Source organism: Corynebacterium sp. 51B (assembly GCF_008930785.1).
In the GTDB taxonomy this organism is placed as follows: Bacteria; Actinomycetota; Actinomycetes; order Mycobacteriales; family Mycobacteriaceae; genus Corynebacterium; species Corynebacterium megadyptis.
In genome coordinates this window covers 230,686-345,027 of the sequence record NZ_PQMK01000001.1, presented here as the reverse complement: position 1 = coordinate 345,027, position 114,342 = coordinate 230,686, and the positions used below count along the sequence as shown (strand labels likewise).

At 63.2% G+C, this 114,342-nt stretch carries 101 protein-coding genes, 7 tRNA genes and 2 pseudogenes (2 of these 110 cut by a window edge); 67 read left to right on the top strand and 43 right to left on the bottom strand.

What is annotated here, in order from left to right; all coding sequences use genetic code 11:
• From GBB14_RS01525 to GBB14_RS01515, 3 genes are all read left to right on the top strand, one after another.
• Positions 1–195: the 3' portion of a CinA family protein gene (locus tag GBB14_RS01525; RefSeq protein WP_151528581.1), read on the top strand. Its footprint begins 306 nt before the window's first position; the window shows 195 of its 501 coding nt (coding positions 307–501); the start codon falls outside the window, past its left edge; it ends in the stop codon at positions 193–195.
• Positions 196–292: 97 nt separating this feature from the next.
• Positions 293–652 (top strand): helix-turn-helix domain-containing protein, encoded by a 360-nt coding sequence (locus GBB14_RS01520; RefSeq protein WP_151528582.1) that lies wholly within the window; start codon positions 293–295, stop codon positions 650–652.
• 181 nt (positions 653–833) lie between these two features.
• Positions 834–1,667, top strand: coding sequence for a PspA/IM30 family protein (locus GBB14_RS01515; RefSeq protein ID WP_151528583.1), 834 nt, complete (start codon positions 834–836; stop codon positions 1,665–1,667).
• A gap of 147 nt (positions 1,668–1,814) precedes the next feature.
• On the opposite strand, the gene GBB14_RS01510 is transcribed toward GBB14_RS01515, so the two are convergent.
• The 3 genes from GBB14_RS01510 to GBB14_RS01500 are packed head-to-tail and all read right to left on the bottom strand — an operon-like array spanning position 1,815 to position 3,720.
• Positions 1,815–2,426, bottom strand: coding sequence for an energy-coupling factor transporter transmembrane protein EcfT (locus GBB14_RS01510; RefSeq protein WP_151528584.1), 612 nt, complete (start codon positions 2,424–2,426; stop codon positions 1,815–1,817).
• Positions 2,427–2,430: 4 nt separating this feature from the next.
• Positions 2,431–3,117 (bottom strand): energy-coupling factor ABC transporter ATP-binding protein, encoded by a 687-nt coding sequence (locus GBB14_RS01505; protein ID WP_151528585.1) that lies wholly within the window; start codon positions 3,115–3,117, stop codon positions 2,431–2,433.
• On the bottom strand, positions 3,118–3,720 hold the full coding sequence (locus GBB14_RS01500; protein WP_151528586.1) for a biotin transporter BioY: 603 nt from the start codon (positions 3,718–3,720) through the stop codon (positions 3,118–3,120).
• A gap of 265 nt (positions 3,721–3,985) precedes the next feature.
• Between GBB14_RS01500 and GBB14_RS01495 the strand changes: the two genes are divergently transcribed.
• The 5 genes from GBB14_RS01495 (at position 3,986) to GBB14_RS01475 (ending at position 8,712) form a co-directional block, all read left to right on the top strand.
• On the top strand, positions 3,986–4,195 hold the full coding sequence (locus tag GBB14_RS01495; protein ID WP_151528587.1) for a DUF3046 domain-containing protein: 210 nt from the start codon (positions 3,986–3,988) through the stop codon (positions 4,193–4,195).
• 267 nt (positions 4,196–4,462) lie between these two features.
• Positions 4,463–5,596 carry a recombinase RecA gene (recA, locus tag GBB14_RS01490; RefSeq protein WP_151528588.1) on the top strand — a complete coding sequence of 378 codons (1,134 nt, stop codon included), beginning with the start codon at positions 4,463–4,465 and terminating at the stop codon, positions 5,594–5,596.
• Positions 5,596–6,207: a regulatory protein RecX gene (locus GBB14_RS01485; RefSeq protein WP_151528589.1), complete on the top strand. Its 612-nt coding sequence runs from the start codon at positions 5,596–5,598 to the stop codon at positions 6,205–6,207. Before recA ends, GBB14_RS01485 begins: the two co-directional genes overlap by 1 nt.
• Before the next feature lie 187 nt (positions 6,208–6,394).
• Complete coding sequence (gene miaB / locus GBB14_RS01480; protein ID WP_225976573.1) at positions 6,395–7,882, top strand: tRNA (N6-isopentenyl adenosine(37)-C2)-methylthiotransferase MiaB; 1,488 nt, start codon at positions 6,395–6,397, stop codon at positions 7,880–7,882.
• Positions 7,883–8,022: 140 nt separating this feature from the next.
• Positions 8,023–8,712, top strand: coding sequence for a hypothetical protein (locus GBB14_RS01475; protein ID WP_151528591.1), 690 nt, complete (start codon positions 8,023–8,025; stop codon positions 8,710–8,712).
• Here GBB14_RS01475 and GBB14_RS01470 read toward each other — a convergent pair.
• A complete protein-coding gene (locus tag GBB14_RS01470; protein ID WP_151528592.1) occupies positions 8,709–9,926 on the bottom strand; it encodes a hypothetical protein in 1,218 nt (405 codons plus the stop codon). The two genes, GBB14_RS01475 and GBB14_RS01470, sit on opposite strands and share 4 nt — an antisense overlap.
• 133 nt (positions 9,927–10,059) lie before the next feature.
• Positions 10,060–11,424: a DUF349 domain-containing protein gene (locus tag GBB14_RS01465; protein ID WP_151528593.1), complete on the bottom strand. Its 1,365-nt coding sequence runs from the start codon at positions 11,422–11,424 to the stop codon at positions 10,060–10,062.
• Positions 11,425–11,595: 171 nt separating this feature from the next.
• On the opposite strand from GBB14_RS01465, the gene GBB14_RS01460 reads away from it, so the two are divergent.
• The gene (locus tag GBB14_RS01460) at positions 11,596–12,219 is read left to right on the top strand and encodes a hypothetical protein (protein WP_151528594.1); all 624 of its coding nucleotides are present in this window, start codon (positions 11,596–11,598) and stop codon (positions 12,217–12,219) included.
• Complete coding sequence (gene miaA / locus GBB14_RS01455) at positions 12,216–13,160, top strand: tRNA (adenosine(37)-N6)-dimethylallyltransferase MiaA (protein ID WP_151528595.1); 945 nt, start codon at positions 12,216–12,218, stop codon at positions 13,158–13,160. The genes GBB14_RS01460 and miaA overlap by 4 nt, the downstream gene beginning before the upstream one ends.
• Before the next feature lie 3 nt (positions 13,161–13,163).
• Here miaA and GBB14_RS01450 read toward each other — a convergent pair whose 3' ends face one another.
• Complete coding sequence (locus tag GBB14_RS01450; protein WP_151528596.1) at positions 13,164–13,676, bottom strand: hypothetical protein; 513 nt, start codon at positions 13,674–13,676, stop codon at positions 13,164–13,166.
• 118 nt (positions 13,677–13,794) lie between these two features.
• On the bottom strand, positions 13,795–14,553 hold the full coding sequence (locus tag GBB14_RS01445; RefSeq protein WP_151528597.1) for a hypothetical protein: 759 nt from the start codon (positions 14,551–14,553) through the stop codon (positions 13,795–13,797).
• 337 nt (positions 14,554–14,890) lie between these two features.
• On the opposite strand from GBB14_RS01445, the gene GBB14_RS01440 reads away from it, so the two are divergent.
• The 5 genes from GBB14_RS01440 to GBB14_RS01420 all read left to right on the top strand — a co-directional run bounded on the left by GBB14_RS01440 (position 14,891) and on the right by GBB14_RS01420 (position 20,896).
• Complete coding sequence (locus tag GBB14_RS01440) at positions 14,891–15,124, top strand: ferrous iron transport protein A (RefSeq protein ID WP_151528598.1); 234 nt, start codon at positions 14,891–14,893, stop codon at positions 15,122–15,124.
• Between the two features lie 223 nt (positions 15,125–15,347).
• Positions 15,348–17,228, top strand: a complete 1,881-nt coding sequence (gene feoB / locus GBB14_RS01435; RefSeq protein WP_192796102.1) for a ferrous iron transport protein B — start codon at positions 15,348–15,350, stop codon at positions 17,226–17,228.
• 176 nt (positions 17,229–17,404) lie between these two features.
• Positions 17,405–17,743, top strand: a complete 339-nt coding sequence (locus GBB14_RS01430) for a hypothetical protein (RefSeq protein ID WP_151528600.1) — start codon at positions 17,405–17,407, stop codon at positions 17,741–17,743.
• Between the two features lie 114 nt (positions 17,744–17,857).
• The gene (gene hflX, locus GBB14_RS01425; RefSeq protein ID WP_151528601.1) at positions 17,858–19,396 is read left to right on the top strand and encodes a GTPase HflX; all 1,539 of its coding nucleotides are present in this window, start codon (positions 17,858–17,860) and stop codon (positions 19,394–19,396) included.
• A gap of 210 nt (positions 19,397–19,606) precedes the next feature.
• A complete protein-coding gene (locus GBB14_RS01420; RefSeq protein ID WP_151528858.1) occupies positions 19,607–20,896 on the top strand; it encodes a uracil-xanthine permease family protein in 1,290 nt (429 codons plus the stop codon).
• Positions 20,897–20,973: 77 nt separating this feature from the next.
• Here GBB14_RS01420 and GBB14_RS01415 read toward each other — a convergent pair whose 3' ends face one another.
• The 4 genes from GBB14_RS01415 to GBB14_RS01400 form a co-directional block, all read right to left on the bottom strand.
• Positions 20,974–21,240, bottom strand: coding sequence for an HPr family phosphocarrier protein (locus tag GBB14_RS01415; protein WP_151528602.1), 267 nt, complete (start codon positions 21,238–21,240; stop codon positions 20,974–20,976).
• A 136-nt stretch (positions 21,241–21,376) separates the two neighbouring features.
• Complete coding sequence (locus GBB14_RS01410) at positions 21,377–23,446, bottom strand: fructose-specific PTS transporter subunit EIIC (protein ID WP_151528603.1); 2,070 nt, start codon at positions 23,444–23,446, stop codon at positions 21,377–21,379.
• Positions 23,447–23,477: 31 nt separating this feature from the next.
• Positions 23,478–24,440: a 1-phosphofructokinase family hexose kinase gene (locus GBB14_RS01405; protein ID WP_151528604.1), complete on the bottom strand. Its 963-nt coding sequence runs from the start codon at positions 24,438–24,440 to the stop codon at positions 23,478–23,480.
• Positions 24,437–25,216, bottom strand: a complete 780-nt coding sequence (locus tag GBB14_RS01400) for a DeoR/GlpR family DNA-binding transcription regulator (RefSeq protein ID WP_151528605.1) — start codon at positions 25,214–25,216, stop codon at positions 24,437–24,439. Before GBB14_RS01400 ends, GBB14_RS01405 begins: the two co-directional genes overlap by 4 nt.
• A 488-nt stretch (positions 25,217–25,704) precedes the next feature.
• On the opposite strand from GBB14_RS01400, the gene ptsP reads away from it, so the two are divergent.
• Complete coding sequence (gene ptsP / locus GBB14_RS01395) at positions 25,705–27,396, top strand: phosphoenolpyruvate--protein phosphotransferase (RefSeq protein ID WP_151528606.1); 1,692 nt, start codon at positions 25,705–25,707, stop codon at positions 27,394–27,396.
• Positions 27,397–27,493: 97 nt separating this feature from the next.
• On the opposite strand, the gene GBB14_RS01390 is transcribed toward ptsP, so the two are convergent.
• From GBB14_RS01390 to lexA, 3 genes are all read right to left on the bottom strand, one after another.
• Complete coding sequence (locus GBB14_RS01390; RefSeq protein ID WP_151528607.1) at positions 27,494–28,465, bottom strand: 1-phosphofructokinase family hexose kinase; 972 nt, start codon at positions 28,463–28,465, stop codon at positions 27,494–27,496.
• Positions 28,462–29,241: a DeoR/GlpR family DNA-binding transcription regulator gene (locus GBB14_RS01385; RefSeq protein WP_151528608.1), complete on the bottom strand. Its 780-nt coding sequence runs from the start codon at positions 29,239–29,241 to the stop codon at positions 28,462–28,464. The genes GBB14_RS01390 and GBB14_RS01385 overlap by 4 nt, the downstream gene beginning before the upstream one ends.
• Positions 29,242–29,831: 590 nt before the next feature.
• On the bottom strand, positions 29,832–30,530 hold the full coding sequence (gene lexA, locus GBB14_RS01380) for a transcriptional repressor LexA (RefSeq protein WP_151528609.1): 699 nt from the start codon (positions 30,528–30,530) through the stop codon (positions 29,832–29,834).
• 633 nt (positions 30,531–31,163) lie between these two features.
• Here lexA and GBB14_RS10555 point away from each other — a divergent pair.
• Both GBB14_RS10555 and nrdR read left to right on the top strand, forming a co-directional pair.
• Complete coding sequence (locus GBB14_RS10555; RefSeq protein ID WP_192796083.1) at positions 31,164–31,301, top strand: hypothetical protein; 138 nt, start codon at positions 31,164–31,166, stop codon at positions 31,299–31,301.
• A gap of 178 nt (positions 31,302–31,479) precedes the next feature.
• Complete coding sequence (gene nrdR / locus GBB14_RS01375; RefSeq protein ID WP_151528610.1) at positions 31,480–31,944, top strand: transcriptional regulator NrdR; 465 nt, start codon at positions 31,480–31,482, stop codon at positions 31,942–31,944.
• Positions 31,945–31,984: 40 nt separating this feature from the next.
• Here nrdR and hrpA read toward each other — a convergent pair whose 3' ends face one another.
• Together hrpA and GBB14_RS01365 are read right to left on the bottom strand one after the other, a co-directional pair.
• Positions 31,985–35,959, bottom strand: coding sequence for an ATP-dependent RNA helicase HrpA (gene hrpA / locus GBB14_RS01370; RefSeq protein ID WP_151528611.1), 3,975 nt, complete (start codon positions 35,957–35,959; stop codon positions 31,985–31,987).
• A 63-nt stretch (positions 35,960–36,022) separates the two neighbouring features.
• A complete protein-coding gene (locus tag GBB14_RS01365; protein ID WP_151528612.1) occupies positions 36,023–36,994 on the bottom strand; it encodes a LysR substrate-binding domain-containing protein in 972 nt (323 codons plus the stop codon).
• A gap of 374 nt (positions 36,995–37,368) precedes the next feature.
• Here GBB14_RS01365 and GBB14_RS01360 point away from each other — a divergent pair, with 374 nt between their 5' ends.
• Entirely contained in the window at positions 37,369–37,965 is a 597-nt protein-coding gene (locus GBB14_RS01360; protein ID WP_018020408.1) for a peroxiredoxin, read from the top strand.
• 3 nt (positions 37,966–37,968) lie between these two features.
• A complete protein-coding gene (locus GBB14_RS01355) occupies positions 37,969–38,493 on the top strand; it encodes a carboxymuconolactone decarboxylase family protein (RefSeq protein ID WP_151528613.1) in 525 nt (174 codons plus the stop codon).
• A gap of 136 nt (positions 38,494–38,629) precedes the next feature.
• On the opposite strand, the gene GBB14_RS01350 is transcribed toward GBB14_RS01355, so the two are convergent.
• Positions 38,630–41,173: an RNA helicase gene (locus tag GBB14_RS01350; protein WP_151528614.1), complete on the bottom strand. Its 2,544-nt coding sequence runs from the start codon at positions 41,171–41,173 to the stop codon at positions 38,630–38,632.
• Positions 41,174–41,262: 89 nt separating this feature from the next.
• Positions 41,263–42,450, bottom strand: coding sequence for a PAC2 family protein (locus GBB14_RS01345; RefSeq protein ID WP_151528615.1), 1,188 nt, complete (start codon positions 42,448–42,450; stop codon positions 41,263–41,265).
• Positions 42,451–42,813: 363 nt separating this feature from the next.
• Between GBB14_RS01345 and GBB14_RS01340 the strand changes: the two genes are divergently transcribed.
• A complete protein-coding gene (locus GBB14_RS01340) occupies positions 42,814–43,896 on the top strand; it encodes a DUF4192 family protein (RefSeq protein ID WP_151528616.1) in 1,083 nt (360 codons plus the stop codon).
• A 141-nt stretch (positions 43,897–44,037) separates the two neighbouring features.
• On the opposite strand, the gene galE is transcribed toward GBB14_RS01340, so the two are convergent.
• The 6 genes from galE to GBB14_RS01310 form a co-directional block, all read right to left on the bottom strand.
• On the bottom strand, positions 44,038–45,021 hold the full coding sequence (galE, locus tag GBB14_RS01335; protein ID WP_151528617.1) for a UDP-glucose 4-epimerase GalE: 984 nt from the start codon (positions 45,019–45,021) through the stop codon (positions 44,038–44,040).
• A 161-nt stretch (positions 45,022–45,182) separates the two neighbouring features.
• Positions 45,183–45,863, bottom strand: coding sequence for a metal-dependent transcriptional regulator (locus tag GBB14_RS01330; RefSeq protein ID WP_151528618.1), 681 nt, complete (start codon positions 45,861–45,863; stop codon positions 45,183–45,185).
• A 170-nt stretch (positions 45,864–46,033) separates the two neighbouring features.
• Positions 46,034–47,026 carry a sigma-70 family RNA polymerase sigma factor gene (locus GBB14_RS01325; RefSeq protein WP_151528619.1) on the bottom strand — a complete coding sequence of 331 codons (993 nt, stop codon included), beginning with the start codon at positions 47,024–47,026 and terminating at the stop codon, positions 46,034–46,036.
• A gap of 142 nt (positions 47,027–47,168) precedes the next feature.
• A complete protein-coding gene (gene dtd, locus GBB14_RS01320) occupies positions 47,169–47,609 on the bottom strand; it encodes a D-aminoacyl-tRNA deacylase (RefSeq protein ID WP_151528620.1) in 441 nt (146 codons plus the stop codon).
• Positions 47,610–47,646: 37 nt separating this feature from the next.
• Complete coding sequence (locus GBB14_RS01315; RefSeq protein WP_151528621.1) at positions 47,647–49,158, bottom strand: methyltransferase; 1,512 nt, start codon at positions 49,156–49,158, stop codon at positions 47,647–47,649.
• A 15-nt stretch (positions 49,159–49,173) separates the two neighbouring features.
• Positions 49,174–49,650 (bottom strand): DUF3099 domain-containing protein, encoded by a 477-nt coding sequence (locus tag GBB14_RS01310; protein ID WP_151528622.1) that lies wholly within the window; start codon positions 49,648–49,650, stop codon positions 49,174–49,176.
• 72 nt (positions 49,651–49,722) lie between these two features.
• Between GBB14_RS01310 and GBB14_RS01305 the strand changes: the two genes are divergently transcribed.
• From GBB14_RS01305 to GBB14_RS01290, 5 genes and pseudogenes are all read left to right on the top strand, one after another.
• Complete coding sequence (locus GBB14_RS01305; RefSeq protein ID WP_151528623.1) at positions 49,723–49,962, top strand: DUF3039 domain-containing protein; 240 nt, start codon at positions 49,723–49,725, stop codon at positions 49,960–49,962.
• Positions 49,959–51,384 (top strand): annotated as a pseudogene (locus GBB14_RS01300) (DEAD/DEAH box helicase); the annotation flags it as partial. The gene GBB14_RS01305 and the pseudogene GBB14_RS01300, both read left to right, overlap by 4 nt.
• 125 nt (positions 51,385–51,509) lie before the next feature.
• Positions 51,510–51,683: pseudogene (locus GBB14_RS10790) on the top strand (ATP-dependent helicase); the annotation flags it as partial.
• 177 nt (positions 51,684–51,860) lie between these two features.
• Entirely contained in the window at positions 51,861–52,472 is a 612-nt protein-coding gene (locus GBB14_RS01295) for a hypothetical protein (protein WP_151528625.1), read from the top strand.
• A gap of 92 nt (positions 52,473–52,564) precedes the next feature.
• Positions 52,565–54,070: a DUF418 domain-containing protein gene (locus GBB14_RS01290; RefSeq protein WP_151528626.1), complete on the top strand. Its 1,506-nt coding sequence runs from the start codon at positions 52,565–52,567 to the stop codon at positions 54,068–54,070.
• Positions 54,071–54,152: 82 nt separating this feature from the next.
• On the opposite strand, the gene GBB14_RS01285 is transcribed toward GBB14_RS01290, so the two are convergent.
• Together GBB14_RS01285 and ppgK are read right to left on the bottom strand one after the other, a co-directional pair.
• Positions 54,153–55,799 (bottom strand): RNA polymerase sigma factor, encoded by a 1,647-nt coding sequence (locus GBB14_RS01285; RefSeq protein ID WP_225976572.1) that lies wholly within the window; start codon positions 55,797–55,799, stop codon positions 54,153–54,155.
• A gap of 332 nt (positions 55,800–56,131) precedes the next feature.
• Complete coding sequence (ppgK, locus tag GBB14_RS01280) at positions 56,132–56,884, bottom strand: polyphosphate--glucose phosphotransferase (protein ID WP_151528627.1); 753 nt, start codon at positions 56,882–56,884, stop codon at positions 56,132–56,134.
• Between the two features lie 192 nt (positions 56,885–57,076).
• Between ppgK and GBB14_RS01275 the strand changes: the two genes are divergently transcribed.
• Complete coding sequence (locus GBB14_RS01275) at positions 57,077–57,934, top strand: inositol monophosphatase family protein (protein WP_151528628.1); 858 nt, start codon at positions 57,077–57,079, stop codon at positions 57,932–57,934.
• A gap of 201 nt (positions 57,935–58,135) precedes the next feature.
• Positions 58,136–58,432 (top strand): DUF4193 domain-containing protein, encoded by a 297-nt coding sequence (locus GBB14_RS01270; RefSeq protein ID WP_151528629.1) that lies wholly within the window; start codon positions 58,136–58,138, stop codon positions 58,430–58,432.
• 113 nt (positions 58,433–58,545) lie between these two features.
• Here the strand turns inward: GBB14_RS01270 and GBB14_RS01265 are convergent, their stop codons facing one another.
• Positions 58,546–59,124: a DUF3093 domain-containing protein gene (locus GBB14_RS01265; protein ID WP_151528630.1), complete on the bottom strand. Its 579-nt coding sequence runs from the start codon at positions 59,122–59,124 to the stop codon at positions 58,546–58,548.
• A 170-nt stretch (positions 59,125–59,294) separates the two neighbouring features.
• Here GBB14_RS01265 and dut point away from each other — a divergent pair, with 170 nt between their 5' ends.
• The 5 genes from dut (at position 59,295) to GBB14_RS01240 (ending at position 65,040) form a co-directional block, all read left to right on the top strand.
• Positions 59,295–59,735 carry a dUTP diphosphatase gene (dut, locus tag GBB14_RS01260; protein WP_370451574.1) on the top strand — a complete coding sequence of 147 codons (441 nt, stop codon included), beginning with the start codon at positions 59,295–59,297 and terminating at the stop codon, positions 59,733–59,735.
• Positions 59,736–59,803: 68 nt separating this feature from the next.
• A complete protein-coding gene (locus tag GBB14_RS01255) occupies positions 59,804–60,718 on the top strand; it encodes a DUF3710 domain-containing protein (protein ID WP_151528631.1) in 915 nt (304 codons plus the stop codon).
• Between the two features lie 18 nt (positions 60,719–60,736).
• A complete protein-coding gene (locus tag GBB14_RS01250) occupies positions 60,737–61,954 on the top strand; it encodes a class I SAM-dependent RNA methyltransferase (protein WP_225976571.1) in 1,218 nt (405 codons plus the stop codon).
• A gap of 226 nt (positions 61,955–62,180) precedes the next feature.
• Positions 62,181–64,139, top strand: a complete 1,959-nt coding sequence (gene dxs, locus GBB14_RS01245) for a 1-deoxy-D-xylulose-5-phosphate synthase (protein ID WP_151528632.1) — start codon at positions 62,181–62,183, stop codon at positions 64,137–64,139.
• A 58-nt stretch (positions 64,140–64,197) separates the two neighbouring features.
• A complete protein-coding gene (locus GBB14_RS01240; protein ID WP_192796082.1) occupies positions 64,198–65,040 on the top strand; it encodes a formate/nitrite transporter family protein in 843 nt (280 codons plus the stop codon).
• 16 nt (positions 65,041–65,056) lie between these two features.
• On the opposite strand, the gene GBB14_RS01235 is transcribed toward GBB14_RS01240, so the two are convergent.
• Together GBB14_RS01235 and GBB14_RS01230 are read right to left on the bottom strand one after the other, a co-directional pair.
• A complete protein-coding gene (locus tag GBB14_RS01235; protein WP_192796081.1) occupies positions 65,057–66,283 on the bottom strand; it encodes an HRDC domain-containing protein in 1,227 nt (408 codons plus the stop codon).
• Positions 66,284–66,366: 83 nt separating this feature from the next.
• Positions 66,367–66,984, bottom strand: coding sequence for a DUF3000 domain-containing protein (locus tag GBB14_RS01230; protein ID WP_192795872.1), 618 nt, complete (start codon positions 66,982–66,984; stop codon positions 66,367–66,369).
• Positions 66,985–67,273: 289 nt separating this feature from the next.
• Here GBB14_RS01230 and hemQ point away from each other — a divergent pair, with 289 nt between their 5' ends.
• Entirely contained in the window at positions 67,274–67,978 is a 705-nt protein-coding gene (hemQ, locus tag GBB14_RS01225; protein WP_151528636.1) for a hydrogen peroxide-dependent heme synthase, read from the top strand.
• Between the two features lie 100 nt (positions 67,979–68,078).
• Here hemQ and msrB read toward each other — a convergent pair whose 3' ends face one another.
• The 9 genes from msrB to GBB14_RS01180 form a co-directional block, all read right to left on the bottom strand.
• Positions 68,079–68,489, bottom strand: a complete 411-nt coding sequence (gene msrB, locus GBB14_RS01220) for a peptide-methionine (R)-S-oxide reductase MsrB (RefSeq protein ID WP_151528637.1) — start codon at positions 68,487–68,489, stop codon at positions 68,079–68,081.
• Positions 68,486–69,793: a glycosyltransferase family 87 protein gene (locus GBB14_RS01215; RefSeq protein WP_151528638.1), complete on the bottom strand. Its 1,308-nt coding sequence runs from the start codon at positions 69,791–69,793 to the stop codon at positions 68,486–68,488. Before GBB14_RS01215 ends, msrB begins: the two co-directional genes overlap by 4 nt.
• A 91-nt stretch (positions 69,794–69,884) precedes the next feature.
• Entirely contained in the window at positions 69,885–70,592 is a 708-nt protein-coding gene (locus GBB14_RS01210) for a pyrimidine reductase family protein (protein ID WP_192796080.1), read from the bottom strand.
• Positions 70,593–70,663: 71 nt separating this feature from the next.
• Positions 70,664–70,736, bottom strand: a tRNA-Gly gene (locus GBB14_RS01205).
• A 37-nt stretch (positions 70,737–70,773) separates the two neighbouring features.
• Positions 70,774–70,845, bottom strand: a tRNA-Val gene (locus GBB14_RS01200).
• Positions 70,846–70,850: 5 nt separating this feature from the next.
• Positions 70,851–70,924, bottom strand: a tRNA-Cys gene (locus GBB14_RS01195).
• Between the two features lie 71 nt (positions 70,925–70,995).
• A tRNA-Gly gene (locus GBB14_RS01190) sits at positions 70,996–71,068 on the bottom strand.
• Positions 71,069–71,105: 37 nt separating this feature from the next.
• Positions 71,106–71,177 (bottom strand) — tRNA-Val (locus GBB14_RS01185).
• A gap of 56 nt (positions 71,178–71,233) precedes the next feature.
• A tRNA-Gly gene (locus GBB14_RS01180) sits at positions 71,234–71,306 on the bottom strand.
• Between the two features lie 448 nt (positions 71,307–71,754).
• On the opposite strand from GBB14_RS01180, the gene GBB14_RS01175 reads away from it, so the two are divergent.
• The 22 genes from GBB14_RS01175 to GBB14_RS01070 all read left to right on the top strand — a co-directional run bounded on the left by GBB14_RS01175 (position 71,755) and on the right by GBB14_RS01070 (position 94,864).
• Positions 71,755–71,826: transfer RNA gene (locus tag GBB14_RS01175), tRNA-Val, on the top strand.
• A gap of 415 nt (positions 71,827–72,241) precedes the next feature.
• On the top strand, positions 72,242–72,838 hold the full coding sequence (locus GBB14_RS01170) for a copper resistance CopC family protein (RefSeq protein ID WP_151528640.1): 597 nt from the start codon (positions 72,242–72,244) through the stop codon (positions 72,836–72,838).
• 2 nt (positions 72,839–72,840) lie between these two features.
• Complete coding sequence (locus tag GBB14_RS01165) at positions 72,841–73,482, top strand: copper chaperone PCu(A)C (RefSeq protein WP_151528641.1); 642 nt, start codon at positions 72,841–72,843, stop codon at positions 73,480–73,482.
• Between the two features lie 369 nt (positions 73,483–73,851).
• Entirely contained in the window at positions 73,852–75,141 is a 1,290-nt protein-coding gene (locus tag GBB14_RS01160; RefSeq protein WP_151528642.1) for a Dyp-type peroxidase, read from the top strand.
• A 201-nt stretch (positions 75,142–75,342) separates the two neighbouring features.
• Positions 75,343–77,409, top strand: coding sequence for a threonine--tRNA ligase (gene thrS / locus GBB14_RS01155; RefSeq protein ID WP_151528643.1), 2,067 nt, complete (start codon positions 75,343–75,345; stop codon positions 77,407–77,409).
• Positions 77,393–77,983, top strand: coding sequence for an HIT domain-containing protein (locus GBB14_RS01150; RefSeq protein ID WP_192796079.1), 591 nt, complete (start codon positions 77,393–77,395; stop codon positions 77,981–77,983). The genes thrS and GBB14_RS01150 overlap by 17 nt, the downstream gene beginning before the upstream one ends.
• On the top strand, positions 77,976–78,629 hold the full coding sequence (pgsA, locus tag GBB14_RS01145; RefSeq protein WP_151528644.1) for a phosphatidylinositol phosphate synthase: 654 nt from the start codon (positions 77,976–77,978) through the stop codon (positions 78,627–78,629). Before GBB14_RS01150 ends, pgsA begins: the two co-directional genes overlap by 8 nt.
• A 98-nt stretch (positions 78,630–78,727) precedes the next feature.
• On the top strand, positions 78,728–79,711 hold the full coding sequence (locus GBB14_RS01140; protein ID WP_151528645.1) for a phosphatidylinositol mannoside acyltransferase: 984 nt from the start codon (positions 78,728–78,730) through the stop codon (positions 79,709–79,711).
• Positions 79,711–80,835 carry a glycosyltransferase family 4 protein gene (locus GBB14_RS01135; RefSeq protein WP_151528646.1) on the top strand — a complete coding sequence of 375 codons (1,125 nt, stop codon included), beginning with the start codon at positions 79,711–79,713 and terminating at the stop codon, positions 80,833–80,835. The genes GBB14_RS01140 and GBB14_RS01135 overlap by 1 nt, the downstream gene beginning before the upstream one ends.
• Positions 80,836–80,845: 10 nt before the next feature.
• Entirely contained in the window at positions 80,846–81,358 is a 513-nt protein-coding gene (locus GBB14_RS01130; protein ID WP_151528647.1) for a hypothetical protein, read from the top strand.
• A 53-nt stretch (positions 81,359–81,411) separates the two neighbouring features.
• Positions 81,412–82,290 (top strand): pyridoxal 5'-phosphate synthase lyase subunit PdxS, encoded by an 879-nt coding sequence (gene pdxS / locus GBB14_RS01125; protein ID WP_151528648.1) that lies wholly within the window; start codon positions 81,412–81,414, stop codon positions 82,288–82,290.
• A gap of 23 nt (positions 82,291–82,313) precedes the next feature.
• Complete coding sequence (locus GBB14_RS01120; RefSeq protein WP_151528649.1) at positions 82,314–83,177, top strand: acyl-CoA thioesterase II; 864 nt, start codon at positions 82,314–82,316, stop codon at positions 83,175–83,177.
• A gap of 33 nt (positions 83,178–83,210) precedes the next feature.
• Positions 83,211–83,963 carry a YebC/PmpR family DNA-binding transcriptional regulator gene (locus GBB14_RS01115; protein ID WP_151528650.1) on the top strand — a complete coding sequence of 251 codons (753 nt, stop codon included), beginning with the start codon at positions 83,211–83,213 and terminating at the stop codon, positions 83,961–83,963.
• 181 nt (positions 83,964–84,144) lie between these two features.
• Complete coding sequence (gene ruvC / locus GBB14_RS01110; protein WP_151528863.1) at positions 84,145–84,681, top strand: crossover junction endodeoxyribonuclease RuvC; 537 nt, start codon at positions 84,145–84,147, stop codon at positions 84,679–84,681.
• Positions 84,678–85,283, top strand: a complete 606-nt coding sequence (gene ruvA / locus GBB14_RS01105) for a Holliday junction branch migration protein RuvA (RefSeq protein ID WP_151528651.1) — start codon at positions 84,678–84,680, stop codon at positions 85,281–85,283. The genes ruvC and ruvA overlap by 4 nt, the downstream gene beginning before the upstream one ends.
• Before the next feature lie 33 nt (positions 85,284–85,316).
• Positions 85,317–86,384, top strand: a complete 1,068-nt coding sequence (ruvB, locus tag GBB14_RS01100; protein WP_151528652.1) for a Holliday junction branch migration DNA helicase RuvB — start codon at positions 85,317–85,319, stop codon at positions 86,382–86,384.
• Between the two features lie 75 nt (positions 86,385–86,459).
• Complete coding sequence (gene yajC / locus GBB14_RS01095; protein WP_151528653.1) at positions 86,460–86,909, top strand: preprotein translocase subunit YajC; 450 nt, start codon at positions 86,460–86,462, stop codon at positions 86,907–86,909.
• A gap of 192 nt (positions 86,910–87,101) precedes the next feature.
• Positions 87,102–89,009 (top strand): protein translocase subunit SecD, encoded by a 1,908-nt coding sequence (gene secD, locus GBB14_RS01090; protein ID WP_225976570.1) that lies wholly within the window; start codon positions 87,102–87,104, stop codon positions 89,007–89,009.
• 2 nt (positions 89,010–89,011) lie between these two features.
• Complete coding sequence (gene secF, locus GBB14_RS01085) at positions 89,012–90,118, top strand: protein translocase subunit SecF (RefSeq protein ID WP_151528655.1); 1,107 nt, start codon at positions 89,012–89,014, stop codon at positions 90,116–90,118.
• A gap of 121 nt (positions 90,119–90,239) precedes the next feature.
• The gene (locus GBB14_RS01080) at positions 90,240–91,832 is read left to right on the top strand and encodes an ABC transporter substrate-binding protein (protein WP_192796078.1); all 1,593 of its coding nucleotides are present in this window, start codon (positions 90,240–90,242) and stop codon (positions 91,830–91,832) included.
• A gap of 177 nt (positions 91,833–92,009) precedes the next feature.
• Positions 92,010–92,555: an adenine phosphoribosyltransferase gene (locus tag GBB14_RS01075; protein ID WP_151528657.1), complete on the top strand. Its 546-nt coding sequence runs from the start codon at positions 92,010–92,012 to the stop codon at positions 92,553–92,555.
• Between the two features lie 23 nt (positions 92,556–92,578).
• The gene (locus GBB14_RS01070) at positions 92,579–94,864 is read left to right on the top strand and encodes a bifunctional (p)ppGpp synthetase/guanosine-3',5'-bis(diphosphate) 3'-pyrophosphohydrolase (RefSeq protein ID WP_151528658.1); all 2,286 of its coding nucleotides are present in this window, start codon (positions 92,579–92,581) and stop codon (positions 94,862–94,864) included.
• A 126-nt stretch (positions 94,865–94,990) separates the two neighbouring features.
• On the opposite strand, the gene GBB14_RS01065 is transcribed toward GBB14_RS01070, so the two are convergent.
• Positions 94,991–95,845, bottom strand: coding sequence for a peptidylprolyl isomerase (locus GBB14_RS01065; protein ID WP_151528659.1), 855 nt, complete (start codon positions 95,843–95,845; stop codon positions 94,991–94,993).
• A 109-nt stretch (positions 95,846–95,954) separates the two neighbouring features.
• Between GBB14_RS01065 and GBB14_RS01060 the strand changes: the two genes are divergently transcribed.
• Positions 95,955–96,584: an MBL fold metallo-hydrolase gene (locus GBB14_RS01060; RefSeq protein ID WP_151528660.1), complete on the top strand. Its 630-nt coding sequence runs from the start codon at positions 95,955–95,957 to the stop codon at positions 96,582–96,584.
• A 6-nt stretch (positions 96,585–96,590) separates the two neighbouring features.
• A complete protein-coding gene (gene hisS, locus GBB14_RS01055; RefSeq protein WP_151528661.1) occupies positions 96,591–97,877 on the top strand; it encodes a histidine--tRNA ligase in 1,287 nt (428 codons plus the stop codon).
• Positions 97,878–97,985: 108 nt separating this feature from the next.
• Here the strand turns inward: hisS and GBB14_RS01050 are convergent, their stop codons facing one another.
• The 4 genes from GBB14_RS01050 to GBB14_RS01035 all read right to left on the bottom strand — a co-directional run bounded on the left by GBB14_RS01050 (position 97,986) and on the right by GBB14_RS01035 (position 101,912).
• A complete protein-coding gene (locus tag GBB14_RS01050) occupies positions 97,986–99,380 on the bottom strand; it encodes an L-serine ammonia-lyase (protein ID WP_151528662.1) in 1,395 nt (464 codons plus the stop codon).
• 157 nt (positions 99,381–99,537) lie between these two features.
• On the bottom strand, positions 99,538–100,095 hold the full coding sequence (locus GBB14_RS01045) for a CE1759 family FMN reductase (RefSeq protein ID WP_151528663.1): 558 nt from the start codon (positions 100,093–100,095) through the stop codon (positions 99,538–99,540).
• A 101-nt stretch (positions 100,096–100,196) separates the two neighbouring features.
• On the bottom strand, positions 100,197–100,985 hold the full coding sequence (locus tag GBB14_RS01040) for a CBS domain-containing protein (RefSeq protein WP_151528664.1): 789 nt from the start codon (positions 100,983–100,985) through the stop codon (positions 100,197–100,199).
• Between the two features lie 51 nt (positions 100,986–101,036).
• The gene (locus tag GBB14_RS01035) at positions 101,037–101,912 is read right to left on the bottom strand and encodes a neutral zinc metallopeptidase (RefSeq protein ID WP_151528665.1); all 876 of its coding nucleotides are present in this window, start codon (positions 101,910–101,912) and stop codon (positions 101,037–101,039) included.
• Positions 101,913–102,100: 188 nt separating this feature from the next.
• On the opposite strand from GBB14_RS01035, the gene aspS reads away from it, so the two are divergent.
• The 9 genes from aspS to aroC form a co-directional block, all read left to right on the top strand.
• The gene (gene aspS, locus GBB14_RS01030) at positions 102,101–103,894 is read left to right on the top strand and encodes an aspartate--tRNA ligase (protein ID WP_151528666.1); all 1,794 of its coding nucleotides are present in this window, start codon (positions 102,101–102,103) and stop codon (positions 103,892–103,894) included.
• A 368-nt stretch (positions 103,895–104,262) separates the two neighbouring features.
• Positions 104,263–105,543, top strand: a complete 1,281-nt coding sequence (locus tag GBB14_RS01025; protein ID WP_151528667.1) for a phosphotransferase family protein — start codon at positions 104,263–104,265, stop codon at positions 105,541–105,543.
• Between the two features lie 17 nt (positions 105,544–105,560).
• Positions 105,561–106,937, top strand: a complete 1,377-nt coding sequence (locus GBB14_RS01020) for a replication-associated recombination protein A (protein WP_151528668.1) — start codon at positions 105,561–105,563, stop codon at positions 106,935–106,937.
• Between the two features lie 55 nt (positions 106,938–106,992).
• Positions 106,993–109,656: an alanine--tRNA ligase gene (gene alaS, locus GBB14_RS01015; protein WP_151530473.1), complete on the top strand. Its 2,664-nt coding sequence runs from the start codon at positions 106,993–106,995 to the stop codon at positions 109,654–109,656.
• A gap of 283 nt (positions 109,657–109,939) precedes the next feature.
• The gene (gene ruvX / locus GBB14_RS01010) at positions 109,940–110,458 is read left to right on the top strand and encodes a Holliday junction resolvase RuvX (protein ID WP_151528670.1); all 519 of its coding nucleotides are present in this window, start codon (positions 109,940–109,942) and stop codon (positions 110,456–110,458) included.
• 61 nt (positions 110,459–110,519) lie between these two features.
• A complete protein-coding gene (gene mltG, locus GBB14_RS01005; RefSeq protein ID WP_151528864.1) occupies positions 110,520–111,719 on the top strand; it encodes an endolytic transglycosylase MltG in 1,200 nt (399 codons plus the stop codon).
• A gap of 210 nt (positions 111,720–111,929) precedes the next feature.
• A complete protein-coding gene (locus GBB14_RS01000) occupies positions 111,930–112,778 on the top strand; it encodes a shikimate dehydrogenase (RefSeq protein WP_151528671.1) in 849 nt (282 codons plus the stop codon).
• A 67-nt stretch (positions 112,779–112,845) separates the two neighbouring features.
• The gene (locus tag GBB14_RS00995) at positions 112,846–113,307 is read left to right on the top strand and encodes a prepilin peptidase (protein WP_192796075.1); all 462 of its coding nucleotides are present in this window, start codon (positions 112,846–112,848) and stop codon (positions 113,305–113,307) included.
• Positions 113,308–113,372: 65 nt separating this feature from the next.
• On the top strand, positions 113,373–114,342 hold the 5' portion of the coding sequence (gene aroC / locus GBB14_RS00990) for a chorismate synthase (protein ID WP_151528673.1). It continues 233 nt past the right edge of the window; only the first 970 of its 1,203 coding nucleotides appear in the window; its start codon is at positions 113,373–113,375; its stop codon lies off the right edge, out of view.

Genomic DNA, 114,342 nt, shown 5'->3' with positions numbered 1-114,342 from the left:
GTGGCCGGCCCAGAGCGCCAAGATGGGCATCCCGTCGGGGAAGTATGGATGGCCGTAGCCAGCGGCGAGCGCGCCGTGCGGGTGCGCCGGATGTCGCCGCCGCGTCACCATAGCAGGCAGGGGATTCGCGCGCAGGCGGTGGCCGAGGCGATCGACTTGGGCCGCGAGCATATCGACGCTATGCCGCTGGGGTGAACGAGAAGCAACTACAGTGGGTGCACAACCACCACCGCGTGCCGCGCCGATGAGGGCGCGGGGAACAAAAGGTGTCCACGAGACGTTAGAAGAAGTGATGGCAACTTACACAGCTCTTTTAGATCAGCCGCTCGGCGCCCCTCGGGTGCGCCCCGACTCGGCAGACGCGGAGACCATGGCATCCTCGCGTCCCGAGGAGCCGCTATTGCGCGAGGCTCTTGGGGCAGCCTTGCGGTCCTTCCGCGCCGATAAGGGCATTACCCTCCGCGAGCTCGCAGAGGCCTCCAGTGTCTCCCCAGGCTATCTCTCTGAATTGGAGCGAGGCCGCAAGGAGGTCTCCTCCGAGCTACTGGCCGCGGTCTGTTATGCACTCGATACCCGTGTCGCGGATGTGCTCATCGAGGCCGCTGGCTCAATGGCAGTGGAGTCTGCGCAGGCGGACTTGGCGAAAGTGTAAGACCGTCCCCCTGCGCCTAGAGTGATCGCCGAGCTGGTTAGGCTCGGCGGCACGTGCTAGGTGCGACACCGATGAATGCTGTGGTGCGTAGTGCTGTGCGTGCGCGCCAGTTCGATACCTGCTGACGTACAATCAGCGCAGGAATACACATTGTGGCAAGAAAGGCTGACGAGAAAGCGTTATGGCTAATCCCTTTACTAAGGCATGGAAGTACTTGATGGCGCTGTTCGACTCGAAGATCGAGGAGAACGCGGATCCGAAGATTCAGATTCAGCAGGCCATTGAGGAAGCCCAGCGTCAGCACCAGGAGCTCTCGCAGCAGGCTGCCAACGTGATCGGCAACCAGCGCCAGTTGGAGATGCAGCTCAACCGCCGTCTCTCCGAGATCGAGAAGCTCCAGGGCAATACCCGCCAGGCACTGAAGCTGGCCGATCAGGCCCGCGCCGAGGGCAATGAGGCCAAGGCCTCGGAGTACGAGAACGCCGCCGAGGCTTTCGCCGCCCAGCTGGTCACCGCTGAGCAGTCTGTGGAGGACACCAAGAAGCTGCACGATCAAGCTCTGCAGCAGGCCACCCAGGCCAAGAAGGCCGTGGAGCGTAACTCCATGGTGCTGCAGCAGAAGGTCGCCGAGCGCACCAAGCTGCTCTCGCAGCTCGAGCAGGCCAAGATGCAGGAGAAGGTCACCGAGTCCCTGGAGTCCATGAACTCCGTGGCTGCTGGCGGCAACACCCCGAACTTGGATCAGGTGCGCGAGAAGATCGAGCGCCGCTACTCCAATGCACTGGGCCGCGCCGAGCTGGCAGAAAATAGCGTCCAAGGCCGCATGGCCGAGGTCGAAGCAGCCGGCGTGCAGATGGCGGGCCACTCCCGTCTGGAGCAGATCCGCTCCGAGATGCGTGGGGATGCTCTCGAGTCCGGTTCTCCCCAGCAGTCCATCGAGTCGCCTCGCCCCTCCTCGAACTCGGTGAGCAACGACGCCATCCAGCAGCGCATGCGAGAAATCCGCGGCGAATAACTCCTCGTCCCGTGCCCGCCCTCGCGGCAGCGAGAGATGCGCGCAGGGCGCGCACAAGGCATACGGGGGTTGCTAAGCCCCAAGCATTAACGCTGGTCCACACACCGGAATGTGTGCGGGCCAGCGTTTGTGCGTCTACGGAAAGAATTAATCGCCTACCCCGCGCGCCCATAGAGCATCGGCGATGGCGCGGGCGCGGCGGATAGAACGAATAGCCATGGGGGTGCCTAGGGCGGTAAGGGAGAAATCAACCCCGCGCGCCTTTCTGGCATCCAGTACCTCGTTCACTGCGTTGAGCTGCAGCGGGATCAGTCGGATGGTCAGCGAGATGGCCAGGCTGATGGTCTCTACCGGCACACCCCAGCGGGCGGTGGGGGCGAGCATGGACTCCAGCGAGTGCATCATCTCGGCAATGGTCGTGGTGAGGGTGAGCAGCACTGCGGCTGCGATGGAGGCGAAGAGCAGGAGAACCAGCGTGATGGCGTCGATAAGCGTGTTCTGCCACCACTGAAAGCCGCCGAGAAGGAGCAAGAGCGGCAGCGTCGGCCATAATTGATTCCACGCGATGCGCGCGGGGATGCGGGCAAGCAGATAGCCGGCGGCGACCAGCGCGAGGGCGATAGCGGCGCGGGTGGGGGAGGAGACCACCACCGCGGCGGCGATCACGAAGCCGATGAGGCCGCAGAATTTCACGGCCGCCGGCAGCCGATGCATGGGGGTGTGGCCGGGAACGTAGATGCTGAGCGGGACCGAACGCATGGGCTTAGCCCTCGATCATGGCGCGCTCGTAGTGGGCGATAACCTCTGCCGGCGGGCCATCTTCGCGGATGGTGTGGTTATCGATCCACAGCACGCGGTCGAAGTCTCGGATGAAGCCGAGATCGTGGGTGACCACGATGACCTGCTGGCTCAGCTCGGCGATAATGTGGCGCAGCTGCTCGCGATTGCGCAGATCCAAGAGGGTGGTGGGCTCATCGGCGATGAGCACCTCCGGCTGCATCACCAGCACCGCAGCCAAGGCCAGAAGCTGCTTCTGCCCGCCGGAGAGCGTATGCGGGGAGTGCTCACGATAGGCGCTCAGTCCGAAACGCTCCATGACCTCCTCGACGCGGGCATCCCGCTCGGTTGAGCTGAGCTTGAGGCGTTTGAGGGAGAAGCGAATATCGTCTTCCACGCGGGGCATCACGATCTGGTTCTCGGCGTCGGTGAAAACAAAACCGACTTTCCGACGCACCTTCTTGCCGTGTCTGGCCACCTCCAGCCCATCGACACTCACCGAGCCGCTGGTGGGCTCGCCGAGGCCGTTGATCAGCCGGATGAAGCTGGATTTGCCGCCGCCATTGGCGCCGATGATACCGATGCGCTGCTCCTTAAGCTCCACCGAGATTGGATCGAGCACCCGATCACCATCAAAGCTGATGCTGGCGGAGGAAAAGACGATGCGCGGCATCTAGATCGTGGTGTGGGAGGGCTCGCGGCGGCGCTTCTCCTCGGCCATGATGTCGGGGAACGCGGAGTGCACGCCGACGGCGATGGCGGCAGCGGCGGCGAACTTCAGCGCATCCAAGGGCAGGAAGGTGCCGTGGATGACGATGGCTTCACCGAAGCCCATATCGCCGCGCAGCCACAGACCGATGGCGCCGAGCAGGTACTGGGCGAGCAGACCCACGAAGGCACCGAAGCTCACCGCGATCACCAGGTTGCTCTTGTTGCGCGGCCGCGCCTTATAGGCGATGACACCGGCGATGAATGCGCTGCAGAGATAGCCGAAGAGATAGCCGATCGTCGGCCCCGCCAGCGCCGCCAGAGTGGAACGACCGCCCGCCAGCACCGGCAGCCCCAGCATGCCGATCAGTAGGAACAGCCCCGCAGTGTAGAAACCGCGACGCCCACCCAATACGAGGCCCGCGAGCACCACGATCGCGTTCTGCAACACGATGGGCACGCCGGCGGCACCGGGAATAGTGACGAACGCGAAAACGATGATCAACGCGGTGAATACCGCGATATAGGAGATATCGCGCACTGTGGAGCGGGAGGGAGAGGCGGCCATAAGTGGGAAATCCTTAACAATGACAATAGGGAGCGGATCTCAGCGGGCACGGCACGCCACGACCACCTGCAGCAGGCGGCAGCGACTTAGTGTCACCTGAGAAGAAACAAAACGTGTGTCTTACTGTAGTCGTTGACAGCGCCTATGAACATGGGGGTCGGAGAACTCCCTCGCGCTTATCGACGCCGCCCTCGGTGGCTCGGCAGCGCGCGGGACTGGATGGGGCGCTGTAGGCGAGAACACCGAGCGGGTTACGATGGGCGCTATGCGCGAAACACAATTCCTGAAGCTCGTGACCGACGAGTTCGGGCAACAGTACGGTCAGTGGATCGTGCGTTCCCATGTGCTCAGCCGCTGGGGGCAGACGGCCGCCGAGCTCATGGAGGGACAGGGCACGGATCTGCGTGATATCTGGTGGCATCTCTGTGCGGATTTTGATGTCCCAGCCGAACGGCAATTGGGTGTGGATGACTAGCGCGCCGAGAAGGGTTGTACTGGGATAACGAAAGTTGCATTAGAACATGTGTGCCCGTAATCTGTTCGATAGTGTCGCACGCGGGCGCTAGTGTGATCCTCGAGCGCGCCGCCCAGCGCGCAGCCAGAGGGCACTCGCGTGCCGGAACCGCTGCAGGAGCCGGAGACGTCTATAGAAGGTATCGGTGGCTCAAGCCCTCCGGTAGCGTGGCGCCAGACGGCGCATCGATTAAAGAACAACCAAGCGATAGCAGGAGACAACACAACAATGGCAGCACGCAAGACCAAGTCGAAGACCCCCAAGGGTGCGTCGAATGATAAGGCCAAGGCCCTCGAATCGGCCATGGCGCTGATTGAGAAGGACTTTGGCAAGGGCTCAATTATGCGCCTGGGTGATGAGAATCGCCCGCCGATTAGCGCGATTTCTTCGGGCAATACCGCTATCGATATTGCGTTGGGTATTGGCGGCTTCCCGCGCGGGCGCATTGTGGAGATCTACGGTCCGGAGTCCTCCGGTAAGACCACGGTGGCTTTGCACGCGGTAGCCGAGGCGCAGCGCGCCGGCGGTATCGCCGCCTTTATCGATGCCGAGCACGCCCTTGATCCGGACTATGCCCGCAAGCTGGGCGTGGATACCGATCAGCTGCTGGTATCCCAGCCCGATACCGGCGAACAGGCCCTCGAGATCGCCGATATGCTGGTGCGTTCCGGTGCTATCGACATCATTGTTGTGGACTCGGTGGCCGCGCTGACCCCGAAGGCCGAGATCGAAGGCGATATGGGCGATAGCCACGTCGGTCTGCAGGCGCGACTGATGAGCCAGGCGCTGCGTAAGCTCACCGGCGCCCTCTACAGCGCGGGCACTACCGCGATCTTCATTAACCAGCTGCGCGAGAAGATCGGCGTGATGTTCGGCTCGCCGGAAACCACCACGGGTGGTAAGGCCTTGAAGTTCTACTCCTCGGTACGCTGCGATGTGCGCCGCATCCAGACCCTGAAGGATGGCCAGGATGCGGTGGGTAACCGCACCAAGCTGAAGGTGGTGAAGAACAAGGTATCGCCGCCGTTCAAGGTGGCCGAGTTCGACATCATCTACGGCGAAGGCATCTCCCGTGAGGGCTCGATCATTGATCTCGCCGTGGAAAATGGCATCGTGAAGAAATCCGGCTCGTGGTTTACCTACGATGGCGATCAGCTCGGCCAGGGCCGAGAAAAGGTGCGCCTGCACTTGAAGGACACCCCAGAGCTGGCCAATGAGATCGAGGACAAGATCCTGCGCAAGCTCAAGGTGGGCAAATACGCCAATCTCGAGGACGATGACGCGCTCACCGACGATCCGGTGGACATGGTGCCCAATGTGGACTTCGATGATGTCGATCTGGGAGACGACTCTGAGGAGTAATGACACAGCACAGCGCCGAGGCCTGGGAAGAGAAGAACGCTAAGCTGCGGGCGCTCGCCGATGCCCTCGAACGCTATGAGCGCGAGGGCAACCCTGGGCTCTTCGACGAGCACGCGGAAGAGGAGCGCCAGACCGTGCGCGCCAAGGCGCTCGTTCTGCTCAATCACCGCATGCGTTCGGAACACGAGATGCGGACCCGGCTGCTCGGCTATGACTACCCACCCGAGGTCGTGGACGCGGTTATCGACGATCTCATCTCCCAACGCCTTATCGACGATGCCCTCTTCGCCTCGGAATGGGTGCGGCAGCGCCACCGCAAGGGCAAAAGCCGCGCAGTACTGGACCGCGAACTCCGAGATAAGGGAATCAGCGCCGATACCCGCGCCGAGGCGCTGCAGCAGGTCGACGACAGCGATGAACGCAGCGTCGCCCAGGCCGTGGCGGAAAAGAAAGCCCGTTCTATTGCGCGGCCGCCCGCCGACTTCGCGGAAAGAAATAAGTACTTGCGCCGCATCGTCGGCGCCCTCGCTCGCCGAGGCTTCACCCAACACATGAGCATGGGTATCGCGATCGCCGCCCTCGACGCGAGGATCGCAGAACTCGAAGACTAAGGCCTCATGGCTGTGGCGCCGGCCTGCGGGGGCGTCCATCTACTCGCTATAGCAGGGCTGCTGCTGGAGTGGTCTATCTTTGAGGCCATCGGCCCTCGATTGCTGCATTATGTTGGCTCGACCCAGATCGTTAGAATGACTACCCGTGTCTCACCCCCAGAATCAGCACAGTGTAAAAACCAGCCTTGTGTCCGACTCCGCCCGCAGCTATGAGGTCCGTACCTTCGGCTGCCAGATGAACGTGCACGACTCGGAGCGTCTCTCCGGTCTGCTCGAAGACTCCGGATACGTGCCGGCGGAAGAAGGCGCCACCCCGGATCTCGTGGTGTTTAATACGTGTGCCGTGCGCGATAACGCCGACCAGCGCCTCTATGGCACCCTCGGCAATCTGCGGTCGGTGAAGGATAAGCACCCGGGCATGCAGATCGCCGTGGGCGGCTGCTTGGCGCAAAAGGACAAGGACACCGTGGTGTCCAAAGCGCCGTGGGTGGATGTGGTGTTCGGCACCCACAATATTGGTTCGCTGCCCACGCTTCTGGAGCGCTCCCGCCACAATCGCCACGCCGAGGTCGAGATCGTCGACGCCCTCGAACAATTCCCCTCGGTCTTGCCGGCGAAGCGCGAATCTGCCTATGCCGGCTGGGTGAGTGTGTCGGTGGGCTGCAATAACACCTGTACCTTCTGCATCGTTCCCAGCCTCCGCGGAAAGGAACAGGACCGGCGTCCCGGCGATATCCTGTCCGAGGTGCAGGCCTTGGTGGACCAGGGCGTGTCCGAGGTGACCCTGCTGGGGCAAAACGTCAATGCCTATGGCGTGAACTTCGTCGACCCCGATCTCGAGCGCGATCGCAGCGCCTTTTCCAAGCTGCTGCGCGCCTGCGGTGAGATCGAGGGACTGGAACGGCTGCGTTTTACCAGCCCCCACCCGGCAGAGTTCACCAGCGATGTTATCGACGCCATGGCCGAGACCCCCACGGTGTGCCCGCAGCTGCACATGCCGCTGCAGTCCGGCTCCGATGAGGTGCTGAAGAAGATGCGCCGCAGCTACCGCACCAGCAAGTTCCTGCGCATCCTCGATGAGGTACGGGAGAAGATCCCGCACGCCGCCATCACCACCGACATCATTGTCGGCTTCCCCGGTGAAACCGAGGAAGACTTCCAAGCCACCCTCGACGTGGTAGAGAAGTCCCGCTTCTCCAGCGCCTATACCTTCCAGTACTCGCCGCGACCGAGCACACCCGCCGCGGAGATGGCCAATCAGATCCCCAAGGAGATTGTCCAAGACCGCTATGAGCGGCTGCTGGCAGTGCAAGAGCGCATTAGCGAAGAGGAAAACGCCGCCTTCCATGGCCGCGAGGTAGAGCTGCTGGTGCAGGCCGGCGGTGGCAGGAAGAACAGCGCCACCAAGCGCGTCTCGGGCCGAGCCCGCGATGGCCGCCTGGTGCACTTCAACCCCATTGACGCACAGGGTGAGGATATGGCAGAACAGATCCGCCCAGGTGATGTGGTGACGGTGACCGTCACGGACTCCGCCCCGCACTTCCTCCTCGCCGATGGTGGCGTGCTGAGTCACCGCCGCACCAAGGCGGGGGACATGTCCGAGGCGGGGAAGCGGCCCACGACCGAGCCAGTGGGGGTGGGCCTCGGCCTGCCGGGTATCCGCCCCTCGTCCTAGGGCTTGAGGCGACTCTCGCCTACAATATGTGGGGAGTGCGCACCCGCAACACGCTGCGCCCTCCGTTCTAGTATCTGCAGGCCACACCACGTGGTCGCGCACCTGGATGGAATCGACTACACAGTGGAGATGAACCCCTAGTGGATAAAGCGAACACCCCCGCCGAGAAGAAGCTACTCTCGGCCGATGATCTCGCCGGCCTCGAGAAGCAGGCAGCGAAAAAGGTGGACATGGGCTCCACGTGGATCAGCCTGATCGCTGTTTTCGTGCTGTTTCTCATCACCTTGATCCTTCCCTTCACTGGCAAAGCCAATGGCTTCGACATTCTGATGATGAATGATAAGGCCCTCGAATTTGGTGCCACCCCGCTCGAACGCCTCTTTGTGATTTTGGGGCTGGTGTCGATGGTGGTGGTGAATCTCGTGGTGGTGGCGTCGCGAAGCATGCTGCTGACCTACATCAACTGGGTATTCGCCGGCATTACGGGCACTGCGGCGATGTTCATGATTTGGATGGGGCAGACCCGGTTGCGCGCCGAGGGCTCCTCGGGCACCGAGTTCGGTGCCGCTCTAAGCGGAATCGTGGCCATCGCATTCTTGCTGATCATGACGGGATTGATCTTCCGCCGCAGCGAAGAACAGCTCGATATTGAAGATGCCCGCCGCGAAGCCGGCTCGGATGATCCCGTGGCCGACGCCCAGCGTGAGGCAAGCGTGGGGCGGCGCTTCTCCCGCTATGAGGACAGCCCGCTATTCGTCGATGATCGCCGCAAGAAGGCCTCGGAGCGCCACCGCCCCCGCAACACTGACGCCACCGACGCTGAGGACTAAGCGCTCAGCGCGCGACGACGCTGATAGGCCGAGGCCCGACTAATCGGGTGGAAGCCCAACGCCGTATTCACCGCCAGCATCGGCTTATTAGACACCTCCACCGAGGTATAGACCCGCGCTAGCCGCGGGTCTTTCGCATGTAACGCCTCCAGGAGTTCCTGCTTCACCAGCAGCCCCGCCCCACACCCGCGGACCGAGCGCGCCGTGACGGTGACGTTCTGCTCGGCCACATCCTCGCGGGAGCCGGTGGCCTGGGCGATTACGCTTAAGGCCAGCACGGTGCTCGTCTCGCCCTCGCCGCTCAGGAGCAGACCGAAGTGGGTGCGGGTGCCATTTTCCTGGGCAAGGCGGGTGATGGCATCCAAGCGGCCACGGTCCCAGCGCTCGTTTTCGCCCACGAAGTCGCGCCGCGGCGCATCGCTATCCGCCAGAGCATAAAGCTCAGTGATCTGCTGTCGCATATGGCTGGGTAGTTCATCGCAGAAGTACTCGAAGCGCACCTGCGCGTCGTTGCCATCCTGAGCCACCGCGGTGTGCAGCCGCTCCCAGCTCGCCGCGGTGGGCGCGGTGACGGGCAAGGGCACAAAGCCTTGGACGGTGTGCAGCACCGGGAAGAACCCAGCGTCCTGCAGGAGCTGCGCATAGGGGAGCTCAGCGGGGGCCTGATCATCGCCGGTATCCACGATGGGTTGTTCGAGCCAAGTGGTGAGCAGAGTGCGTTCGGCACGTGCGGCGAAGACCCGCGCCAGCTCGAGTGCGTAGTAATAGCGCTGACGCTGCTGCTCACTCATTTCTTCGCCAGGCAGGACGAGTTCCTCGACATCGGCGATGAGCTCGACGGTGGCGGCACAGCCGTCCTCGAGCAGTGGCAGGGAGACGATGATGCCATAGCTAAAATCCACCACCTCATCCACGGCGCGGGCAGCGGCCGCGCCCGCTTCCGCCGCGGCTGTGGGTAGGGCGACGCTGTTATCCAGCGCACGAGCGGGGCTGAGCTGCAGATCGTGATCGGCGCTGAGCAGCAGGATGGTGCTGCGCGCATCGGGGGCGGGGATGAGACAGGAACACAGCCGCTCCACGGAGAGGGAACGATCCGCGGTGCCGGCGAGCATCTGCGCCCGGAAACCGTCGCTGAGAGCGAGGGTTTTGAGATTGGTATTGATCGCGTCGGTGCGCGGCAAGGCGGTGATGGGGGAGAAGTGATAGACAGTCATCGTCCACCCAGCTTAAACGGTGGGCCTGCACCTGCTGCACGGTGGCCACCCGCGCCAAAGAGACCACCACCCACGAAACGGCCGAAGTGGGGTGTCTCGTGGGTGGTGGGGTGAAGAAGCGCCGTGTAAGGGCTTAGAGGTTGTCCACTGCCTGGGTGGCGGCGTCGGCCCATTCCTGCCATTGGGCGGCCTGGGCGCGGTATTTCTCGGCGTCCTTGGTCTTGCCGGCATTCTCGGCCTCGGCGGCTTGGTTATTGAATTCTTCCACGCGGTCGAGGAATTGCTGGGCGCGGGCCTGCACCTCGGGGTCGGTGCGACGCCACTGCTCGTCCGCGGCGCGTGCCACCTTGTCCTCGAGCTGCTTGATCTTGGAGTCGTACTCGCGGATCTTCGCCCGCGGCACATAGCCGATAGCCTCCCACTTCTCCTGCAGCTCGTGCAGCTTCGCGCGGGCGGCCTCGAGGTCCTTTTCCGGGGTGATCAGCGGGGTGTATTCCGCGATCAGCGCATCCTTGGCCTCGGCATTGGCTTGAAACTCCTTGTCCCGCTGCTCGTTGAGGGCATTGCGGGCCTGGAAGAAGTGATCCTGGGCGGCCTTGAAGGAGGCCCACAGGGCATTATCCACCTCGCGCGGGGCGCGGCCGGCGGCCTTCCACTGCTTCATCAGCTCGCGGAACTCCCCAGCGGTGGCGTTCCAGTCGGTCGAGTCCTTGAGCTCTTCGGCCTTGGCCACCAGCGCCTCTTTGGTGCGGCGGGCGGCGGCGCGGTTGCGGTCGAGTTCCGCGAAGTGCGAACCGCGGCGGCGGTTGAAGCTATCGCGGGCCTTGGAGTAGCGCTTCCACAGCGCATCATCGGTGGCGCGATCAATACCGCGGATGGTTTTCCACTCATCCAAGATGGCGCGCAGGCGATCCCCAGCGGCCTTCCACTCGGTGGAGTCCGCGGCGATGCTCTCGGCCTCGGCGGCGAGCTCCTCCTTGCGGGCGATGGCCCGGGCACGGCGCTCGGCCTTGCGCTGTTTGGCTTCCTCGCCGGCCTCCACGGACTCGTTCATGATCTCCGCGAGGCGATCATCGAGATTGTCCACATCGCCGATCACGGTGGCCTCGGGCAGCGATTCCCGGAGCGCGGCCGCAGAGGTACGAATATTGGCGGCGTCATCGGGATGTGCCTTGAGGCGGGCCTCGAGAAGCTCGACTTCGGTGGCGAGATCAGCGAAGCGTTGTGCGTAGTGGGCCAAACCGGCCTCGGGGGAGCCGGCCTGCCACGAGCCGATCACGCGCTCACCGGCCTTGGTGATGAGCACGACGGTGCCGTCCTCGTCGATGCGGCCGAAGCGGGACGGATCCGACTTCGGGATATGCACAGCATGCGGTGCCGCCGGCCGTGCTACTGCGCTGGGGCGCGGCGCGGGCGTGGCTCCCGGCATGGCTCCGGGGGTGACGCCGGGGCGGGGGCCCGGACGCGGACCTGGTGTGGGGCTCGGGGGAGTAGTCATGGCGTGAGGAATCCTTATAGTCTGTAACGCTGCCGCGCGGCACGGCTGCCAATAAACACGAACTGACAAAAACCCTAGCACCTCTGCTGGGGGCACGTAGGGGAGAACCCTAGGTGGTGGCACCTATGGTTTAAGCTAAATTTCCGAGGAAAAATCAGTCAAGGTCTGGAGTTGTCTGTGCGGCACATCGTGGTCATCCCCTCCTCCCCAGCATTGATCGAGGGGGTCTCTCCCCATGATGAGGGATCAGCGCGCCTGCGCCAGGCGGCCCGCAGCATCCTGAGCACGCGCGCCGCCGCTGTCGATAGCATCGCGGTGATGCGCTCCGCCGCCCCGGAATGCCGCACCGAGCTCACCGGTTCGCTCAGCGCCTGGGCGCCTGGGGTGGAGCTGCCGCGCGCCCAGGACGGGCACCTCTTGGGCGAGATCATCGCCCGCCTCCTGCTGGGGGAGCAAGAACAGAAGATCACCGCCTGTGCCGAGGAGATAGAGGCGCTTGTCGACGCCGAGCTGGTGATTGTGCTCGCCGATGGCCCCGTGACATTAACCGAGCGGGCCCCCGGTGGCTTCCACCCCGCGGCCGAGGATGCCCAGAGCTGCGTGCGTCAGCTGCTTCGCGGCGATGCCCCCGAGCAGTGTCACTACTCTGCTCTCTCTGAGGCTGGGGTGCTCGACCCACAGCCCTGGATGGAGTTGTGGACGCTGCGTGAGCAGGCCACGGCGCAGCAGCTACTCGCAGAAGACACCACCGGCGGGGTAGGCCGCTTCGTGGCGCAGTGGGAGATGGCGGCATGAGCCAGTGCACCCCCCTCGCTATTGTCGGCCCCACCGCCTCCGGCAAGTCGAGTCTCGGTATCGCCCTGGCCCAGCAGCTCGGCGGCGAGGTGGTCAATATCGACTCCATGCAGCTCTACCGCGGAATGGATATCGGAACCGCCAAGCTCAGCCCAGCAGAGCGCGGCGGAATCACCCATCACCTGCTCGATATCTGGGATGTCACCCACACCGCCTCGGTGGCCGAATACGGCGAGATCGCGCGCGGGGTGGTGGAGAATCTCCGGAGTTCCGGAACAGTCCCGGTCTTGGTGGGTGGCTCCATGATGTATGTGCAATCGGTGGTGGACCAGTGGGAGTTTCCGCCCACCGACCCACAGGTGCGGGCCCGCTATATGGCGCTGCAAGAAGAGATCGGCCCTGCCGGCATGCATGAGCGGCTGCGCGCTGTGGATCCCGCGGCAGCGGAGATTATCGAGGAGAATGACCCGCGGCGCAATGTACGTGCCCTTGAAGTCATCGAGCTGACCGGCAAGCCCTATGCCGCCTCCCAGCCGCCGAAGGACACTCCGCCGCGGTGGGGCACGCATCTTCTGGGGCTCGCGGTAGATATGGACTGGCTGGGCCCGCGTATCGAGCAGCGCACCCGCGAGATGTTTGACCAGGGCTTCATTGAGGAGGTCCGCAGCCTCCGCGAGCGCGGGCTTATAGCCGGCTCGACGGCCGGGCGGGCAATCGGCTACGCCCAGGTATTAGCGCATCTGCGCGGAGAGATCACTGCCGAGCAGGCCTATGAGGACACGGTGCGCGCCACCCGCCGTTATGTGCGGCGCCAGCGCTCCTGGTTTAAACGCGATCCGCGCATCACCTGGATTGACGCCGCGGACAACCCGCTCGAGCAGGCGCGAGCACAGCTGCGCCGGTGGGGCTATAGCGACGGCGCAGACTCGGCGGGGGAATAAGGACTAGCTGTAGTCGTGGCCAAGGCGGAGCGCGGCGCGCCGGGCGCTTTGATAGCGCTCCTCGAGGGCGGCGGCACGACGATCGGTGATAGCCAGCAAAGACTCCAATTGCGGGATCGTATCGTGGGTTTCCAGCTTGGAGTTCAGGCGATTAAGGAAGCGCTTGGCCGTGGAGTACTCGTGGTGGAACTCCTCAATATCCGGATCAGTGCAATCGGGATCGGCCAGCGCCGGCCGCTGCAAGGTGCGATCGGCAATGGAATCGGTGTCCGTGCCGGTGAGGAAGCGCTCGTATTCGCTGATGGTGTCTTGAATATCCTCCGCGGAATAGCGGATGGAGGAGACCACGGCGGCGGTTTCCTTGCTATCGGGGCGATTGCGCAGGGTGTACCACACCACGCCGGAGACGAGCAGCACCAAAATGATGCCTTCGAAGCGCAGGAAGACGATGAGGGCGACACAACACACCAGCAGTATGTAGTGGGTCCAGTCGAGGGACGGCCAATGGTTTCGCACTGCGCTCCTTTCTGTTCTCGCGGCTCTGTTCTCGCGGCGGCGAGTAGCTCACTCGATGATGGGGTCATGGGGGCAACGAGTCATGCTCGGGATTTGTTCCCCGCCTCCGCCCAGCCGGTTAGTGGCTGCCGCAGCCTCCCGAGCCACAACCGCAGCCGCCGCCGGAGCCGCAGCCGCCGCCACTGGGGGCGAGGATGGATGCGGTCAGGGACACCCGGCCGGCAATCACCGTGCCCGGGGCGGGCAGATCAGAATCGGCGGGCAGGCACAGATCCATCGGGAAGGGAGAGGAGACGCGCACATAAATGAAGCGCTGCCCAGTCAAGGCATTGGTGCGGTACTCCGAGTGGGAGACCTGGAAGGCGATCTGGGCGGCGGAGTCGGGTGGGGTCGAGCCATCCCCAGCGGCGATCACCTCGGCGCCGTGGGAGAGGACCGTGCCGAGCTTCAGCCCGGTGCTGGAGGCGATATAGCTATCGGGGTCGCTAAACCCAGCCAAAGAAATACCCAGAGCGGTAATCGATAGCTCCTGGAAACGCTGCTGGCCGTCCTCGACGAGCAGCGGTCCTTGGGCGATATTGGCGGTAAGGGTGGTGATGGTCTCGTCGTGATCGTCGAGCACCTCGATCTGGCCGAGTACGTCGTTGACCATGGTGACATGTCCGCGCGCCACGAGCGGGGAGAGGAAACCCGCATAGGTAGAGAAGGGCTCGGCGGCCAGAATGTTGATCTGGGCGCCGGAGGCGTCGGTGAACTGCACAAGCTGGCCATCGCCGACTTCGCCGGTGACGGCGAGCTGGTTGGAGGAGATAGCAGCCTCTACTGCGTCCTGCCACTCGGGGAAGTCCATGCCGATACTTTTAAGGTCACTGGTCATGAGACTCATGGTAGGCAAGGAAACAACGAGATAAAAATACAGCCCACGATATTTTCCCTAGATAATCCGTGGATTTCTGTGGTAATAACCACAGCTCGGTATGACCTGCGTTTTCCTCTCGGAGGGCGGGGGCACCCACGGGTTCGCGCGCGGCAGTGGAAAACTGCGGGAGGGGTGTGAGGGTCGCGACAGCGCGCATCGATTGTGGTCCATCAATGCTGGGTAGGTGAGGCATTACTCACTGAGAGTATTCTCATACGTGGCCAGCATAGCCTTAGCTTGTCGCGCGGCGTTAGGATTAGATAGTTCACCCTTTGAAACTGATAAGAGGTCATCCATGATTGCAATTCTCGCCGAGATGGAAAAAGGTCAGCGCGGCCGCCTCGATGGCATCGATCACGATAACGTCAGCCCCGAGTGCTACCGCCGGTTTTCCCAGCTCGGATTCCGTGAAGGCTGCTCGATTGAGATCACTCACCACACTGCCGGCGGCGGCGTCGTTGTTCGCGTCGGCTCCTCCCGCTATGCGCTTGATGCCCATACCGCGCGAGCAATGCGTCTGCAGGTCTAATACGCCCAGCCTTAGCTGATAACTGCGTTGTCGCCCCCGTGCCTGCGCCACCGTGCGTGGCCGTACACGATGTGGCGCCGCATCATCCTGAGCTCCGCCAGAGCATATCCCCGACGGAGTGTTCCGTTCGCCCCATAATTTGAAGAAAAGAGGCCAGCCCGTGGCTTCACCATCGTCTTGTCACTGCTCTACCCACGGCGTCGCCGCCCCCGAGGGAACCCCTGTGGTGGCCCTCGTCGGATCCCCCAACGCCGGCAAGTCCACCCTGCTCAACGCCCTCACCGGCACCAAGGCCCGCACCGGTAACTGGCCGGGTACCACGGTAGAAACCTCGCGTGTGCTGTGGAAGCACAATGGACATACCTTCGATCTCATCGATTTCCCCGGTGCCTATTCCTTGGATCCCGTCAGCCCCGATGAGCAACTCACCGCCGATGTGCTCATCGACGGCCCCGATGAGGAGAAGCCCGACTGCGTGATCGCGGTCGTGGATGCCTCCAACTTGGCCCGCAGTTTGTACATGATCTCCCAGCTGGCCGAGCAGCCCCTGCGGGTTGTGGTGGCCCTGAGTAAAAACGATATGGCTGCCGCCAAGGGCGTGCCGGTGGATGCCCGCGCCCTGTCCGCGGCACTGGGCATGCCGGTAATCGACGTGGACCCACGGCGCATGAAGAATGTTGAGGCCCTGCCACAGGCGGTGGAATTGGAGCTCAACACGCCGAAGACCCAGCGTCGACAAGCGCCCGCGGATGAGTTCGACGCCGCCGATGAACGCTTCGCCTATATTGACGCGGCCGTCCAGGCGGCGGTGAATAATGAGGGCGAGCACGGCCCCAGCATGTCCGAGAGGATCGACGCCGTGGCGCTGAACCGCTGGGCGGGGCTCCTGGTGTTCCTCGGAGTGATGTGGCTGGTATTCCAGATCACCACCACCGTGGCGGTACCGCTGCAAGACGCCCTCGATAACCTATTCAGCGGCCCGGTGAGCGATGGCGCTCGATCCCTGCTCGGCGCGGTGGGGCTGGGCGGGGGAGTGATCGAGGCCCTGCTGGTCGATGGCATCATTGCCGGCGTGGGCATGGTGCTCACCTTCGCCCCGCTGATGGCGTTGATGTTTATCTGCTTGGCCGTGTTGGAAGACTCCGGTTATATGGCCCGTGCGGCTGTGGTGACCGATCGCGTGATGCGCACCATCGGCCTGCCCGGCACCGCCTTCATCCCACTGATCGTGGGCTATGGCTGCAATGTTCCGGCCATCTCGGCGACGCGCGTGCTGCCCAACCCGCGCCAGCGGCTGCTCACCGCGCTGCTGATTCCTTTCACCTCCTGCTCGGCGCGCCTGACGGTGTATGTGATGCTCGCGGCGACCTTCTTCCCGCAGCACGCAGGAACCACGGTTTTTGCCATGTACCTCATCTCAATCGTGCTGATTGTCTGCACCGGTTTATTGATGCGCGGCACCCTGTGGCGCAATATGCCCTCGGATCCGCTGGTGATCGATCTGCCGGACTATCAGGTGCCTCGGCTGCGGCTGACCCTGGCCTCCGCCTGGGTGCGGCTGCGCGGCTTCTTGCACACCGCCGGTACGATTATCGTCGCCACCGTCACCGTCGTGTTCCTACTGCAATCCATCCCCGTCACCGACGAGTACTCCTTCGCCGATGAGAACCTCAGCCCCCGCGAAAGCGTCTACGGCCAAGTCTCCGAGACGATCGCGCCTATATTCGAGCCGGCCGGTTTCGGCTCCTGGTCCATCACCGGCACGCTGATTACCGGTTTCGTGGCCAAGGAGGCCGTGATCGCCTCGTGGGCGCAAACCTATGCGCTCGACGATGTCACCGATGACACCCCCACAGAGCAGGCCTCCTCGCCGCTGGCTAAGGCCGTCCGCGCCGATTTTGAGCAGACCTCCGGCGGCCATACTCTCGCCGCAGTCTGGGCGTTTATGATCTTCATCCTCGCCTATACCCCGTGCGTGGCCACGCTGGCCGCACAGCGCAGAGAAATCGGTTTGAAGTGGACCGTGGTGGGCATCTGCTTCCAGCTGCTGACCGCGTGGGTACTGGCTGTTGCCGTATTCCAGGTACTCAGGCTCATCCTCTAAACCCACTGCCCAGCTACGGCCCCTATCCACCATCGCCGCGCCTGCACGATGCGTATGAACGCGCACCTTGTGGCCAGCACCATTCGCTACGAGGCGGGCGGCGCGGCACTATCTCGGCCCCGCGATACCTCGCCCGGCCAGTCCTTTCCTCTCCAATCTAAGGCAGTGACATTGCCATGACCGCACCATCGTCGTCGACCACCTCCGAAGCCAGCGCCGATTCCACCGCACCGGTACGCCCGCTCAGCGCCATCCGCACAGCCATCCTGGACGGCGCCAGCACCATCGGCAGTATTTCCGCTGCCACCGGCTTGAGCGCCTCCGTTATTCGCGCCGGGCTCGACCAGCTCGAAAGAATGAACCTGCTCACCCGAAAACTCCAAGTATCGGCCTGTTCCACCTCCCGCTCCTGCGCGAGCTGCACCGACCACGGCTCCTGCGAGGTTCCCACCCACAGCGAGAGCAAGGGCGGAATCGTCACCCTCAGCCTCCGCCCGCTGCCACCGCGTGGCTAAGACGTCGATACGCGGCGGCAGGGAAGAGCGCAGTGCCCACCGCGAGCGCGGGAGTGCGCCCGGCAGAAGGAATGTCGCAGGTGAGACGCGCACTACTGTAGTATCGCGGATACGATGACAGATTCTCATGATGAACTTATGACTGAGGCATTCCGCGATCACCGCCCCACCGTGGTGCCGGAGGAACGCGACGCCGGTCGAGACCACACCGGACTCATTTCTGCCAAACCCGCCGCGGCCCCCGCCACCGAGGATCCCACCACCGGTGAGCTTGAGCTCGAGGAGCGCGGCCGCTTCCGCCACATCACCCGCGACACCCAGATTCGCCGCACCGAGCGCGATGACGGCTATGACGTGGAGTACCGCAAACTCCGCCTCGAGCGCGTCATCCTCGTCGGCGTATGGACCGAGGGCACCAGCGCCGAAATCGAGGCCACCCTCGCCGAGTTGCAAGCCTTGGCCGAAACCGCCGGCTCCGAAGTCGTCGAGGTGCTCTACCAAAAGCGAGACAAACCGGATCCAGGAACCTATATCGGCGCCGGCAAGGTCACCGAGCTGCGCCACCTCGTGGAAGCCACCGATGCTGACACAGTGGTCTGCGATGGCGAGCTCAGCCCCGGCCAGATGATCGCCCTCGAGAAGGCCCTGGACGTCAAGGTCGTCGACCGCACCATGCTCATTCTCGATATCTTCGCCCAGCACGCGAAGTCCAATGAGGGTAAGGCGCAGGTGGCGCTCGCCCAGATGGAATACCTCATCACCCGCGTCCGCGGCTGGGGTGGGGCGCTGTCCCGCCAGGCAGGTGGTCGCGCCGGGTCGAATGGTGGCGTTGGCCTGCGCGGTCCCGGTGAAACCAAGATCGAGGCCGACCGTCGCCGCCTGCGCTCGGACATGGCCAAGCTGCGCAAGGAGATCGCAGGGATGAAGACCTCCCGTGATATCAAGCGCGCCCGGCGCCAGCGCTCGACCACCCCGCAAATCGCGATTGCCGGCTATACCAATGCCGGCAAGTCCTCCTTGATCAATGCCCTCACCGGCGCCGGTGTGCTGGTGGAGGATGCGCTGTTCGCCACCCTGGACCCCACCACCCGGCGCGCCGAGCTCGCCGATGGTCGCAGTGTCATCTTCACCGATACGGTCGGTTTCGTCCGGCACCTGCCCACCCACCTAGTGGAGGCGTTTCGCTCCACATTGGAGGAGATCCTCGAGGCCGATCTGTTGCTGCACGTGGTCGATGGCTCGGATCCCTTCCCGCTGAAGCAGATCGAGGCCGTGAATGAGGTGATCACCGATATCGTGCGCGAGCAAGACACCCAGGCCCCGCCGGAGATCATTGTGGTGAACAAGATCGACCAGGCAGATCCGCTGGTGCTCGCCGAGGCCAAGGCCGTGTTGGATGATTGCGTGTTCGTCTCTGCGCACACGGGCGAGGGCATCGCCGAGCTGCAGGCCCGCATTGAGCTATTCCTCAACAGCCTCGACGCGCATGTGGAGATGCTCATTCCCTTCACCGATGGTGATGTGGTGGCGCGGCTGCACGATCAGGCCACCGTCTTGGGCGAGGAGTATGGCGAGGAGGGCACCACCATGGATGTGCGTTTGCCCCAGCAGCTGGCCGCGGAGCTCGCCCGCTACGTGGTGCACACGCACTAAGGCACAAGCGCTTATCGACGTCCTCTCGCTGGATCCGCTAACGCCATCGCCGCAGAGGGGCCCTCGGGCGGTGTCGCCCCGTCTGGGCTGAGGTGCTCTCTGCTGCGCACCCTGCGCGTTATAGAGTGGGGGTTTGTGAATAATCCCGCGAAATCTCAAAACACCTCCTCCCGCTCGAGTGATAGCGCCGGCCGCGGCGGAACGGGGCCGCTGGGCCTCGGCTGGTCGGTGCATGGTGATGGCAAAAGGATCCTGCCCGGCGCGGTGGTGGCCCCCGAGGAGCGACTGAGCTGGTCGCGCACCATCGGCATCGGCATGCAGCATGTGATCGCCATGTTTGGTGCGACGCTGCTGGTGCCCACCCTCACCGGCTTCCCCGTGAACACCACGTTGTTGTTCTCAGGGTTGGGCACGATGCTCTTCTTGCTCGTCACCCGCAACCGGCTGCCCTCCTATTTGGGCAGTTCTTTTGCGTTCATCGCGCCGCTGAGCGCTACCCAAGGCTCGGGTATCGGCACCCAAATCGGTGGCGTGCTCATCGCCGGTCTGACCTTGGTGCTGGTGGGTGTGATCGTGAAGGCCGCCGGCAAGCAGGTGATTGATGCGGTGATGCCGCCGGCGGTGACCGGCGCCATTGTGGCCCTGATCGGGCTGAATCTGGCCCCCACCGCGGCCGGAAACTTCCAAACCCAGCCGCTCGTGGCCACGGTGACACTGCTGGTGATTCTCGGCGCCACCGTGGCCGGGCGCGGCATGGTCTCCCGCCTGGGCATCCTCATTGGTGTGCTCGTGGGATGGATTTTTGCTGCGCTGACCGGCAACCTGCCCGAGGGCGCCGTGGACACTATCGACGCCGCCCCATGGGTGGGGCTGCCTACCTTCCACAGCCCGCACTTCGAGCTCAGCGCGATTCTGGTGACCCTGCCGGTGGTGATCGTGCTGATCGCGGAGAATGTGGGCCACGTGAAAGCCGTGTCCGAAATGACGGGCCGGGATATGGATGATCTGGCAGGCGATGCGCTCATGGCCGATGGTATGGCCACCATGCTCGCGGGTGGTTTCGGCGGCTCCGGCACCACCACCTACGCGGAGAATATCGGCGTCATGGCCGCCACCAAAGTCTATTCCACCGCCGCCTATTGGGTCGCTGCCTTCACCGCGGTAGCGCTCGCCTTCATCCCGAAGTTCGGGGCGCTAATTTTCACCATTCCTGTCGGCGTCTTGGGCGGGGCCACCTTGGTGCTCTATGGCCTGATCGGCATGCTGGGAGTGCGGATCTGGCAGGACAACCGCGTCAATTTCAATAACCCCGTTAATCTCATGGCCGCGGCCGTGGCGCTAGTCGCCGGCATCGGCAATCTCACCTTGTCTATTGGCTCGATCTCGCTGGAGGGCATCGCCTGGGGCTCTGCTGGGATCATCGTGTTCTATCCCGTGATGATGAAGCTCTACCGCAGCCTCGGTGAGGGGCGCTACGCCCCGGCCGAGCGCCCCGCCTAGTCCGCATAGCTGCGTCAAACACAACTGCCGCCCACCATGTGGTGGGCGGCAGTAGATGTATCTGCGGGAGCGAAGGATTACTCGGCGTCGAGATCCTTCTCGATCAGAGCAGCGATCTTCTCCACAGCCTCGGCGTTGTCGGAGGTGACAACAACCTCGTCACCCTTCTCGGCGCCGAGGGCCATGATCATCAGGGAGGAGGCGGCGTCGGTGTCCTCGTCGTCGTCACCAACGAGGTTGAGGAAGATGTCCTCGTCGAATTCACCGGCAGCCTCGGCGATGATGGTGGCGGGGCGGGCGTGGAGGCCGACAGCGGAGCCGACAGTCACGGTCTTAGAAGCCATAATGGATAATGTCCTTTCTATAAAAGGGTGTCTACGCTAGCCCCACTGTGGAAGCAGGGGGCCTTAATAGTTCTCACCCAAGGATAGTCACATCCGTGGATAAAAGCAGCTTGCGTAACACCCGAGGTGGGATGTTTTAGTAGAGATGCCGCAGCTTACACCTGCGCTGTGGCATTTCTCTCGTGACCAGAGTCCACGCCGGTGGCGCCGGCGGCGCCGAGCGAGACCTGATCAGAGTCTTAGTAGCGATCACGCACACCGCGCTCACTGTTACTCCGGCGAGCAGAGAGACGAGAAAGCCGGTGATCGGCGTGATGGCGAAAAGTACGAAGATGCCGCCATGTGGGGCGTGGGATGCCACGCCCAGGCCCATGGATAGCGCCCCAGTGACCGCACCGCCAGCCATCATCGAGGGGATCACGCGCAGCGGATCGGCGGCAGCGAAGGGGATCGCCCCTTCGGAGACGAAGCTCAAGCCCAGCACCCACGCCGACTTGCCGTTATCTACCTCGGCCGTGCTAAACGCGGAGGCGCACAGCCAGGTGGCGAGCGAGAGCGCGAGGGGCGGAACCATGCCGGCCGCCATCACCGTAGCCATGATGTGCAGCGAGGCCTCATCGCCGGTGGACAGTCCCGCGGTGGCGAAGAGATACGCCGCTTTGTTCACCGGGCCGCCGAGATCGACGCACATCATCACTCCGAGCACAATGCCGAGCAGCACCGCGGAGGATTCGGACATGCCTGCCAGGCCCTGGCGAAGCCCCGTCATGACCGCCTCGAGGGGACGGGCTAAAAGCAGGAACACCACAAGCCCGACGCTGAGGGTGCTCAGCAGTGGAATGATCACCACCGGCATGAGCGAGCGCAGCACCTGTGGCACGCGCCAGCTGGCGATCCAAGCACTCACCGCACCGGCAATCAGCCCGGTGATGAGCCCGCCGATGAAGCCGGCGCCCACCGCCACCGAGATCGCGCCGCCCACAAAACCAGGGGCGATACCGGGGCGATCGGCGAGCGCATAGGCGATATAGCCGGAGAGTGCGGCCACGATGAAGCCCATTGCGGCCTGACCGGTGGCGATAAGCACGGCGCCGATATAGACGGCGAGCGCGGGCCGGTCGAAGGAGACGGCAGCGCCAGTCTGGCTCATAAACTCCGTCGGTGGCAGAGTGCTGAGCGAGTATTGGGCGAGGATGCTCTGCCAGTAGCTGGAGGTCTCCACCCCGCCCACCAGATAGCCGAGGGCCAGCAGCAGACCGCCGGCGGCGACGAAGGGGATCATATAGGACACCCCGGTCATCACTGCTTGCTGCGTGCGGGTGAGCCAGCCTGCCTGCCCGGCACGGCGCTCGGGGGTGGCGGCGGGAGCGGATGTAGCCACGGTGGGTGCCGCGGGGTTATCCGCCGCAGCAAGCGCCTCATCCAGCAGCGCCGCCGGCTCGTTGATGGCTCGCTTCACCCCCGACTCGACCACGGGTGTGGCGGCGAAGCGCTGGCGGTCGTGTATTCCTACATCGCTGGCAAAGATCACGGCATCGGCGGCGGCGATCACTGCCGGATCGAGTGGCTCGAGCGAGGAGGAGCCCTGGGCTTCTACCTGTAGGTCCACATCCGCGCGCTCTGCGGCGGCGGCTTTGAGAGCATCGGCGGCCATATAGGTATGCGCGATTCCGGTGGGGCAGGCGGTCACCGCCACGATGCGGCGGGTTCGCGGCTGCGGGGACGTGGCGGCACTGCGTGGGCGGCGTTGCGTGGCGGAGAGCGCAGCGGCGACCGCGCGCACCACCTCTTCGCGGGAGGTGGCGTCGCGAAGCACGGTGCGGAAATCCTGCTGCACCAACGCCCGCGCCAAACGCGAGAGGATGCGCATGTGCTCGGCGCTGCCGTTCTCCGGTGCGGCGATGAGGAAGATGAGATCGGCGTCGCCATCGGGGCCGGAGAAATCCACGGGACGGCTCAGCCGCGCGAAGGCCACGGTGGGCGCGGTGACGGCAGAGCTACGGCAGTGGGGGATAGCGACGCGGCCGGCGACACCCGTGCCGGCGGAGTCCTCGCGGGTGAGGGCGGCGTCGGCAAGCGCCGCGGCGGAACGTGCTCGCCCGGCATCGGCAATGCGCGTGGCCAAGGCGGAGATGACATCTGCGGGCCGCGCCCCCAAGTCGACGTCCACAGAGACCACGGACTCGGTGATGATGGAGTCTGTCATGAAGCGGTGTGTCCTCGCTCTACGGTGCGCTTTATAGCTTGTCGACGTCCACCCGGATGGCTGCGGCATCCGCGGCGCTAGGAATCATCGTGCCCGGCTTGAGGGTCGCTGCGGTGCCATAGGACACCGCCAGCTTCAGGGCATGGCAGGGGCTGTCGCCGCGGGTGCGGGCCATGGCATAGCCGGCAAGGGTACAGTCGCCGGCCCCGACCGTGGAGACAGGGGTGATCGCCTCGCTCCGGGCCACCCACGAGCCTTCTGTGGTGGTCAGCACCGCACCAGCCGCGCCGAGAGTGGTGATGCAGGTGCTCAATCCCCGGGCGATGAGATGGCTGGCGGCCTCGGCCACCGGTGCGTAGTCGCCCGCGTGGGCGCTGGCCTCGAGGCGGGAGCCAGAGACGCCGACAATCTGCCCCAGTTCCATGCCGTTGGGCTTCAACACATCAAGCTGCAGCGATTCCAGCTGCGGTGCGAGGGCGCGCAGCGGGTCATCGGAGGTGTCAATGGCGAGTGGGAGCTGCGGGACGGCGTCGTGAAGCGTGCGGGCAAGCGTGCAATAGAAATCCACGTCCACGCCGCGGGGCAGGGAACCGGCCAGCACCATGTAATCGGCCTCGGCGGCATGCTCGACGAGCGTGGACAAGGCGGCATCCACATCGAGCGGGCTGAGCACCGGGCCGGGGCCGTTGAGCTTGGTGGTCTCCCCAGCGCTATCGGTGATGGTGATATTCGTGCGCACCGTACCCGAGGAGGGAGTGGCCTCGAAGGGGATGGGGGTTTCCTGCATGACCATGAGAAAAGGATCAGTCGCCCGAGCAGGCAGGACAGCGAGGGTATCCTCCCCGGCGAGGGCGCAGGCATGGGCCACATTGATTCCCTTACCGCCAGCGAAATCGATCGTTTCGCTCAGACGCTGCACAGAGCCGGGGCTGAGCGGCTCCGCGAGCGACAGCGTGCGATCCAGGCTCGGGTTGGGGGTGAATGTGACGATCACGGGTGCACGACCTCTATTCCGTGGGCTTCTAGGGTGTCTCTGTAGTGGCTGTTGACGTTTTCATCGGTGACCACATAGTCCACATCGCTCATATCGGCGAAGGTGACCATGTAGTCCTGCCCGAACTTCGAGGAGTCACAGAGCGCAATCACTGTGGAGGCATTGTGCACCATCATTCTTTTGATCGCCGCCTCAGAAGGATCGGGGGTAGACAACCCATGTGCCTCGCTGAGGCCGTTCGTGCCCATAATGGCGATATCAGCGCGCAAGGCGGAGATGGTGTCCACAGCCTGCTCCCCAATGACCGAACGGGTGAAGGCGCGCATCGTGCCGCCCACCAGATTCACCCCAGGTACGCCGGCGGCGGCCAAGGTGATGCCGATAGACAAGGAATTGGTCACAATCGTCCACGACTGCTCACTGTAGCGCTCAGCCATCACGCTGGCGAGGGTATTGGTGGAGGTACCAGCGTCCATAAAGATAGCTGCGGGCCCATCTGGGATGAGGGTGGCCGCGAGCTCACCGATGGTGCGCTTTTCGCGGGAACGCTCGAGCTCGGCGGCCGCATAGGAACGGCGCGACTGCTGCCCAGACTGGTGCACCACGGCGCCGCCATGGACCCGCTGCAATAATCCAGCATTCTCCAATTGTTTGAGATCCCGACGAATCGTCTCTGGGGTGACATTAAAACGGGTCGCCAGCTCAGCCACCGAGGAGTGGCCCTGCGTGTTCGTCAGCGAGGAAATCTCTCCTCTGCGCTGATGGACAGAAAGCATACGTGTCAGCCCTTAGTGATCGTGTGTTGAGGGGCGCGGGAGCACAGCCGAGCGGCGATGGCAGTGGGGATGTGGTGAACACCACACACGCCACCGTGCCATGGAGGACGGTGCGGTCCGGCGGGGGTCACAAAGTACAGGTGACGGGCCCTACACCCTTCTCGGGAGGGGGCATCCTGAGAATGTTGTTCAATGTATCTGTTTACGCCCATTTATGTGGGTTTGTCAAAAGTGTGATGTTGGATTTTGTTCCATTTTTTGCCGCTCGGACATCATGGCCGTGCTATATTGAGTCCCTAGGCTCCGAGCACAATGTTCCTGTCATAGTGACCGGCATCAATCGGTGCGACAGACTATCTACATATCACCGTCTCGCGGTGCAGTGTGAGCAGCATGACACTGTTCGTGGCATCCCTTACATAGGATGGACAGCACAGATAGTAACCAAACCATCACACGACGCCCATATAAGAAAGGTGTCCCGCTTCATGACTGATACCTCCCAAGCCACCACATACAAGGGAACCGGCGTTGTGCCGGGCGTATGCTACGCCGAGGCCGTGTGGATTCGTCCACGCCCCGCTCTACCCACCTCGGGTCCCGTTATTGAAGAGGAGCAGCGCGACGCCGAGTTTGAGCGCTTCCAAGCTGCTGCCGCCACGGTGGCGGAACGCCTCGAAAACCGCTCGGCCGATGCCGTCGACCACGCCAAGGAGATTCTCAAAGCCACCGCCGGAATGGTGCGGGACAAGGGCTGGCAGAAGACCGTGCGCAAGGCCATCCGCGGCGGCCACCCGGCCGAGTATGCCGTGGTGACGGCCACCAATAAGTTCATCACCATGTTCGAGACCGCCGGCGGCGTGATGGCAGAGCGCGTGACCGACCTCCGCGATATCCGCGACCGCGTGATCGCCGAGCTGCGCGGCGAGCAAGAACCCGGCCTGCCGGCCGTGAACAAGGAAGTCGTGCTTTTCGCCGATGACCTCTCCCCGGCGGATACCGCGGCGCTCGACACCACCTACTTCACCGCGCTCGTCACCGAGCTGGGCGGGCCCACCAGCCACACCGCTATTCTGGCCCGCCAGCTGGGCGTGCCCTGTATCGTTGCCGCGGGCAAGGGCATCCACGAGATCGAATCCGGCACCGAGGTGCTCGTCGATGGTGCCATGGGCACCGTCTCCACCCACGCCGATCCGGAGTTCGCTGCCGCCGAGGTACGCAAGTCCCGCGAGATGGCCGAGCGCGTCGCCCGCTGGCGTGGCCCCGCCCAGACCATGGACGGCCATCGCGTGCAGCTCTTGGCCAATGTCCAGGATGGCAACGCCGCCCGCGTGGCCGCCCAAACCCCGGCCGAGGGCATTGGCCTCTTCCGCACCGAGATGTGCTTCTTGTCCGCCACCTCCGAGCCCTCCGTTGAGGAGCAGGCAGAGGTGTATAAGAAGGTGCTGTCGGTGTTCCCCTCCAACAAGGTTGTGGTGCGCTCCCTCGACGCCGGCTCGGATAAGCCGGTGGCCTTCGCCAATATGGCAGAGGAAGAAAACCCCGCGCTTGGTGTGCGTGGTCTCCGTATCGCCCGCGCAAATGAGGACCTGCTCACGCGCCAGCTCGACGCCATCGCCCTGGCCAGCGAGAGCTTGGGCCGCGATGAAGCCGCTCCCACTTGGGTGATGGCACCGATGGTGGCCACCGCCCGCGAGGCCAAGTGGTTCGCCGGCCTGTGCCGCGAGCGCAACCTCATCCCCGGCGCCATGATCGAGGTTCCGGCCGCTGCCTTGATGGCGGATAAGCTCATGCCGCATCTGGACTTCGTCTCCATCGGCACCAATGACCTCACGCAGTACACCATGGCCGCCGATCGCATGTCGCCGCAGCTGGCGTATCTCACCGATCCGTGGCAGCCCGCGGTGCTGCGCCTGATCGAGCGCACCTGCGAGCAGGGCAAGGAAACGAACACCGCCGTGGGCGTGTGCGGCGAGGCTGCGGCCGACCCGGCACTGGCCTGTGTGCTCACCGGCCTCGGCGTTAATTCGCTCTCTGCCGCCGCCACCGCCATTGCCGGCGTTGGCGCCCAGCTGGCGCATGTCACTCTCGAGGAGTGCCAGCACGCCGCTGCCGTGGCACTGGACTCCGCCGGCGCCACCGAGGCCAAGGGCGCAGTGCGCGAACTGCTCGGCCTCTAAACTGTCGCGGCCTTGACACACCGCGCCGGCGACTACCTGATCATCTCTCGTAGTCGCCGGCGCGGTGTTGATGTTTGTGGGGCGTATCGACGCAGCCCTAAAGGGGGAGTATCTCCACCTGGTCACAGCGGGCGCCGTCCTTGGTGGGCATGAACGAGTGCAGGCTATCGCCCTCGGCGGCGCCGAAGGCCACAGCGAGCCGCAGCTGCTCCTCTAAGGGCGCATCCTCGCACACCCCGAGCTGGAAACCGGCGACGAGACTATCGCGCCACGGGATAGACATATAGCCCGGCGTGCCGGTGTAGCGCCCGAGCGCGCTCATGGATTCCGTGAGCAGCAGGCTGTGGCAGCGATCAATACCAATGAGAAGGGTATGGATGCCAGCATCGAGCAAGGGCTGGCAGGTGCGGGCCAGCTCCTGAGCGGCGGACTCCGGCTCGGCACGGAGGTGGGAGCGCAGCTCATCGACGTCGCTGCGCGCCCAGGTGGCGATGTCCTCGAGGTGGCACATCACGGAATGCGGGGCAATAGTGCCCACCTGGCGCAAAACGGCCTGCAGCGCCGGCCCCGTCGAGGCGATAGAGACCTTCTTGGTGGGGTGGTAGAGGCACAGACTGCGCAGCACATCCGAATACCAGCCGTGAGTAGCCACAATAGGCAGCGGGCCGGTAAGTAGCACCGATCCGCGATGCTCGGCTGCGGCGACCGTCTTATCCCGCAGCATCGCCAGCTGGTGGCTATCGAGCGGCATCGGCGGATCCCGGAACTCGGTGGTGGTCAGATCCGACTCGATCACGGCAGAGTGCATGGGAATCGGGCCGGGCACCTCGATAAAGTCATGCGCCAAGCCCATCTCAGTGATCAGGCGCATGTAGTGGCTGATCTGTGGGGCTGGGAAGAGGGCCTGGGCGGACTGGCCCGCCAAATAGAGGGCATAGGCCACGTTGGTGCCGGTACCGCCGGCGGTGATGCCCACATCGTTGAAGTGGTTGACCTCGCCGGGAGCAATGGGGGAGGAGATGCGCGCCGCGCGCTGCAGCACGGGGGTGGGGGTGACGCAGAGAATCATTGGGCGCACACCACATGAACGCCGCGCTCGCGCAGGTTATCCACGAACGTCTGCGGTGCGCCCGCATCCGTAATGAGCACATCGATATCGGTGATCGAGGCGAAGCTCACCAAATAATCACTGCCCAGTTTGGTGGAGTCGCACAACACAACGACCTTGCGAGCATTGGTAATCATGGCGCGTTTCACCGCGGCCTCCTGGGAGTCCGCAGTGGAGAGGCCGTGATCGAGCGTTAGGGCATTGGTGCCGATGAAGGCGACGTCGGCACGCATCAGCGCGAGGGTGCGTAGTGCGGTATCGCCGACCACAGCCTGGGTGATGGCGCGAACAGAGCCGCCGAGGAGCTGCACCTCATCCAAACCGTTGCTGGCCAAGTGCATCGCGTGGGCGAGGCAGTTCGTCACAATCGACCAGGCGCGGGCATTGGGGTGTTCGGAAATAAGCTCACAGAGGGCGGAAATAGAGGTGCCGGCGTCGAGGAACATCCCGCCCGAGCGCTCGGGGAGAAAATCCATAGCAGCGCGGGCGATGGCGGATTTTGCCCCAGAGGCGGAGCGGGAGCGGGCATCCACACTGAACTCGGCAGTCTGGAAACTCTGGCTCGCCACCGCGCCGCCATGCACGCGGTGCACGGTGCCCTCGGAGTCCAAGACGGCGAGATCGCGGCGAATGGTCTCTGCGGTGACACCAAACTTGGTGGCCAATTCCGTGACATTCACGCGGCCTTCGATGGATGTCAGGGAGGCAATTTGTCTCCGGCGTTCTTCGGCGTACATCGGTGTCCACTTCTCCTCAAGTTAGAACAAACGCGTCCGCATACAGCCGCGCTCGCGTCAACAGCTGGGGCAGACCATATACAGATAATCCACCCACTGTGCGGGGCACCAACGGCGACGCTGTGGCATATAGTCGGCGCATCGGGCGAGGCGGCGTGTGCGAAAATAAAAGTTCACGGCCTGCACTATGTGGGTTTGTTATCGAATTATGTAGATCCATTTTCGCACGATCGGGCGGGAACCTAGAAAGAATCGGACCAAATTCCACACATGGGTGTGGCATTACTCCGCATTATGTCCGGCCTCCGCCCCCGTAGGGTGCGCTATCGGTGGATGCAGAGGCAGGTGTGCTGCGGTGATGAGCTGCGCTGACACTCAGCTTCGGCGGCAAGGCAGAGAGTGTGATGTCCGATGTTGTTACATTGGCTACAGCAGGGCCTCAAGCACAGTAAAAACCCCACGAATGAGGGTAGTTTCCTGTTCGTGGGGTGAGAAGTATGTGGCCTCAGGCGCGAGCTACGCGTGGATTGTGCCCCGTTTCTCGGCGCTGAGGTGGCCAGGCGCTGCCCGTTCTGTGGGAATTGAGCTACCTAGAGCTTGCGCATAACGGAGACGACCTTGCCGAGGATCTCCGCCTCATCGCCCTTGATCCAGTCGAACTCCATATTGTGCGGGACCAGCCAGACACCACTGCGATCCTTGTGGAACTCCTTCACTGTTGCTTCGCCATCGATCATGGCCGCGACAAACTCGCCAATCTCGGCGACGGGCTGGGAGCGGACAACCACCCAGTCGCCATTGAGGATGCCGGCATCTTTCATGGACTCGCCAACGACCTGGAGCATAAAGAGCTCACCATCGCCCACAATGTCCTGCGGTAGTGGATAATAGCTTTCAACGTTTTGCTCGGCGAGGATCGGCGAACCTGCGGCGATGGAACCCACGACCGGAATATAGGTGGTGCTCGACGTGCTTTCCGGAACCTCATCGGCCGGGGAGGGCTTGTGGCTGCGCTTGGGCTTCGGGCCGGGGCGCTTCGCCGACTCCGGCAGATGGCGCACGTCGACGGCACGCGGCTTATTCGGATCGCGCCGCAAAAAGCCCTTCTTCTCCAGCTCCTTGAGCTGATAGGCCACGGAGGAGGTGGACTGCAGTCCGGCGGCATCACCGATCTCGCGAATGCTCGGCGGATAGCCGCGGAGAACGACGGCATCCCGAATCACTTCAAGAATGCGACGCTGACGTTCGGAGAGGGCGCTGTAGTCAGGTTCGGAGGGGGTGCGGGCCATGGGGTGTCCTTCGAAAGTTGGCTGGCGATGAGCGTGCAGGTGCGGAGCACGGGCAGAGCCGAGGTGGCCCACTGTGCGACGCGGCCCGAAAGGGTGCGTGGTGTTCGAACACGCCCAATCGAACATTTTTCTCTTCAAATCATACGGCTGTTCGCCCAGCAGGGCAAGCATGGGCGGGGTGTTCGATTCCACTTGCGCACTATCGAACACACTGTCTATAGTCGAACATGTGAGTGAAGGATTGTTTCGAACGTCCCGCTCTCTTCCTACAGTGGCTTCCAGTGATGCACTCACCCAATGAAAGGACTTCTTATGACTCTCTCCCTTAACCCCGTACCTGCACCTCGTAGCGCTCGTAGCGAAGGTTCTTCCTTCCCTTACTCTTCTCCCCGTGTGGTGTCTCCGGCTGCAACCTGGAGTGGTGCACAGCGTCGGGAGCTCTCCCGCTCCGCCTGCGGTGTTCGAACGCTGTGTCCTTCAGATAGAACACCACGGCGATCCCGCGGGGTGGGTGGTGATGCGCACGGCGGTCATAATGCTTCGGTCTCTAGGCTCTCCTGGGATGCGTGTGGTCGTTCGAATGGACGATCTGCGGGCGCAGCGTTAAAGGCCCACGAAGGCCCGTGGCGTAGCGTGCTGAAGCAGGCGCTCGTGTCCACCTGTGTGGGCGTGCTCGTGGCCGGTGGATTCCATGCCGCGATGAGTGCGCAAGATGGCCAGCTTCCGCAGACCCCGCCGAACCTCATCACCCACACGGCGAGTGTGCAGTAGCGCAGAATGCGTCACCCCAGCGGTGGCGGCTAGCTAGCTCGGTGGCTGGGCTCGGCGCGGGGTCGCGCTTCGCTAGACTGGCGTATCAGATAAGCGGTGTGAGGTGATGGTCTCAGAACCGCTGTGTCGGCGGTGTGTGCCGGCAACTGATCGGATTGGAGATTGAGGATTCGCCACCATGCACTGTCCCTTTTGCCAGAATCAGAACTCGCGGGTGATCGACTCGCGAGTCATTGATGCCGGATCGGCCATCCGCCGTCGCCGCGAATGCTCTGAATGCGGTGGTCGTTTCACCACCATCGAAAAGGCCATGTTGTTGGTGCTCAAACGCAATGGCGTCTCCGAGCCCTTTAGCCGCGAGAAGGTGATTACCGGTGTGCGTCGGGCCTGCCAGGGCCGCGATGTCTCCGACGATGCACTCAAGCGGCTGGCCCAAGAGGTGGAGGAAACTGTGCGCAGCCACGGCAGCTCCCAGGTCAATGCCAATGACATTGGCCTAGCGATTCTCGAGCCCCTGCGCGAGCTCGATGAGGTCGCCTATCTGCGCTTCGCCTCCGTCTACCGCTCCTTTAGCAGCGCCGATGACTTCGAAGCAGAAATCCGCAAGATGCGCCGCGTCGCGAAGAAATCAGACTCCTTCTAGGACGCGGCCAACACCAGGCGACAGCCCGCTCGACGCACCATTAGCGCAGGCGGGAGATCGCTCTCTCGATGCGCTTTGCCGAGACCGGGCCAGAGGTGCCGAGGCGCTGGGCAAAAAGCGAGACCCGAAACTCTTGGATCATCCACCGAATATCTTTGACGTCGCGGGTACGGGCGCGATTATCCGGTAGAGAACTAAGCCTTTTCTCTAAGGCCTCCTCCACGGCCTCGACCTCATCGAGCAAGTCGAAATCACGGTCGGGGTCGCGCTCCATATCATCGAGCCGGATCCGCATTGCCGCCAGATAGCGGGGGAGATGGCGGAGATGCTCGATACCATGCTTGGCCACCGCTCCCTGCGGCAGCAGAAAATCGAGCTGTTTTTTCATATCCGCAATGGCGTCGCCCGTCCACTGCTCGAGCTCGCTCGCCAGATAGGAATAGTCCACTAGGCCCGGGGCGAGTGCCACGATGATAGAACGCACTCTGCCAGGTACCTCCGGACTCACAGCGGTGCTGAGGGTCTCGAACTCCTCGGGGGTGCGTACCGGTCCGCCGTGGGCGAGCATGAGATCACGAATGGCGGTCACCCGCGCATCCTCAATCAAGCCCGCAGCCTTGGCGTGCGGGTAATTCTCCACCGCGACGCGCTGCTTGAGCGGCAAGCCATTGAGCATCTGGCGCTGATTCACGGATATGGAACGCATCAGCAGCGTCAATTGCGCGGTGAGCATCGCCGCATCGGCGGCCTCCTTGGTGGGCATAGCCTCCACCACTAGGCCGCCATCTTTAATCACCAGCGCCGGATAGGTGGTAAAGCTCTGCCCATCCACCCGGGTGTCGTGGGTTTCCGCGATTTCACCGATCGAATCTTTATCCCAGCTGTGCACGGGGGCGGCAGCGCGGGAGAGGGCGCGCTTGCGCACCGAGGACTGAATCCGGCCGGCCTGACGCTTCTTCAACGCCTCCAGATCCTTATCGTGATCCACCACCTTCCCCCGCTTATCAATGGCGGCGAAGGTCATGCGCAGATGCGGATCCAGCTTCTCGAAGGAGAAATCGCCGGGATTAATGCCGGTGGCGCCGAGCTTGTTCAACCCTTCGGCCAGCTGCTGAGTCACGGTAGAGGTATAGGGCACGAGGCTCGGCAGCACCCGTTCGGCGAAGGTGGGCGCCGGGACGACACTGCGGCGGAGATGCTTCGGCAAGCTGCGCAAAAGCTCGGTGATCAGCTCGGAGCGCAGGCCAGGTACCAGCCAGGCGAACTCGGCCGCCTCTACGCCGGCGAGTACGGGGATGGGGATGCGCACGGTCACGCCGTCGAACTCGGAGCCCGGCTCGAACTCATAGCTGAGGTCGAATACCAGCGAGCCCTGCTGCCATTTATCAGGGAAGGCCTCCTCGGCCACATCCTCGGCGTCAGGGTTCACCAGCTTCGCCGGATCGAAGTCCAAATAGTCGGCGGCGGCGCGCCGCTTGCGCTTCCACCAACCATCAAAGCTCGGGCCTGTGGTCACATCCTCGGGCAGGCGTTCATCATAGAAGCGGAACAGCGTGTCCTCGTCCACCACGATGTCGCGGCGGCGGGCCTTGGCCTCGAGGTGGGAGGCCTCGTCGAGCTTGGCTGCATTCGAGTGGAAGAACTCGTGGTGGGTGTTCCAATCGCCCTCGATGAGGGCGTGGCGGATAAACATATCCCGCGCCGCGGCCCGATCGACCGTGTGATAGGCCGTCAGCCGGTCAATCACCACGGGCACGCCCCACAGCGTGGAGCGCTGATAGACCATCGCGGCGGCCCGCTTCGAGGACCAATGCGGTTCGGAGTACTGGTGGCGCAGCAGATCCTTGGCTAACTTTTCCACCCAGCGCGGATCAATCTCGGCCACGGTGCGGCCCCAGAGGCGGGAGGTCTCCACCAGCTCAGCGGCCATCACATAGGCCGGCTGCTTTTTCGCCACATGCGAGCCGGGGAAAATCCTAAAGCGGGTAGTGCGGGTACCCAGATACTCCTTGGTTTTTTCCTCGCGCACACCGATATGCGAGAGCAAACCGGCGAGCATGCTCATGTGAATACCCGTGACATCGCGATGTTCTGTGTCTTGATTTCGGGCGATCACTTCCTCGGCCGTGGCCTGGGGCTCGGTGGGGGCGTCGTGGCGCTTCCAGCCCAGCTGGCGGGCCACCTGCTCCAGCTGGCGCACCAGATCCCACCACTCGCGGATACGCATATAGTGCAGATACTCGCTCTGCATTTTCTTGCGGAATTTATTGCCCGAGAGCTCCGCCCGCGAGGCTTGGATGTAGTCCCACAGGTTGAGCAGGCTGAGAAAATCGCTGCTCGTGTCCTTGAAGCGGGCGTGGGCCTGATCGGCTTGGGCCTGCTTTTCGAGGGGACGTTCCCGCACATCCTGAATAGTCAGCGCGGCCGTGAGCACCATGACATCGCGGGCGACACCGCGCTCATTGCCCGCAATGAGCATGCGCGCCAAACGAGGATCCAAGGGGATCCGCGCCAGTTGCCGGCCGATCGGGGTGAGGATCGGGTTGCCGTCCTTTTCCCCCTGCTCGAGCGCCCCGAGCTCGTGCAGCAGCATCAAACCATCGCGAATCGCCTTGTACTCCGGTGCTTGCACGAAGGGAAACTCCGTGATCGCGCCCAGCCTTAACGACGCCATCTGCAAGATGACGCTGGCGAGGTTGGTACGCAATATCTCAGGGTCAGTGAACTCGGGGCGGGAGAGGAAATTCTGCTCCGAGTAGAGACGAATCGCAATACCCTCAGCCACACGGCCACAGCGGCCAGAACGCTGGCGGGCGCTCGCCTGTGAGATCTCCTCGATGGGCAGTCGCTGCACCTTGGTGCGGGTGGAATAGCGAGAAATACGGGCCGTGCCGGTATCGATTACATAGTGAATACCGGGCACGGTGAGGGAGGTCTCGGCGATGTTGGTGGCAAGAACGATGCGCCGTCCCGCATGCGGGGAGAAGACGCGATGCTGCTCGGCATTCGATAGCCGGCCGAAGAGGGGAGTGACCTCTACGCCGCGATAGCGCTTGGCCTCGATGGCCTCCATGGCGTCGCGAATATCGCGCTCGGAGGGAAAGAAACACAGGATATCGCCCGGTCCCTCCTTCATTAATTCCTCAATCGCCTCGAGCAGCCCATCGAGGGGATCAATATCAATGGTTTTCTCGCCCTGGGTGATCTCCAAGGGACGGTAGCGAATCTCCACCGGATAGGTGCGCCCCGAGACCTCGATGATGGGCGCTGGGGTGGATTCGCTGCCAAAGTGCGTGGCAAAACGCTCGGGGTCGATCGTGGCGGAGGTGATGATCACCTTCAAATCGGGGCGCTTCGGGAGCAGACGTTTGAGATAGCCGAGAAGAAAGTCGATATTCAGCGAGCGCTCATGGGCCTCATCGATGATGATCGTGTCATAGGCGTTGAGATAACGATCGCGCTGCATCTCGGCCAGCAGGATGCCGTCGGTCATGAGCTTAACCGCGGTGGTCGATGAGACGCGATCATCGAAACGAATGGCATAGCCTACCGAGTCGCCGATCTGCTGATCGAGCTCGGAGGCAATGCGCTCAGCCACGGTGCGGGCGGCCAAACGCCGCGGCTGGGTGTGGCCGATGAGCCCACGCCGGCCACGGCCGAGCTCGAGGCACATCTTCGGGATCTGGGTGGTTTTACCCGAGCCAGTTTCACCCGCGATGATCACCACCTGGTGATCACGGATGGCCTCTTTGATGTCCTCGCGCCGAGCAGAGACGGGCAGGCTCTCGGGATAGCTGAGCGCCGGTACTCGCTCATCGATGGCGAGCACAGAGAGCTCGGCAGAGTCGATATCGGCGGCAATCGCGTTCAACGCTCGCGGCGAGCGGGCCTTGCGCAGTTGCCGCCGGAAAGAGCGCTCGGCGGCAAGCGATACGTTCTCAAGCCGCGCGAGCAGGTCCTTCTTACTCGGCGCGGAGGACGATGCTGCAGGGGATCCGTGTTCAGAGCGAGGCATAAGAACTTAGATTCTAGCCACTAGCAGCATCCGGGGGCGAGTAGCCCGCACCCTGTGATCGTCTTAGGCGCTGGGGGAGTCCTCGCTGCGATCCTCGGCGGTGGCGCTGATCGTGGCCTGGTAGGCGCGGGTGATCTCCTTGCCGAGCGCGGCGAAGTCCTCGCTGCGGAAGGAAGAGGAACGATAGACCAAGCGCATGGTGCGTTGGGCTGTCACCGAGGGGGCGAAGCGGGCGATGGCCACGCCCTGCCGGCCGCCCTCGGCTTTCAGAGCGGAGGCGGGGATGAGGGTCGAGCCGAAGCCGGCGCCCACGCACTGCAGGACCGTGGTGAGGCTGGTGGCACGGGTGAAGGTGGAGGATTGATCTTCTGGGTCGGTCTTGGCCGCGCGACAGAGATCAATGATCTGATCGCGCAAGCAGTGGCCGTCGTCAAGCAAAAGTAGCTGTAGCTGCTTCAAGGAGGACAGCGTGACGTCAGTGCGGCCGGCCAGTGCATCGTTGTCGTTGACGGCGATAACGAAGTCCTCATCGTAGAGGGAATAGCTTTCGAGGCCGCTGCGGCTTACGGGGGTGGCCAGCAGAGCGCAGTCGATCTGGCCATCGCGGAGCATGGCCTCGAGATAGTGGGTTTGATCTTCGACGATACGCGGCTCCAGTTCGGGATAGTCCCGATAGAGCAAGGTGAGCAGCTCAGGCAAGAGATAGGGCGCGGCGGTGGGAATTATGCCAATTGTTAAGGGGCCGTGGAGTGGCCCATCGGCGCCGCGTGCCTGGGAGAGGAAGGAATTGGCCTGCTCCAAGGTGGCTTTGGCGAAGGGAAGCAGTTTCGCGCCGATCGGGGTGACGATGACCTTACGGGTGGAGCGTTCGATCAGCTGTACTCCGAGCCCAGATTCGAGGGCGGCGAGCGCTTGGGAGAGCGAAGGCTGAGAGATGTTGAGCTTGGCGGCGGCGATGCCGAAGTGCCGCTTTTCCGCGATGGTGACGAAGGTGCGCAGCTGCGCAAGGGTCGGGCGGTAGTCTTTATTGTTCATGCCTATTACTCTATAACAAGACGAAAAGTTTTACTTCTTGACGCCAGCGGAATATGTGGCATACTTATGGCAGCAACGCAGATGGCGAGGCAGGGGCTTATAAGCCCACTGCATCCCGTGAGAGCGAGCTGCTTTTTCCCAGCAATGGGAAGGTGAAAAAGCCTAGAGAGCGGCGCGTTCGCCACGATGCAGCGGCTACCAGAGCCAGACAGAGGTGATATGCCTCACGTTAAGGTGAAGAGTTGTCAGCCGCGGCCATCGGAGTTGCAACTAAAGCCCGCGGACAGTTGTTGTCTGCACTGCAGTCACCATCACGGCTGTCTGCACCGCTTGTACATTGCTACATCGCATCAGCGATATTTGGAGGAAAACACATGGCTATCATGACCGTTGGAGAGAAGTTCCCTGAGTTCGAGCTCACTGCTCTTAAGGGCGGCGACCTGCACGAGGCCAACGCCACCTCTCCCGAGGATTATTTCGAGACTGTCTCCCTCGACAAGTACGAGGGTCAGTGGAAGGTTGTGTTCTTCTACCCCAAGGACTTCACCTTCGTGTGCCCGACCGAGATCGCTGCCTTCGGCAAGCTGAACGAGGAGTTCTTGGATCGCGACACCCAGGTGCTCGGCGGCTCCACCGATAACGAGTTCGCTCACTTCAACTGGCGTGCCACCCACCCGGAGCTCAAGGGCGTTCCTTTCCCGATGTTCTCCGACATCAAGCACGAGCTTATCCGCACCCTCGGTGTGGAGAACGCCGACGGTGTTGCTGACCGCGCCACCTTCATCATCGATCCCGATGGTGTGATCCAGTTCGTGTCCGTGACCCCGGACGCTGTGGGCCGTAACGTCGACGAGGTGCTGCGCGCCCTCGACGCTCTCCAGTCCGAAGAGGTCTGCGCCTGCAACTGGGAAGCTAATGACCCCACCAAGAACATCAACAAGATGGACGTGCTCCAGGAAGGTCTGAAGTAATAGATGTCGATTGATAACCTGCGTTCGTCCCTGCCCGATTACGCCAAGGACGTCAAGCTTAACCTGGGTTCTTTGACCCGCACCTCTGAGCTCAACGAGCAGCAGCTTTGGGGCGCCCTCGTGGCCTCCGCCGCCGCGACCCGCAACGAGACCGTGTTCTCCGAGATCGCTGACGAGGCCAAGGAGCACCTCTCCGAGGAGGCTTTCGACGCTGCCTTGGGTTCCGCCACCATCATGGCGATGAACAACGTTGCCTACCGCGCCAAGGGCTGGCTGGGCGATGACTACGCCAAGGTGAAGTTCGGTCTGCGTATGAACATCATCGCCAAGCCGGGCATCGATAAGGCCGACTTCGAGCTGTACTCCCTCGCCGTGTCCACCATCAACGGCTGTGAACACTGCTCGGTCGCCCACGATAAGACCGTGCGCGAAGAGGGGCTCACCAAGGAGCAGGTGTGGGAGGCCGTGAAGGTCGCCGCCACCGTCCAGGCTGTTGCCCAAGCTGTAGAGATTGAGGCTGCTCGCTAAGAGCCGATTCTCGCGAGAAGACGACGCCCATCAACGCTGATGGAGCGTCGTCTTTTGTGTGTCTACACACGACACCGCGCTGCCCAGTACCGATCCTGGTCATAGGCAGCGCGGTGATGTCTCAGGTGGGTGCTGCCTAGTGATAATCCAGCTGCAGGGCGCTGAGCTGCACCTCGCCGGCTGCATCCGAGGCATCGAGATCCACCACGCCCTGGAGTGCAAAGGAGTTATCGCCCTCGGGGTCTTTGAATATTTGCCGCACCGACCAGCTGCGCCCATTCTGGGTGAGGTGGAAGTATTCGGGGCCGCGCGCCTCTGGTCCCACATCCATGTCCGCGTATTCGTCGAAATAGGCGTCCATGGCAGCGGGGAAGTCCGGGGCATCGTCGAGATAGTCCACCATCTGCGCGAGGGCGTCCTCCTCCTCATAGGCGAAGAGCTGGGTGAGGCGGAAGAAGTAGTTGCGCACCATGATGGTGAAGGCGCGGCGATTGGCGCTGAGCGCGCTCGGATCCTCCACCCCGAAGGCCACCTGCTGATCCACGGTGTCCTGATCGATGGGCTGGTCGGGATCGGCCATGTGGGCCCACTCATCCAAGAGCGAGGAATCGACCTGGCGCACCAGCTCGCCCAGCCACACAATGATGTCGTCCACGTGCTCGTTGCGGTATTCCGGCGGCACCGAGTGCTCGAGGGTGCGCCACGCATCGGTGAGATAGCGCAACACCACCCCTTCCGAGCGGGCCAGCTGATAGGTGGAGACGAGATCGGAGAAAGTCATGGCCTTTTCGATCATTTCCCGCACCACAGACTTCGGCTTTAACTCAAACTCTTTTACCCAAGGCTGGGTTTCGGCATAGGTATTGTAGGTCTGCTCCAGCAGCTCCTTCAGCGGCTGCGGATAGGTGATCTCCTCGATCATCGCCATGCGATCGTGATAGTCGTAGCCCTCCGCTTTGAGCGCCTGAATCTCCGCCCCGCGCGCGGCGCGTTCCTGGCCGACCAGCAGCTGTCGGGGATTTTCCAGAATCGCCTCAAATACCGAGATCACATCGAGTGCGAAGGTCTCCGATTCCGGGTCCAGTACCTCCAGTGCAGCGATGGCAAAGGGCGCCAGGGGCTGGTTGAGCGCAAAGTCACGCTGCAGCTCGGCGGTGAGCTGATAGCGCTCTTCATGCGGGCCACTCCCCGCATGCTTATCGACGATACCTGTCGCCACCAAGCCCTTAATCAAGTCGATAGAGGTAAGTAGCTCGGTGTTCTGTTTAGCGCGCGGGTCATGGGTGCGCCGGATCAACTCCGTGATGTGGTGCAGCCCATCACCCTCGCGGGCGAGCAGGTTGAGCAGCATGGAGTGCGACACCCTAAATTGGGATTGCATGTTCTCCGGCTCGGCGTCGATAAGCCGCTCATAGGTGGTGTCCGTCCACGTCACCTCGCCCTTCGGGGCGGCCTTTTTGCGGAGCTTCTTCAGCTTCGCCTCATCCTGGCCGGCGCGCTTGCGCAGCTTATAGTTTTCGATCTCATGCTCCGGCGCTTCAATAACCACGGTGCCCACCGTGTCGAAGCCGGCCCGGCCTGCGCGCCCGGCGATCTGGTGGAACTCTCGCGATTTCACGAGGCGTTGGCGCTGGCCATCGAATTTCACCAGCCCCGTCATCAACACGGTGCGAATGGGCACGTTGATACCCACCCCCAGGGTGTCGGTGCCGCAAATGACCTTCAATAGCCCAGTCTGGGAGAGACGTTCGACGAGGCGACGATACTTCGGTAGCATGCCGGCATGGTGAATGCCGATGCCCTTGCGCAGCAGCGAGGACAAAGTGGTGCCAAAACGGGTGGAGAAGCGGAAGGAGCCGATCTCCTCGGCGATCTTCTTCTTTTCCTCATCGTTAATAACCTTCAGCGAGGTTAGCGCCTGGGCGCGCTCGGTGGCCTCGCGTTGGGTGAAGTGCACCACATAGATGGGGGCTTTGTCCTGAGAAATCAGTTTCTCGATGGTCTCGTGCACCGGGGTATAGACATAGGAAAACTCCAGCGGAACGGGTCGAGTCGCACCCGCGACCAAGGTGGTATCTCGGCCAGTGCGCTCGCTGAGGTCCTTTTCTAGGTGCGTGGTATCGCCTAAGGTGGCGGACATCAACAGGAACTGCGCTTTGGGCAGCTCGAGCAGCGGCACCTGCCACGCCCAGCCGCGTTGGGGATCGGAGTAGTAGTGGAACTCGTCCATGATCACCTGGTCGATGGCGGCATCCTTGCCATCGCGGAGGGCAATATTGGCCACAATCTCCGCGGTCGCGCAGATGATGGGGGCCGAGCCATTGACGGTGGCATCGCCAGTCATCATCCCCACCTGCTCGGGGCCGAAAATATCGCAGAGGGCGAAAAACTTCTCGCTCACCAGCGCCTTGATGGGCGCGGTGTAGTAGGAACGCTGGCCGCGCGCCATCGCGATGAAGGCCGCGGCAATCGCCACCATGGACTTACCCGAGCCCGTGGGAGTGGCGAGAATAACATTATCGCCAGCGAGAATCCCCAGCGACGCTTCCTCCTGGGCGGGGTAGAGGCTCATCCCGCTATCGTCTACCCAGCGCAGATAGGAATCGAATACTGATTCATCAAGCAGCGACTCGGGTACTTCGGCGAGATCCGGCAGGAACTGAGTTAGCGTCGTCTTCACACTTACTCAGACTACCTAGCCCCGCTGCCGCGGCGCCGCAGGCCCCTCGCAGCCGCGCGAGAAGCAGCCGCAGCGAGAGGTGCGCCCACTTAGTGGGGCTCGCTATCGCCCTCGCCGCCGTCGGCATCCTCGCGGGCCTCTCCCGCAGCGGAGTCCTCCTCGCCAGCCTTATGCTCCTCCTGCTGGGGCTGATCCTGCGGGGACTCGGCGTGATACATGCTGTGCTCCTCGCCACCGAGACGCTCCAGCATGGCCTGCCAGCGGGTGCGGGGCTGGCCATCCTCGGCGGCGTCCTGCGCACTGTCCTCGCTATCGGTGGCAGCTGAGCTCTCGCTAGCAACGGAGGCAAGAAACTCCTCAAATTCCGCCCCCAGCTCCTCGGAGGAGGGGATCTCCACGTTGCGGGGGATCAGCGCTTGGGGATTCGCCTCGCGGAAGCGCGCCAGCTGCTCGTCGTACTGCTCCTCCAGGGAGGAGACCACCTGCTGAATCTCCTGGGAGTTAAAAGTCTGCTCCGCCAAATCACGCTTGACCCGCTCGGCATCGGCCTGCAAGGACTTCAGCGGCAGCACCAGCTCGCCGACATCACCAATGGCGTGCAAGAGGCTCAACGCGGCCTCTGGGTACTCCGAGGCGGAGACATAGTGCGGCACATGCGCGGTATAGCCGGCAACATTGCGGCCCCGCTTATTGAGCAGCCGCTCGATATGCAGCGCCGCCGCGCCGGGCACGATGATCTGTGAATCCATGGTGTAGAGCGGCTGAACCAGCTGCGGATCATTGCCGTGCGCCGAGACGATCAGCGGGCGGGTATGCGGCACCGACATAGGCGCCGCGTAGAGCGCAATGGTTTGTTCCACGTCATAGCGCTCCGCCAGATCGGCGACGGCCTTGCTAAACGCCTGCCAGCGCAAATCCGGCTCGGGGCCGGAGAGCAGCAGGAAGGACCGGCCGGTAGTATCGCGCACCACATTGAGCGTGAGCTTGAGATCGTCGATCTCGACCACGTGCTGCTGATCGATTGCCACCGGCGGGCGGCGGGAGCGATAGTCAATGAGCTCATCGTTATTAAACGAGGCAATGAGGCGGTGGTCCAAGGCGGAGAGCAAATGCCGCGATACCATCTCCACGGCGCGGCCGGCATCGGCGTAGCCCTCCAAAGCAATCAACATCGTCAGCCCCGGAGTGTTATTGCCCTCGCTGTCTCGCTCGGCGGAGGAAGACAGCTCTGGAGAAGGGTACTCCAGTTCGTACATCGAGAAATCGTCTCGTGCCATCGTGCCTCCTTAAGGTCATAGAGCGGGCGGGACACACCTGCCGGCGCGCTAGTTACGTCTGTGTTATTAGCTTAGTGTCTTTGTCTCTCTCGCATAGGCGTCCAGCACCGTGCGGATGCTGGCCTGATGTGAGCAACAACGCCACACACGCCCCTGCTATTCCCAGTGCGGGCCATCGCAGTGTGTGCTCATGTGGCGCTATTTTCGCATACCGCATAGCCGGATAACCATAGCGCATCTCTCCCCACTGGCAGGGCTGTCGTTCAGTGGGAGGCTGTGGATAACTCTGCGCCATCCACAACTCGGCGCCGAAAAACGGACACTGGCCCGTGCTGACCGCGATCCTCGGCAACGATACCTGCCATGAGCACACAGCATTTCGCCCCCGGTTCCTTTCTCGCCTCCATCCCCGCCACCCTCGGCTTCTTCCCGCACGACTCCTTAGTGCTGGCCGGCTTCCACATCAGCGCCCCGCAGCCCGGGCAGACGACAGCCACGGTCACTTCCGGTCCCATTGCGCGCTTAAGCCTCAGCGATCTCGAGCGTATCGACGCTATCTCTGAGACCCTCGACGCCCTCGATAGTGATTTCTTGCTCGGTTTCATCGTCCGCAAAGGCTCCAGCCAGGTGATCGCGCAGCGCGTGGACGAGTACTGCCGCGACGCTCAGATCCCACTCGGGGCAGTGTGGTCCACCTATGAGATCGCCGCGGGCGAGCAGGTGCGGCTGGAGTTCGTCTCCGATTCCGTCGCAGCGATCTCCTCCTGGAAGCGCCACCTGCGCGATGATGTGATCCCACCGCTGGAGCGCACCTCATCGATGCGGGAACTCATCGCCCGCGGTGAAGAGCTCCCCGAGCTGGATCGCGAGAGCTTCCTCGAGCAATTCCGGCGAGATACCGAGACCATCTCCGAGGAACAGTCCCGCCTCTGGTCCTGGGCACTGGAGAACAAAGTGATGGATCTCTACGACAGTGCGGAGAAAGACACCGCCCCCTATGCGCTCGTGGAAGACTTCTTCGCCGCGCTCGATCAGCTGCCCGCTGAGACCACAGTGGAGGAGATCAAAGAGGATCTCGCCTTCCTCGAGTTGCTGGGATCCTGTCTCGCCGATCGCGCCCTGCGGGATATGGCCATCGTCGCGGTCGGCAACACTTCCTCCATGGTGCTCTACCGCGCCCTCCAGGCAGCCGCGCACGTCTTTTCCGGCACGATTCGGGCCAATGCACTCAGCCTGCTCGCCCTCGAAGCAGCGGCCCGGCAGTGGATGACAGTGGTGCCCGCAGCATTGGGCTGTGCACAAGAAGAAGAGCAGGGACACACCCTAGCCCAACTGCTCTTCAACGCCTATATGCATGGGCTCATCACAGACTCGGTGAGCGCCTGCACCGAGGCCGCTGAGCAGCTGTGCTCCAGCGTCGGCATTCACCGCGCCCGTTGCAGCTAGCCCTAGCGGAGAGAGCCCCCGCTGGCTCGAACCGGGGCGGCCGAGTCGGGTCCTGACAGCGCGAGAGGCGGCAACCACACTGGGCTGCCGCCTCTTGCTATCGCTCTGCGCTATGGGAGTGCTAGGTCGCAGACACGCTCGTTATCGCCGCGCGCTATAGGCCCGATCTCCCAGCTGCGAGGTAAACGACCACGCATCTTGGACGATGGTGCGCAGATCGGTGCGGGTGGGGCGCCAGCCGAGCTGCTCCATCGCCTTGGCCGAGGAGGCGATGAGAGTGGCGGGATCGCCGGCGCGCCGGGGCGCGACTTCGGCGGGGATCGGATGGCCAGTTACCTCGCGGCAGGCATCGATCACCTGGGCCACCGAGTAGCCCTCACCCGAGCCCAAGTTGAAGATGCGGTGCTCGCCAGACGTATTGGACTCCAGTGCCAAAAGGTGGGCGTCCGCGAGGTCGCGGATGTGAATATAGTCGCGCACGCAGGTGCCATCCTCGGTGGGCCAGTCATCGCCGAAGATCATGATCTTGTCGCGGTGACCCAGCGCCACCTGCAGTACCAGCGGGATGAGGTGGGTTTCCACCTCGCGGTTTTCGCCGATCGTGCCATAGGCTCCCGCCACATTGAAGTAGCGCAGGCTGGTTGCCCCCAGGCCATAGGCGTGGCAGTAGCTGGTGATCGCGTAGTCGATGGACAGCTTGGTCGCGCCGTAGGGGTTGGTGGGTGCGGTGGGCATGTCCTCGGTGATGGGCACTGTCTTCGGCTCGCCATAGGTGGCGGCGGTCGAGGAGAACACCAGATTGTTGACCCCGTTCTCGCGCATGGCGTCGAGAAGCGCGAGGGTGGTGACGAGGTTGTGCTGCCAGTACTCCTCGGGCTTCTCCACAGATTCGCCCACGAGCGAGCGGGCCGCGAAGTGGGCCACGGCGTCGATGTTGTGCTCGCGGAGCACAATGGCGGCGACATCGCGAACATCGCCTTCCACGAGGGTGGCCTCGGCGGGCACAGCCTCGCGGTTTCCGGTGGAGAAGTTGTCGATGACGGTGACGGAATGTCCTTGTTCAATGAAAACCTGAGCGCACACGCTACCTACGTAGCCGGCGCCTCCAGTGACCAGAATGTTCATAGACTCCAGCCTACTCATTCTCAGTTACACGTCGGACGTCTGCCGATAGGGCGCTGCTCACACTACGCAGCGCGACCGTACACATAGCTCTCCGCCCCTCGCGGGCACCACGGTGGCACCGGCGAGGGGCGGAGAGCTAAGGAATAAAACTACAAGAGGGACTAGGCCTTTTCGACACGCACGGCGTGACTCAAGGCAGGGGAGAGGCGTACCTCTTTATCCTCGGTCTTGAAGGCGACGCCATTGCGGTCGTGATAGACCGTGACCGTGCTTCCGGTGCAAATTCCTGCGGCGATGAGACGCTTCATCTCGTCATCATTGACCTGGAGGATCTCATTGACCTGCACGATCCGCACCTTGTGGTCGGTGTTTTCTGCCAAGTCCACGATGCGGGTGCCGTGATCCGGTTCGACGTGATCGCGGCGGCCTAGGCGATCAAGACCTGGGATCGGGTTGCCGAAGGGGGAGCGGTCCACATTGGGCAGCACATCGAGCAGGCGGCGCTCGACCTCGTCGCTCATCACATGCTCCCAGCGGCAGGCCTCATCGTGAACCTTCTCGATGTCGTAGCCAATGACGTCAATAAGAAGGCACTCAGCGAGGCGGTGCTTGCGCATCACCGCGATCGCCCGCTGGCGGCCATCGGAGGTCAAATGGAGGCTGCGGTCATTGGCGACCACCACCAGCCCGTCGCGCTCCATGCGGGCTACTGTCTGACTCACGGTGGGGCCGGACTGCTCCAAACGCTCGGCGATACGTGCTCGAAGGGGAATAATGCCCTCTTCTTCGAGTTCGTAGATCGTCCGCAAATACATCTCGGTGGTATCGACAAGATCCTTCACGAAGCTTTAGCCCTTCTCTGTTCGCTCCCCTTATAGCCATACGGTCTGCGGCAATAAGGAGACATCACAATTGTTAGTCCCTGTAATTTAATCTAGCTTACTGCGTGCACCTATCCGGTGCAGAGACGCGCGCTGGGGCCGAGTGCGGCCCAGCGTGCGTCTCCGCCTGTCTAGAGCGCGTAGGCGCGTAGCTTGTCGGCGCGGTCGCCGTCACGCAGCTTCGACATGACTTCCCGCTCGATCTGGCGGACGCGCTCTCGGGAGAGCCCGAAGCGGCGGCCGATCTGATCGAGGGTGCGAGGCACGCCATCGTCCAAGCCATAGCGCAGCTTGATCACATCCTGCTCGCGCTGCTCGAGAGTGCCGAGCACCGCGCGAATATCGGAGTGCCGCAAGGAGGCCACCACGGCGGTCTCGGCATCGGTCGCGTCATAGTCTTCAATGAAGTCTCCCAAAGGGGCTTCTTCATCGGCGCCCACCGGCATGTCGAGGCTCACCGGGTCGCGCGACTGGCGCAGCAACAGCTCGATTTTGGCCTCATCAATGCCGGACTCTTCGGCCAGTTCCTCATTGGTGGCCTCGCGGCCGAGGTGTTGGTAGAGCTCGCGCTTGATGCGAGAGAGCTTGTTTACCTGCTCCACCAAGTGCACGGGCAGCCGGATGGTGCGGGACTGATCCGCCATGCCACGAGTAATGGCTTGGCGAATCCACCAGGTGGCATAGGTGGAGAATTTAAAGCCTTTGGCGTAGTCGAACTTTTCCATGGCACGGATCAATCCGAGGTTGCCCTCCTGAATCAGATCCAGAAGCGGCATACCGCGACCGGTGTAGCGCTTGGCCAAAGAGACCACGAGGCGGAGATTCGCCTCGAGCAGGTGGGCGCGTGACTTGCGCCCTTCCTTGGCCAAGATCTTCAGATCGCGTTTTTTGGCGCGGGTGAGATCCGTGCTGTTTTTCAACAAATAATCGGCATAAAGACCAACCTCGATCGCCTTGGCCAGTTCTACTTCGTCTTCGGCGGTGAGCAGCGCAGTTTTGCCAATACCATTGAGATATACGCGGACGAGATCGGCGGCAGGATTGTCGTTCGTCTGATTGCGTCGTCCTCGGGTATCACCGGCTTCGTTATCGGTCGCTCGTGCGGCTTCAGCTGCAGAGCTCATTGGCGCCTCCTGCTCCATCGAGAATGTCATTCTGTTTAACGCCACGACGACCGATTTAGTTCCACCGCTAGCAAAACTGCTGCCCTTGGGCCGCGAGCTGGGGTGATGCGTTCACGACGCTCCCCTATTTGTGGTTAGTTGCCTATGATGTGGTGTCCACCAACACCGTAAACGGGCCGTCATTAACGGAGGACACTTTCATATAGGCACCGAATTGTCCGGTTTCTACTGGGATGCCCCGCTGCTGGAGGAGAGCGGCAATCGCCGCGATACGCGGTTCGGCCTCGGCGCCGCCCGCCGCATCGGACCACGAGGGGCGTCGCCCCTTTTTCGTCCGCCCCATGAGGGTGAATTGGCTCACGAGCAACACGGGGGCGGAGCAGGACTCCACGCTGCGCTCGCCGTCGAGAATCCTCAGTTCAGCGATCTTGCGGGCCATGAGCTCCACATCGGCCTCGGTGTCCTCGCGAGCGACTCCCACGAGGGCCAAAAGCCCGCCGGTGTCGGGGCAGTCGATAGCCCCGACGGTGCGGCCCTCGACGGTGACGGTGGCCTCGGTGACGCGGGTCAATACTGCTTTCACGGCACTACAACTCCTTCAGACATAGGTGGGGGCGGTGTTAATCGGCGAGCAGCTCGGCGGGAAGCACCAGGCCGTGGCGGATGAGATCCACCATCATGGCGATGACCTGCTGCACGATCTCCGCGGGATCGATCTCTTCGGTGACCGCGTAGAGCTCCACGATCTCCGCGAGGGGAAGCCCCTGCGGGTGCAGTCCGGCCACAAGGGAGGCAACGGCCTCGTCGATTTCGTGACTAAAGCGGGGGCCCTCGGTGCGGGCGATATGGATGCTCTCTGCCTGCATCCCGATACCGGATTCGGTGTCGGCGCGACTGATGCGGTCAATGCAGACCCCAGGACGCAGCTGATAGCGGCTCGACAGCATGGAGGTGGCGTCTTGCTCGCGCAGCCAGGAGGTGCGGAGGAAATACTCCTCGACTTCCTCACCCAAACCAGTAGTGGAGGCTGCCGAGAAATCCTCACACATCACCTCGCTCGGGGTGTCCTCCGCGAGCCGTTGGATATGAATGAAGCCGAAGCCCACTCCCGTGACGCCGTGGGTATCGAAGTGGGAGAGCCACTGCTCGGTGCGTCGCTGTCCCTCCTCGCTGCGCGGATCGATGGATTCATCCTTCAACCAGGTGGAGACATAGCGTGGGGCGTCCACGCGATCGCGCTCGAGCACCCACACGGCATAGCCGGTAGGCGGAACCCACGAGCTCACGCGCTGCGCCCAGCTGTCTGCGTTCAACACCCACGCCCCCACGAGGTGGGCGCTGCCGTCTTCCTCGAGATGCTCGCAGGCCTGGCGCACCACGAGTTCGGTGGCGCCGTCGAGATCGGCACCAGAATCTCGGTAGACGTGGTCGATGGTCGCGGGCCCCACCACGAAGGGCGGATTGGCCACGATGCGCTCGAAGCGACGCTGCTGCACCGGCTCGAACCACGGCCCCTGGAGCAGCTCCGCATCCACTCCCGATGCCGCCAGAGTGGCATGGGCAAAGCGCAGCGCCCGTTCCGAGATATCGCTGCCGGTGAGTGCCTCGGCGTAGTCGGCCTGCAGCATCAACTGCACCCCCGAGCCGCAACCCAGATCGAGCAGGCTGGACACCGGGGAGCGCGGCACGGCCTCCGCCAAGGACAGGGAGGCGGCGCCCACTCCGAGCACATGCTCCTTGCCGGGGATGTGCTCCACCATGGAGGCATCCATATCGGAGAACACCAGACCACCACGTGTGCCGCGATCGATGGGGCGGACATCAATGACTACCCGCAGGCCGCCGGTGTCCTCCTTGGCCCAGGACAGCTCGAGGAGGGCGTCGATAAGCGCCCCGCCAAGCAGAGTCTCGCAGCGCCCGCGGGGAAGGGGATCGTGCAGAATAAAGAGCCGGATGGCGTCGTGCAGCGCCGTGGAGGCTAAGACGCAGCGCACCGCGGCAGGTTCGCCGCGGCCAAGGGCGGCGAAGGCGGCGGGGCCGAGAGAACTGGCAATACCGGCGTGGCTATAGCCGATGCGGGCGCATACATCGCCCAGATCGGCACCCACGCGCGCGGCGAGAGAGATAGTCACGAAAAAAGGCCTTGTCTAGTCGTCGTCTGCGTCAATAATGATGTACTCGCCGGTGCCCGAGCTCAGCTCACGGCGCGAAGAATGCTGGTTCAGCGCCTGATGCTCGGCGGCACGCTGGGCGCGGCGCACCTCCGGTTTGTACTGGCGCGGATGCCGCTTATCTTCCGGCTCGCCGGCGCCATTGGCAATCACCACCGCCACCCACGGCAGCAGGGTAGAGATCACAAAGAGCACACCGGAGACCACCATATTCTCCCAAAAGAAATAGGTGGCGGCGCTGAGGAACAAAAAAGGAATACGGGAGCCCTGCAAAATCGCGTACACGGTTTTACGGTGGCGATAGTTTTGCGCTGGGGTGCGGCGGGCATCAGTGATGAGCTCTGCTTTGCGCATGCGGCGTCGCAGAGCGCTGAGGCGGCCGCGTGTCAACGCCGTCTCCTCGGCCGAGCGATCCTCGGCCGGTTCAGCAACGTTTCCCTCATCTTCAGTCATCGTGTTCAAGCCTAGCCCTTCCTCCTACGGGGCAGGATGAGAAGACGACACTTTTCGGGCATGATGTTTCAGGTGAGTACTCAGACAACTACCATCGAGCGTCCCGACATCAGGGAGAACACCGGCACCGACGACGACACGCCGAAGTTCTTCCACTACGTGAAGAAGGATCAGATTGTCGACTCCGCCGTGAGCGGCAAAATGGTTGTGGCCCTGTGCGGGGAGACCTTTCCCGTGACCAAGCAAGCCAAGCCGGGTTCTCCCGTGTGCCCCGACTGCGAGCAGATTTTCCGAGGTCTGCGCCGCAAGTGAGTGCTAACCTTCGCGCCTGGCAGCAGGCCGCCCTCACCAAATATGAGCGCACCCAGCCCAAGGACTTCCTTGCGGTCGCAACCCCGGGTGCCGGTAAAACCACCTTCGCGCTGCGGCTCGCTACAGAGCTGCTCAATAAGCGCACGGTAGATCGCGTGATTGTGGTTGTTCCTACCGAACACCTCAAGGTGCAGTGGGCGGGCTCGGCGCAACGTAATGGCATCATCTTAGATCCCGCCTTCTCCAATAGCGGCGCGATTAACCCCTCCTATCAGGGGATCGTAGTCACCTATGCCCAGGTGGCCATGCACCCCTATAAGCACTATCAACTGGCCACCAATAAGCGCACCTTGGTGATTCTGGACGAGGTGCACCACGGTGGCGACGCGAAAAGCTGGGGCGATGGCATCGCCACCGCCTACCGCGACGCGGAGCGGCGGCTGTGCCTCACGGGTACCCCCTTCCGCTCCGACGATGCCGCCATCCCCTTCGTGCGCTACGAAGACGATGGCGAAGGAAACCTGAAATCGGCGGCGGATTACACCTATGGCTACTCCAATGCGTTGCGTGATGGCGTGGTGCGCCCGGTGGTGTTCTTGGCCTATTCGGGCGAGGCCCGCTGGCGCGATAGTGCCGGCGAGGAATACGCTGCCCGGCTCGGCGAGCCACTGAACGCGGAGCAGACCGCCCGCGCCTGGCGCACCGCCCTCGACCCGAAGGGGGATTGGATCCCCGCGGTGCTGCAGGCGGCGCACACCCGGTTGGGCCAGCTGCGTCTGAACATGCCGGATGCCGGCGGGCTGGTGATCGCCTCCAATAAAACTGCGGCACGCGCCTATGCCCGCGCCCTGGAAAAACTCTCCTCCACGCCGGTGACGGTGGTGCTCTCCGATGAAGCAGGGGCCTCCGAACGCATCGAGGAATTCTCCAATTCCACCGATGAGTGGATGGTGGCGGTGCGTATGGTCTCCGAGGGCGTGGACGTGCCGCGCCTCGCGGTGGGCGTCTATGCCACCTCGGCCTCCACGCCGCTGTTCTTCGCTCAGGCGATCGGGCGTTTCGTGCGTTCGCGCATGCCGGGCGAAAACGCCTCGGTGTTTTTGCCCTCCGTGCCCGTGCTGCTCGACCTGGCCGCAAAGCTCGAGGTCTCCCGCGATCACGTGCTGGGCAAGCCCGACCGGCCCAAGGAGGGCTGGGATGATGAGCTGCTCGCCGAGGCCAATAAAGAAAAGAACGAGCCCGGCGAGGAGGATCCCTCCTACCAGTCTCTTGGCGCCGAGGCCGAGTTGGACTCGCTCATTTTCGACGGCTCTACCTATGGCACCGCCAGCATCGGGGAGGCGGAGCAAGATTATCTCGGCCTCCCAGGGCTGCTCGATGCCGAGCAGATGCGGCAGCTGCTGAAAAAACGCCAAGCCGAGGAGATGTCCCAGTCCGCGCAGTCCGCCGCTCATCCGGTGACATCGTCCTCGTCGGCAGAGCGAATGCAGGGCAGCGAGCAGGCGTCGACACGCAGCACAGCAAACTCGGATGAGGACGCCGCTCTCATCCCCGAGCTGCGCAAGCAGCTTAATGCGGTGGTCTCCATTACGAGTTCGCGCACGGGCCGGCCGCACGGCGCTATTCATAATGAAGCGCGGCGAGCCTGCGGCGGCCCACCCACGGCATTGTGTTCGGCGGAACAGCTGCGGGCGCGTATTAATTTCTTGCGCCAGTGGTAATCCCCGTTCAGCTGGAGCCCGCTGGGCCCGAGTGTGGAGCTGCGATTAATGTGAATATGCCATCGCGATGCTGAGGCAATGATAAACTTTTGCAGATAACAGTGCCCTAGGTGGAATAGTTTCTCAGAAGTACTCCCGTCGCTAGGGCCGCATACAGTCTGGAAGGACAACACTCATATGACAGACAACAACGATCGCAACTCCAACAACGCTTGGCAGGATGGCGAGTGGCCGAATAACCAGCCACAGCACCGGATGCCGAATTCGAGTGACTCCTTCTCTGGGGATGTGCAGAACTCCGGCCAGACGGACCAGAGTGGCTATCCCAGTGGCTATCCCACGCAGGGCAGTTATCCCGGCCCGGGCGGCTACCCCAATCAGGGCGCGTATCCCAATCAGGGTGGGTACTCTGACCAGGGCGCTCACCCCGGCGGCCACTACGGCTATCCCGTGGAGCAGGTAAACAAGATCGCTCCGTGGGCACTGGGCGTGTCCATCGCGGCCGTGGTTCTCGCGGCCACCGTCGTTGGTCTAGTGGTTGCGCCATTCCTCGCCATTGCCGGCATCGTGCTGGGCATTATCGCGTGGGTGAAGGGCCGCAAGATGCAGGGGCCGAAGCGCCGCGTGACCATGTCCATCATTTCGGTGGTCATCTCCGTGCTGCTGCTGGTCATTGTCGCCGTGATCACGATCTTCTTCGGTACCCTCCTCAGCGGTGTTGTGGAAGAATGCCAGAATGTTCCCGAGGATCAGATGGAAACCTGTATCGAGAACTACATGAATCAATAATCACGTAAAGCAGCCGCGTGAGTCCGTCTCACGCGGCTTTTCTTATTTCCAAACCCCCCATCTTCGAGGAAGTAGAAAGAGCGTCACCAGCGATGAGTACCCCGACTACTGCGGCGTCCTCTCCGACAGATCCACCCCTGCGCAGCGCGGCGACAGTGCGCATGCTCGCCCCCGATCTCGCCCGGGGATTCACCCTTTTAGGCATTGCGATCGCGAACCTCACCACCACGTGGCTTGCTGGACCTGCTCGGGCCAACGTCCAAGAACTCGGGGGAGTGGTGGATGGCTCTACGGCGGATAAGGTCGCTGTGGTCGCTGGATCCATGTTGGCCCACGTGCGCGGATTGCCGATGTTTTCCACCATGCTGGGATTCGGCGTCGGTCTGATCGCCATGTCTTTGGCTCGACGACGCTACCCACTTGGCGCAGCCCGCAGAACCATCGCGATGCGCTATGTGTGGCTCGCTATCTTCGGCGCCGTGCATATGGTGTTTCTCTACTTCGGCGACATCATGGTCTTTTATGGCATAGGCGGGGCATTGCTGGCATTGATGATTAACTTCCGGGATAAAACCCTGCTCATTATCGCCGGGGTGTTATCGGCAATGTGGATGATAGGCAATCTGATTATCGCCATTGTCTTAATGATTGCCGATTCCCAGTTTGATCTCTTCGGCCCCGAGACCACGGCATCGGGTGGAATGCCGCTCGCCTCGAACTTCCTCGACAGCTATCTTTCTCAGCTCGGCGGCGGCGCGCTATTCCTGGTGCTGCAGCCGCTGAACCTGGGTACCGAGATCCCCATGCTCTTTCCCTTGATGCTGCTCGGATTCGTCTGGGCACGCCGCGGGGTGCTCACCCATCCAGAGGAGCACCGGCGCACGCTCTGGATAGCGGCGGCTGCGGGCATCGCGGTGATGCTTGCGGTGGGGCTGCCTATGGGGCTCAACGCGATCGGCGTAGTGGGCAACGAGGAGAGTCTCGCGACGTGGATGGTGCTCAACACTGGCTTTGGTGTGATCACCGGACCGGGCATCGTGGCGATTATCGTTCTCGCCTGCGCCCCGATACAGCGCCGAATCACGGAAAAGACGGCGCAGGGCATGAGCTATGAGCGCGCACTACCGGTGTGGATCGCGCCAGTGGTGGCACTGGGGCAGCGTTCGATGTCCGGATATGTGGCCCAGTCCCTCCTCGCTACCATCTTCGTCGCCTCTTATGGGCTGGGCTGGGGGCAGAGCGACGGTGCCGCCGTGGCCACCAGCTTGGCGGCGGCGATCTGGGCGGTGACGGTCCTTGGAGCCTATGCGCTGCAGCTCATGGGGCGCCGTGGCCCGCTCGAAACGCTGCACCGCCGCATGGCTTATGGCAAGCAGGGGTTGGCTGCAGACTATTGGGCCCGCCACCCGCAGCCTCATCCCGGCGTCCCGCCGCAGGGGGCGATGGCCGCTGGTAGCCCAGCAGCGCCTGGGCAGCAGCCACCGGCGCCACCGGTGCTGCCGCCACGTTTCAGCCACCAGTCCCAGACGCAGCCGGAGCAGCCCCGCAGCGACGCTGGGCAGCCAGAGAGGCGCGATTCGGGGCCAGCTACGCCCTAGTGTTATAAGCTTCGAACACACAACTACGGCCCCCGCTGCGTAGTAGCAGCAGGGGCCGTAGTCGTTGATCTTAGGCGGGCGTCTAGTCGAGGTAGTCGCGCAGGACCTGAGAGCGAGAGGGGTGGCGCAGCTTCGACATGGTCTTGGACTCGATCTGGCGGATGCGTTCGCGGGTCACGCCATAGACCTGGCCGATCTCGTCGAGGGTGCGCGGCATGCCATCGGTCAGCCCGAAGCGCAAGCGCACCACGCCGGCCTCACGCTCGGAGAGCGTGTGCAGCACGTCCTGCAGCTGGTCTTGCAGCAAGGTGAAGGACACCGCATCCACGGCTACGACCGCCTCGGAATCCTCGATGAAGTCACCGAGCTGGCTATCGCCCTCATCACCAATGGTCTGGTCCAGCGAGATCGGCTCGCGGGCGTACTGCTGGATCTCCATCACCTTGTCCTCGGTGATGTCCATTTCCTTCGCCAGCTCCTGCGGGGTAGGTTCGCGACCCAGATCCTGCAGCAGCTCACGCTGGATACGGCCCAGCTTGTTAATCACTTCCACCATGTGCACCGGGATACGGATGGTGCGGGCCTGATCGGCCATGGCGCGGGTAATGGCCTGCCGGATCCACCACGTGGCGTAGGTGGAGAACTTGTAGCCCTTGGTGTAGTCGAATTTTTCGACGGCGCGAATTAGGCCCAGGTTGCCTTCCTGGATGAGGTCCAAGAAGGCCATGCCGCGGCCGGTATAGCGCTTCGCCAAAGACACCACCAGGCGGAGGTTGGCCTCCAGCAGGTGGTTCTTGGCCTTGCGGCCATCGCGGGCAATGGAGCGCAGGTCGCGCTTCATAGCTGGGGTGAGCTTGGCGTCCTTATCGCCCTGGGCATAGGCCTCAGTCAGCTGCTCAAGACGGTGGGTGGCATAGAGACCGGCCTCGATGCGCTTGGCGAGCGAGACCTCCTGCTCGGCGTTGAGCAGCGCCACCTTACCGATCTGCTTCAGATAGGCGCGCACCGAGTCAGCCGAGGCGGTGAGCTCTGCATCCTTACGGGCCTGGCGCAGGGCTGCGGACTCGTCCTCATCCCACACCGAGGAGCCGTCATCTTCCTCGTCCTCGGCGCTGTCGTCCTCGGAGTCGGTATCGGTATCGGCGTCGGCGAAGGGCTCGTCGTCCTCGCTGGGGCTATCCGGATCGTAGTCCACATCGGCATCGTCGAGATCGGTGTCTACGTCCTGCTCGTGGAGCTGATCGTCCTCGAGATCCTCATCCACCACAACCTTTTCCGCAGCGGTGGCCTTGCGCGTCGACTTTTTCGCTGTTGGCTTGGTTGTCTTATTAGTTGTCTTCTTGGCCGTCTTTTTTGCGGTCTTCTTGGCCGTTTTCTTGGCGGTCTTCTTCGCGGCCTTGCGAGCGGTCTTTTTTGCGGTCTTTTTTGCGGTCTTCTTGGCTGCCTTCTTCGTCGCTTTCGCGGCGGTGGGGGCGTCCGTGGTCTCGCCGGCGGTCGAACTCGATGCGGGGGCGGTTGCCTTGCTACGTGTGGCTGTCGTGTCTGCTGGGGTCGAGGTGTCAGCGGTGCGGGCCGCGCGCGGGGCTGCCTTGCGTGCTGCCTTGCGTGCGACCTTCTTAGCGGTTGCCTTCTTCACAGTCGTGCCTCCCGTGGCATTATCACGCCCAGTTGTTGCTTTGGAACCAGCCTCGGCCGGAGTGCCGGTGTCCGAAGGATCAGTGGCTGCCACGTACGCCCTTTCTCGTCTGTCTCGCTCGTCTTGACACCTCGGAGATCTCCCCGAAGCGTGCGGTGTGTCGAGCGCTGTGTCTTCGTGTGCGGTTGTGCAGTGCCGGCGACGCCATGGGGTGGTGTCGCTGAATCACTAAGCAACGCAACCGCCGGTTTCGCCCTAGTGGCCAGCGAAAACGCTAGCCGGTAGTGCGTACCAGCGGCGCAAAGAGAGGCCGTGATTCGGCCTCGGTTAAGAACAACCGCCCAGTATATAGAAGTATCCCCACGTACTGCCACTAGCCCCACCCCCTAAGCGTGGTACTGGCGGGGCAGCGTGGGGAGCTACGCTTAAGGAGTGATGTTGTCCTCGGCCGCGAGGGCCGCGCCCACGATACCGGCTCGGTTACGCAGCTGGGCGGGGATCACGGGGGTGTTCACGGTCAATAGCGGCACCCATTTATCGGCCTTGCGGGAAATGCCACCGCCGACAATGAAGATGGACGGGTTGAGCAGGCGCTCGTACTCGTTGAGCACCTTGCTCACGCGCTTGCTCCACTTCTTATAGGACAATTCCTCCCGGTCCTTCGCCGCAGAGGAGGCGAGCTGCTCGGCTTCCTTCTTGCCCACGTTCATGTGCCCCAGCTCGGTGTTGGGGAAGAGCTTGCCGTCGACAAGCATGGCGGAGCCAATGCCGGTGCCGATGGTTAGCAGGATGGCGGCACCTTCGCGGGCGCGCTCATCGCCATAGCGCACCTCGGCCAGCCCGGCGGCGTCGGCGTCATTGAGTACCACGATCTGCTCGTTATCGATGTGGCGGGAGAAAAGATCCGAGACGTCCGTGTTGATCCACGAGGGATCGATATTGGCGGCGGACAGCGCCACCTGATTTTTCACGATGGCAGGAACGGTAATTCCCACCGGCCCGGTCCACTCGAAGTGGGCGACGATCTCGGCGACAACCTCGGCCACTGCCTCCGGAGTTGCTGGCTGCGGAGTCGCTATTTTGAGGCGATCGCCAATAAATTCACCCGTGTCAAGGTCAACCTTGGCGCCTTTCACGCCCGAGCCGCCGATGTCAATACCAAAACCTGTGCGCGTCATAGCCACCATCTTACAAAACGGCTCCCATGCTGCAGCGGTGGTCACCCTTCTACCGCAGCCGCTCTGCCAGCGCTTCTGCCCGCCGCGCGCCGAATCTCCACGGCCGTGTGGACGAGGCGAGATTCTCTTAGCCACCGCAGCGCTCACTCACGGCCTGAGCCGCCAGGGCGCCCGAGGTGCACAATAGAGACCATGACTGCCACATCGCACACCTTAAGTACTGATACTGTTCACGAGCTGCGCCGCACCGCGATCACCGTGGCCTATGAGGCCCGCGAGGTGATTATGCGCACCCGAGCCGAGTTCGGCGGAGATCTCCGGGCGGTTACCCGCACCAAGTCCTCGGCCGTGGATCCGGTGACGATCGTGGACGAGACAAGCGAAGAGTTCATTGCCACCCGCTTGGAGCAGTTGCGCCCAGGCGATGGCCTCATCGGCGAGGAAGGCGCCCAAAAACGCAGCGCCACGGGGGTGGTGTGGATTGTCGATCCCATCGACGGCACCGTGAACTTCCTTTACAACCTGCCGCAGTACGCGGTGTCCATTGCCGCCGCCATCGATGGTGAGGTGGTGGCTGGGGCCGTGCTCAACGTGGCGACTGGGGCATGCGCAAGCGCCGGGGTGGGGCTCGGTGCTGAGATGCGTGACGACGCCACCTCGCAGCACCCTCGCCCGCTGCAGTGCGGGGATAGCGCCCATCTGGCCACCGCGCTGGTAGCCACCGGGTTTTCCTATTCCGCCGAGCGCCGTGCCGAACAAGCCGCGGTGTTGGCCACTCTGCTACCGCAGGTGCGCGATATTCGCCGCATGGGCTCGGCCGCCTTGGACCTGGTGGCCGTCGCCGCGGGCACGGTTGATGCCTACTATGAGCGCGGTTTGAATGCCTGGGACTATGCGGCCGGCATGCTCATCGCGCGGGAGGCGGGTGCCACGGTGGACTGTCCGCCGCTGTCTACCTCTAGCGCCGATAACGCACTAGTTCTTGCGGCCCAGCCGGGCGTTGCGGCTCAATTAGCGGGGGTGGTCGACGCCGCCAAGAATGAGCGGTGAGCTGCTGAATCTGTGCTCAGCTACGGAAACGGGGGTGGGGTGTGCCGAATGTGTCCGAGTGGGAAGGTGACAAAGCTCAGTATGTGTTTTAGTATGCGCGTCGATAGCGAGTTCACCACCTGTTCACCCCTTCAAACGCGTATGGAACTCGCCAGAAGTGTGACCTGACCGTCTAGCCCGAGACACACAAGGAAGTTTCCCATGGCTACTGATTACGACGCTCCACGCGGCCGAGTTGAAGACGAGCTTGACGCGGATTCTTTGGAAAGCCTGAAGGCCGCCGCTGATACCAGCTCCTCGAATATTGATGATGATGGCGAGATCGTGGAGCCCTTTGAGCTTCCGGCACTGGATCTGTCCGGCGAAGAGCTCAACGTGGACGTCAAGCCTCGTCAGGAAAACGAGTTCACCTGCGGGAGCTGCTTTCTCGTGCAGAAGCGCAACCGTATGTCTCACGTGGAGTCCGATGGCTCCGAAATCTGTCTCGACTGCGCCTAGCACGGAGAGAGCCAGCAGGGATGCGTCGATAAGCACCGCCCTGTATCGACAACAAACGCCGGCGATGAGAATCTTTCATCGTCGGCGTTATGCGTGCTGCGGACCTGGCGGTGCTAGCGCTGCCCGCGGCGTAGCGGCGCGGTGGCGGTCTCGGCCTGGTCCGGCACGAAGGCTTCGAGGACGGCGGCCGGGTCCTTGGAGCTGATGAGCCAGTAGGGGGTGGGATCGTCGCTATCATCCAGCACCAACATCACCATTTGGGGCACCCAGCCGTGGGAGACCAAATAGGCTGCCGGATCCAGCTGGCGGCCCATGGCGTTTTGCTTCGCGGAGGCGGGCACGGCCAAGGAGCGATCCACCACAGTGTGCGGCAGGGAAGCACCATCAGTGCTGAGCCACCGCACCCCATCGGCGTCTTCTTCCACCACCACGATGGTCGAGGAGATCCACCACAGGTACCAGATCACTGCGGCACCCAGAATGATCTCGGGGATGATGAACCACCAGACATTGCGGTTGAACATCAACTGCAGGCAGAACACTGTCACCATCGTGAGTGCAAGGACCCACCAGTACCACGGAACCCATTGCCGTTCGCGGTAGAGGGTCGCGGCGCGCTTCTCCGTAGACGTAGTCACATCCTTAGAGTGTAGTGCAGTTATCACCACGTCCAACTTAGCCTCACCACTCATAATTTCCTCTCAGTATGTACTCAGTATTTCCTACGCTGCGGTGGCGCTGAGCTGCGCCCAAGGCTCATGCTGCGCCGCTGATCACGGTCCTTAACGTCCGCGGCTAGGTGCTAGAGCCGCGGTCCATCGACCCGCTGCCTCTTCGGGTGTTCAGGGACGGAAGGACTAGGCTGTGTGCTGTGTTTAAGATCAAGCGACTGGATCCCGACTTGCCCTTGCCCACTCGAGCCCACCGCGGCGACGCTGGGGTGGATCTCTATGCAGCAGACTCTCTCACCCTGGCGCCAGGGGAGCGCGCGCTCATCGCCACCGGCATCGCTCTGGCGCTGCCGCTGGGATATGTGGGGCTAATTCATCCGCGCTCTGGACTCGGTGCGAAACATGGCATCTCCGTGGTCAATACCCCAGGCACTATCGACGCAGACTATCGCGGCGAAATCAAGGTCTGCCTGATTAATCACGATCCCCACGAGAGTTTTGCGGTCACCCGCGGGATGCGCATCGCCCAGCTGGTGATTCAAAAGGTCGAGCTGGTGGATTTCGAGGAAGTGGAGGAACTCGACGACACCGTTCGTGGCACCGGCGGCTATGGTTCGACAGGGCTGAATTAAATAGTAGGCTCGGCAAAAGTAGTACCCCTATAGCAAGAGACCCGAATAAACGTTAGGTAGTGACGCCCATGTGGCCATTTGGCAAGAAGAACGAAGAGAAGCACGCAGCAGCTGAGGAGACGGAGGCCCACGCCACCGCCACCGAGCAGCCCGACGGCGCCTATGGTGACTCCGCGGTTGATTCCGATAGCAGTGCCACCGGCGAAGAGTATGGCCCCTTCGATGGCCAGAGTGTCGATATCGAGGAATTCGACTTCTCTGATTTCTCTGTGGGCACCTTGGATCTGGGTTCGATGAAGATCGCCCTGCCCAAGCCCAGCCAAGTGCAGGTGGAGATGGGGGAGAACGGCCCCCGCATGCTCCACATCGTTACCGAGCACGGCCGCATCACCCCGGTGGGCTTTGCCGCCGCCGCATCCCAGCCCCAGTGGCCCACTGTGATCGATGAGATCCGCGCCGGAATGGAAAACGATGGACTCGCGGTGCACGCCGAGGACGGCCCGTGGGGTACCGAGCTCGTCGGTGTGACCGACCAGGCCCAGATCCGCATGATCGGCTGCGATGGCCCCCGCTGGATGCTGCGCACCACGCTCGTCGGCCCCAAGGATCGCGCCGATGATCTGCGCGATCTCGCCCGTGATGTGCTCGCCCGCACCTTCGTTTATCGCGGCGATCAGCCGATGATGGCCGGCACCTCTTTGCCCGTCGTGCTGCCGGAGCAGCTCGTCGCCCAGGTACAAGACGCCATGGTCAAGCGTAAGAATGACGCCCAGCAGGCGCAGCAGCAGAACCAGCAGCGGCAGGCAGCCCAGGCGCTGGCGCAATACAACATGGCCCAGCAGAACAGCGGTGCCGCCCAACAGCCCCAACAGGCGCAGCCGCAGCAGCCCGCTGCGGGCGGCGAGCCGCAGGTGCCCTCCCCCGAGGAGTCTGAGCCCGGTAGCGGTGTGCAGCAGATCAAAGAGCTGAACAAGGATAACTAGGTTCTTATAGTGCTCGACGTGCTTAAAGGCTCCCGCGTGAGCGTGCAGGTAATGCGCATGGCCCATGGCGGCGAAGCGATCGCTCAGCTCTGCGACGCAGACGATGATCACCGCATCGTCTTCGTTCGCGATAGCGTGATCGGCGATGAGCTCGAGGTAGAGATCACCCAGGCGAAAAAACGCTTCCTGCGGGCGCGCGTGCTGCAGGTGCTTAACCCTGGGCCGGACCGGGTGGAGGCCCGCTGTCCCGCGGCCGCTCAGGGCGGCGGTTGCTGCGACTTCGCCTATCTCGACCCCGCCGTGGAGGCGGAGACCAAAACCGGCATTGTGCTTGAGCAGCTGCGCCGGCTGGCGAAACTCGACGCCCCAGAGCAGGTCACCACCATCGATCTGGGGATGGATACTAGCTGGCGCATCCGCGCCCGGCTCGGCGTGGACCGCCACGGCCGCATCGGCGTGCGCCGCCGCGGCTCCCACGAGGTGGTGCACGATCACCGCTGCTCGGCTTTTGCGCCGCAGCTTCACGACGCGATCTCCGCGCTCACCGCGCCCCGAGCCAGAGAGCTCAGTGTCTGCCTCGATAGCGCGGGGCAGGTGCACGCGATGGCGAAAGGGCGGGTGCTGCTGGGCAGTGGCCAGGCTCAAGAAACCATCGGCGGGAGGACATTCACCCTCCCCGCCGACGCCTTCTGGCAAGCCCACCAGCGGGCGCCAGAGACCTATCAGCGCCTCATCGCCGAGGCCCTCGCCGATATCGGCGGAGACGTCGCGTGGGATCTCTACGGCGGTGTTGGTCTCTTTGTGGATCCACTCCGCGGTGACTCCGGGCGCGAGGTGCACTCGGTCGAGCTCGCCGAGCATGCCGCCGAATGCGGTCGGCGTGCCTTCTCCCAAGACGCGGGCGTGCATTTTCACCATCGTGATTGCGCCGAGGCCGTCACCACCGCGGGCGTGCTGCCCGATCCCGATGTGGTGGTGCTTGATCCGCCCCGCATCGGCGCGGCAGAGGCAGTGATCACCGGCACGGCCGCCCGCCGCCCCCGAGCTGTGGTGCATATCGGCTGTGACCCCGCTACCTTCGCCCGCGACCTCGCGCGATGGGCCGAGCGCGGCTATAGCGTGGAGCAGCTCAGCGTGGTGGATGCCTTCCCCGGCTCCCACCATTGCGAGAGCATCGCACTGCTGCGCCCCGCCGCAGCGGAGAGCGACACCATCGGGCGTGACTCCGCACGCTAAAGGCACGCGGCTACCGCTCGGCAACCCGAGCGGAGCTGCCTAGTACAATAGACAGGAATGAAACCGCGGCCTTGCGGCCCGCGCGTGAGTTCGCGTATGTTCACCGCACCATGAGCCCCGCCGAGGGCACCATGTGAGCCTCGCGGACGTGGAAGCACACTGTGGGCACCTTCGCTGTGCCACGGCCGAACACGGCGCCGAGATCTTTTGAAAGGAAGACCGATCCATGGGGTTCTTGGAACACATCTCGACTCCGGATGACGTCAAGGCATTAACCATCGCCGGCCAAAAGGCGCTGGCGCGCGAGATTCGGGAATTCCTGATCCAGCACGTCTCCCAAACCGGCGGCCATCTTGGGCCCAATCTCGGCGTGGTGGAGCTGACCATCGGTTTGCACTATGTATTCGACTCGCCGCACGACCCGCTCATCTTCGATACCTCGCACCAGTCCTATGTGCACAAGATGTTCACTGGGCGCCGCGATGATTTCGACACCCTGCGCCAAAAGGGTGGTCTCTCCGGCTACACCGATCGCGGAGAATCCGAGCACGACTGGACCGAATCCTCCCACGCCTCGGCATCGATTTCCGTGGCCGATGGCCTCTCCAAGGCCTTCACCCTGCAGGGAGACACGGACCGCTGTGTAGTCGCCGTCGTTGGCGATGGCGCGCTTACCGGCGGCATGTGCTGGGAAGCATTGAACAACGTCGCCGCGGATAATGACCGCAACCTAGTGATCGTGGTCAATGACAACGGCCGCAGCTATTCACCCACCATCGGCGGCTTCGCCAATAATCTCGCCGAACTGCGCATGCAGCCCTTCTATGATCGCGTCATGGAACAGGGCAAATCCACCCTGAAGAACATGGGCTGGGTGGGCCGCCGCGCCTTTACCACCATGCACGCCGTCAAGGAGGGGCTCAAGGACGCCGTGCTGCCCACCGTGCTCTTTCCCGAAATGGGAATCAAATATGTGGGTCCTGTGGACGGCCACGATCAAGAGCAGGTGAACTCCGCGCTGAAATACGCCAAGGAGTACGACAAGCCGGTGATCGTGCACATGGTCACGGAAAAGGGCCGCGGCTATGCGCCCGCCGAAGCCAACGTGGCCGATCTCATGCACTCCACCGGCGCCATCGACCCCACCACGGGCGAGCCATTGGCTAAATCCGCGCCGGGCTGGACCAAGATCTTTAGCGAAGAATTGATCAAGGCCGGCCAAGAGCGCACCGATATTGTGGCCATCACCGCCGCTATGGCGGGGCCCACCGGCTTGGCCGAATTCGGCGAGATGTTCCCCGATCGTTTCTTTGATGTGGGTATCGCCGAGCAGCATGCCACCACCTCCGCAGCGGGGCTGGCGCTCGGTGGGACACACCCGGTGGTAGCCATCTATTCCACCTTCCTCAACCGGGCGTTCGATCAGCTCCTGATGGATGTGGCGCTGCTGAAGCAGCCCGCCACCTTTGTGCTCGACCGGGCGGGAGTGACCGGCTCGGACGGGCCCAGCCACAATGGCGTGTGGGACATGGCAGTCACCGGCATCGTCCCAGGGCTGAGGCTCGCCGCGCCCCGTGACGCGCAGCAGCTGCGCGAGCAATTCCGCGAGGCCCTCGCTATCAGCGACGGCCCCACCGTGGTGCGTTTCCCCAAGGGGGCGCGCCCACCGCAGCTCGACGCCGTCGGCACGCTCAGCGATGGGGTAGATGTACTGCGCTATCACGACGATGAGCACAACGACGCCCCCAAGGTGCTGTTCATCGCCGTGGGCCCGATGGCCCATGCGGCCCTCGACGCCGCCCGTGCCCTCGAGGAGGAAGGGGTATCGACCATGGTGGTCGACCCGCGCTGGGTGATCCCCGTGCCGGCCTCGCTCATCGGGCTGGCCGCCGATCACGACCTCGTGGTCACTATCGAAGACGGTGTGGTCCACGGTGGAGTGGGATCCAGCGTCGCCCAGGCCCTCAACGCCGCCGAGGTGGATGTGCCCACCCGGCACGCGGCCGTACCGCAGCGCTTCTTGTTGCATGCCTCCCGTAACGAAATCATGGAGGAGATCGGCCTCGATGCCAACGGCATCGCCGCCTCCACCCGTGGCTGGCTCGACGGCATTGGCGCCACCGTGAGCGGCGCGGAGAACCCCGGATCGGACACCGACGTAGACGCCGACTCCGCCGACAGCTAGCCCACCCCCACGCGGGGCGCTTATCACTTTCTCCGCACGCCACCTATACTGTGAGCTCGTGGCTGAGAAAGAAAACTCTGAATTAAAAAAACGGCAGCTCAAAGAGCATAATCAGGCGGAGCACGCCCGTGGCGGGGAAAGTCTCGAAGAAGAGATCATCGACGCCTATGTCGATGCCGCCGCCACGGGCGCGGAACGCCTGCAGCGCTCCTGGCGGGTGATGACAGCCACGGGTTTATTGGGTGGTGTCGAGATCACCTTCGGTGTGCTGGCCTACCTGCTGACCTTGCATGAAACGGGCAGTCACTTATTGGCGGCCTTGGCCTTCTCCATCGGCTTTGTGGCCCTGCTCTTGGCCCACTCTGATCTGTTCACCGAAGGCTTCTACTATCCCGTCGTGGCCGTCGCCGCCGGCAAGGGCAGCTGGTGGGAGGTGCTGCGCATGTGGTCGATCACCCTGGTGACCAACTTCTTAGGCGGTGCCTTCTCCATTTGGTTGGTGCAGCTGGCCCTGCCGGAATTGCACGGCACCATGGCCGAGAGCGCGCACAGCTTCCTCGAAACCGGACTGAGTGTGCAGGGAGTGGCCTTGGCATTTCTTGCCGGCGGGGCTATCACCTTGATGACGCGCATGCAGGTGGGTTCCCAAGACGGCGCCACCACGATTGCCGCCGCTGTCGCCGGCGCTTTCCTCCTTGCCGGTCCGCCGCTCTTTCACTCGGTCTTGGATTCCATCATCATCTTTGGCGCGATCTTCTCCGGCGCACCGGAGGTGAGCTTCCTCGCCTGGCTCGGCTGGGTGTGGTGGGTGATCCCGCTCAACGTGCTCGGCGGTCTCATGCTCACCACCATGCCGCGCGTCCTGCGCGGCTGGCGCGCTGGCGCAGCCGATCAGTCCTAAGCCGGGCCGGCCGTAACTAGTAGTTGCTCGAGGCCTGGAGGTGCCGGTGGAATACGGCGCGGGTGAGCTCCTGCTGCCAGGGGCGCACCCCGAAGCGCTGATAGTCCGCATCTAGGATGGAATCATCGAGGGGGCCGATATTCACGCTGTGCGCGACGATCTTTTTCATCGCGCGGGCGTCGATAAGCAGACTCCGATCGAGGTGCAACTCCTGGCCCAGATCGTCGAGATCCTCGCGCACGGCCTGCAGGCTCGCCCTGTAGAGGGGATCACTTTTTTTCACCCAATACTCGGGAGGGCGGGGGCCATCGCTGGGGCGCTGCGGCCAGCTGTCCTTCTTCATAGAGCGGGCACGGCCGAGCCCCATGCTGAGCTCATCAATTAACTCCATGCGTACCCGCTGGGGGAGATCTTTGAGCCGCCGCTGCGGCTGCACCGCATCCTTCAGCTCTTTTTTGCTGCGCGGTTGGCGCCGCGCCAGATCCAGCACGAGCTGATTGGCGAGCACCTTAAAGGGCGGCAGATCGTGCTTTTTCGCAATGGTGCGCCGCGCCAGCCAGATTTCGCGCACATAGGCGAGCTGTTTGCGGCTGCGGACCTTGCCCACGCCCTTGACCTCGGTCCAGTTGGGGGAGGGGGAATCGACATCGCATAACTCGAGCATGTGGGCGCACTCTTGGGCCATCCACTCGCTCTTTCCGGCCTCCTTAAGCTGCAGTGCTTGGGCCTGCGCAAGCTCAATGAGCAGCTCGACATCGAGTGCTGCGTAGTTACGCCACGAGGAAGGCAAAGGCCAGCGTGACCAATTTTCTCGACCATGTCCCTTGGCAAGAGAAATGCCGAGGAAGTGCTCGAGAGAGGAGGAGAGATTAGGTTTGTCCAGGCCGAGCAAACGCGAAGCGATCTCGGTGTCGATGAGCCCGCGGGGATATACCCCCAGTTCGCGCAGCATGGGCAGATCATTGTGGGCGGCGTGCAGAATCCACGTTTCTGGGTTGAGCACGGGGCCAAGAATGCGCGCGACCTCGCGGCGGTGGCGCTCGGGTGCGATGAGGAATGTTCCCGCTCCCGCGCGGCGCAGCTGCAGCAGAAAAATACGATCGTCGAAGCGATAGGTTTGGGCCCGCTCGGTGTCTACAGCGATGGGGCCGGAACCGGCAGCCAGGTCAGTCGCGGCGTGCTGAAATTCAGTGGGCGTGGAGAGAACAGGGGGCAGGCCGTCTCGTGGCTCGTCAAGCTGCACTGTGCTTCCTGAGGTTGGCGTCGATAAGCAAAGTGAGCCGCACCAGCGGCTAAGGCATGGCTGGCTCCAGAAGCATTCTAGTGCTAGCGCAGCGTGCGGACTCCCTCGGGTGGCAGTCCAGCCACGAGGGCGAGCACATTGGCAAAGGCCCGCACGTGATCGCTGAGGTCCTGATCCAGTGCCGTCCACGAGGCGCGCATCTCCAGCTGGAAGGAGCGGGGAGAGCCGCCGATATCACCGAAACGCACAGAGGCGGTGGAGGTCACCGTGCCGCCCACATCAGTGATGGAGGCGCCGGAGTCGTCGAGGCCCTCGGAGAGCCACTGCCACGCCACCTCGGGAAGAAGCGGATCGTTGGCCACGGCATCGTCCATATCGGCCTGAATATAGGCCACCAGCCGCATATTGCCGTTCCAGCCATCCTCCGAGTTGGGATCGTAGAGCACGATCAAGCGGCCAAAGGCGTCGCCCTCGGACTCGGTGGGAATAGGCTCGTTCTCGCGAAGGGGATGTTCGACCTCCAGCCCGATCGCATGGGAATACGGCGCGAGCTTTTGGGGTGGGCGAATCGTGCCCAGAGAAATCTCCGGCCGCAGCGACACGCTATGCAGCGACTCCACAGCCGCAGCAAATTCCTGCGGGTAGCCCTGCGAGGACGTCCTATTCGGGGCGGATGCCAGGGTTGCGTCAGATTCCTTCACGTGATCCAAGCTAGCTTCTGCACGCGGGGCCGCGCGGGAGGCGCGCCGAGCCTTCTCATCGCTCTCCACGGCCGCTATGCATGCTTATCGACGCCATCTCGCCGCCACCTCGGCGCTACCCTCGGGGCACTGAACGCGGGGTGGGTATGGCTAAACTGCGTGGAGGTTAGCTAGACTTTGCACAGTCAGCAATCGCGTGGATAGTCCACTCTCAGATATGCAGGGAATCCCGTGGTTTCCCCCCACGCGACCAGTACTTTTCTCAACAGAGTGAAAAGAGGTCTTTTTCGTGAGTGAACGGCCAGATTACGCCAAGCTCAACTCCATCCAGCGCTACACCCAGTGGGCGGTATTCCGAGCCATTCCGGGCGCCCTCGGTTCCGAGCGCGAGGAAGTGATCGCCGAAGCCCGCCAGTTCTTCGCCAGCATTGACGACGGCGATCAGCTGGTCGTGCGCGGTATCTATGACATCAGCGGTATTCAGGCCGATGCCGACTTCATGATTTGGTGGCACGCCGAGGAGTACCAGCAGCTGCAGGAGGCCTATAACCGCTTCCGCCGTGAGACCACGCTGGGTCAGCTCACTGAGGTGGTGTGGACCGGCAACGGCATGCACCGCCCAGCGGAGTTCAATAAGTCCCACCTGCCCAGCTTCATCATGGGCGAGGAGCCAGGCGACTGGATCACCGTCTACCCCTTCGTGCGTTCCTATGACTGGTACATCATGGACGAGTCCAAGCGGCGCAAGATCCTCGCCGAGCACGGCATGGCGGGGCGTGACTACCCGGATGTGCGAGCCAACACCATGCCGGCCTTCGCTCTCGGCGATTATGAGTGGGTGCTCGCCTTCGAAGGCCCCGAGCTGCACCGTCTGGTGGACCTCATGCATCGCATGCGCTACACCCAGGCCCGCCTGCACGTGCGCGAAGAAACCCCCTTCTTCACCGGCCGTCGCGTCTCCGATATCGAAGAGATCGTGAGCATGCTGCCCTAATGCGCAGCGATGCGGCTATGCCCGCATAACTAACCGGCGCCCAGCGGTGCGAGATGATGTCTCGCCGCTGGTCGCCGGTGTCTATTCTGCTGTGCCTGCGCTAGGCCTCGGGATCACTTTCGAGAGTGAGGCAGATGGAGTTGATGCAGTAGCGCAGATCGGTCGGCGTGTCATAGCCCTCGCCGGCAAAGACGTGGCCGAGGTGGGAATGGCAGTTGGCGCAGAGCACCTCGGTGCGCACCCGGCCGAGGCTATGGTCCTCGCGTTCGATGATGCGCTCCCCAGCGAGCGGGGAGAAGAAGGAGGGCCAGCCACAGTGCGACTGGAATTTCTCCGTCGAGCGAAATAGCTCGGTGCCGCAGGCTTTACAGGAATACACCCCGGCCGTGGTTGTATCGGTGTATTCGCCCACATGGGGAGCTTCGGTGCCGGCCATGCGCAGCACACGGAACTCCTCGGGGTTGAGGCGGCGCTTCCATTCGCTGTCGCTGAGTTCGCGATAATCCGTCATTGTGTCTGTTCCTCTCGGTGGGCGATACTCGGCCCAGGCTGTGTATGGGTGCGGTGTGGGGCGTCGGAGTGGCTGCTGGCGTGGGCGCTGTGGGCCGCGGGGACGAAGGTGGGGTCTCCCAGCCGGCCGGCGAGTGCCGCGGCCCGATCGGGCTCCCAGAATAGCCAGCTCACCGCGGTGGTGGCAATGACCACAATGAGCAGCACCCAGCCGGCGTAGCCGATGGTGGTGCCGACCAGATAGCCCCAGAGGGAGACGCCGAGATCATCGGTGCGGAAGTGGAAGTAGAACAGGAACATCGCCAAGATAGTCAGCGGATTGTGCAGCATGCTGCGGTGCATGCCGGCGGTGGCGACGAGCGGCAGCAGCAGGATCGAGTAATACATCTGCCCCAGCGAGGACAGCACGAACACCCCGACGAGCAGCAGGGAGCCGGTGGTGAGCAGCCACACCACCTGATTGCTGCTGCGGATTGCGAGCAGGGCGATCAATCCGGCACCGACAAAGGCGGCGAGCAGCAGCCATAGCGCCATGGCCACGGTGGGGTGCACTCCGAAGTAGAGGGTTAGCCCGCGCAGGGAGGCATTGGCGTAGTCACGCACCTGGCTGAGATAGGGCACGACCACGGAGAAATACTCGCCGGCTCCTGTGACGATGCGCATGGCGATGAGATTCGCGATCACCGGCACACCCACCGCGCCGATCAGGCTCGGCCAGTGACTACGCAATAGCACCACAGGAATGAAGATCAGGGGTGCGAAGAGGGGTTTAATCACGATGGCCAGTCCGAGAACCAGGCCCGCCGCCCAGGGCTTGGAGGCGTGGGTGAGGGCGTAGAAGCTCACCAGCGCCAATAGCAGCAGCCCGTTGATATTGGAGAACAACAGGGTGTTGATCACGGACTCGGTACAAAAGGCCAGGGAGATGGCCAGTGGCAGCCACGGGGTGCGGATCGAGCGACCGGTAAGGCGGAAGAGCAGCACGATCGCGGCGATAATGGCCACGGCATTGGCGCAGATAAAGAGCATGCGCGCGGTGGTCCAATCCGTGGACCAGCCGAGCGGGGAGAGGATGAGCGTGGCCCCGGGGTTATAGAGGTAGTGCGGGTCCACGGTGGAGTAATCCTCGCTATAGACGTTCACTCCGTCGAGGTGGCGTCGAATAGCGAAATAGACGGTGGAGAAATCATCGGCGCGGCCGCCGGCAGCGGCCTGGATGGCCACGCGGTAGGCGATGATCACGAGCGCGATCGGCCACAGCGCGATCATCAGGCCACGATGCTGGAGGGAATTGGGTGCGATCACTCCAGTGAGTGTAATCGCTTCGCCTCGCGGTATTTGCTGCGGCACACCCAGTGGCTACGAGACTGTGGTCATCACAGCAACCACTGCTGGGCTAGGTGCGTGGCAGCCGGTAGCGGGTGAAAAGATAGCCCTCTTCATCGTGGTGCACGGCATCTAGCTGCAGCCGGGTGGAGGCAGCGGGATAGCTAAACAGCGGCTGATCCATGGGGGTGATCACCGGGGCGAGGCTTAAGTGCAGGTAATCGATCAGCCCTTGGGCAAGCACATGGCCGTAGACGCTGGGGCCGCCCTCAATACTGATGCGGTGATAGCCACGCTCCCGCAGCGCCGTAATGGCGTGGTCGATGGAGAGATCCTCAAGCAATAACAGCTCAGCACCCGCGGCCGCGAACTCGGCTGAGGCGTGCGCATTGTCTGCGCCGGTAATCACAATGGGGGCGGTGCCGCTGTCGCGAAAGAAGCGGGAGGTGGTGTCCATCTCTGCCGAGCCGGTGAGTACCACCAGCGGGGGAGTCTCCGCCTGCCCCAGGGCGCGGCGGTGCTGGCGCTGCTGGGGATCAAGCTGTACCCCGCCGTAGTTTTCGGCGCGGACCGTGCCGGCGCCAACGAGTACCACATCGGCCCAGGCACGCAGCGTGCTGAGCACTCGGGTGTCGTTGGCATTGCCCAGGGAGCCGGAGGTTCCCTCGAGCGTGGCGGAACCATTGAGCGAGGAGACGCAGACAGCGCGGATCTCGGGCTGCGAGGGCGGGCACTCGGCGCCAAGGATCTCACTGCGGGTGAGGGGAGTGGGGGCCATAACGGTCATTGTGCCACGCAGAGAAAACTCCCGCCCTCTCCGAGAAGGAGAAGACGGGAGTCTCTCAAGAGAGCGGATGACGGGACTCGAACCCGCGACCCTAACCTTGGCAAGGTTATGCGCTACCAGCTGCGCTACATCCGCATGCATACTGTTTTAAAGAACAATGCCTTGTTCTGCGTGCGCGATACTGGGATTGAACCAGTGACCTCTTCCGTGTCAGGGAAGCGCTCTCCCGCTGAGCTAAACGCGCTTAAGTGGAGGTGGAAACGGGAATCGAACCCGTGTACAAGGTTTTGCAGACCTTTGCCTCACCACTCGGCCATTCCACCGTGTCACTTAGTATTTACAACGATACACACCTTAAGTGTAAGGAGGACACCCCGAAGGGGTGGTGTATCCGAGCGGATGACGGGACTCGAACCCGCGACCCTAACCTTGGCAAGGTTATGCGCTACCAGCTGCGCTACATCCGCATGCATACTGTTTTAAAGAACAATGCCTTGTTCTGCGTGCGCGATACTGGGATTGAACCAGTGACCTCTTCCGTGTCAGGGAAGCGCTCTCCCGCTGAGCTAAACGCGCGTGCGCTGTTCAAATATGAGGCACATGACCGTGATCAGTGCTCATAAATGAACCAGAGCGGATGACGGGACTCGAACCCGCGACCCTAACCTTGGCAAGGTTATGCGCTACCAGCTGCGCTACATCCGCATTGCATCAACCACTCGATGGTTCTGCGTAAACAGTTCCTTGAGCTGTGGTGCGTTGAAAACAATAGCGTGAGAGCAAGTGAAATGACAAATCTGCATGTGACGCCGTGTTGGCCGCCATATGAACGCGGAGTGGCCACGGTGCTAAGGAAGTGACAGTGATGTGATTTAGCCGCAGGCTGGGGCTGGTCCGTAGGTGCGGGTTTCGCGGGCACGGGGGTCTCGCACCCCGCTCGCCGCCTAGTCCGTCGCCCAGTCCGCAGGGTGCAGGTGGGGCAGGGGGTGGATATGTCTTCTGCGGGCCACGGCTCCGCGCTGGGACGGGCTGTGCCGCGCTCTCGGGGCGGCATTTATGGTCCTGAACTGGTGATTAGTCCTCGCCGCGAATCTCGTGCTAGGTTATCTACTCGGAAGCGACGCACTGATTCTTTTCAGTTCTCGTCATTTCTGGTCCCATGGCTCAGTGGAAGAGCGTCCCGTTCACACCGGGAAGGTCGCTGGTTCGATCCCAGCTGGGACCACTTTTTTGTTTCTGGGGGTCTCCACGTCGGAGGCCCCCCAGTTCTGCTTTGTCCGGCCAGCGCGCTCAGGTGTGGGGCATTCCGGCGGGTGTGATGGCGTCGCTTTGTGTCGGCGGGCGGTCGCTGCGGTGGGGCGAGGCGGCCCACCACCTCTCCAGCTGTGGCATATGTCACGTGATGGATCGGGTGGGAACTATCGTGCGGGGATCTCCGACTGCTGTCATAGAGCCTGATGCCTTGGGGTATTGCAGAGTTCCTGCCGCAGGTGGTGGGGATAGGGGTGATGCCGAACTGAGGTGCAGGCTTAGTCTGATTCACGTCCTCAATCGCGGGTGGTGGCTAGGCGGCACGGCTAGTGCGCCATACTTGTCGTGGAAGCACAACAATGCAGTGTCGGCTCGAAGGAGAATGGTGTATGCGCAGAACCCGGGGACACACAGCCCGGCCCTCGCGGGCTAGGGCAGTACTGACCTCAGCGGGTATTGCGATTGCTGCTGTCGTCGCGGTGCTGAGCGCGCCGCTGGCTGCGGCGCATGACGTGGTGATTAACTCCACGCCTGGGGACGGCTCCACGGTGGAAGAATTTCCCGAGAAAATCGTGTTAGAATTTTCTGCTATCCCGCTCGATACCTTTAATCGAGTGGCAGTGAGTAATAGCGATTCCGGCGAGATTCTCTACCAAGGAGAGCCCGAGCTGGATCAGCAACTAGTCATCATCGACCTGCCCGAGGGGCTTGATCCCGGTGATGGAAACTATCTCGTCGGATTTCAAATTACCTCCTCCGACGGCCATGCCACCCGTGGTGGCACCACCTTCAGCGTGGATTCTGGTGAGGGCGGAACCGCCACGGCCACTGACGCTAGCTCGGATAATTCCGAGTCTTCCGAGGCAAACACGCTAGGCTCGGAGGAAGAATGCTCAGCTCCGACGATATTTATCGCCGGTGGCATAGTGCTACTGGTCGCAATCGTTGGGGCCATCCTGATGTTCGCCAAAAGAAAGGAATCATAGAAATGATTACCCGTAAATTCGCCACAGTTGCCGCAGCTCTACTCGCAACCGGCTCCCTGACCCTCGCTGCATGCTCCCCGGAGATGGAAAAAGACTCCGACATGCCGAAGGATCCCACCGATAACCCCTCGATGAGCTCCTCCGCTCCGGCAAGCACCGAGAGCAGCGAGACCTCTACCGAGGCCTCCTCCAAGGACGTCGAGTTCCAGAATGCCTACGTGAAGGCAAAGCCGGCAGATAAGAGCATGACCGCCGTCTTCGGCACCCTGGTGAATAACACCGATCAGGACATCCTGGTCACCTCCTTCACCACCTCCCTGGATGCACCGAAGAACGAGATCCACGAGGTAGCCGATGGTGTCATGCGTGAGCTCGAGGGTGGCCTGCCGATCCCCGCTAATGGCGAGGCTCCGCTGCAGCCGGGCGCTAATCACCTCATGATCATGGATTATGACAAGGCCATCAAGCCCGGTGACACCGTCTCCATTACCATTACCCTCGACGACGGCACTTCCTACACCTTCGACAAGGTCGAGGTTCGTGACATCGCCTCCGGCGAGGAGAGCTACGACGCCGATGGTGGCGTCCAGGGCCACAGCGGCATGGACCACGACCACATGGACCACGATCACGACCACTCCTAAGCATCGTCGCCGTCACCTCTTCCGCGGCGGAGCACTGTCGGGGCCGCGACTGCGGCTCCAGCAGCGCCCGCCATGAGGAGATGACGGACGTCGCTAGCTAAAAGAGGGCGCCTGTTTCGACCAGAAAGTGCGCTAGATCGTGTGTCTAGCTCGCGGCGTGGCCGCCGGCAGGCGCCCTTTACGCTGCCACCGCCTGTCCACAGGTGGGGCGGGCGAGAGGGCGGCGTCGATAAGCTTGCAGCTACACGCGTGTCTACAACTTCATACATAGTGCCCAGCGTGCCCGCATCTGGGGCCTCGTCGTGTGTGATATTTCTGAGGCGCAAGAGCGGGAGCGGAAACGTATAGAGGAGGATGGTGTCTTCCAACATGTCCCATGGCAAACCCGTGGACGAGAACCCCCAACCGCGCGTACCGGCTAGCCCGAGCCGATCCGGCGGAGTCAATCGCCGCGCCTTCCTCAGCGGCGCCACCACCTTGGCCGCTGGGGCGGGGCTGGCGTCCTGCGCCCGCGGCCAGGACGATCCCGAGGCCGGCACCGCAGTAGCGAATAAGGACGTATCCACCCGGCTTAGCCGTGCCACCGTGGACTTCGATGGCCCGCACCAAGCGGGTATCGCCACATCCAAGCAGGCCCGAGTAGCGGTCTGTGCCTTTACGGTGCGCCCCAATAGCACCGTTGAGGACATGCAGCGTCTCTTCCGGCTGTGGACCATGGATGCCCGCCGCCTGACCCAGGGCGTGGCCCCGCTGGGCGATCTCGAGGAAGAGCTTGCGGAGATTCCCGCGAACCTCACCATCACCGCTGGGGTGGGCGAGCGCTTCTTCGATATCATCGGCCGACCCGAGCTGCGCCCCGAGTGGCTGCACCCCATTCCCGCCTTTTCTCGCGATCAGCTGGATCCGAAGTGGGGCGAGGCCGATATTGTGCTGCAGATCTGCGCCGATGATGGTTTGACGCTGGCGCACGCGATGCGGCACATGGTTCGCGCCGGCGACCACTATGTCACGGTCAAGTGGATCCAGCAGGGCTTTTCCAATGCCGATGGCACGGTGACGGCCGATACTACGCAGCGCAATCTTTTCGGCCAGATCGATGGCACCGTCAATCCGCATACGGAAGAAGAGTATGAGGAGCAGGTGTGGATCGATGAGGGGCCCGACTGGATGCGCGGCGGTAGCTGCATGGTGCTGCGCCGTATCGCCATGAATATTGACACCTGGGAGATTCTGGACCGTGGTTCCCGCGAGCTGTCCGTGGGTCGCACCCTTGATACTGGGGCCCCGCTCACCGGCGGCGATGAGCACACCCCCGCCGATTTCGAGGCCACCGATAAGTTCGGGCTGCCGGTGATCGACCCGATGAGTCACATGGCGCGCTCGCATCCACCGGCGGATAATCCGGAGCAGAAGATTCTGCGCCGCCCCTATAGCTATGATCTGCAGCCGGAACCCGGCTCGGAGCAGCTATCCAATTCGGGTCTATTGTTCATCTGTTTCCAGAAGAATCCCGATGAGCAATTCACCCCGATTCAACGGCGTCTCGACGAAGGCGATCGTTTGAACCAGTGGATCACGCACATCGGTTCCTCCGTCTTTTTCATCTTCCCCGGCACCACCGAGGATGACTATTGGGGCAGGGGGCTGCTGGAATCCTAGCGGCACGGGGTAAGATACCCCGCAGACGTGTGTGCAGACGTCCATGGGAGCAGCGCTTATCGACGCTGCCCTCGGTGGCGTCTGCAACTCCCTAAACAGAGAGGCGACGTCTGGGTGGGCGACCCCCGCCTAGGAAACGCCCTGGCGACCAGGTATGTCGCCGGGGCACAAGATGTGTGAGGAGCACGAAGAAACGTGAGTATGTCAGACCCGGTCTACTGCAGTGTGGATCCCTTCCTCGTCCCCGCCGGCCAGGCTGTGGGCCAGGCCATGCGCGAGCTCGATTTGCCCAATAAGGGCCCCGAAGCCATCGTGGTGGCGAAGGATCCCGAGGGAACATTGCGCGATTTGTCCTTTGTCCCCACTGAGGACACCGAGTTCACCCCCGTTCCTGCGTGCTCCGAAGAGGGCCGCGGAGTCATCCGTCACTCCTGTACCCACGTGCTCGCCCAGGCGGTCCAGGCAGAGTTTCCCGGCACCAAGCTCGGCATCGGCCCAGCCATCGACAATGGCTTCTACTATGACTTCGACGCCGCCGAGCCTTTTACCCCCGAGGATCTCAAGCGCATTGAAAAGCGCATGAAGAAGATCATCAAGCAGGGGCAGAAGTTCGAGCGCCGGGTCTACGCCACCCAGGATGAGGCCCGCGCCGAGCTGTCCCATGAGCCCTATAAGCTCGAGCTGATCGAGGATAAGGGCAATGTGGACCCCGATTCGGATGAGGCCACCGAGGTGGGCGCCGGCGAGCTCACCAGCTACGCCAACTGCAATCCGCGAACCGGCGATGTGGAATGGTACGACCTCTGCCGCGGCCCGCACGTGCCCACCACCAAATACATTCCGGCCTTTGCGCTCACCCGCTCCTCGGCCGCGTATTGGCGCGGCGATCAGAACAACGCCGGCCTGCAGCGCATCTACGGCACGGCGTGGGAGTCCAAGGAAAAGCTCGCGGAATACCAGACCATGCTCGCCGAAGCCGAGAAGCGCGATCACCGTCGCCTCGGCGCGGAGCTGGATTTGTTCAGTTTCCCCGATGAGATCGGTTCCGGCTTTCCGGTGTTCCACCCCGCCGGCGGTATCGTCCGCCTGGAGATGGAGGAGCACTCCCGCCGCCGCCACATCAGCGCCGGCTACTCCTTTGTCAACACTCCTCACTTGACTAAGGGTGATCTCTTCAAGAAGTCTGGGCACTTGGACTTCTACTCGGACGGCATGTTCCCGCCCATGCAGCTCGATGGCGAGTACGACGATGATGGCGCGGTGGTCAAGCCCCCGCAGGACTACTACGCCAAGCCCATGAACTGCCCGATGCACAACCTGATCTTCGCCTCTCGGGGTCGGTCCTATCGCGAGCTGCCGCTGCGGCTTTTCGAGTTCGGAACCGTCTATCGCTACGAGAAATCCGGTGTGATCCACGGACTGACCCGCGCCCGCGGCTTCACCCAGGACGATGCGCATATTTACTGCACCGAGGCGCAGTTGGAAGACGAGCTCACCCGGGTGCTCGACTTCATCATCTCGTTGCTCAAGGACTACGGCCTGGATGATTTCTACCTCGAGCTGTCCACCAAGGACCCGCAGAAGTTCGTCGGCTCGGATGAGATCTGGGAGCGTTCCACCGAGATCCTCGAAAGCGTCGCTACCCGCTCCGGACTGGAGCTGGTGCCCGATCCGGCCGGTGCTGCGTTCTATGGTCCGAAGATCTCCGTGCAGGCCCGCGATGCCATCGGCCGTACCTGGCAGATGTCCACCGTGCAGCTGGACTTCAACCTGCCCGAGCGCTTCAACTTGGAGTACACCGCCCCCGATGGCTCCAAGCAGCGTCCGATCATGATTCACCGCGCGCTCTTCGGCTCGATTGAGCGTTTCTTCGGCGTGCTGCTCGAGCACTATGCCGGCGTCTTCCCCGCGTGGTTGGCCCCGCACCAAGTGATGGGCATTCCGGTGGCGGATGAATTCTCCGGCTACCTCGAGGATGTCTGCGCCGGCCTGCGCCAGTCCGGCATCCGCGCCGAGGTGGACACCTCGGATGATCGTATGCAGAAGAAGATCCGCAACCACACCACCGGCAAGGTGCCCTTCATGCTGCTGGCCGGTGGCCGCGATGTCGAGGCCAACGCCGTCAGCTTCCGTTTCTTGGATGGTTCCCAGGTCAATGGGGTGCCGGTTGAGCAGGCGCAGACGCTGATCCGCAACTGGGTGGCCCAGCGCATCAACGCCCAACCGAATAAAGAACTCGTTGAGGAGTTCCGTGGAACGGCAAGCTAAACCCGAGACGCAGCCCGCGGAGTCCTATAAGGACTCTGGGTTGGGGATTCCCGACCGCCTCGAGCGGCTCTGGGCGCCCTATCGGATGAACTATATTCGCGACGCCAGCGCGGGCAACGCGGGCAGTGCGGATGCGCGGCCGCGCAATCCCTTCCTCGCCATCCCCGAGATGAGCGATGAGGAGGGGCTGATCGTGGCCCGCGGCGAGCTCGTCTACTGCGTGCTGAACCTCTATCCATATAACTCTGGCCACGCCATGGTGGTGCCCTACCGGCAGGTGGCCAACCTAGAGGATCTCCGCGTGGAGGAGACCGCCGAGCTGATGGCTTTCGCCCAAAAGCTGGTGCGCGTCATCAAAACCGTCTCGGCCCCCGATGCCTTCAATGTCGGCTTCAATCTGGGTCGCGCCTCCGGCGGCTCGGTGGGGGAGCATCTGCACCTGCATGTGGTGCCCAGGTGGAGCGGCGATTCCAACTTCATGACGGTGATCGATGGCGTGAAGGTGCTGCCGCAGCTGCTGCGTGATACCCGCCAGCTCCTCGCCGATGCCTGGGAGGCTGATAGCGATGCTTAGCGTGCATGGACGCAAACCCGCCGCCGTGGTGGTGGAGCCGATCGCGAAGCGTTTGGTGAAGTGGAATCTCACCCCCAATGTAGTCACCGTGTTCGGGGCAGTGATCTCCACTTTGCTCGCCGTGGTCCTTATTCCCACCGGCCATCTGGTGGCGGCGGCCGTGCTCTCCGGGCTATTCGTGGCCTTCGACATGGTCGACGGCACCATGGCGCGGCTGCGCGGCGGCGGCACGAAATACGGTGCCACCCTCGATGCCACCTGCGACCGGCTCACCGATGGTGCTCTCTTCGCGGCGATTACCTGGTGGCTGATCTATAGCTACGAGGCACCCCAGCCGCTGGTGGTCGCCTCCTTGGTCGTGCTGGTGTGCTCCCAAGTGATCTCCTATGTCAAAGCCCGTGGCGAGGCCAGCGGCCTGAAGATGGTCGGCGGTCTCATCGAGCGCCCCGAAAGGCTCATCATCGGGCTTCTGGGCATTGGCCTGCAGGGCTTCGGTGTGCCCTATGCGGTGGACGTGGCCATCTGGGTATTGGCGGTAGGATCGGTATTCACCGTGGTCCAACGACTCGCCATGGCCGCCAACTCCACCCACGGCCAGGACAGGATCGCCCCTCCCGCGGGGGCGCGTACCCCGAGGACCCACTAGACCCTATCCGCCCACGACACTGTGCATCCACTGGGCGGCGTCGTCGCCTACAGCGTGGGCGCGGCGCTGCCCATGCTGTGTGAGGAGCCCGCCCTACGATGACCCCCTGGAGCCGCCTACGCTACGCCCTTGCCGAGCGCCACTGGGCTGCCGCCGGCTACATGTTCGGCTGGGCGGCACTATCCCAGCTACCCCGCCCGGCCGCCACCGCCTTAGCAACCATCGGCGCCGATATCGCGAGCAAGCGAGGACGCGGACCCGCTCAGCTGCGCCGCAACCTCGAACGCGTCGTGGGCCCCGCCGCGGTAACCCCGGCATTGATGCGGGCATCCATGCGCTCCTATACCCGCTATTGGATGGAGGCCTTCCGGCTGCCGCGAATCGCCACCGAGCCGGAGCTGCTGGACTCGCTCAATTCCACGGTGCGCGGCTTCGATCACTTGGACGAGCCCCTCGCCGCTGGGCGCGGGGTGATTCTCACCCTGCCGCACAGTGGCAACTGGGACATGGCCGGGGTGTTTTTGGTCCATCGCCACGGCAGCTTCACCACTGTGGCCGAACGCCTCGAACCCGCCGAGCTCTACGAGGCCTTCGTGGACTATCGCTGCTCCCTCGGCTTTCAGGTCTTGCCGCACCGCGATGAGCAGGGCAATGGCCCCTACCAGAAGCTCAAGCAGACCCTCGATAATGGCGGGGTGGTGTGCCTGCTCGGCGAACGCGACTTACGCGCCAGCGGGGTAGAGGTGGACTTCTTCGGCCAGCCCGCCCTCTTCCCAGCCGGTCCTGCCCGGCTCGCCATGGACACCGGCGCCAGCCTGCACGTGGTGCATAGCTTCTATCCGAGCGCCGATACCTGGGGGCTTGACGTTTCCCCAGAAATTGAGGTGGATGAGCTGCAGTCCACCACCCAGCGCATCGCCGCGGGATTCGAGGCCAATATCGCCGCCCACCCCGCCGATTGGCACATGCTGCAGCCGCTCTGGCTCGCCGACCTCGATCCGGCGCGCCTCGCCCGTGCCCGCGGCCAGCAGCAGGAGAACCCGCCCGCACCGGGTGCCGGAGACACCACGGAGGGCCACTAATGCGTATTGGTATCGTCTGCCCCTATTCCTTCGATGAACCCGGCGGCGTCCAGGCCCATATCTTGGACCTCGGGCACGCCCTGCGCGAACGCGGACACTATGTGCGCGCCATCGGCCCCGCCACGAGCGCTGCGGAGGTGCCCGATTGGGTGGTGCGCGGCGGCAGAGCGATGCCCATTCCCTATAACGGCTCGGTGGCGCGCATCTCCGTCGGCCCGCACGTCGATAGCGGATTGAAGCGCTTTATCGCCGACAATAACTTCGACATTCTGCATATTCACGAGCCCAACTCGCCCAGCTTTTCGATGGCGGCGCTACGCCTCGCCCACGGACCGATCGTCGCCACCTATCACGCCTCCAGCTCCGGGTCGAGGCTGCTGAAGCTCTCTACCCCGGTGCTGCGGCCGCTGCTGGAAAAGATCCGCGGCGGGATCGCCGTCTCCGAGCTGGCACGGCGCTGGCAGGTGGAACAACTCGGCGGCGATCCGGTGCTCATCCCCAATGGGGTGGATACGCGGCAGTTCGCTGCGGCGCGCCGCCGCAGCGAGGAGTGCGCGGCCGGCGAGGCGGCGTCGATAAGCGAAGAGCAGGTGCCGGAGATCGTCTTTCTCGGGCGGCTCGATGAGCCCCGCAAGGGCCTCGATATTTTGCTGCGCGCTCTCACGCAGCTGGATCGCCCCTTCCGTTGCACGGTGATCGGGGCCGGGACCCAGCGGCCGATGCCGGGGGTGCACTACGCAGGCAAGGTCTCCGATGCGGAGAAGGCCGAGATTCTCGGCCGAGCCGATATTTATGTGGCCCCCAATACCGGCGGGGAGAGCTTCGGCATCGTGCTCGTCGAGGCCATGGCCGCCGGCTGTGCAGTGCTGGCCAGCGATCTAGAAGCCTTCGCCGCGGTGACCAACGCCTATAGCGATACCCCCGCCGGGCTGCTGTTCCCCAATGGCAGTGCTGCGGATCTGGCCGCACAGCTGCGGCGGCTCATCGACTCGCCCGCACAACGCCGCAGCCTCGTAGACGCCGGTGTGGCCCGCGCCGCCAGCTATGACTGGGATACAGTGACCACCCAGATCCTGCAGGTGTATGAGGCCGTCGCCGATGGCACCAGCGTGAAACTGAAGTGAAAGGTACGTCATGAGCGCGGTATATATACTCGTTGCCATTGTCCTCACCACGGTGGTGCTCTGGGCCGTCTTTACCGCTCAGCGGCTGAACCGGATGCATATTCGGCTCGATGCTGCGCTGGTGAACCTCCAGGCGGCGCTCGATATGCGTGCCGCCGTGATCGCGGCAAGTATCGAGGAGGTGGCCTCCCACGCCTATGCTGCGCAGAACGAGCCCCTAGACCCGCACAATGTATCGCTGCGGGTGGATAAAGAAAAAGAGCTCATTAAGGCCCTCAAAAAATACAGCGAGGCCCACGCGGATGAGCCGCTGCCCAGACCCATCACCGATGCAGCGGTGCGGGTGCAGCTGACCCACCGCTTCTACAACGATGCGGTGGTGGACACCCGTGCGCTGCGGATTCGCCCCGTGGTGCGCTTGCTGCACCTGGGGGGACGAGCACCCATGCCGCAATACGTGGAATTGCCGCTTGCCACCCCCTTTATGGAAAAAACCTCCCACGATACGGGCAAAAAAAGCTAGCATTATGTGGCTAAAGATGTTCGATCGGCTCAAGAAGGGTTGGTTTATTCCCAGTGGCAGACACCAATGGAGTACACGCGGGCGTTACTGACCGCCTGCTCGGCGGAGTGATCATGGATGTGGTCACTCCCGAACAGGCAGAGATTGCCCAGGCAGCGGGCGCGAAGGCCGTGATGGCCCTCGAGCGCGTTCCCGCCGATATTCGCCGCGATGGCGGCGTGTCCCGGATGTCCGATCCGGACATGATCGCCGGTATCCAGAAGGCCGTGGACATCCCGGTGATGGCCAAGGTGCGCATCGGTCACTTCGTGGAAGCACAGGTCTTGCAGGCCCTCGGTATTGACTGGATCGACGAGTCCGAGGTGCTCACTCCCGCCGATCACTTCCATCACGTGGATAAGCATCGCTTCGAGGTGCCCTTTGTCTGCGGTGCCACCACCTTGGGCGAGGCCCTGCGCCGTATCGCCGAGGGCGCGGCCATGATTCGCTCCAAGGGCGAGGCCGGCACCGGGGATGTCTCCAATGCCGTCACGCATATCCGCACCATTCGCGCCGAAATCGCGAAGCTGGCGAGCCTCGATGAGACGGCCCTTTACCATGCCGCCAAGGAGTTGCAGGCCCCCTATGAGCTGGTGCGGCAGACCGCCTCCACCGGCCGGTTGCCCGTGACTCTTTTTGTCGCCGGGGGTGTGGCCACCCCGGCCGATGCCGCCATGATGATGCAGCTCGGCGCCGAGGGCGTGTTCGTCGGCTCCGGCATCTTCAAGTCCGGTAATCCAGAAAAGCGCGCTCGGGCCATCGTCGAGGCCACCGCCCACTACAACGATCCCAGCGTGATCGCCGAGGTCTCGCGCTCTCTCGGCGAGGCCATGGTGGGCATCAATTGCGATGACCTCAGCGAGCAGCAACGCATGGCCGATCGCGGCTGCTAAGCCCCGCCGACCCCGTCCACGCTATGCAGCAGCCACAGCCCTCACAGATCGAGCAGCTCTGCGATCTCCGCGAGATTGCCACGGATGAGTTCCAGGCATCGGTAGTGCCCACCTCGCTGGAGCGCACCTTCGGCGGCCAGCTCGTGGCTCAGGCTGTGGCTGCGGCGGCGCGTACCGTCGATGCGGAGTTTTCTCCGCATTCGCTGCATTGCTATTTCCTCGCCCCCGGTGATCCGGCCCAGCCCACCCAGGTGAGGGTGCAGCGGCTGCGCGAGGGGCGCTCTTTTCGCTCCCGGCTGCTCAGCCTCTCCCAATCTGGGCAGCTGCTGTGCAGCGTGCAGGTGAGTATGCACCACGGCAGGGATGCTGGGCTGAGCCACAACGAGCCCGCTCCAGTGCTGCCGGCGCCGGAGGAGATTTCCCGCGCCGACTCGGCCCGAGCGGCGTTTTTCGATCGCGAGTGGCCGGAGTGGGATATCCGTATTGTTCCCCGTGAGCGCTTGAGCGCCCCGCTTACCGCGGCCGCCACCCAGGTGGCGTGGATGCGCTCCACCGCAGCGCTGCCGGCAGATGAGCTGCTGCACAGCTGCGCGCTGTCCTATATCTCGGATGCCACCCTGCTCTCCGCCGCGCAGGTGCGCCACCCGAGCACCCCGCTGCAGATGGCCTCGTTGGATCATGCCCTGTGGTTTCTCCGCCCAGTGCGGGTGGATCAGTGGCTGGCCTATGTGCAGACCTCGCCGGCGGCCGGCGGCGGCCGCTCCCTCTGCGAGGGCCGGATCTATGATGCCGCTGGGCAGCTCGTCGCCCTCGCCACACAGGAAGGCCTGACTCGGCACCTGAGGCACTCACGCTATACTGATAAACCGCTTACTAACGACTGTTGAACGCGAAGTTTTTTCAAGAGAAGAGGAACGCTGATGTCAGGCCACTCAAAGTGGGCAACAACCAAGCACAAGAAGGCCGCTAACGACGCCAAGCGCGGCAAGGAGTTTGCCAAGCTGATCAAGAATATCGAGGTGGCCGCTCGGACTGGCGGTGGCGACCCGGCAGCGAACCCGACCCTCGATGACATGATCCGCAAGGCCAAGAAGGCCTCGGTGCCCAATGACAATATTGAGCGCGCCCGCAAGCGCGGCTCCGGCGAAGAGGCCGGCGGCGCCGACTGGCAGTCCATCATGTACGAAGGCTACGGCCCGGGCGGCGTGGCCATGCTTATCGAGTGCCTCACGGATAACCGCAACCGCGCGGCCTCCGAGGTGCGCAGCATTATGTCGAAGAACAACGGCAACATGGCCGAGTCCGGCGCCGTGGGCTACCTCTTTACCCGCGTCGGCGTGGTGGTAGTGGACAAGGGCGAGCTCACTGAGGACGATGTGCTCATGGCTGTGCTCGATGCCGGTGCTGAAGAGGTGAATGATCTCGGCGAGAAGTTCGAGGTTGTCTGCTCTCCTTCCGATACCCGCGGCGTGCGCGCTGCCTTGGAGGAGAACGAGATGAAGGTCGATGACGCCGACCAGGATTTCCGCGCCTCCGTCGAGGTGGAGGCCGATGCAGATCTTGCCCGCAAGATCCTGCGTTTGGTGGACCTGCTCGAGGATTCCGATGACGTGCAAAACGTCTACTCCAATATCAATATCTCCGATGAGGTGGCCGCTCAGCTCGACGCTTAGCGACACCGCCCGCCAGGCGCATCCCGTCTGCGGCACGATCAACGCCCTCTCCCTGCAGCCAATGCGGCGGCGAGGGCGTTTTCTGCGCCCCGCACACCGCTGATACGGGATCGTGCGAAAAAATGTGCTAAACATGGTCTGAGACAACGAGGAGGACACACGGGTGCGCGCTGCAAACACCATGGAGGGCCTGCGGGTGATGGGTATTGACCCAGGCTTGACCCGCTGTGGTCTGTCTGTGGTGCAGGCAGGGCGGGGCCGGGCCGTATATCCCGTGGCTGTGGGGGTGGTGCGCACCCCGGCGAAAGATGAGCTGACGGCGCGTCTGCTCCAGCTCAGCCAGGCGGTGAAGGAATGGATTCGAGACTATGATCCGGATGTGGTGGCCATCGAGCGCGTCTTCGAACGCGGTAACGTCTCGACGGTGATGCACACCGCCCACGCCGTAGGGGTGCTGGTGCTCGCCGCCGCCGAGTGCCACATCCCGGTGCACATGTACACCCCCTCGGAAGTGAAGAAGGCCATCTCGGGCAATGGCCGCGCCGATAAGAAACAAATGACCGCCATGATTACCCGGATTCTGGGGCTGGCGGAACCACCCAAGCCGGCCGATGCTGCCGATGCCTTAGCGTTGGGGGTATGCCACTGCTGGCGCGCCCCCGCCCTGGCGCACCAAGCGGAGCTGGCCAAGCAACACCAAAGGAGCAGCAGCACATGATCGCATCCCTGCGCGGAACCTGTATTGATCTCGGCCTCTCGGGCGCGATCATCGAATGCGCCGGAGTGGGCTATAGCATCAGCGCCACCCCGCGCACCCTCGGCACCATGCGCCAAGGGGAAGAGTGCTTCGTGGTGGTGGCACAGATCGTGCGGGAAGACTCGATGGAGCTATTCGCCTTCGCCAATAGCGAGGAAAAGGAGTTCTTCCATCTGCTCTGCACCGTCTCCAAGGTGGGCCCCAAGTTGGCGCTGGCGGCGCTCGCCATGGCCACCCCCACCGAGCTGGCCGGCTATATCAGCCGCAGCGATGCCGTCGCGCTGGAGAAGATCCCGGGCGTGGGCAAGCGCACCGCCGAGCGCATGGTGGTGGATTTGAAGCAGAAGGTCGAGCCCTTCGTCGGCGCCGTCGCCCAGCAGCCCAGCACCGCCGCCCCCGCACTCACGGGTGGGGTGGCCGAAGATGTGGCAGAGGCGCTGGAAAACCTGGGCTTTAGCCGCAAAGACGCCGATGCGGCCGTGGCGAGCGTGCTGGCCGCCCAGCCGGAGCTGGACGTCTCCGCCGCGCTGCGCGCCTGCCTCGCGACGCTGAGCAGCAACTAGGCTCGAGGAGCAAGTGGGAAGGACACCTGCGCTATGTCGAATGTAGAAAAGACCGAGTTTCAGCTCCCCGAGGGGGCATTGCGCCCGCCGGATTCCGCTGTGCGCCCGCAGCTCAACGAGGGCGAGCACGATGATGAGGTGAACCTGCGCCCGAAAAGCCTGGGCGAGTTCATCGGCCAGCCCAAGGTGCGGGAGCAGCTCGAGCTGGTGCTGGGCGGCGCCAGGAGCAGAGGAGTGGCGCCCGATCATGTGCTGCTATCCGGCCCGCCCGGGCTGGGCAAGACCACGATGGCGATGATCATCGCCGCCGAGCTGAACTCGAATCTGCGCATGACCTCAGGCCCCGCACTCGAACGCGCCGGCGACCTAGCGGCCATGCTGTCTAATCTCACCGAGGGCGATGTGCTGTTTATCGATGAGATCCACCGCATGGCCCGGCCGGCGGAGGAAATGCTCTACATGGCGATGGAGGATTTCCGTATTGATGTGATCGTCGGCAAAGGCCCCGGTGCCACCTCGATCCCCTTGGAACTGGCTCCCTTCACCCTGGTGGGGGCGACCACCCGCTCGGGTATGCTCACCGGCCCACTCCGCGATCGTTTCGGCTTCACCGCCCAAATGGAGTTCTACGGCCCCGCCGATCTCACCCGGGTGGTGCTGCGCGCCGCCAAGATCCTCGGGGTGAGTATCGATGAAGAGGCCGGCCATGAGATCGCCTCCCGCTCCCGCGGTACCCCGCGTATCGCCAATCGCCTGCTGCGGCGGGTGCGCGACTATGCCGATGTGCACTCCAATGGGCATATCACCCTCGCTGCGGCGCAGTCCGCGCTCGTGGTCTTTGACGTCGATGAGATGGGCCTCGACCGCCTAGATCGGGCCGTGCTCACCGCCTTGATCAAGGGCCATGGCGGCGGTCCGGTGGGGGTGAGCACCCTCGCCATCGCGGTGGGCGAGGAGCCCTCGACCGTGGAAGAAGTCTGCGAACCCTATCTCGTGCGTGCGGGCATGATTAGCCGCACCGGACGCGGCCGGGTAGCTACTGCCGCCGCCTGGCGTCACCTCGGGCTGGAACCGCCGGAGGGAACCGTGGGGCTGTTCTAAGGACGGCCGAGAACTCACGGGCGGGTGTATATCCCGTTGTTCGCGGCGCCAGAGTTTGGCACACTGGTAGGCACTATGACGACTGTATTTCTGCTCATTATTCTGGCGCTCTTTTTGCTGCCCGCCTTTTTACAGATGCGCACTCAGCGCAAGCGGCTCAATGAGATCCGCCAGGTTCAAGAATCCCTGCGTCCCGGCGACCGTGTGGTCACCAGTGCTGGGCTCTACGCCACGGTGCGCGATCGCAGCGAGAACACCGTGGATCTCGAGATCGCCGCGGGCGTGGTGTCCACCTTCGAGCTGATCGCCGTGGTGCGTAAGCTCGAGGCCCCTGGCGCCGAGTCCGCGCCGGTGATGGAGGGCGCGAGCGAGCAGCCCCTCACACCCCAGCACGAGGAGCAGCCCGGCGAGGGGGTGCACCCCGAGAACCTGGAGCAGCCCTCGCATCCGGAGCAGCAGGATGCACCGGCCCCCGAGCAGCACCCAGAAGGTTGGCAAGGCTCGGCTGAGAACCGCCGCGACTAAGCTGTTGATTTCATTCACCGCCTCCACTGGCTACTGATTCAGTGGGGGCGTGTCCTATGCCGTACTATGGTCGAATGACCTGCGCGCGCTGTGCATGTGGCGCGCAACCGCCGCCCCGGTACATCGTTGTGGTGGCGGCTGATTCACGCCGGTTGATGAGGCACGCGGGCCACGGCGCCCGTGGTGAGCCTCATGTGTTCATTGGAGGAGGAAACGTTCGTGGCATCCCGCAGCAAGCGGTCGCAGCTGGGACCATCGGCGTGGCCGAAGCGGGCGATCGGCGTGTTTGCGCTGATCCTCGTGCTGGTTTACGCCTTGGTCTTGTTCACTGGAGACCGCAGGCCCGTCCCCAAGCTGGGTATTGATCTTCAAGGCGGGACCCGGGTGACCCTGGTCCCACAGGGCCAGGATCCCACCTCGGAGCAGCTCGCGCAGGCGCGCACCATTCTGGAGAACCGTGTGAACGGCATGGGTGTCAGCGGCGCGGAAGTGATCACCGATGGCGATACGCTCGTGATCTCCGTGCCGGGTGAAGATACCGCCCAGGCCAAGGCGCTCTCGCAGACCTCGCAGCTGATGTTCCGCCCCGTGCTCACCCCGACCGAGATTCCCTCCCCGGAGGATAACCTCGCGGCGCTGGAGACCATGGCGAACCGCTGGGTCAGCGTCGGCGCGAGCACCAAGGAGCACGCCCAAAGCGTGCTCGACGAGGTCGCCACCACCTTGTCGAATAACTCGGAGCAGCTCGTGGGGGAGAAGAAGACCTACGACGCTCCCACGGTGAGCGAGAACCCGCCGGCCGAGCCGAAGAACTCTCTCGAGCAGGCCGAACAGCGCGATAAGGAGCTGGAGGTGCTCCGCGAGGACCGCCAGTCCGATGATCTGGCGCGGCAGGTAGCGGCTCGCCAGCTCATGGTGTGCGAGCAACAAGAGGATCGCTCCCAGCCGGCCCCGCTGGATCCGCTCGCCGGCACCGATGATCCGAAAAAGCCCTTGGTTGCCTGTGATCCGAGCGTTGGCCAAGTGATGCTTCTCGACGCCGTCCCGCTGCTTGTGGGCCAGACCGATGAGGAGCAGGGCACGCGCCTGACCGGTAATGAGATTGATACTTCCCAGCCGATCACCGGTGGCTTCAACCCCGAGCGCAACACGATGGAGATCAACTTCGCCTTTAAGTCCTCCGGCGGCGAGGAGGGCTCCTCGACGTGGGCGAAGCTGACCGAGGAGTACCTGCAGCGGCAGATCGCGATCACCCTTGACTCGCAGATTATCTCCGCCCCGGTGATCCAATCCGCCACCCCGGTGGGATCGGGTACCTCGATTACGGGTAGCTTCTCGCAGCAGGAGGCCACCGAGCTGGCCAATAACCTGCGCTATGGTGCGCTGCCCTTGAGTTTCGCCGGCGAAAATGGCGAGCTCGGCGGAACCACCACCACGATCCCGCCCTCGCTGGGTAGCGCCTCGCTGCAGGCGGGCCTGATCGCGGGCATTGTCGGTCTGGTGCTCATCGCCGTCTTCGCCTTCAGCTACTATCGCGTATTCGGCGCCCTGGCGATCTTCACCCTCGTGGCGGCCAATGCCTTGGTCTACGGCGCCCTGGTGCTGCTGGGCCGCTGGATCGGCTATAGCCTCGACCTGGCCGGCATCGCCGGTCTGATCATTGGTCTGGGCACGACCGCCGACTCCTTCGTGGTGTTCTACGAGCGCATCAAGGATGAGATCCGCGATAATAACCGCACCTTCCGTTCGGCGGTGCCGCGTGGCTGGCAGTCCGCTAAGCGCACCATTCTCAGCGGTAACACGGTGTCGCTGATTGCGGCCATCGTGCTCTACGTGCTCGCAGTCGGATCGGTCAAGGGCTTTGCCTTTACCTTGGGTCTGACCACGATCTTCAACTTGGTCGTCACCTTCTTGGTGACCGCGCCGCTGGTGCTGCTCGCCAGCCGCCGCGCGTGGTTCAATAAGACGTCCCGCAATGGCTTTGGCGCGGTGATGAAGGTGCGCGATGAGCGCGCCGCCGCCGGCTCCGCTCCGGAGGCGCCCTATGCCAATGAGGTTATCGCCGGCAACGGCTCGAACGATGCGGCAGGAGAGAAGTAACCATGAGTGATACCTCAATCATCAAGCGGCTTTATACCGGCGAGGGCGGCGTCGATTTCATCGGCAAGCGCAAGCGCTGGTACACCATCGCCGCTATCGTCATCCTTATTGCTCTCGCCTCGATCGCGATCCGGGGATTCAGCCTCGGTATCGATTTCCAGGGCGGCACCAAGATGAATATGCCCGCCGGGGATCTCGACGAGACCCGAGTGGAACAGGTCTTTGAAGAGGCCACCGGGGTGGACCCGCACGCGGTGCAGGTTGTTGGATCGGGCGATGCCCGCATCCTGGAGATCACCTCGGAGCGCCTCGGCGAGGAACAGATCAATGACGCCCGCGCGGCGCTCTATGATGCCTTCCAACCCAAGGACTCGCAGGGAGAGCCTTCCCCGGATGCCATCGGTGACTCCACCGTCTCCGAATCCTGGGGCTCGACCATTACCGAACGCATGCTGCTGGCCATGGGCGTGTTCCTGGCGCTCGTCTTCGCCTTCATCGCCCTGCGCTTCGAGAAGCTCATGGGCGTATCCGCGATCGCGTGTATCACGGTGGACGCCATCGTGATCTCCGGTGTGTATGCCCTCATCGGTTTTGAGGTCACCCCGGCCACCGTGATCGGTCTGCTGACCGTGCTGGCCTTCTCGCTCTATGACACCGTGGTGGTCTTCGATAAAGTCTCCGAGCTCACCGCAGGTTTTCAATCCTCGCGCCGGCGCACCTATGCGGAGCTGGCCAACCGTGCCATTAACCAGACGGTGATGCGCTCGATTTCCACCACGGTGCTCTCGGCTCTGCCGATCATCTCGCTGATGGTGGTCGCGGTGTGGATGCTCGGTGTGGGCACCTTGAAGGACCTCGCTCTGGTGCAGCTCATCGGCGTGGTGCAGGGTACGCTCTCCTCGATCTTCCTCGCCGCCCCGTGCTTGGTGTCGATGAAGAACCGCACCAAGGAGGTGCGGGACCACAACGCCGCCGTGGAGCGCTACCGCTCTGGGGCAGCAGAGGAGCCGGAGGAGACTCCGGTAGACACCGGCCGCACGGTGCAGGCTCCGCAACCCGCGGAACACGGGCAGCCGGAGGCGCTCAGCTGGCGCCCCACCACCCATTAGCGATGTGCTTGGCGGCGCTGATGACCACGCTGCCACGGCAGCGGCGGTGTCCTGCGGGGCACGCCGGCTGCGGTGGCGCAGGTGGGCGTCGATAAGCACAGCAAGAATGAAGGAAACCCTGATGAGTGCAGGAATGACTCTGCGCCGCGTAATCGTGATGCTAGCTGTGGGGGTTCTCGGGCTGGCAGGCTGCGCGGAGGAAGAACAGCCGCCGCAGGAGGTCTTCGGCTATGCCGTGGACACCCCGCTGGTGACGACCAATGCGGCCTCCACAATCGGGGTGAGCACCAACGCGGAACAGCTGGCCTCTCGGCTGTATCCGCCGGTATTCATGCACGGCCCCCAGGGGCAGACCATCCCCAATATGGATCTGGCGCAGGGCCAGTCCCTGCCGGGGCAAACCGTGCAGATCATCTACACCATCAATAAGCGGGCCATCTTCTCCGATGAGGTGCCGGTGACCTGCGATGATTTCTATCTCTCCTTCATCGCCGCGACGCAGGAAGCCTATTTCAAGGCCTATAACCCGCTGATGCAGCAGGTGGCCGATGTGAAATGCGAGCGCGGCTCCAAGAACTTCACGGTGCAGTTCAAAGACTCCTTTGGATCCCGGTGGCGGCAGCTCTTCGGCCCCGGCACCGTGCTGCCCGCCCATATCATCGCCCGCGCCGCCGGAATGAGCGAAGACGAGATGTGGCAGGCGGTGACGAGCGGCGCTGCCGAGCCGATGGAAAAGATCGGCACCGCATGGAACGATGCCTTCTTGCTGAAGAACTTTGACCCCGAACTGCACGCCTCCTCGGGCCCGATGAAGATCTCTGAGGTCCTCGACGATGGCTCGGTCGTGCTCGTGCCCAATCCGCACTACGCAGGAGACGCCCCCTCCCTCGATAAGATCGTGGTCTATCCCGCCGGGGTGGATCGGGTGGCCAAGGCCGAGCAGAACTCCTTGGAGATCGCGGATCTGGTGAATGCCTCCTCGATCGACTGGGTGGACCGCAATGACACCGCCAATCCCTATGAAGTCACCCGCGAGGTCGGCCAACTGATCGAACAACTCAATCTCGCCAACTCGGGGGTGCTCGCCACCCCGGCGAAGCGGCAGGGCTTTGCCGCCTGCATAGATCAAAACGAGATAGCGCAATTATCTTCCGGCTACTCCGGTGTGGATGTGCCGCCGGTGGGCACCCGCCTCAGCCCGGCGATCGCGCCGACCTTCGAAAGCACCCGCGATATCTCCGATCGCAACCTCGGCACCGATATGGCCAAAGCCCGGGCCGAGCTGGAGGGGGCGACGATTCGTATCGGCTATACCGCCCCCGATCCACGGAAAAAGGCGATCGTGGACGCCATCAGCGAAAGCTGCGCCAAAGCCGGCATCACGATCAAGGACGTCTCAGATATCACCAATGATCTCGGTGATCTCTCCCGCACCGCTACGAATGAGTGGGGCGGCCCCGCCGATTTGGAGGGCCAGGCCGACGCGATCTTGGTGGCGGTGGATACCCGCACCGAGTACGCCTCGGTGAATGCGCCGGCCAATAATAGCGAGCTATTGCGCCAAGCGGAGGAGCGGCTGTGGGAGGAGATCCCCTCCATTCCGCTCGCTGCCCAACCCCGCACGTTTGTGGTGAACAACTCGGTGGGTAACGTTGTTCCTAACACTTCGCGAGCGGGGATCGGCTGGAACATGTCGCGCTGGCAGATCGACTAACCCGCGCTCGCCTCTCGCGGCGCCGGCACTGTATCGCGGCGATGCGGTCGTGGCAGTCGATCGCGTTCGTGGGGGAGTGATCCAACTTCATGCTCGATGAATCCCGTGCACCTTTGGTGCCCGCTGGGTGAGCCCCGTGCCTGCCCAGCACCTGACAGGAAGGCCACACCTATAGCCATGTCGTATGCAACCGCCCGCGACGCTCTTGCCGATCGCATCCGCTATGTGCCCGATTTTCCCGCCGAAGGCGTGATCTTTGAGGATCTCACCCCGGTGCTCGCCGACGGTGAGGCGCTGCGGGTGATCGTCGATGAGCTCTCCCAGGCCGTCAAAGAGATGGGGGCGGAGATGATCGGCGGCCTCGATGCCCGCGGCTTTCTGCTCGGCTCGGCGGTGGCCTATAAGCTCGGCATGGGCGTGCTGGCGATCCGCAAAAAGGGCAAGCTGCCGCCGCCGGTCTTTAGCGCGGAATATGACCTGGAATATGGCTCGGCAGCGCTCGAGATCCCGGGCAGCGGCGTGGAGCTACAGGGGCGCAAGATTGCGCTTGTCGACGACGTCCTGGCCACGGGCGGCACTCTCTGCGCGGCGCGAAGCCTGCTGGAAAAGGCTGGGGCCAGCGTGGTGGGCAATGCTCTCGTGCTGGAGGTCGGCGGCCTCGGCGGCCGGCAGAAGCTGGCGGACGTGCCCTTGGTTGTCCTCAACAATGGGGATATCGCCTAGGTTTATCTAATACACTTAGCGCTATGCCGGAAAACAAACCTGGACGCAACCAAGTCAGTGTCCGCAGCATGTCTGCCAGGCTCGCCCGTAGCCTCACCGGCAACAAGGTCAAGGCCAATCCTGTCCTCGAGCCGCTGATCAGCATTCACCGCGAGATCCACCCGAAGTGCGATGTCGCCCTCTTGGAGCGGGCATACTCCACCGCCGAGCGGTTGCACGATGGCGTGTATCGCAAGTCCGGTGACCCCTATATCACCCATCCCTTGGCCGTAGCCACCATCGCCGCGGAGATCGGCATGGATACCACCACCCTGTTGGCGGCGCTGCTGCACGACACGGTGGAGGACACCGACTACACCCTGGAGGATCTCACCCGCGACTTCGGTGAAGAAGTCGCCCGCATGGTTGATGGCGTGACCAAGCTGGATAAGGTGGCGCTCGGGGCGGCCGCGGAGGCGGAAACGATCCGCAAAATGATCGTGGCCATGAGCAATGATCCGCGGGTGTTGGTAATCAAGGTGGCCGATCGCCTGCACAATATGCGCACCATGCGCTTTTTGCCCCCGGAGAAGCAGGCCAAAAAGGCGCGCGAAACCCTTGAGGTGATTGCGCCGCTGGCGCACCGGCTCGGCATGGCGTCGGTGAAGTGGGAGCTGGAGGATCTCTCCTTCGCCATTTTGTATCCGAAGAAGTACCAAGAGATCGTGCGCTTGGTGGCGGATCGTGCCCCCTCGCGGGACCGCTATATCACCCAGATCATCGACGAGCTCAGCACCACCCTCAAGGACAACAACATCCACGCCGAGGTGATGGGCCGGCCGAAGCACTATTGGTCGATCTATCAGAAGATGATCGTGCGGGGCCGCGATTTCGACGAGATCTTCGATCTCATCGGCATCCGCGTGCTCGTCGATGACATCAATAGCTGCTATGCCGCCATCGGTGCGGTGCACTCCCTCTACTCCGCCATGCCCGGACGCTTCAAGGACTATATTTCGGCGCCGCGCTTCGGGGTGTATCAGTCCCTGCACACCACCGTGATGGGGCCGGGCACCAAGCCGCTTGAGGTGCAGGTGCGCACCCATGAGATGCACTACAACGCCGAGTTCGGCATTGCCGCGCACTGGCGTTATAAGGAGACCAAGGGCTCGCACAAGGGCGATAAAGCCGATCTGGATCAGATGGCGTGGCTGCGCCAGCTGCTGGATTGGCAAAAAGAAGCCGCCGACCCGAATGAGTTCCTCGATTCGCTGCGCTATGACCTCAGCAGCACGCAGATCTTCGTGTTCACCCCCAAGGGCGATGTGGTGAACCTGCCGGTGGATGCCACCCCGGTGGACTTCGCCTATGCGGTACACACCGAGGTGGGGCATCGCTGTATCGGCGCGAAGATCAACGGCAAGTTGGTGGCGCTCGAAACCAAGCTGAACTCCGGCGATCGGGTGGAGGTATTTACCTCTAAAGATCAGGCAGCAGGGCCCAGCCAGGACTGGGAGAAGTTCGTGGCCTCGCCGCGCGCCAAGGCCAAGATTCGGCAGTGGTTTGCCAAGGAGCGCCGCGAAGAGCATGTGGAGCTTGGCCGCGACGCCCTCGCCACCGAAGTACAACGCGGCGGGTTGCCCCTGCACCGGCTGATCACCTCGCAGTCCATGCGGGCGGTGGCCGAGGAGCTGCACTACCAGGACGTGGAGACGCTCTACGCCGCGATCGGTAATGGTTCGGTCTCGGCGCGGCATGTGATGAATCGCCTCATGGCGACTTTCGGCGATGCCGACGATGCCGAGGACGCCCTCGCCGCGCGCACCCCCTTCCACGAGCTGGTCAATTCCAAGCAGCGCGCCCATCAGGATTCCTCCACCGGCATCTTGGTGGAGGGCAGCCCGGATGTGATGGCGAAGCTGGCCAAGTGCTGTACCCCGGTTCCGGGCGATACCATCTTCGGTTTCGTCACCCGCGGCGGCGGGGTGAGCGTGCACCGCGCCGACTGCACCAACGCCGAGAAGCTCCAGCAGGAGCCGGAGCGGCTGATTCAGGTCTCGTGGGCCTCGGAGTCCTCGGGGACGGTATTCGCCGCCACGCTGCAAGTCGAGGCCCTTGACCGCAATGGCCTCCTGCTGGAGGTCACCCGGGTGATCGCGGAGCAGAAGGTGACGGTGACCGCGATGAATACCCGCGTCGCCGATGACCGGGTGGCGATGCTGCGCTTTACCTTCCAGGTCTCGGACTCCAAGCAGCTGGGATCCTTGATGCACCATCTGCGCAGTATCGAAGGCGTCTTCGACGTCTACCGCGTCACCTCTGGCGGCTAAAGCGCACTCAACGCTGTGCCCGCCCGTGAAGCGCAGCACAAAGGCCCACACTCTTATTCCCCGCAAGGGGGAGAGTGTGGGCCTTAGCTTTGTCGTGCCGGCCGCAGCGGCCACGCGGGTTATGTCCTAGCTCACCGTGGCGGTGGTGATCTTTACTTCCTCCGCAGGAGCGCCGTCGCTGGCGCCCTCGGCGGCACCCTTCTCGGCGATGGCGTCGAGGGTCTTCAGCCCAGCCTCATCGATGGTGCCGAAGTAGGTGTACATCGGCGGCAGCGGGGAATCATCGTAGTTGAGGAAGAACTGCGAGCCATTGGTATCGGGGCCGCTATTGGCCATGGCGATGGTGCCGCGCTCATAGTTCACGGGCTGCTGCTTTGCCTGATCCGAGGCCTCATCGGTGGGGAACTCGTTGGCGAACTGGAAGCCCGGGCCGCCCGATCCCTGGCCGCTCGGATCGCCGCACTGCAGCACGTGAATACCGGAGGTGGTGATGCGGTGGCAGATCGTATCGTTGTAGAAGCCCTCCTGTGCGAGGTGCTCCACCGCGTTGACGGTGCAGGGCGAGACGGAACGATCCAGCTTCATGCCGATCGGGCCTTGGCTGGTGTCGAGGGTGACGGTGACGGTGCCGCGGGCGGGCACATCCTCTTGGTTGGGGCGGGAGACCTCGCGGCTGGCCTCACGGCCGGAATCCTCATAGGAGCAGGTCACGGTTTCCCCAAGGGGGGTGGTGCGCTCTTTGGCCAGCGGCGTGATGTCCTGCTCCGCGGCCTCGGTGGTGCTGGTCTCCTCGGAGGCCTCCACCGCATCATCGCCTTCGTGCGTCGAAGCCCAGTAGATACCGGCGGTAGCGAGACCAATCACCGCCAGCGAGGCCAGTGCCACGCCGAGAGGCTGGGTCTTTTCCTTCCGATCACGGGACTTGATTTCGCGCTCGAGGGCGCGCATCGACTCCTCGCGACGCTTCTTATTGCTCTCCATTAGGGGTGCTCACCTAGCCTCATGTGCTCGTAGATTCCGTGCTAACTGAACACAGTTTAGAGTATCGCGGGCGCAGTGGTGGTACCGCCCGCGACCTATGATGGTGAGCATGAATCTTGCGATGATGGTCACCGGCCCTTTCCAGACCAACTGCTATGTCATCTCGGATGGCGAGCGCGCGACCGTGATCGATCCCGGCCTCGGCGCCGCCGCCGCGATCACCCAGCACCTGCGGCAGAACAATCTCACCTTGGAGCAGGTGCTGCTGACCCACGGCCACATTGATCACACCCGCGATGCGGCCGCCCTCGCCAACGAGCAGGGCTGCACTGTCTTCATTCACCCCCAGGATGCGGGCATGCTCAAGGATGGCTCCGGGGTGTCTGAGCAGGCGCAGCAGCTTTTCGACGCCGCCTCCATGCCCTTTCCGGACACGCTGGACTATCTCGATGACGGCGCTGAGGTCCACATCTGCAAGGAGCGCTTCACGGTGCGCCATGCCCCAGGCCATTCCCCGGGTTCGGTGCTCTTCGTGGGGCGGCAGGTGTGCTTTTCCGGCGATGTGCTGTTCGCCGGCTCGATTGGCCGCACCGATCTGCCGGGCTCGGATCCTGCCGCGATGAAGCGCAGCCTGGCCGATGTCGTCTCTCAGCTCCCGCCGGAGCTGCATGTGCTGCCCGGGCATGGGCCGGAGACCACGATGGCCACGGAGTTGAAGTCCAACCCCTTCCTCGCCTGATATACACTGTCATCCGTGACTGATTCGAAGAAACTCAAGGCATTTTCCGCTCCCAAGGGCGTTCCGGATTATGTTCCGGCGCACTCCGCTGAATTCAAGGCTGTCCAGAACACCTTGGTGGACCAGGCGCATCGGGCGGGCTATGAGCACATTGAGTTGCCGATCTTCGAAGACACCGGCTTATTTGCGCGCGGCGTGGGCGAATCCACCGACGTGGTGAGCAAGGAAATGTACACCTTCCCCGACCGCGGTGGGCGTTCGGTGACTCTGCGCCCCGAGGGCACGGCCGGGGTGATGCGCTCGGTGATCGAGCACAACCTCGATCGTGGCCAGCTGCCGGTGAAGCTGGCCTATGCCGGCCCCTTCTTCCGCTATGAGCGCCCCCAGGCTGGGCGCTACCGCCAGCTGCAGCAGGTGGGCGTGGAGGCCATCGGTGTCGATGATCCCGCTCTCGACGCCGAGGTGGTGGCCCTCGCCGATCGTTCTTTCCGTGCCCTAGGCTTGCGCGGTTACCGGCTGGAGCTGACCTCTCTTGGCGATGCCAGCTGCCGTGGCACCTATCGGGAGAAGCTGCAGGAGTTTCTCTTCGCCTTGCCGCTGGATGAGGCCACCCGGCAGCGCGCCGAGCTGAACCCGCTTCGCGTCTTGGACGATAAGCGTGAGGAGGTCAAGGAGATGACCGCCGATGCCCCGCTCATGCTGGACTATCTCTCTGCCGAGTGCCGAGAGCACTTCGAGACGGTCACCGGCCTGCTCGAGGACATGGGCATCGACTTCGAGATCAACCCGCGCCTGGTGCGAGGTTTGGACTACTACACCAAGACCTGCTTCGAGTTCGTGCACGATGGCTTGGGGGCACAGTCCGGTATCGGTGGCGGTGGCCGCTATGACGGGCTGATGAAACAGCTCGGCGGACAGGATCTCTCCGGTATCGGCTATGGCTTGGGTGTGGATCGCGCCCTGTTGGCCATGCAGGCCGAGGGCGTGAGACTGACCACCGGCTCCCGGGTGGATGTCTACGGTGTCGGCATGGGCGCAGACGCCAAGCGGCGGCTCGCCGCTGTCATCAATGAGCTGCGCGTGGCCGGTATCTCGGCCGATATGTCCTATGGCGATCGCGGCTTGAAGGGCGCGATGAAGGGCGCGGACCGCGCCGGCGCCCAGTTCGCACTCGTGATCGGTGATCGGGAGCTGGACAATGACGTGGTGGCGGTGAAGGATCTGAGCCGCCATGAGCAGCAGGAAGTCTCCACCGCCGCGCTGGTGGAGCACCTGCGCACCGCGCTGGCCTAATACGCTCCGAACGCAGATAACGGCGCTGCCGCGATTCCTCGTACCGCTTACGGGAATGACGCGCAGGGCCGTTGCGCATGCTAGGCCGGAACGCCGCACGGGGCGTGGCTAGCACTCCACGCGGTTGACCTTTAATCCGATGTTCACGGCGAGTCCGCCCATAGAGGTCTCCTTGTACTTGGAGAGCATGTCCTTGCCGGTATCACTCATGGTCTTGACCGCATCATCCAAAGACACCCAGTGCTGGCCATCGCCGAAGCAGGCGAGACGGGCGGCGTTAATGGACTTCACCGCGCCGATGGCATTGCGTTCAATGCAGGGGATCTGGACCAGGCCGCCGATGGGATCGCAGGTCAGCCCGAGGTTGTGTTCGAGGGCGATCTCTGCGGCGTTTTCTACTTGGGCCGCGGAGCCGCCCATGATCTGCGCCAATCCCGCCGCGGCCATAGCCGAGGCGGAGCCCACCTCCCCTTGGCAGCCCACCTCGGCGCCGGAAATGGAGGCATTTTCTTTAATGATGAGGCCAATGGCGGCGGCGGCGAGTAAAAATTCTCGGGCGGTGTCGTGGGTGAAGTCCACGCGGAAGTCGCGGGCGTAGTTCATCACCGCGGGGATGATGCCGGCTGCGCCATTGGTGGGGGCGGTAACCACCCGGCCGCCTGCGGCGTTTTCCTCATTCACCGCCAGCGCGTAGAGGTTCACCCACTCCATGGCGCGCAGCGCATCGCCCTCATCGTTCTGCTTCTCGGCACGGATACGCTCGAGCATGGCTGCGGCGCGACGACGCACCCGCAAGCCCCCAGGAAGCTCGCCGGTGGCGGCGGTGCCGCGCTGGATGCACTCGCTCATGGTGTGCCACACTCGGTCGAGATGGCCGAGCACATACTCGGCGCCGCCGTGCTCGTAGTGCAGTTGGGACTCATTGGCCAGCATGATGGCGGCGACCGACATGTCGTGCAGCCGACAGAGCTCCAGTAGCTCATTACCGGTGGTGAAGGGATACGGCAGCTCGCCCTCGCGGCCGGCGGTGGCGGCACCGGCGGGCAGGGTGGAGATCTCCTCCATCTCATCTTCCCGCAGAATGAACCCGCCGCCGACCGAGAAATAGCGCTGCGGCGCCCCGAGTGGCTCGCCGGAGGCGTCGAGCTGCTGGAAGGTCATGCCATTGGGGTGCTGTGGCAGGGGAGCGTTATCGAAGACAATCCGGTAGTCGATAGCCCCGTCGAAGGACTCGATGGTGCCGCTCTCCGGGATCGCCGCGCCAGGGGCGGGATCGATATCGTGGGGGACCGTATCGGGCTCGTAGCCCATCAGTCCAAGCAGCGTGGCGCGGTCGGTGCCATGTCCGAGACCCGTGGCGGCAAGCGAGCCGTGCAGAGTGACCGCCACGGCCCGGGGCTGATGCTGCCGTACATACTGCAGGGCAGCGCGCATCGGTCCGACAGTATGGGATGACGAGGGGCCGATGCCGATGCTAAAAAGATCAACCGCTGAAATAGTCATAGTTGCTAGTCTATTGCGGGCTACATCACATAAAGCTGCCCAGAATTACCCTCTGGTCTGGTATGTGAGAACAGGGCTTGAGCAGGGAAAATAGCACTATGTACGGGGGTGGTGATCTGGTATTTCAGACGCACCACGACACCAGGTGCCGCGGGCCCTACGAGGCAGAGGAGCCTGCCGCGTGCTCCATCATGATCGCCTCCGAGAGCTCCTCGGCGGCGCGCTGCACACGCTCCTCAAACTCGGCCGAATCCGCGCTATCGGTGGAGTGAAATACCGCCGTGGGCAAGACGCTGGCCTTCAAGTGTGTGATCAGCGGGCGCAGCGCATAGTCCACTGCGAGCAGATGGCGGGGACTGCCGGCGGTGGCCGCCAATGTCGTCGGCGTGCCCACCACCGCGGTGCGCGGCAGCGAGTCCACAAACATCTTCAATAGCCCCGAGAAACTGGCGGTAAAGATCGGAGTGGCGATAATCAGCCCATCGGCCTGCTCGACCTGGCGATGCGCAGCGCTGAGCGCCGGGCTGAGCTGAAACCCCTCGGTCATATAGGAGGCCAGATCGAAGGCCAGGGTGCGCACCTCCAGCTCGGAGCGGGAGATAGTCTCACCCTGCTGCTCCAGCGAGTCCTCGGCGGCAGTGGCGATACGGCGCGCTAAGGAAAGCGTGGAGGATGGCGAGGAGAGCCCAGCAGAAATCACGAGCAGAGATGACATGGTTTCTTAGGGTAGCCCAGCCGGTACAGAAGCGGCAGGGGAGGGGGAGAAGCCGAAGCGCACACGCCTCTGCGCGGGCCCAGCTGAAGCTGCGGGGTGGCTTAAAACTCCTCCAGCGCATCCAGCAGCGGGATCACATCGGCGGCGCCGACGATACGAATCGGCTTCTGCGATTTCTTGCCGTGCTCGGTAACAATCAGCACCCGCGGCAGCTCCGGATGCCGCAGCATCGTTACCGCCGTGGCCGCGTCCACATCGGCGGGGGCAAAGACCGCATGATCGCGCAAGGCGCGGCTATGGGCGAAATCAATTACCTCGCCCACCCGAACCGACTCGAGGGAGCCCACATCCTCGCCCGCGCTGCGGCGCAGCGACCAATCCGCAAACCACTGCGCCACCATGGTTGTAGTCAGCAGCGCCTGATAGGAGCCCTCGTGATAGATCGGGTACTGCGAAATGCCCTTCTCATTAATAATGTGAAATACCTCGGAGAGTGAGTCCTCCGGGGTGAAGCTATAGATCTTCTGCTGCCCGATCACCTGCACCACCCGCGGCGGGCTGAGCAATACATCGCGCAGCTTCTCAATTGCGGCCACTGTATCGGCCCGCGGCTCCGCAATGGGCTCGCCATCCCGATAGGAGCCGTGGCTGATCGCATTGCGCAGATCCACAAAGGCCTCAAGCTCCATCAACTGCAGGGAGGTGATGGCCCCGCTATTTTCCATGCGGCGCGCCATCGAGCCAAAGGCTTCGTAGCCCTTCGGCTGCAACACCGAGCGAAAGTGCGCCTCGATATCGTTAAATGCCGCTATGAATTGGTGGGCGCGATGCGCCGGTTCATTCGCGGCGTTGCGCTCGGCATCGCGCTCGGCGGGGCGGGTGTCAGTCATGGGGCCATCCTCTTTCCACGCATCGGGGTGTCACGGCGGCGGGCGGAAACGCTAGTTGCTATAGCCGCCGCGCTCTAAGGTGTCGCAGGTGGACATGCGTCCACTGGTGTAGCCAGTCATAAAGGCCTGCTGGCGCTGCTTCGAGGAACCGTGCGTCCAACTATCCGGTTGCACCTCGCGACCGGACTGCTGTTGGATATTGTCATCGCCAATGGCGCGCGCGGTATCCACGGCCTGCTGCACCTGCTCTTCGGTGATCTGCTCGAGATAGGCGTCCTCGCCCTTATCGGCGTAGTGCGCCCAGAGCCCTGCATAGCAATCGGCCTGCAGCTCGATCTTCACCGCATTCGAATCCGCGCCGGGATCGTTGTAGTTGCTCAAGCCCAGGGTGCCTTCCAGGTTCTGGATGTGGTGGCCGTATTCGTGGGCCACCACATACATTTGGGCGAGTGGGCCGGAATCGCCGCCGAGCTGATCCAGCTGGCTAAAAAATGAGGTGTCGAAGTAGGCGGAGTTATCCCGCGGGCAGTAGAAGGGGCCGGTGGCGGATTGTGCGATGCCACAGCCGGATTGGGTGGCGCCCTCAAAAATCACGGGGGTGGGCTCGGTGTAGTCGATGCCGGCCTGGGCCGGCAGCTGCTCGCGCCACACATCATCGACCGACAAGGCGGTGAACATCACGCGGCAATCGTCGTAGGTGTTGGCGTCCTCGCCGGTACGGCAGTGTTCCAGCGTGCCGGACTCGCTCTGGACTTGTTGTTCGGGCGCGGTGAGCTGGCCGAGGCTGCCAATATCGCCGCCCATGAATAGGTACAGCCCCACGAGCAGCAGGGTGCCGATGCCGCCGCCACCTAGCGCTACCGCTCGGCCACCGCCGCCGGTGCGGGCGCGGCTGCCCTCGCTCGTAACGTCTTTCCGAAAAGTCATGCGTTTATATTCTCACATTCTTTGCGCTTATCGACGCCATCTCGCTGCAGCCGCGGCGCGCGGGCGATGTGCGGGCGCGAGGATGGTGTCGATAAGCGTGCACAGGGGCCGGTGTCGAATATGTCCACTCTGGCGGGTAAACTCAGCACGGATCTACATATTTATGTAAAGGAAAGGGACAGCCTTCAGTGTTGCGTACTCATTATGCAGGGGATTTAAGGAAAGAAACCGCGGGTAGCGCCGTGACGCTGACCGGATGGGTCGCGCGTCGCCGTGACCACGGTGGCGTGATCTTTATTGATCTTCGCGATAGCTCCGGCGTGGCGCAGGTTGTGTTCCGCGAGTCCGAGGTGGCAGAGCAGGCACACAAGCTGCGCAGCGAGTTCTGCGTCAAGGTCACCGGCGTGGTCGAGCCGCGTCCGGAAGGAAGCGAGAACCCGAACCTTGCCTCCGGCGATGTGGAGGTCAATGTCTCCGAGCTGGAGATCCTCAATGAGGCCTCGGCGCTGCCTTTCCAGATCGAGGACGCATCCTCCTCCGGTGAGGTGGGCGAGGAAACCCGCCTGAAGTACCGCTATCTGGACTTGCGCCGCTCCAGCCAGGCCGCCGCTATGAAGCTGCGCTCGAATGTCAATCGCGCGGCCCGCTCGGTGCTCGATAGCCACGGCTTCCTCGAGATCGAAACCCCCACCCTGACGCGCTCCACCCCGGAGGGCGCCCGCGACTTCCTCGTTCCGGCGCGCCTCAAGCCGGGCTCCTGGTACGCACTGCCGCAGTCGCCGCAGCTGTTCAAGCAGCTGCTCATGGTGGCCGGCATAGAGCGCTACTACCAGATCGCGCGCTGCTACCGCGATGAGGACTTCCGCGCCGATCGGCAGCCGGAGTTCACCCAGCTGGATGTGGAGATGAGCTTCGTGGACCAGGAAGACGTCATCGCCCTGGCCGAGGACATTCTGGTGGCGCTGTGGAAGGAGATCGGCTACGAGATCTCCACCCCGATTCCGCGCATGACCTACAAGGAGGCGATGGAGAAGTACGGCTCCGATAAGCCGGATCTGCGCTTCGACATCCCGCTGGTGGAATGCACCGAGTTCTTCAAGGACACCACCTTCCGCGTCTTCCAGAATGACTACGTGGGTGCCGTGGTGATGGACGGTGGCGCCTCCCAGCCGCGTCGTCAGCTGGACGCCTGGCAGGAGTGGGCGAAGCAGCGCGGCGCGAAGGGCTTGGCCTATATCCTCGTGGGCGAGGACGGCGAGCTGGCCGGCCCGGTGGCCAAGAACATCACCGACGCCGAGCGCGCCGGCATTGCCGAGCACGTGGGCGCTAAGCCCGGCGACTGCATCTTCTTCGCCGCCGGCGATGCCAAGTCCTCCCGTGCCCTGCTGGGCGCCGCCCGTGGCGCGATCGCCGAGAAGCTCGGCCTGATCAAGGAGGGCGACTGGGCCTTCACCTGGGTCGTCGATGCACCTCTGTTCGAGCCCTCCGCCGATGCCACCGCTTCCGGCGATGTCGCTCTGGGGCACTCCCAGTGGACCGCCGTGCACCACGCCTTTACCTCCCCGAAGCCCGAGTGGATCGATAGCTTCGATGAGAACCCGGGTGAGGCCACCGCCTACGCCTATGACATCGTCTGCAACGGCAACGAGATCGGTGGCGGCTCCATCCGTATCCACCGCCGCGATGTGCAAGAGCGCGTGTTCAAGGTGATGGGCATTAGCGATGAGGAAGCTCAGGAGAAGTTCGGCTTCCTGCTCGACGCTTTCGCCTTTGGCGCCCCGCCGCACGGCGGTATCGCCTTCGGCTGGGACCGCATCGTCTCCCTACTGGGCGGCTTCGACTCCATTCGCGATGTCATCGCCTTCCCGAAGTCGGGTGGCGGAGTGGATCCGCTTACCGCGGCCCCGGCGCCGATCACCAAGCAGCAGCGCAAGGAATCGGGTATCGACGCCAAGCCGAAGGAGAAGGACGCTCAGTCCTAATCCGCACGCATCGCGGCCGCCACCCGCAGTGGTGGCGGTAGCGCGCTCAGCGAGGGTGGCAGTCTCGTGCACAGTGTGCGGCAGGCGCAGCGCCCTCGCTTTTGCATGCGCGCACCCAGATGGCGGGCATTCCGCCGTTGTCTCGCGCGATGCTGAACCGCGGGGCTGCGGATGTGATGTCGCTGTGAATATCGCCTAGGCCCTATCGGTAGGGCCAGCCACTCAGGCACAATGGTGCTCATGACTGTAAGGAATTGAGTGCGTGCGTACTGCCGTGCATAGCCCCGTAGGGGGGCGGTGTTTATGCGCGGGAGCCTTAACCGAACCATACTTTTAGCTCATAACCCCACCGAGGAGAGATCACGCCCATGTCGGCGACAATCACACCCACCGCGGCCGTCGAAGAGATCCACGAGCATGTGGTTGCTCGTGCAGAAAAGCTCTTGTGCAAGCGGTACGGTGGTTCCCTCAGGCTGGTCGGCGCAGAAATTCTCGAGGGCTCGGGCAATTCCACCGTGTTGCGGTTGAAGCTCACCCCCTCGCCCTATCTGCAAGAGCGCACGGTGGTGGTCAAACACTCGCCGTCCTCGGACGATCCTCTTGATCCCACCCGCTTCCTGCGGGAAGTGGTGGCCTATCAATTCACCACCTCGCTGCCGAATGATGTCCGGCCAGGGCCGGTGCTCTTGGCCTATGACATGGAGGAACGCCTATTGGTGATCTCTGACTGCGGCGATGTAGATACCTTCGCCGATCTGATGGATCGGGCCGATACCGAACAGCGCCGCTCCCTGCTGCGCCGCCTCGGCCGTGCCCTTGGTCTGCTGCACTCGGCTTCTGCCGATCACGAACAAGACTTTGACATCCTCTTCCGCCGCATGGTGTCCAAGCATGGGGCACAGGCCTCCCACGCCGGCTATCGGGACCAGGCACTGGAAACCGGGGTGCTCTCTGGCCTGGAGTTCCTAGAGAAGCACGGGGTGGTGATTGATGACACCGTGCGACGTTTCGCCCACGAGGCGCAGCGCCGCCTGGTCTCCGGGCAGCACCGAGCGTTCACGCCCTTCGATCTGTCTCCGGATAATATCGTCTACTCGGAGCGCCCTGAATTCTTGGACTATGAGTGGGCGGGCTTCCGCGATGCCACCTTCGATGTGGCCTGCGTGGTTGCTGGCTTCCCCCAATTCGTGTTCTCTCACCGGCTGAGTGATCAGGAAGCGGATCTCTTCGTCGAGGCATGGCGTCAAGAGGTGAGCAGCATGTGGCCGAACGTGAATAACCCCGAGCGTTTGCGTGCCCGCATCGTCACCGCGCTGGTGGGCTGGGCAGTGCTGTCGATCTGGCATCTCAATTTCGGCCCGCTCAATATTCTCGATCAGATGAGCCCGGCCGAGGACTCCGTCGACGAGGCCGCGCAGAACACCAACCTGGGCTGGTCCGCGCAGCAGATGCTCGACTCCTTCGATGACACCGCCGAGCTGGAGCGGCTCGCGAAGATCGACATCTACGAAACCTTCGATGCACTCATCCGCTTCGCCCAGCGTTCGGACGATCCCCGTTTCCCCGCCGTGGTGGACTTTGCCCAGCACGTGATCGATCGATTCGTCGGTGCCGACCTCGCCGAGACCCTGCGCGAGAACACCCACTAGGAGTAGGTAGAGCACACATGCCCCAACAAGGCCTGTTTGATACGGCCGGAGCGGACGCGGCCGGCGCGGGCGGCACAGCAGGGATGTCAGCAGGATCCGCCGCCGCGGACTATTTCCATCCCGGTGCCGCCGCCCCCTTGGCGGCGCGGATGCGCCCCCGCAGCCTCGATGAGGTGGTGGGACAAGACCACCTTCTCGGCCCAGGCAAGCCGCTGCGGCGGCTGGTGGAGGGCTCCGGCGACGCCTCGGTGATTCTCTATGGCCCGCCGGGGACAGGAAAGACCACGATCGCCTCGCTGGTGAGTGCCGCTACTGGCCGGCACTTCGTGGCGCTCTCGGCGCTGAATAGTGGGGTGAAGGAGGTGCGCGCGGTCATCGATGAGGCGCGCCGCCGCCTCATCCAGGGCCAGCAAACCGTGCTCTTTATTGATGAGGTGCACCGCTTTTCGAAAACGCAGCAAGACGCGCTGCTGGCCGCGGTGGAAAACCGCACCGTCTTACTCGTCGCCGCCACCACGGAGAACCCGAGCTTTTCGGTGGTCTCGCCGCTGCTCTCACGCTCGCTCTTACTCCAGCTCAACCCGCTGGAGGATGACTCCATTAAGCAGCTGATCACCCGCGCCCTCGAGGATGAGCGCGGCATCGGTGGCCGCATCAACGCCGATGATGAGGCCTTAGAGCAGCTGGTGCTGCTCGCCGGCGGCGATGGCCGCCGCAGCCTCACCTATCTCGAGGCCTGCGCGGAGGCCGTCGAGGATGGCGGCACACTTACTCTGGAGACCATCGCCGACAACGTCAATCGTGCGATCGTGCGCTATGACCGCGATGGGGACCAGCACTATGACGTCACCAGTGCCTTCATCAAATCCATTCGCGGCTCGGATGTGGACGCGGCCCTGCACTATCTGGCGCGGATGATCGATGCGGGGGAGGATCCTCGCTTTATTGCTCGCCGGCTGGTGATCGCCGCCAGTGAGGATATCGGCATGGCCGATCCCACCGCGCTGAGCATCGCCACCGCTGCTGCCCAGGCGGTGCAGCTGATCGGTCTGCCCGAGGGACGTATCGTGCTCGCCCAAGCGGTGGTGCATTTGGCCACGGCACCAAAGTCCAATGCGGTGTACCGGGCCATCGACCGCGCGCTCGAGGATGTGCGCCAGGGCAAGAACTATCCCGTGCCGCAGCACCTGCGCGACGGGCACTATGAAGGCGCAAAGAAGCTGGGCAATGCGGTGGGGTATAGCTATCCGCATGACGATCCGCGCGGGGTGGTAGCGCAGCGTTATATCCCCGAAGCGCTGGACGATGCCGTTTACTATGAGCCGAGCACCCACGGTGCGGAAAAACGTCTGTATGATTTTATCGGCCGCCTGCGCAGGATCGTGCGCGGCTAAAGAGTAAACTACCCAGAGATTGACACTCATACCACGGTGAAGCGAGGAATTTTTCGTGCAGACTCATGAGATCCGAGAGCGTTTTACGCAGCACTTCGTGAAGGCAGGCCACGAGGCCGTGCCGAGCGCCTCGCTGATTCTTGACGATCCCACCCTGCTGTTCGTGAACGCCGGCATGGTTCCCTTCAAGCCCTACTTCTTAGGCCAGCAGAATCCGCCTTTCCCCAATGGCACGGCCACCTCCATCCAGAAGTGTGTGCGCACCCTCGACATCGAGGAGGTGGGCATTACTACCCGCCACAACACCTTTTTCCAGATGGCCGGCAACTTCTCCTTCGGCCAGTACTTCAAGGAAGGCGCGATCACCCATGCCTGGGAGCTGCTCACCGGAGATGTAGCCGAGGGCGGCTATGGTCTCGACCCGAAGCGCCTCTGGGTAACGGTGTACCTCGACGATGACGAGGCTGCTGATATCTGGTATAAGAAGATTGGTGTACCCACCGAGCGAATCCAGCGCCTAGGCATGGCAGATAACTACTGGTCCATGGGCATTCCCGGCCCCTGCGGCCCCTGCTCCGAGATCTACTATGATCGCGGACCCGAATATGGCCAAGAGGGCGGCCCGGTGGCGGATGATAACCGCTACATGGAGATCTGGAACCTCGTGTTCATGGAGAATGAGCGCGGCGAGGGCACCGGCAAGGACTCCTTCGAGGTCCTCGGCCCGCTGCCGAAGAAGAATATTGATACCGGCCTCGGCATTGAGCGTGTCGCCTGCATCATGCAGGGCGTAGACAATGTCTACGAGACGGATCTGCTGCGCCCCGTCATTGACGTGGCCGAAACGCTCACCGGCGCCACCTATGGCAAGAACCACCAGAACGATATTCGTTTCCGCGTGATCGCCGATCACTCCCGCACCGGCATGATGCTCATCCTCGATGGTGTCACCCCGGGTAATGAGGGCCGCGGCTATATTCTGCGCCGGCTGTTGCGCCGTATCATCCGCTCCGCGAAGCTGCTCGGGGCCACCGGCGAGACCATGGAACAGTTGATGAACACCATCATGGACACCATGGAGCTGTCCTACCCGGAGATCGCGGACGCCCGCGCCCGCATTCTGCAGGTGGCCACCAATGAGGAAAAGGCCTTCCTGCGCACGCTCGAATCGGGCACGCACCTCTTTGATAATGCCGCCACCGAGGCCCGCTCCGCTGGGGTGACCAGCCTCTCCGGCGATAAGGTATTCGCCCTGCACGACACGTATGGCTTCCCGATCGATCTCACCCTCGAGATGGCCGCCGAGGCGGGCCTCGACGTGGATCGCGAGGGCTTCGATCAGCTCATGGCCGAGCAGCGCGCCCGCGCTAAGGCCGATAGCGTGGCCAAGAAGCACGGCCATGCCGACATGTCCGTCTACCGCGAGTTCGTGGACGATCACCCCACCGAGTTCGTCGGCTATGACAACCTCGAGTCCGAATCCCGTGTGCTGGGCCTGATCCGCCAAGGGCAGCGTCTCGACGCCGCCTCCCCGGGCGAGGAGGTCGAGGTGATCCTCGACGTCTCGCCGATGTATGCCGAAGCAGGCGGCCAGCTGGGCGATCGTGGCCGTATCACCGCCGGCTCCGCCGATTTGGAAGTCAGCGATGTGCAGAAGATCGGCAAGAAGCTGTGGGTACACAAAGCCCGCGTGGTCGGCGGTGAATTGGGTGTGGGCGCGCAGGTGCACGCCGCCGTCGATCCGGCATGGCGGCACGCCGCCCGCCAGGCACACTCCGCCACCCACCTCATTCACGCCGCGCTGCGGGAGGTTCTCGGCCCCACAGCCGTCCAGGCTGGCTCGATGAATAAGCCGGGCTATCTGCGCTTCGACTTCAACTACACCCAGGCACTGAGCCCGGAGCAGATGCAGCAGATCGAGTACATCACCAATCAGGCTGTGGACACCGACCACCAGGTCAATACCATCGAAACCACCCTGGATGAGGCCAAGGCCATGGGTGCGATGGCGCTCTTCGGCGAGAACTACGGCCGCAATGTGCGCGTGGTGGAAATCGGTGGCCCCTTCTCCATGGAGCTCTGCGGCGGCACCCACGTGCAGCACTCCTCGCAGATCGGCCCCGTGGCCGTGCTGGGCGAGTCCTCGGTGGGATCCGGAGTGCGCCGCATCGAGGCCTATTCCGGCCTGGATTCCTTCTCCTACCTCTCCCGCGAGCGCGCCCTCGCCGCCGGCCTGGCGAGCTCCTTGAAGGCTCCCAGCGAGGAGCTGCCGGAGCGCATCTCCCAGCTGACCGAGAAGCTCAAGCTGGCCGAGAAGCAGATCGCCCAGCTGCACAAGCAGCAGCTGGCCGCCCAGACCGGCGAGATCCTCTCCTCGGCCCGCCCAGTGGGCGGCTATGAGCTGATCACCGCAACCCCGGCCGAGAATCTCTCCGGCGGAGACCTGCGCGAGATGGCCTCTGATCTGAAGAACCGCCTCGGCGAGCGTGCCGGTGTGGTGGTGCTGGCCAGCGATAATGGTGGCAAGGTGCCCTTCATCGTTGCTGCCACCGCGCAGGCGGTGTCCCAAGGCATCAAGGCCGGCGAGTTGGTCAAGACCTTCGGCAGCCACATTGGTGGCCGCGGCGGCGGCAAGCCGGATATGGCCCAGGGCTCTGGCTCTGACGCCTCCGGTATCGCTGCCGGTTTCGCTGCAGTAGCCGCAGCACTCGAGGGCTAGACGCCCGCAACGCGTGCACCCATCCCGAGGTAGAAGGGGTGGGTGTTTCGTTTGCCATAAGAAATAAATCTGCGCTGAATCGACGCGGCTCGCCGCTCCCGAGACGCCCATTAGTCAAGGCCTGATACTTGAATCATTGTGGGTGGTGTGGGGGAGGTGGGCGTCGAAAAGCCATATTACTGGGCAACACACGCCGGAATATTTATCACTAAACGGTTACGAATCGCTACATTGTAGGTGTAGCTATGTGCTCAATGCCCGTTGTGAAGATAGAAAGATGCGAATGGCCAATAAACCAGTACCCGATGAGCCTGGGGTTGATGATCCCGGAGTGGGTCGACGGCTCGGTATCGACGTCGGGACGGCGCGTATTGGTCTCGCCATGTCGGATCGTGGCGCCTCGCTGGCTATGCCGGTGGAAACTGTGCAGCGCCAGACGGGGTTCGGGGGCAGAGACCTAGCGGATATTGACCGTCTGATCGAGATCATCGAAGACGGTCAGGTAGTGGAGGTCGTGGTCGGTTTGCCGCGCGATCTCAAGGGACATGGCTCCAAGTCAGTCAAGCATGCCAAAGAAATTGCGTTCCGGATTAACCGGCGGCTGAGTCGCGCGGGGCACAGCATCCCCGTGCGTTTCGCCGATGAGCGCCTCACCACCGTCGTGGCCACCCAAGCGATGCACGCGGCGGGGCGCTCTAGCCGCACGAGCCGAGACGTGATTGATCAGGCAGCTGCAGTGGAAATCTTGCAATCGTGGCTGGACGCGCGGAACAACCGCCTCTGCCGCGAGGGCGAGGAGTAAAGAATCTGAGAGGCTCAAATAAGTTATGGCTCAACGTCCTCAAGCCCGGCGCGGTAGGCGCATGGAACCGGTGTATGTCAAAAGGCGCCAGCGCGGTGTGGCTATTTTGGTTGCCTCTCTGCTGCTTATCATCGGCTCCGTCATCTACATCGCCGTGATGCGCGCAAATCCACCGAGCCTCGCCGACTACTCCGGCGAGGGCAATGGCGAGATCGAGCTCGTGCAGATCAACGAGGGCGAGTCCGTCTCCGAGCTGGGAGGGGAGTTGGTCGAGCGCGGCATCGTGAAGTCCAATGGTGCCTTCCAGCGGGCGGCCGGCGCGAACCCCGATGCCGCCAGCATTCAGCCCGGCTTCTACCGTCTGCAGGGCGAGATGAGCGCCGAGGCGGCCGTGGCGGCGCTGGTGGATCCCGCCAATAAGGCCGAGGCGCTGCAGGTGCCCGGCGGCCAGACCCTGATGGATGTGCGTGCCGTCAGTGGCGAAGTCCGGCCCGGTATTCTTTCCGAGATCTCCCGCATCAGCTGCGAGGACGCGGCAGGGGAGTGCATCCCGCTACCCGAGCTGGAAAAGGCGGCCGCCAACGCGAACCTCGAAGAGCTCGGCGTGCCCGCGTGGGCGCTCGAGCCGGTGCGCGCCCGCGGCGCGGATCCGAAGCGTCTTGAGGGGCTCATCGCCCCCGGCACCTATGTGATCGACCCCAAGGCCGATGCCACTGCCGTGCTGAAGGATCTGGTGACCCGCTCCACCAAGATCTATAACGACACCGATATCGTCGCCCGTGCCCAGGCCGTTGGACTGAGCCCCTATGAGCTGCTCATCGCCGCATCCCTGGTTGAGCGTGAGGCCCCGGCCGGTGACTTCGACAAGGTGGCCCGCGTCATTCTCAACCGCCTCGATAAGCCGATGCGCCTGGAGTTCGACTCCACCGTGAACTATGGCCTGCCCGAGGTGGAAGTGGCTACCACCGATAAGGACCGTTCCCGCGTCACCCCGTGGAATACCTATGCCAAGGAGGGTCTGCCCGAGACTCCCATCGCGGCCCCCTCTGAGGAGGCGCTGCGCGCCATGGAGAATCCGGCCGAGGGCAATTGGCTATTCTTCGTGACGGTGGATAAGGACGGCACCACCGTGTTCAACGACAACTTTGACCAGCACCAGGCCGATACCCAGCGCGCCATCCAAAACGGCGTGCTCGACAGCGGCCGTGAAGAGCCCGAGCCCCCAGCAGCGCCGGAGCCGCCGGCACCGGAGGCTCCCTAAACAAAAGGGCTCTAGGACGATAGCTCCGCACGGGGCTGCACGCCCCAGGCACGCTTGACGCCCGCCTTGGGCGCACACAGCGCCCGCCTCCCACGTAACGGAGGCGGGCGTTTGTGCATGTCTGCATGTCCGCGTGTGCGTCGGCGCGCATCCCCCGCGCCGCCCCCACCTCGCCGCGGTGTGTGGACAGTACCCGAGTGAGGCGAGACAATGGCAGACATGCCACGCGCCGCAGTTTTAGGATCCCCGATCGCCCATTCCCTCTCCCCAGTCTTGCACAACGCCGGCTACCAAGCCTCTGGTCTGAGCCAGTGGAGCTATGGCCGCCGCGACACCTCCGCCGAGGAGATGGCCACGGTCATGGCCGAGGCCGCCGCAGACCCAGAGATCGCCGGTTTTTCGGTGACGATGCCCTGCAAGTTCGAGGCCGCTGCCCACGCTGTGGAACGCAGCCCGCGCGCCCGCGCCATCGGCTCGGCCAATACGCTCGTGCGCTGCGAGAATGGCTGGCGCGCCGATAATACCGATGTGGAAGGTATCTACGGCGGGCTCGGGGTGCTCGGCGTGGAGCTGGCCGCTCAGCCCGTGGTGGTCATTGGCGGTGGCGGTACTGCCCGTCCCGCCATCTATGCGGCCGGCCAGCTCGGTGCCGCGGAGATCACCGTGATTAACCGCAGCGATAAGACCGAGGAGCTGCGCTCGCTCTGCGAGGCGCCGCTGCGCTGGTTGTCCTGGGAGGATACGGCAGCGATTGCCGAGGCCTGCCGCCGCAGTGCCGTGGTGATCTCTACGGTGCCCGCCGCTGTGGTTCAGGGCAAGGAAGAACATATCGCCCACGCGCCTGTCTTCGATGTCATCTACGATCCCTGGCCCACCCCGCTCGTCGCGGTGGGGAGACAACGCGGCCTGGCATGCGTTGGCGGGCTGAGCATGCTCGCCTTCCAGGCCTTGAGCCAATTCGAACAATTCACCGGCGTGGCCGCACCCAAGGACTCCATGGTGGCCGCGCTCGCCGAAGCCACCGGGGTATCGGCCACCGAGATCGCCGGCGCCGCTTAAGTGTTCTGTTCCCCGTGCCAGCACGGGGAACAGGTCGGATATCTCAGCACATATCGAGGGGGAGTATGTGTTCACAATTACCTGCGCCGCACCCGGCGGCAGTGTGCAGCAGCTGCTGCTGAGTGCCATCTGCGTGCTGCTCATTCTTGCCGCCGGCTGGGATCGCGTTCACGCCCGCCTGCCCAACGCGCTCACCCTGCCGGCCATTCTCATGGCGCTTGTGCTCTTTCCCGCCGCGTGGTGGGGAGGGCTGCTCTGGGGCGCCAGTTATGGGCTCGCGTGGTGGCGGGGCTGGGGTATCGGCGGCGGAGACGTCAAACTCGCCGTCTCTCTAGGCATTATCGCCGCAGCTCAGGGGGCGCTGGTGCTGCCGTGGGTGATCGCCGGTGCCGCGTTATTAACGCTTATCGACGCCGCCCTCCAGCACCGTCAGCTCCTGCCCGCGGCAGCAGCGCGCGGCCGCGTCCCGCACGGGCCGGGGATGGTGTCGGCGACGCTCATGGCCGCGCTGCTGTGCGCCGAGGTTTAAGGGCGGCGAAATTAAACGGGGGTAGATGTGCGTGTATCCAGCCGCGGCGTGCAAGAATATGGGGCATGCTTCGATGGACTACAGCTGGGGAATCCCACGGTCAAGCCCTAATCGCCACCATGGAACACCTGCCTGCGGGCGTGCCGATCACCTTGGAGGAGATCTCGGCGCATCTCGCTCGGCGTCGCCTCGGTTATGGCCGCGGCGCCCGCATGAAGTTCGAAGCCGATGAGCTGTCCCTGCTCACTGGGGTGCGCCACGGCAGAACGATGGGTGCGCCGATCGCCATCATGATCGGCAATACCGAGTGGCCTAAGTGGACCACCATCATGTCCGCCTCGCCATTGGATGAAAACGACCCTGAGGTGCAGAAGGCGATGTCCTCCGGCCGCGGTGCCAAGCTCACCCGGCCCCGGCCCGGCCACGCCGATTTTTCCGGCATGATCAAGTACGGATTCGACGAGGCCCGCCCCGTGTTGGAGCGCGCCTCCGCCCGCGAAACCGCAGCCCGAGTGGCCCTCGGCGTGCTGGCGCGTAACTTCCTGCGCGAGACCATCGGAGTGGAAGTGTTTTCCCATGTGATCTCGATCGGCGAATCCGAGCCCTATGACGGCCCCACCCCCAGCTTCGAGCAGCTCGAGGACATCGACGCCTCGCCGGTACGCGCCGCCAATAAGGCCGCCGAGGAGTCCATGATCGCGCATATCGACAAGGCGAAAAAGTCCGGCGACACCCTCGGCGGCGTGGTGGAAGTCGTGGTTAATGGCCTGCCCATCGGTTTGGGCTCCTATACCTCCGGCGAGGATCGCCTCGACGCCCAATTGGCGGGGGCGATCATGGGCATCCAGGCCATCAAGGGCGTGGAGATCGGCGATGGCTTCCTCGAGGCCGTGCGCCCCGGCTCCCAAGCCCACGATGAAATGGTCCGCACCGCCGATGGTGTGGACCGGCTGTCCAACCGAGCTGGTGGCCTCGAGGGCGGCATGACCAATGGTCAGCCGCTGATCGTGCGGGCCGCGATGAAGCCGATCTCGA

Excerpts from the sequence above, each read along its gene's own strand:
- GBB14_RS01465 (WP_151528593.1), bottom strand. The coding sequence starts at position 11,424 with ATGACTACTCCCCCGAGCCCCACACCAGGTCCGCGTCCGGGCCCCCGC.
- GBB14_RS01410 (WP_151528603.1), bottom strand. The coding sequence starts at position 23,446 with ATGACAGACTCCATCATCACCGAGTCCGTGGTCTCTGTGGACGTCGAC.
- GBB14_RS01355 (WP_151528613.1), top strand. The coding sequence starts at position 37,969 with ATGTCGATTGATAACCTGCGTTCGTCCCTGCCCGATTACGCCAAGGAC.
- GBB14_RS01140 (WP_151528645.1), top strand. The coding sequence starts at position 78,728 with ATGACCCCCTGGAGCCGCCTACGCTACGCCCTTGCCGAGCGCCACTGG.
- GBB14_RS01485 (WP_151528589.1), top strand. The coding sequence starts at position 5,596 with ATGACACAGCACAGCGCCGAGGCCTGGGAAGAGAAGAACGCTAAGCTG.
- nrdR (WP_151528610.1), top strand. The coding sequence starts at position 31,480 with ATGCACTGTCCCTTTTGCCAGAATCAGAACTCGCGGGTGATCGACTCG.
- GBB14_RS01020 (WP_151528668.1), top strand. The coding sequence starts at position 105,561 with ATGCCCCAACAAGGCCTGTTTGATACGGCCGGAGCGGACGCGGCCGGC.
- pgsA (WP_151528644.1), top strand. The coding sequence starts at position 77,976 with ATGCTTAGCGTGCATGGACGCAAACCCGCCGCCGTGGTGGTGGAGCCG.
- galE (WP_151528617.1), bottom strand. The coding sequence starts at position 45,021 with ATGAACATTCTGGTCACTGGAGGCGCCGGCTACGTAGGTAGCGTGTGC.
- ruvB (WP_151528652.1), top strand. The coding sequence starts at position 85,317 with ATGTCGAATGTAGAAAAGACCGAGTTTCAGCTCCCCGAGGGGGCATTG.
- GBB14_RS01365 (WP_151528612.1), bottom strand. The coding sequence starts at position 36,994 with ATGAACAATAAAGACTACCGCCCGACCCTTGCGCAGCTGCGCACCTTC.
- GBB14_RS01160 (WP_151528642.1), top strand. The coding sequence starts at position 73,852 with ATGTCCCATGGCAAACCCGTGGACGAGAACCCCCAACCGCGCGTACCG.
- GBB14_RS01170 (WP_151528640.1), top strand. The coding sequence starts at position 72,242 with ATGCGCAGAACCCGGGGACACACAGCCCGGCCCTCGCGGGCTAGGGCA.
- secD (WP_225976570.1), top strand. The coding sequence starts at position 87,102 with ATGTGTTCATTGGAGGAGGAAACGTTCGTGGCATCCCGCAGCAAGCGG.
- GBB14_RS01070 (WP_151528658.1), top strand. The coding sequence starts at position 92,579 with ATGCCGGAAAACAAACCTGGACGCAACCAAGTCAGTGTCCGCAGCATG.
- mltG (WP_151528864.1), top strand. The coding sequence starts at position 110,520 with ATGGAACCGGTGTATGTCAAAAGGCGCCAGCGCGGTGTGGCTATTTTG.
- ruvC (WP_151528863.1), top strand. The coding sequence starts at position 84,145 with ATGGAGGGCCTGCGGGTGATGGGTATTGACCCAGGCTTGACCCGCTGT.
- GBB14_RS01265 (WP_151528630.1), bottom strand. The coding sequence starts at position 59,124 with ATGAGTGGTGAGGCTAAGTTGGACGTGGTGATAACTGCACTACACTCT.
- miaA (WP_151528595.1), top strand. The coding sequence starts at position 12,216 with ATGAGCCAGTGCACCCCCCTCGCTATTGTCGGCCCCACCGCCTCCGGC.
- GBB14_RS01470 (WP_151528592.1), bottom strand. The coding sequence starts at position 9,926 with ATGACTGTCTATCACTTCTCCCCCATCACCGCCTTGCCGCGCACCGAC.
- GBB14_RS01325 (WP_151528619.1), bottom strand. The coding sequence starts at position 47,026 with ATGAGCTCTGCAGCTGAAGCCGCACGAGCGACCGATAACGAAGCCGGT.
- yajC (WP_151528653.1), top strand. The coding sequence starts at position 86,460 with ATGACGACTGTATTTCTGCTCATTATTCTGGCGCTCTTTTTGCTGCCC.
- thrS (WP_151528643.1), top strand. The coding sequence starts at position 75,343 with ATGTCAGACCCGGTCTACTGCAGTGTGGATCCCTTCCTCGTCCCCGCC.
- GBB14_RS01000 (WP_151528671.1), top strand. The coding sequence starts at position 111,930 with ATGGCAGACATGCCACGCGCCGCAGTTTTAGGATCCCCGATCGCCCAT.
- GBB14_RS01290 (WP_151528626.1), top strand. The coding sequence starts at position 52,565 with ATGAGTACCCCGACTACTGCGGCGTCCTCTCCGACAGATCCACCCCTG.
- GBB14_RS01310 (WP_151528622.1), bottom strand. The coding sequence starts at position 49,650 with ATGACTGAAGATGAGGGAAACGTTGCTGAACCGGCCGAGGATCGCTCG.
- GBB14_RS01255 (WP_151528631.1), top strand. The coding sequence starts at position 59,804 with ATGTGGCCATTTGGCAAGAAGAACGAAGAGAAGCACGCAGCAGCTGAG.
- GBB14_RS01510 (WP_151528584.1), bottom strand. The coding sequence starts at position 2,426 with ATGCGTTCGGTCCCGCTCAGCATCTACGTTCCCGGCCACACCCCCATG.
- ppgK (WP_151528627.1), bottom strand. The coding sequence starts at position 56,884 with ATGACGCGCACAGGTTTTGGTATTGACATCGGCGGCTCGGGCGTGAAA.
- GBB14_RS01080 (WP_192796078.1), top strand. The coding sequence starts at position 90,240 with ATGAGTGCAGGAATGACTCTGCGCCGCGTAATCGTGATGCTAGCTGTG.
- msrB (WP_151528637.1), bottom strand. The coding sequence starts at position 68,489 with ATGACGGATTATCGCGAACTCAGCGACAGCGAATGGAAGCGCCGCCTC.
- GBB14_RS01295 (WP_151528625.1), top strand. The coding sequence starts at position 51,861 with ATGACAGACAACAACGATCGCAACTCCAACAACGCTTGGCAGGATGGC.
- hflX (WP_151528601.1), top strand. The coding sequence starts at position 17,858 with ATGACAGATTCTCATGATGAACTTATGACTGAGGCATTCCGCGATCAC.
- GBB14_RS01345 (WP_151528615.1), bottom strand. The coding sequence starts at position 42,450 with ATGGCACGAGACGATTTCTCGATGTACGAACTGGAGTACCCTTCTCCA.
- GBB14_RS01130 (WP_151528647.1), top strand. The coding sequence starts at position 80,846 with ATGAGCGCGGTATATATACTCGTTGCCATTGTCCTCACCACGGTGGTG.
- GBB14_RS01385 (WP_151528608.1), bottom strand. The coding sequence starts at position 29,241 with ATGTACGCCGAAGAACGCCGGAGACAAATTGCCTCCCTGACATCCATC.
- GBB14_RS01040 (WP_151528664.1), bottom strand. The coding sequence starts at position 100,985 with ATGACTGACACCCGCCCCGCCGAGCGCGATGCCGAGCGCAACGCCGCG.
- GBB14_RS01340 (WP_151528616.1), top strand. The coding sequence starts at position 42,814 with ATGAGCACACAGCATTTCGCCCCCGGTTCCTTTCTCGCCTCCATCCCC.
- GBB14_RS01520 (WP_151528582.1), top strand. The coding sequence starts at position 293 with ATGGCAACTTACACAGCTCTTTTAGATCAGCCGCTCGGCGCCCCTCGG.
- GBB14_RS01400 (WP_151528605.1), bottom strand. The coding sequence starts at position 25,216 with ATGCTTTCTGTCCATCAGCGCAGAGGAGAGATTTCCTCGCTGACGAAC.
- ruvX (WP_151528670.1), top strand. The coding sequence starts at position 109,940 with ATGGCCAATAAACCAGTACCCGATGAGCCTGGGGTTGATGATCCCGGA.
- GBB14_RS01495 (WP_151528587.1), top strand. The coding sequence starts at position 3,986 with ATGCGCGAAACACAATTCCTGAAGCTCGTGACCGACGAGTTCGGGCAA.
- dxs (WP_151528632.1), top strand. The coding sequence starts at position 62,181 with ATGGGGTTCTTGGAACACATCTCGACTCCGGATGACGTCAAGGCATTA.
- GBB14_RS01445 (WP_151528597.1), bottom strand. The coding sequence starts at position 14,553 with ATGACCAGTGACCTTAAAAGTATCGGCATGGACTTCCCCGAGTGGCAG.
- hrpA (WP_151528611.1), bottom strand. The coding sequence starts at position 35,959 with ATGCCTCGCTCTGAACACGGATCCCCTGCAGCATCGTCCTCCGCGCCG.
- GBB14_RS01505 (WP_151528585.1), bottom strand. The coding sequence starts at position 3,117 with ATGCCGCGCATCGTCTTTTCCTCCGCCAGCATCAGCTTTGATGGTGAT.
- GBB14_RS01390 (WP_151528607.1), bottom strand. The coding sequence starts at position 28,465 with ATGATTCTCTGCGTCACCCCCACCCCCGTGCTGCAGCGCGCGGCGCGC.
- GBB14_RS01065 (WP_151528659.1), bottom strand. The coding sequence starts at position 95,845 with ATGGAGAGCAATAAGAAGCGTCGCGAGGAGTCGATGCGCGCCCTCGAG.
- GBB14_RS01025 (WP_151528667.1), top strand. The coding sequence starts at position 104,263 with ATGTCGGCGACAATCACACCCACCGCGGCCGTCGAAGAGATCCACGAG.
- GBB14_RS01500 (WP_151528586.1), bottom strand. The coding sequence starts at position 3,720 with ATGGCCGCCTCTCCCTCCCGCTCCACAGTGCGCGATATCTCCTATATC.
- GBB14_RS01515 (WP_151528583.1), top strand. The coding sequence starts at position 834 with ATGGCTAATCCCTTTACTAAGGCATGGAAGTACTTGATGGCGCTGTTC.
- GBB14_RS01415 (WP_151528602.1), bottom strand. The coding sequence starts at position 21,240 with ATGGCTTCTAAGACCGTGACTGTCGGCTCCGCTGTCGGCCTCCACGCC.
- ptsP (WP_151528606.1), top strand. The coding sequence starts at position 25,705 with ATGACTGATACCTCCCAAGCCACCACATACAAGGGAACCGGCGTTGTG.
- GBB14_RS01075 (WP_151528657.1), top strand. The coding sequence starts at position 92,010 with ATGTCGTATGCAACCGCCCGCGACGCTCTTGCCGATCGCATCCGCTAT.
- GBB14_RS01045 (WP_151528663.1), bottom strand. The coding sequence starts at position 100,095 with ATGTCATCTCTGCTCGTGATTTCTGCTGGGCTCTCCTCGCCATCCTCC.
- GBB14_RS01275 (WP_151528628.1), top strand. The coding sequence starts at position 57,077 with ATGACTGCCACATCGCACACCTTAAGTACTGATACTGTTCACGAGCTG.
- recA (WP_151528588.1), top strand. The coding sequence starts at position 4,463 with ATGGCAGCACGCAAGACCAAGTCGAAGACCCCCAAGGGTGCGTCGAAT.
- GBB14_RS01165 (WP_151528641.1), top strand. The coding sequence starts at position 72,841 with ATGATTACCCGTAAATTCGCCACAGTTGCCGCAGCTCTACTCGCAACC.
- GBB14_RS01440 (WP_151528598.1), top strand. The coding sequence starts at position 14,891 with ATGATTGCAATTCTCGCCGAGATGGAAAAAGGTCAGCGCGGCCGCCTC.
- GBB14_RS01135 (WP_151528646.1), top strand. The coding sequence starts at position 79,711 with ATGCGTATTGGTATCGTCTGCCCCTATTCCTTCGATGAACCCGGCGGC.
- GBB14_RS01430 (WP_151528600.1), top strand. The coding sequence starts at position 17,405 with ATGACCGCACCATCGTCGTCGACCACCTCCGAAGCCAGCGCCGATTCC.
- GBB14_RS01360 (WP_018020408.1), top strand. The coding sequence starts at position 37,369 with ATGGCTATCATGACCGTTGGAGAGAAGTTCCCTGAGTTCGAGCTCACT.
- GBB14_RS01035 (WP_151528665.1), bottom strand. The coding sequence starts at position 101,912 with ATGACTTTTCGGAAAGACGTTACGAGCGAGGGCAGCCGCGCCCGCACC.
- GBB14_RS01115 (WP_151528650.1), top strand. The coding sequence starts at position 83,211 with ATGTCAGGCCACTCAAAGTGGGCAACAACCAAGCACAAGAAGGCCGCT.
- GBB14_RS01050 (WP_151528662.1), bottom strand. The coding sequence starts at position 99,380 with ATGACTATTTCAGCGGTTGATCTTTTTAGCATCGGCATCGGCCCCTCG.
- GBB14_RS01210 (WP_192796080.1), bottom strand. The coding sequence starts at position 70,592 with ATGGCCCCCACTCCCCTCACCCGCAGTGAGATCCTTGGCGCCGAGTGC.
- GBB14_RS01060 (WP_151528660.1), top strand. The coding sequence starts at position 95,955 with ATGAATCTTGCGATGATGGTCACCGGCCCTTTCCAGACCAACTGCTAT.
- GBB14_RS01270 (WP_151528629.1), top strand. The coding sequence starts at position 58,136 with ATGGCTACTGATTACGACGCTCCACGCGGCCGAGTTGAAGACGAGCTT.
- GBB14_RS01120 (WP_151528649.1), top strand. The coding sequence starts at position 82,314 with ATGCAGCAGCCACAGCCCTCACAGATCGAGCAGCTCTGCGATCTCCGC.
- secF (WP_151528655.1), top strand. The coding sequence starts at position 89,012 with ATGAGTGATACCTCAATCATCAAGCGGCTTTATACCGGCGAGGGCGGC.
- ruvA (WP_151528651.1), top strand. The coding sequence starts at position 84,678 with ATGATCGCATCCCTGCGCGGAACCTGTATTGATCTCGGCCTCTCGGGC.
- lexA (WP_151528609.1), bottom strand. The coding sequence starts at position 30,530 with ATGGCCCGCACCCCCTCCGAACCTGACTACAGCGCCCTCTCCGAACGT.